Below are 115343 nucleotides of genomic sequence, written 5' to 3'. Positions count from 1 at the left end.
TGCGACAGGTAGCACGTCCGGAGCGGGCGGCCATGCGGGGAGCGTGCCGAACGAACCCGGCGCGTTGGTGTCGGAAGGTGTTTCGGATGGTGTCACGGGAGGTGCTACGTCTGTACCGGCAATCGTCTCGGGCCGCCCGATCAGCACAGCCGGACAGGGTGGACCGGGAACACTCGCCCAGGCGTTGACGCCAATTTCCACGCCGCGAGTCCGGGCGGGTACGCTCGGCAACCGCAGCTTGGTCCTCGCGCAGGGAGCCAAGATTGACTGCGCAGGCGACACCGCTTTCGATTCAACCGAAGCGGGACTGTCTACCTGCACCGTGACGAAGAATGTCTACTCCGACGACGGCCGCGTGGTGCTGATTGAACGGGGCTCGCAAATTAATAGCCAGTACCGGACGAACGTCTCGCCGGGGCAGAAACGGACCTTCATTCTGACGGCACGGATTGAGACGCCGCATGGTGTGACCGTCGAGATCGATTCGCCGGCAGCCGATGCACTTGGTCGCATGGGGATCAACGGCTACGTGGACAACCACTGGGGCGCGCGTTTCGGGGCGGCAATGCTGCTCGGCGTGACCCAGGACGCCATCGGCTATCTGGCGACGCGCGGTGGAAACAGCAATGGCTCTGTCGTCTACGAGAACACGCAGCAGCAGGGCAACGACATGGCCACGCGGGTGCTCGACAGCACGATCAACATCCCGCCGACGCTGACACAAAATCAGGGCGCCGAATTCACGATCGTTGTGGCGCGGGATCTCGATTTCGGATCGGTCTATGCGCTGCAGCCGGAGGGTGCGCGATGATCGCCCGTACTGACATGCAGGATCAGTCGAGAGACGCGGTGCTGGCTCGGCTTCCCGACGATGCATCCGTGCTGGAGCTGATGCGGCCGTTTGCGCGATTGCTGGAAGACGCCGGCGTTACCGAACTTGTCATCAACCGGCCACAGCGCGTGCTGACCGAATCGCATCGCGGCTGGCATGGCTACGACTACACCGATCTCGATTACGAGCGCTTGATGTCGTTTGCGGTGGCCGTCGCGACGCTCACGAACCAGGAAGTCTCGGCGCAACATCCCGTCCTTTCCGCATTGCTACCGGGTGATGCTCGTATCCAGATCGTGGTGCCGCCAGTCGTACCGCCGCGCACGGTATCGGTCACTATCCGCCGGCCGTCCGCACGCGAGAAAACGCTCGACGCGTACCGGGACGAGGGGCTCTTCGACGATACGGTCTGGCATCGCCCGGATGGGCTCGACGCGGCATTGCCCATGCTGCGCCCTGCTGATCGCAAGCGGGTCCACTGTCTGGAAGCGCGCGATTGGGGCGCGTTCTTTGAGCTTGCCGTAACAGGGCGGCTCAACATCGCGATCGTCGGCAATACGGGGTCCGGCAAGACCAGTTTCATGAAGACCCTGTGCCGGTCGATCCCGGCGACCGAGCGAATCGTGACGATCGAGGATGTGCGTGAGTTGTTCATCCGGCACATCGAGAACTGCGTTCATCTGCTGTACAGCAAGGGAGGTCACGGCCAAGCGTGCGTGACACCGGCCGACTTGATCGCGAGCACGATGCGTATGCGACCCGACCGGGTGCTGCTCGCCGAACTGCGTGGCGCTGAGGCCTACGATTTCCTGAAGCTTCTGACAACGGGACACTCGGGCTCGATCACGAGCTATCACGCATCAAGTGCCACGGTCGCGATCGAGCGCTTTGCGCTGATGGCAAAAGAGCACCCTGAAGCTGCAGCTTACGACGATGCGGCGTTGAAGCGCCTGCTCTTTCTGACCATAGATGTGGTGGCGCACATGGAGGCGCATGCCGTCTACGACGAAGCGGGTGAGCAGACGGCCAAGCGCTGGAGCATGACGGAAGTCTGGTTCGATCCGGTGGGCAAGGCCCGCACGACATTCGTGTGAGGGCCGTATGGGCAAAAACCGTCTTTCCCTGACTCATCCCGAAGCTGCCAATGCCGTTGGGCATCACGTGCGGACCGCCGTAATCACGATTGCTGCGCTGGCGTTTCTCGCCGGAGCCCTGCTGGCGTCGCTGTGGCTCGCGTCCTTCTTCCTGTATGCCAGCCTACGGGTGAATCCACTTCGCGCAGGACTGTGGGGCTGGCCCGATGCGTTGCTCGCCTGGCATGACGGCCGGATGTTAAATGATGGCCGGCGTTTGACAGGCGCGGCGCTGTTGGGCGCACTCGTCGCAGTAGGTGGCCCTGGGATGGGGCTGTATTCGCTGGTGACGAGTACCGGGCGGCGGCGCCTCTACGGCAGTGCCCGGTTTGCCAGCGAAGCTGAAATCCGCGCGGCGGGGTTGCTATGAACGCGCAGATGAACATGGACACTCCCGCCATCGTGGTAGGCGTGTGGCGAGGTCGTTATCTGCGCTTTGCCGGTCAGCAGTTCGTGCTGCTCGCCGCGCCCGCGCGCTCGGGCAAGGGCGTCGGCATCGTGATCCCGAACCTGTTGAGCTACCCCGATTCTGTCGTGGTGCTCGACATCAAGCGCGAAAACTATGCGCTGACCGCAGGATTCAGGCGCGCCCACGGGCAGGACGTGTACCTGTTCGATCCGTTCGCGGAGGACGGTCGCACGCATCGCTACAACCCGCTATCGTCGATCTCGGATGGACTGTTCCGTGTGGGCGACATCCTCGCGATCGGTTATGCCCTGTATCCGCCAGGTGGGCACGACGACTTCTGGAAGGACCAGGCGCGCAACCTGTTTCTCGGCATCGTGCTGTTGCTGTGCGAATGGCACGATGCGAGGCGGACAGGAAAGGGCGCGCCGGTCCCCGATTATCCGGTCACGATGGGTGAAGTGCTACGGCAGTCGTCAGGCAACGGTATGCCGATCAAGACTTATTTGCAGCGAGCGCTCGTCCAGCACCGGGAGCTGCTGACCGGGCCGTGCGTCGACGCACTGAACCGCTTCCTGTCAAACGACGACAAGGTGCTCGCGAGCATCCTCGCGACATTTCACGCGCCGCTCACGATATGGGCGAACCCGATCGTCGATGCGGCGACGAGCGCCAACGACTTCGACTTGCGCGATGTGCGTCGCCGCCGCATGTCGGTCTACATCGGGATCACACCGGACCATCTGTCCGAGGCCGCGCTGCTGGTAAATCTCCTGTTCTCGCAGCTCGTCAATCTCAACACGAAGCAATTGCCCGAGGCGGATTCCGCGCTCCGGTTCCAGTGCCTGCTGCTGCTCGACGAGATGACGGCGATCGGCAAGATCCACATCATCGCGCGCTCGGTCGCCTACATGGCGGGCTATAACCTGCGGCTGCTGTCCGTCGTGCAATCGGTGGCACAGCTCGAATCCGTGTACGGTCGGGCCGATGCGCGCACGTTTCTCACGAACCACTCGATGCAGATTCTCTATGCGCCGCGCGAGCAGAAGGACGCGAACGACTATTCCGAGATGCTCGGTACCTTCACCGATCAGTCTCGTAGCGTGAGCCGGTCGAGCGGGATCTTCGGCGGACGAGGTGGATCAAGCGAGAGCGTGTCCGAGCAACGCCGGCCTTTGCTGTTGCCGCAGGAGTTGAAGGAGCTCGGCCGCGACAAGGAAATCATCGTGCTGGAGAACACCAAGCCAATACTCGCAGACCGGATTTGCTACTGGCGCGATCCCATGTTTGCCTCGCGTGTATCGGTCGCGCCGTCAGTGCCTGCGATGAACCTCGCGCGCTTCATTGCTCAGGCCGAACGGCGGCTGCGCGAGGTGCAGCACGATGAGATCGATTCGGAAGAAGTCGGTCTCATCCGTTTGCCGGCTGACTATCTAGAAGTGTTGCAAGCATGGGACCCGCGCGATCTACCGCAAAGGCATTCTGACCTGAGCGAAGAGGAGGCCGTGGCTTATGTCGAGCGGCATTTCATGCTGCTTGGCGTGTCGGCGGAGCGCGTGGCGCGCGCGACGCGCCGGCTGTCCGTGGCGGATCTCGATGTGGCGGAACTGGTGCCGGCTAAATACGCGCGTGCGAAGCGTGGACGCGTGCCGGTTGCAGAATCGAATGCTGTCCCCATCCAGGGAGGCCGGCCATGAGCACGGTCAATGTGGATGAAACCGCGCGCGTGCGATCTGCATTGTCCGTCATTCCTGCGGATGACTACAACACGTGGGTCGACATGGCGTTCGCGCTCAAGCACGGATTCGGCGATGCCGGCTTCGAGATCTGGGACGAGTGGAGCCGCACGGCCGGCAACTACAACGAACGCTCGGCGCGCACCACTTGGCGTTCGGCAAAAGAGTTGGGCGGCAAGACGCTCGCAACGCTCTTCTGGCTCGCTCGGCAGCACGGTTTCGAACTGAAGCGCACGCATTATCCCGACAGGATGGCGACAGCGCTCGCACCGAGCCCTGACGTGCCCGAACGCAGGGTGCGCGACGAAGCCCGGCAACAGGCCCGGCACGCAGCGGTGGCCCGGGAGGCACAGGAAACCTGGCAGTGGGCGCGACCCGTAGGTCCGGAACACCCGTATCTCATTCGCAAGCATCTCGAGCCGACGCGGTCACTGCGTGAGTTGGAAGCGCTCGAACTGCATGTATTGCTGGGTTACGTTCCGACGAGCAAAGAGCAGCCGCTCATGGGACGCGTGCTGCTTGTGCCGTGCTGGATCGGCGAAGCGATCTCGACGCTCGAACTGATCGATGAAAACGGGCGTAAATCATCGCTGGCAGGCGGCGTGAAGAGAGGCGGGTACTGGATCGCCGGGCCTTTCCCGACCGATGGCGAACCCACCGCACCCATTGTGATCGGCGAAGGCATGGCGACAGTGCTGTCTGCGCATCGCGCGACCGGGTGGGTGGCGCTCGCAGCCCTGTCGAGTGGGACGCTTCCTCAGGTCGCTGGAATTGTGCGTGATCGATATCCCGATGCTGATCTGGTGGTCCTTGGGGATCTTGGGCCAGGTGAAGCCAAGGCCCGACAGGCAGCACAAGAGTCGCTCGCGCGTCTGGCGCTGCCGGCGTTCTCGACCGGTGCACAGATTGACGACAAACCCCCGACGGATTTCAACGACATGGCGGTGCTGTTCGGCCCGGCGCGTGTCCGCGATCGCCTTCGGGACATCGCATTCAGAAACGTTGATCTGGCGGTCGAAGGCCTGGAGCCGACTGTGATTATGGCAATCGACGGAATACTGGACGAACCGAAGGAGGAAATGATGAGCCGTGTGAAAGAAACCCTGGTGAACGACACAGAGAGCGGTTCGCGCCGCCCATCATCGAAGCGTGGCGCCCCGAAGCAGGCCGATCCGCCAGACTCTCGCGTGCCGACGAACGCGTCAGCGGAAGCCGAGCAGGCAGTGACTGAGTCTTCCGCATCGCCGCCGGCTGCTAATGCACCTGCAGCTGCGGCAACGCGGCCATTGGCGACGCGCCCGTCCATTGGCGAGCCGCTGTTCGCTCCGGCAGATGTGCCCAACGAAGTCAAGGCGCTGGCCGAGCACCGCTTTGGCACACCGTTGCGCATGGGAACACCGCGCGAGAACGGCGGCCCATACAAAGGCGAGGTGTTTAACACCGAGCACTACCTCATTCAGGAAGTCGCAACGCGCAGCGTCGTTTTCCATCCGAAAGAGCAGATGGAATTTGTGTCGGATCGGCTCCGGTGGATGGATGAGAACGCCCGCCTGAACGGATCGGAATTGCAGATCGGATACGACGGAGGCAGGCCGAAAGCCTATCCATGGGATCGCGCGCGTGACCTGCTGGAGCGCACGGTCGGCTCGTTGAAGAAGTCTGCACGCGAGCTGAATTTCAGTCCGAACCTTGAGGGGATGCTGGATCAGTTGCAGGCGCGGTCATGGGCACGCGTGCGCGAGGCTCGCGCGGCGGCGCTGGAGCAGTCGAAGGAGCGCGCGGCATCGCAAGACCCTCCCGGGCACGACCGATGAACCAACTCATGTGTTGCCGGCTGCGGCGAGTCCTACCTGATCTATAAGAGTTCTCACCATGACTGAAACAACCCTGTCTGCCGACCCGGTTATCAACGTGATCGAGCAGGATATTCATGACCTACCTGGCGCCGTGGAGCAGTCGGGCGACGCTGGCCGTATCCGCCAATTGGACGCGGCCGCGATGGATGCTGTATCAGCCCTGCGCCGACGTGAATTCGAGACGGCCCGTGCGCGTCTGCGCGATCAGGCCATGCGCGACGATGCCGAAGTGGCCCGACAGCCCGATGTGAGTGCGGGCGCCGATGTGCCGTCCAAGAACAAGGCTACAGCGCGTGCGCCGCTAGAACAGCCACCCGAGCGGGTGCACAAGCGCTACTTGCGTGCGGGCAACCAGTACTTCCTCAAGGACGCGCCGTATCAGCTCGCGTTTGAGGATCTGGGACCATACCTTGTCACCGCGCATAACCGGCCGGACGTGGTGGAATCGATGGTTGACATGGCGTCGGCCAAATCGTGGCAGCGCATTCGCGTATCCGGGCATGAGGCATTTCGCAGCGAAGTTTGGCTGCGGGGCACACAGCTTGGCATCGAGGTGAGTGGCTATGAGCCGAAGGCGGCCGATCTCGCGCGTCTGGCGGATGCCCGGCAGGCACACCCGAAAAACCGGATCGAGGCTGACGCGTCGATGCCAGCGGCCGGAACACAATCGCCCGCGGGCGACAACGGTACACCGGCGAAGGCTTCCGACTTCCGGGCGGAAACAGCCGACACCGTTGGTGGCCGTGCTCGCGCGGCGTCTCCGCGCTCAGAAGACCGGGCACGATCCTACCGGACCGAACCTCAGGTGGTCAGTGACGAGCCCGAGACCCCGCGGCAGTATGCCGGCGAACTGCGCGAGCATGGTCGTGCGCCATATCTGCATAACCCCGCACGAAGCGACTCGTACTACGTGGTGTTCCGCGACGCGAGGGGTACCGAGCGCGTCGTCTGGGGCGTGGATCTCGAACGCGCCGTGCTTGCGTCGCACGCTGAACCTGGACAGCACATCACGCTGGAAAATCAGGGCCGGCGGCTTGTGACTGTCAAGGTGCCGATTCTTGATAACCACGGCATGGTGGTGGGTGAGGAAGAGAAGGACGTGTACCGGAACACATGGCAGGTCGATGTGGTTCAGCGTGAAAGATCGACTGCCGAATTTGCGGGGCGTTCCGAACGTGCATCCGGTGTGGCGACGGTTTCTGCCAACGCGTCAGTGCGCGAGGACCGGCAGGAGCATCGACGTTCGACCGTATCTGATGAGGACAGGGTTCTGCACCTGGCTGTACTGGTCGGAGCCATGCGGGAGCAGGGGTTCAGTGCGCGTTCGATTGCGCGCGTGCAGCAGCGCGCGGAAGAGTTCCTGGATGTGTTCGGCCGGGAGGGTATTCCGGTACCGCGACCGAGAGTCTTCGATCCAACAGCACCGTCGGCACGGGATCGCCGGGCACGTCCGGTCGCTGGGCGTGCGCCTTCACCCGAAATCGAGCGCGAGATTGTGCGCACGCCGGCCGACCCCTCACCTGCACGCTAAGGGGGAACCATGCGTGTGCATTCTCGTATGCGCGAGCGTCTGTGCGTCGAACTCGGTGGGATCCGGCCGGATTGGAATCGCTGGTGTATGCGCCGCGGCCTGACGCCGGGAGAGGGTGTGCGGCAGCTGATTGCGGCGGCCCTGGGTGCTGACGCTGACGACGTGCAGGCCCAATCAGAAGTTGAGTGGATCGCGATTGACGAGCCTCGCATACGGATCGAGATCAGGGTAACGCACGCAGAGTTGGAAGTGGTGGAGCAACGCGCGCAGGCCTCGGGCCTGACCAGTAACCGCTGGATCGTCGCGCTGATCCGGGCGCAGCTGATGCGGGAACCTCAGCTTGGCGTGCACGAGATGCAACTGCTGTCGGATTCGAACCAGCAGCTTGCCGTGATCAGCCGATGGCTGGGGCAGCTCGCGCGAGAGGGGATTGCGGTGAGTATGGCACCCAATGGGGGCCGCGATATTGGAGCACTCCGGGACCAGATCGACGTGCATCTGCGTGCCGTAGTGACCGTGATTCGCGCGAACCTCGATCGATGGAGCCGGTGACATGGCTTACCCGAAGGTCTACATCGATGCGATGCTTTTGAACTGGGGCGACCGCCTGTTTCAGGATCCGTTCAAGCATGCTCGTGCCCAGCGGCTCCCAAGTGCGAGCATGCCTGATGAAGCTAAGCGCATGCGCGATCAGTTGGCTCGGACGCTCAGGCGAACACCGGAGGTGATGGTCAAGATCACCAATAAGGCGTCGAGCGCCCAGGGTATGGGTGCGGTGCGCCGGCATCTGCGTTATATCTCGCGCAATGGACAGGTTGAACTGGAAGACCAGAACGGGGACCGGATTGCCGGTGCCGAGGCTGTCCGCGATCTTGCGCGAACCTGGCAACTCGGCGGGTGGGGAATACCGGAGACAAGTCATCGTCGTGAGGTATTCAATGTCCTGCTTTCCATGCCGCCGGGCACGAACCGGCAGGCCGTGCGCGATGCTGCGCGCGATTTTGCGGCACTCGAATTCGGTGATGGGCGCGCTTATGTGTTTGCAGCACATGACGACGAGGCCCATCCCCATGTGCACCTCAGCGTGCAGGTGCGAGGGCCGAATAGTCGACGGCTCAATCCGCGCAAGCAGGATCTGCGGCGCTGGCGTGAGCGATTCGCTGACCAGTTGCGCGCGAATGGTGTCGAGGCTAATGCAACACCTCGTAGAACGCGCGGTGCCACACAGCGTTATCCGAAACAGGGCGTCAAGCATATGCTGGCGCGCGGTGAAGTGCCAATGTATTGGCAGGCTATCGCAAATGCCGAGCAGCGGCAGGCGGGATGGCAGTCTCATGATGGCGTATTCGCCGCGTGGCGAGAAATAGCACAGGCGATGGCAGCGTCCCCTGCGAGACTCGATCGTGGGATGGCAGTCGGCATTGCAGACTTCGTGCAAGCCATGCCGGTGCAACGGGATGCGCCGACGGTCATCAACCGTCGGCAGCAAAAGGGACCTCCAGGACCGGCGCGCATGCCTCCAGAGCGTGATGATCGGCCGAACGATTCCGGTCTGGAGGTCGATCGCTGATGCGGGGCCGATGATGGTCATGCCCGTCGGCCGTGGACTGGTGGCAAGCGGTGTCTTGCGGACAGAGAATCGGGGGATCAAATTCCTATGCCTCTGACCGGGCGTGTGGAGTAATGGTCCACGTCGGATGTCTTAATGTCCAGCTCGTTATGGATCGACAAACCATGCGGGTGGGCCCTTGTACGTCGCAAAGAGCAAGAAGAGCGTGGCTATCAAAAGAAGCGGAATACCGTAGAGCGCCACCGGGAAAAACAACACGAGTTGGAGAGATGCGCCGCCGATGCCGTGTAGGAGATCGGTATCCCGGACGTTCTCGTATATCAGCCACGCAGCAACGGCAATGCCCATCGCCATGAGAATAAATCCACCGGACGATGGCGTGTGGCGCAATGGGGCGGTTGCCCAGAAATAGTATCCCCACCAAAGGAAGTTGATAGCGATCGCCGCTAGCCAGAATCCGCGGATCGTGAAGAAGCTGTAGCCGAACCGTTGCCGGCAATGGCGGCTGAATAGCCAGATTCCCAAGGTGAATCCGCATAGGATACCTAAGCTGATAGCGAGGTTTAGGACGCTCATGCTACGTTCTCCTGCGAAGCGAAATACGAGGTGTCGAAGCCGGATCTGCAGGCAAAACACAACCTGCTATCCTCTTTCCAAATATAGTCGGTCGTCTGGCGATTGCAACGAGTCCCTGTCTAAGCGGATAAGGAAGATACCGTTGGATGGCGGACCTGGCACATCCCTACGACAGTCACTGCATATTCAACGCAGGGCCATCGCTCACCAGGAGCGCAATTGCTGTTCGATGAGCGCGACATCGATGCACAGTGCCCCGATGCTCAGCAATTTGGCAGTGTCCTGCTGCAGAACCCGTTCGTATAGGTTTAGCAAGAGTGGGTTCCAGTCGCTGCGGCGCTGAGCCGAGTCAGATGCCGCGCTGAGGCCTGCATACAATGAGTTTTCGTCGGGACCTGTTGCAGGCAAGATAGGAATGTCCATTCGCGCGAGGATGTTGTCCTGCCCGAGGAGAAATGCTGGGTGGCCCTCCCGAACCAGAAACAGCAGGGTAGCAATCAGATTTACATTTTCATCTAAGTTTCCGTTGTCGGCATGGCGTGCTTGCGCGGCTGCCAGACTGTATGCCGTCACCATGTCACGACTACGCCGATATAGCCACCGCTCTGCCTGTTCGATTTGTTCGTTGAGCGTGAGTAGCTGGTCGTACTCCTGTTTGCTCAGATTGGCCCAGCGACCGGATCGTGAACCTTCGTCCGACATTATCTCCGTCCTGTACTCGTTGGTTGCTGCGAGATGAAACAACGAAACGCTGAATGTGCTGCTTTGCTCGTGAAAAAGGGCGATGTCCACCGGGCGTGGGTTTTGAAATCAGCCAGCCAGCACCTTGTACTACGAAAATCGTAGTATCTAGCGCGACGTTTTGCAACGATATTCGTAGCTTCGTTTGTAACGAGCTATTATTGAATGTCTGCGGCGCATTCGTCCGTCTTTGGAGCGCGATTGAAAGAGGCTCGTCTTGAGGCCGGGCTGTCGCAGAAACAGCTTGGAATTGAGGCGGGCCTGGACGCTTTTGTGGCCAGCACTCGCATTAACCGATATGAACTCGGTATCCATAAGGCAGACTACGCATTTGCCAATCGTCTTGCAGCCGTGCTCAGGGTACCGGTGGCATTTTTCTATGCGAACGACGCTGAGCTGGCTCGTCTAATTCTCCTGTTTGGCCGACTTTCGAAGAAAAGGCAAGGTGATCTTCTGTCCCATGCCGAAGCCTTGATCGCTGGCTGAGAGCCTGCGTCTGTTGCCCGAGCGATCCGCCTACATTCCAAGACTGACGCTGGTTTTCTGTCGCTTATTCGGAATGTGGCGAATAAACGTAGCTGATCCAGAGAGCACAGGCTTCCATTACCTGGAGGTCCATGCCGGGCGAGTGGATATCCGAAATGCCGTGAGAGGCACTAAGTGTTGCGGAGAAACTGATTGCACTTCGTCGGAGCAAGCTGCTTCCACAGCGTGTTGATGCGGTGCAGGCGGGGCGCCTCCGTTATCGCGAACACTTACCACGAACATTGAGGCGATGTTTCTAAACCAACTCGAATGCGCCAAAAGCTTGTACCTCACCGACGACAAAGAGATCGTAGCCGAAGAAGGCGTTAATGATAGTGCGGCGCACACGATCGAACGCCGCTTGCACCTCATTTGGCACAAGGTCGGTCAGTCTGGTTCCCGCGAGTGCCGAATGGTGATCTACGAGTGCAATGGGGCGAATGCAAAAGGCGATTGCTTCGGTCCGCGCGAAGCAGAATCCGGTTCTTATTCAGATACTCGATGCGGGCACGCTCGACCTAATGGTCTCTTGCTCCTATGTACGCAGGGTATCCGAATAAGGCCGATCAACCGCCTGTTACTACGCGTTTGTGATCGGCAAGTCGTCGGCCTTAGCTGCCATTGGGACGGGCCGGGTTCTACGTCGGCAATACGGCGGACAGCTGACGATGGCGGCATCAAGCAACTCGACGGCGGCTTCCTGCATTAGCGAACTCACACTCCCGACCCATAGCTGTCTCCCGGTATTGCGTGTGCCGAATGACGGTTGACCAGCAAGTAACGGACACTCAGATGGAGCCTTCAGTGGTCGCCGTGCTGCCAGGCACCATTTTCAGGCGACGTTGAGCAATGAAATGAGCGACTTTCCACCCCGACGCGAGCCAGTACCCGATTTGGATTTCAACTGAACCGGGCCCCTCACAGTTGGAAGCGAACGCGCGACTGCGCGCCCGCGAAGTCTGACCGCTAGATAGTTAATTAACTGCGGTCAGCAATCGCAACAGGCAGGGTGAACTGAAAGGTCGCCCCCTGCCCAAGGGTGTCGGCGACCCACAAGCGCCCGCCGTGCGACTCGACGATTGAACGGCTGATGCGAAGCCCCATGCCGGTGCCGTGGGATTTAGTGGTGAAGAACGGATCGAAAATCTGTTCTGCAAGCTGCGGCGGAACCCCTATGCCGGTATCACTGACTGAAACGAGAATCTGCTCGTTTGCGGCACGCTGCGACTTGACGACCATCTCTCGTATTCCGTCCACGTCCTTCATCGCCTCGAAGCTGTTGACGATCAGATTCATCGCGACCTGCTGCAATTGCACGCGATCTCCAAGAATCCGAGGAAGATCGGCTGCCAGCTCCGTCCGAACCGATATGTTGTACCGCCCTGCCTCGCCGCGCAAGAGGCCGACAGTTTCTCGAATAATCTCGCTTACGCCAAAGACCTCCCGATTCAGGGCGCCCTTCTCGAATTGTGTGCGGATCCTGCCCATAATCCGAGCAGCGCGTTGTCCGTCTCTCACAATACTGATGACAGCCGCGCGCGCTTCATCCAGATTCGGCTTATCGCGATCAAGCCAACGCAAGCAAGCTTTTGCGTAGGTGATGGCACCGGTAATCGGTTGATTGATTTCATGAGCCAGGGAAGCCGTGAGCTCTCCCATGGTTGTCACCCGGTTAATGCGCGCGAGATCGACTTGCGCTTGACGTAGCGCGTCTTCGGCACGCTTCTGCTCGTCGATATCGGTGGTGGTACCAATGAATTTCAGAACCGTTCCTTCAGCATCACGCAAGACCACAGCTTGTTGGAGATGCCAGCGATAGCTTCCGTCCTGCGCTCGGAGAGAGCGGGTTTCTGCTGCGAATCCTTGTCCCGAGCGTACTCCGTCCCAAAAGGCCGTCGTTGCCGCTTCGCGATCGTCGGGGTGCACCGCAGTCATCCAAGCCTCGGGATACGACCGGACGAAATCGAGAGTCTGACCGGAGTAGTCAAGCCAAACTTGATTCACGAAGTCCGGTGTCCCATCAGGATCGAGCGTCCAAGCGGACACAGGAAGTCGCTGCAGCAGGTCGGCCTGGAGTTGCAGATCGGAATAGAGGTGCGCATTCTCCAGTGAAATGGCGGCTTGCGACGCCAGCAACTCCAGCACCGCAACGCGGTCGGGCGTGAAGACGAACGGTGTCAGGTTGTTCTCCAGATAAAGCGCGCCAACAAGTTTCCTCTGCTTGACGATTGGCAGGCACAGTACGGACCGTGAGCGCTTGCGCCGCACATATTCGTCCTTTGAATACACGACATCGGCCGAGGCATCGTCAAGAAGTACGCCCTCCTGCGTCCGGATCACATAATGCAGCGCGGATTGCGGGAGGTCAGACGGCGTGATGGGTGCCTGCCGGACCGCAACCTCGATCCCGCTCGGTCCACTGGTCGCCTCCGCTACGATCCACGGCTCGCCGCCCAGAGCACCACCCCGAAGGAGGATCAGCAGCCCGCGCTCGGCCCCCGCATTCTCTACCGCGATTCGTACCAGCTTCTCGATTAATCTGGGAAGGACGATCTCGCTCGACAGTGCCTGCGAGACCTTGATAACCGCGGCCAGATCCAAAAGTTGGACCCGTGCCTCGATCGTCCCGGACAAGCTCGCAGTTACTTGCTCGTCTGCAATGTGCGAATAGTGCTGGTCAAGCTGCCTTACTTTGCCATCCGCTCCCCAATTGAGATAGCCGTGGCGGGCATCGCGCAGGTACGCACGGGCGGTTTTGTCGAAACCTCGTGCTGCATAGAAGCGCGCCGCAACTTCATTGGCTACCGCTTCATTGTGCACAAAGCCGTTTGCCTGTGCGGAGCGGATCGCCTGCTCGTAGAGGCGCATAGCGTCGAGGTCACGCCCTTCGATCCGGGCTATTTCCGCGCCCACTAGTGCGGCGCGGTTTTCGAAATTCTCGGGGCAATTCTCCGCCCATATGGCAAGCTGCCGGTGATGGTCGGTCAGCGCCTTGAAGTGCACTTGCTGCGCGTCCTCACCTGCATAGTCAAACACGCCGGCCCGGCTGAGAGCGCCGTAAAAGTGATACTCCGCCGCTTCAAAGTGCGAGTGCGATGACCAAAGGAGGCGTTCGGCCTTCAATGACGCCTGGATTGCGCAAGCGTAATCTCCCGCAAAGAAACGCGCCTGTAACTTCCGGATCCAATAAAAACACGCTCGCGTCGCCAAGGTAGCGTTATCTGAAAGACGATGCTCAAGCTGAAGCTCGTCGAAGTGATCGTCATTGAACGAACCGAATTTCGTTGTCAAGCCTCGAAGCGTCCGGACGAGCGCGATCTGCGTTGTGAGGTGGTCAATGATACGGACGAAACGCATTTTTTTTGCAAACTCGAGGGCCGCCTCCGCCTGACGTTGCACCTCGGCCAAAGGATCTCCCGTCGCAAGAAGATTGGTGTTCAGATGATGACAACTATAGCCTGCAAAAGTCAGGTCTCCTGTCCTGTTTGCGGCGTCGAAAGCGCGCTGCACGAGTTCCCGTCCTGTCCTGACGTGTCGCGTCCATGGCATGACACAGTTACCAAAACGCACATAGACGCGAGCCTGATAGCGGTGCAATGCGTGCTTTTCCACCAGATCGTAACCAAGCTTGCCAAACTTGAATCCGATCTCATAGTCGCCGAAACGCGACCCAGAGAGCATACCTAGCGATACGTACGCGAAGCACGCTGCGTCGCTATTGCCATGCTTGAGGCTTAGGCTGACCATCCGGCAAAGCACGAGGGCATAAAGGTTCTCATCGATGAACATCGCCGACATGGCGACCTCGGCGAAAACATCCAGATCATCGAGCACATCCGGGTCGATGATCAGGGGCAGGTTAACAAGTTCCTCAATGTTTGAGGGTCCCACCAGGGCCGTGATCTGATCGTATTCGCGCGATACTTCCTGGTTGGTGGGATGTGGCGACCAGTCTTTGCCGTGACCGCGCTGGTACTCGATGAATACCTCTACGCCTCGGTCACCGCGACTCAGAATGTTATAGAGCATCAAGCGCAAACGGGTGACAAGCGCACTATCGTGGGCGTTTCTCGCCCGTTCGGCCAACATGAAAAGCCGATTTTCCGCAGTGGACATATCAGCGGTCAGCACTTCGGATTCAGCCAGCAGATACTCGATGCGGAACATAAGATCGTAGTTGCGACTCCAGGTCTCGTCCGTCAACAATGCGCGTCCGGCGTGGAGGTACTTCAGTGCCGAGGCATACGCCGTTGAGATCATCGCTCGTCTACCCGCGACGAGATTCAATTGCCCAATGCGTTCACGCTCCGCAATCGACGTGACCAAATGAGTGCCATGGTCGAGTTGATTGACGATCTCAAAGATACCTTCCTCGAGTTTGTCTGGCGATGTGTGTGAGGCCATCAACATGCCGATCCGAAGATGCGCCTCTGCGCGTAATGTCTGAGGAATCATGGTATATGCGGCTTCCTGCACGCGGTCGTGGAGGAACCGGTAAGCATTTTCTGATCGGAAAAGAATCCCGGTTCGGACTGCTTCCCACAGTTGCCCGTGCATCGCCTCGCTCGAGTCCTGGTACACCATGCGCAGCATGGCGAAGTCGGCGCTGTTGCCGAGGCATGCAAGCTGCTGTAGCGCTTTTTGTGTTCCGGTAGGTAGGCGGTTCAATTTCCCTACCATCAGGTCCACGACATTGTCGGTATAACCCTTGGAGTGAATGCGATTCAGATCCCAACACCACTGCCCTACGGCGTGATCGAAGACAAGTAGTCGCTCTTCGAAGAGTGCAGAAAGAAATTGAATGGCAAAAAACGGATTGCCGGTAGTCTTCTCTTCGATCAGTTCCGCCAACGGGCCGGTACGTTCCCGTTCGCAATGAAGGGAATCTGCGATCAACTCTTCCAGATCGTTACGCGTCAGTGGAGCAAGTACGATGTCATGCACTGTCGCTCCGGCTTGGCGAATGGCGTCCAGCTTGCGCATCAGCGGATGCGTAGGGGCTACTTCATTGTCGCGGTAAGCACCTATCAACATCAAATGTTTCACGTCCGAATGCGTGAGCAGATTCTCCATCAGATCCAACGTAGCCGCGTCAAGCCATTGCAGATCGTCGAAAAAGAGAGCGAGGGGATGCACCTGCGTGAACACGCTAACAAAGCGACGGAATACCAGTTGAAAGCGACTTTGCGCATCTCGCGGTGGAAGTTGCAGAACCGGCTGCTGCTCACCAATGATGAGCTTCAGTTCGGGGATCAGATCCACCATGAGTTGACCGTTCGGACTAAGCGCCTCCAGGATTGCATCACGCCAACGGCCCATCTCCTCTTCGTTCTTCGCTAGGATTGGACGGATGAGGGATTGGAAGGCTTGCGCGAGGGTCGCATACGGTATGTCGCGCTTGTACTGGTCGAATTTGCCAGATGCAAAATGGCCACGAGGCGATACAAGTGATTTGTGGAGCTCATTGACAACAGCGGACTTGCCAACCCCCGAGTAACCCGAAACGAGAACGAGTTCCGGCCTGCCTTCTGCTACGACCCGATCGAAGGACGCTAACAGCGTATCGATTTCAGATGCACGCCCGTACAATTTTTCAGGAATCAGCAGCCGATCCGACGTGTCGTGCTCACCGAGCGGGAACGCGCCGATGCGTCCAAGAAACTCCCATTCGTTGAGACACCGCTGAAGATCACGCTTGAGGCCCACTGCCGTCTGGTATCGCTCTTCGGCGGGTTTGGCCAGCAACTTCATGATGATGGCCGAGACTGGACCGGGGATATCGGGCGTCTGTCCTCCAAGAGAAGGTGGTTGTCTTGCAATATGGCAGTGCACCCATTCCATCGGATCGGAACAAATGAAAGGAAGGCGACCCGTCAACAATTCGTAAAGTGTGACGCCGAGTGAATAAAGATCACTGCGGGAATCGATCGTGCGGTTCATGCGTCCAGTCTGTTCAGGCGACATGTAGGCCAGTGTGCCGGCAATGATCTCGGGCGGCACGGGCGAAAGCCGCTCGCGGGGCAGCCGGGACGCGATGCCGAAGCCTGTGAGCCACACGCGACTGGCGGCGTCGACAAGTGCGTTCGCAGGCTTGACATCCTTATGGATGAGGCCTCGCCGATGGGCCTGGCCGAGTGCCGCAACCAGACCGATGGCAATGCGCAGAAAGCGGGTCAGGTCGATCGGGTGGTGCTTCTGCCGCGCAATGATCCGATCCAACGGTTCACCACCCGGATCCTTGAGAATGAGGAGCGCCCGTCCCTCGTGACGGCTCAGCGCAAGCGGCTGGGCTGCCCAAGCCGCATCGAGTTCGGTCGCGAGCGAGTACTCGTGTTCGAGCCGCCGGAGGCACTGCGGCGACGGCCGTTCAGCGGCGACCGCCAGGGCCAGGATCGGCGTCGCGTTGCCGAGCTCCCTGCCGCGGTAAAGCGTGAAGTCTGCCCCTTCGCGGAGCGGTTCCAGCATGAACTCGGAATCCACTGCCATTGAGAACACTCGTTTTGTCAGGAAGAAAAGCCGCTTCTATCCCAAAGATGGAATCGGGCTCCTGAAATTGCGCAACCGTGGGCAATGCTTTTGTCTGACCAGGAGAAGCGCTGATGCTCATCGCCAACCATGTGGAGTGTCTCATACCGATTCTGACTTTCGCGTAAAGATGATTTCAACGATGCTCATTGCACAAAAAAGGTTGCTTAGAAGCCTTTTTTTAATTCTCCTTTTGAATGTGCTTAGGCAAACAAAATACGAGTGCGGCAGCGAAGAACATCAAGGCAGCGATGATATAGAGACCGAGCGTGGTCGAATGCGTGGCTGTCCGGATCGCACCGAACAGCGAGAGACTTCCATACGTCACGAGGGACGCGACGGAATTGATAAAGGCAATGCCGATGACTGCGGCACCGTTCTTGAGGTAAGTCGTTGAGTAAGCCCAAAAAACGCAAGTACAGGATAGTGTGCCGACGTAAGCCAAAGAAAGTCCAGCGACAGCGATAGATAGCTGATCGGTATGTGCACAGGTGATTAATAGTCCGGTCGCGCCCAGAATGGCCGCTACCGCGTAGTGCCATCGACGTTCTCTATTACGATCGGAAGAATATCCCCAGACGTACATTCCAATCCCGGCACATAAATAGGGAATTGACGTGACAACACCATTTGCCCGCAGATTCGTTACTCCGAGATCGTGGATAATCTGGGGAAGCCAAAATGAGAAGCCGCTATTTGCCACCCCTCCGATAGCCTGAAGAACTATCAAAACCAGAAAAATCGGCGAAGTCAGCGCGTGTCGCATATTCGCTCGACTCTTACTAACGTCAGGTTTCGTGATGTCGAATTCGAGCATGTTTGCAATTATCTGTTTATCCCTACAGCTTAGCCATTTTGCGTTTCGTGGCGAGTTTTCAAGGAAGAAATATGCAATTACTCCGACGATTACCGACGGAATTCCCTCGATCAAGAACATCCACTGCCAACCTCTGAGTCCGTTGACGTTGTGCATCGTGTCGAGAAGATACCCGGAAAGAGGAGCCCCAATAACTCCAGCTACAGGGATAGCCGCCAAAGGTAATGCCAACATCCTCGCACGGCGGTCTGTTGAGAACCAATACGTCAGATAGAGGAACACGCCAGGGAACAAACCTCCTTCAGCGAGGCCAAGGGCAAATCGAAAAACATAAAATTGTGTCGAGCTACTGATGAACATCATTGACGCTGAGATGATGCCCCACAGTATCATTATTCGCGAGATGGTTGCGCGAGCGCCCCTCTTATGGAGAAGCATGTTACTTGGGACGTCCGACAGCATATACCCGATGAAGAACACGCCAGCGCCCATTCCATAAACTGTGTCGGAAAATGTAAGATCGTGGGAAAATTGAAGTTTCGCATATCCGATGTTTATGCGATCGACCATTGCCAATACGAAGATAAGAAAAATGAATGGAATAATCCTCCAAGCCACTTTCCTGAATACGCGATCGGACTCGTCCATCGAAATGGGTCGCAATTCTGCGGAGACGGTACCCGGGTGACTATCTAGCATTCCACATCTCCGATCGTTAAATCGCATGGGAATAACTGCCTAGCTGGTTTCGCGGCCTTGTGAAACAGAGCACCAATTCCGGCAAAAACCTCGATTCGCCGCAAGCAGAACAAGTGTTATTCAGGCTGTCACTGCGAACATCGAACAATTCCAGCTGGTTCGCCAACCTCACCAGTATGCTCGGTTTAGCGACTTTGTTCTGGATCGTGATGACCTTCAGATGAAAGTGTTTTAGTGCTGGTTCATCGACTTGGCGCACAACATCATTCCAGTGGGCGGGCCCGGGCACCGACAAGACCCATCTGGCAACCGCGATCGGTGTGCAGGTTCGTGAACACCATCGCCGCGCGTGCGCTTCTTCTCCGCCATCGAGCTGGTCAACGCGCTCGAACAGGAGAAGCTCTTGGGCAAGCCTGGATAGCTCGCAACTCGGCTCGTGTACGCTGACGTCGTGGTGCTGGACTTATGTGCAGCGCACGGTTATGTGGAGAGGCCGTGCAGCGCCCCGGCCCGGCCTCGCCTGAATGTGTCTAGTCTGCACATACAATTCCATTTTCGAAGTCCTTTGTTTGGCGAGAAACTTTCTTTGGAGGCATTCGACCCGACAAGCGAAGAAGAGCCATCCGGATATCGCTTTCAGATCATTGGCGATCCGCTATCGGATCGATTTGCCTTGCTGGGAAAGCTGATTGAAACGATGCGCCGTTTGCTTGTGGTCGTTCACGTAAGAGATTTGGCTTGCGATCGTTGTGGCTCGATGCTGGCGCACAAGGATGCCCGGTCGATCGTCGTGCGAACCGTGTTTGGCAAAGTCAACGTGCCGAGTCCGAGGCTATGGGCGTGCAATTGCGAGGCAAAGCAAGGGCAACCGCGCCGCTCGGTGAGTCCGCTGTGCAAAGCCGTTCACAAGTGTGTGACGCCGGAATTGGAGTATCTGCAGGCCAAATGGGCCGCCCATCTACCCTACCGTCAGGCCACTGAGCTGCTTCGAGAGGTCCTTCCGCTGGACAAAGGGATTTCCTTCGGTAGTACTCGCCGTCGGATCCTCGCCGTCGGTAGGGCGCTGGACGCGCAGATCGAGCGGGATATCGCGTCTGGACCAAAAGCGGTCAGCGCAGAGCAGGTTCTCGAATCGACCATCGTGGGCTGCGTGAGCGTCGACTCGGCTTGGCTGAGCTTCAGTAGCAGCCCCAAGAGCCGCAAAGCGGGGCGCGACCTGGCGGAGCTGAAATCGCCTTGGACGCAGAACTTGCCGCGGGATCGACATGTCAACATCGTTGCGGGCCGTGCAACTCTTGCGGATCGCACCCCGCGTCTCTACGCGTATGTGCATAAGCTGGTGCCATCGGCTCCCGCGCGGCTGGACCAATTTCTCTTTGCAAGCGGCGTGGCTCCAAACGAGCGAGTCACCGTGATCAGCGATGACGCTGGCGAATTTGGCAAGGCTGTGGACGGCAGCCAGCTCGTTAGGGGGAGGATTCTGGACTGGTTTCACATCGCGATGAAGTTCAAGGCTGCCAAGAACTCGGTGTTAGGAAGCCAGATGATTGAGCCCGAAGAGCGAATCGCTGTAGAGACAGAGATCGATCACGCCAAGTGGCTGGTTTGGCATGGAAAAGGCCGACAATCCGCTTTCTGCATCAAAGCCCTGGACGCCACGCTGCTGGCAAGGGAAGGCTATGAGCACTCGACGTTGTTCTGGAACCTGCGCCGCCTGTACTTCTACATCGAGCACAACGCCGGTACGCTGGTGAACTATGGAATGCGCTATCACAAGGGGCTACCGATCAGCCGCAGCATCGCCGAGTCCGCGAAGAACCTGGTGGTCAGCCATCGCATGGCGAAGAAGCAACAAATGCGATGGACGGACGAGGGAGCGCACTGTCTTGCACAGGTCAGAGTTGCTGTTCTCAACGAAGAATTCTCGGTTGAGAAACTTGCCGTGTTGACCAAGACTTCTGCAACTGAAAACTCGCCGAGTGCACGCCGCGCGGCATGAATTGACCTCCCACGGTTTGGTTCACTCTCTGTAAGCCACGAAGTGTGGGCGGTGCTGTGCAGGCTGCGCCGATGGTCAACCGCGATGCAGCCGGACTACATCGACGCAGCCGAGGGTTGAAAGTCCCGCCCCGCGATACTAGTCTTACAGACGGCCCTCCATCGGAACTTCTTTAAGTTCCCCTGTTGCGAGATTGAGAACGAAGCCGCGAATGGTAATTTCTGACGGTATCCATGGATGAGACCGGAGCTTCAACATCTGCTTCCTCGTCGCTACGTTCACATCGGTATAGAAGTGGAACTTAGCCGGTTCCACTGTCAGCACGCCAGTGCGTTCGTGCAGATGCTTTTCGAACGAGTCGTCCGTGAACATCTCACTGCCGCAACCCGTGTGCCCGACGATCATGACGTCCTTCACGCCCAGTACGTGAATCGAAAACATGAGCGACCGCACAACATCGTCGGTCACCACGGTTCCAACATTGCGAATCAGGTCCGCGTCGGCGGGTTTGATATCGAAACGCTCCAGCAGCCCGTTCATACGAGGGTCCATGCACGTGATGATCGCAACCTTCGGAGCCGGCTTGTCCGCCAGCGATGGATCGTGGTGCTTTGCGCTTGCTTGACTTGAAACGATTGCGTGTTCGATCAAACTCATTTGGATTCTCCGTCTGTGCGCTTCACGATCGATATTGTCGATTGCGTGAAAGCGCGGTTTGTCGGCACTCGTTGTTAACGTGACACGTAAAGCGACCGACGGGTTGGTGATTGGATAATCGTGTGTTACGGGAATTGGATGTGAATTTCAGTTTGTCTTTTAGCATTCCTGTTTAAAATAAGCCCGACTGCGTCGACGCTTCGGCCGGCTCCAGGTCGCCCTTGGTCCAACCTCCCCCGAGCGCGCGAACGAGGTCTATATTTGCGTCCAGCTGCTGCGTTCGAAGCTGGATCACGCTTCGTTCTGATTCAAGCGCGGCGGATTGGGATTCGACTACATCGAGATAGCTGACCGCGCCACGCCGATACAGCGAGAGCGACAGATTGACCGACGTGTCGGCTGCGCTTGCGGCGTCTTGCTGCTGATTCGTTGCGACGCCCAGATCGTCCAGCAGCGAAAGGTCGTCTTCAACCTGCCTGAATGAAGCGAGCACCACGCTTCGGTAGCGAGCGCCGGCCTCCGCCGTTGCCGCCTTCGCGGACTCTACTTGTGCCGCCCGCCTGCCGCCGTCGAAGAGATACATCGCAAGCGTGGGTCCGAGCGCCCAGAAGGAGCTCGGAGCGCTCAGCAGATCGGCGTACACCGAGCTCTGCACGCCGCCTTGAGCGCTGAGCGTCAGCGTCGGAAAGTAGGCGGCGCGCGCAACGCCGATTTTGGCATTGGCCTCCGCTATGCGCCGCTCGGCTGCGGCAACGTCCGGGCGCCTTTGCAGCAACGCCGACGGCATGCCCACCGGGATGACAGGCAACTGGATTGGACGGGTGCTCGGCTCAATGTGAAACTCCGATGGCGACGCGCCGACCAGGACAGCCACTGCATGCTCGAGCAGCGCTCGCCTCGCCTTGACTTGGGTGAGTTGGGACTCGGTAGAGGACAACTGATTGCTTGCCCGCGCCACATCAAGGCCCGACACGATTCCACCGCCATGTCGGCTGCGCGTCAGATCGAGCGCCTTCTGATAGGCCTGATCGGTGCCGTCGATAAGCTGGATTTGCTGATCGAGACCACGCAGGTCGATGTAGCTTCGAGCCAGTTCGATTTCGAGGCTCAGCTGCGTCGACGCCAAATCGGCGTTCGACGCCAGGCCTTCGTCCTTGCTTGCCGCAACGGAATCGCGCACGCGTCCCCAGAGGTCGACTTCGTAGTCCACTTCGACACCTAGCGTGGCCGAGTTGTAGTCGGCGGGAGCGGTAGCGTTACGCAAGGGCCGCGTGTCCGATTCGCGCTCACGCTGGACATTACCGGCAGCCGATACCTGGGGATACAGCTGCGAACTGACCTGCCTGATGTACGCCTCGGCTTGCTCATAGTGAAATAACGCAGCCCGCAGGTCGGGGTTATTCGCGATCAGGCGTTGCTCGAGGTCATCGAGTCCGGGTTCCCGGTACAGCTTCCACCATCCCGCGCGGTCAAGCTGGTCAGCCGGGCTGGCCGGAGCCCAGGGTCCCTGGGACCGGTACTGTGCCGCGACAGGCACATCCGGAACCTCGTAGCGCGGGGCGAGCGAGCACCCGGCCAGCGCCGCGGCACTGACGAGCGAGGCGAATGTCCGGCACCTAGCCATGGTTTGCAACCTTGGCGGCGGGTCTGATCACCTGAACGTGGTCGCCTTCGACAAGACCATCGGGCGGCGTGTCGATTACGCGGTCATTCTCGGTGAGTCCCGAGCCGATATCGACGGCATTACCCAGGTCCTGCAGGATCGCAACGGACCGGAACCGGATCGTGTCGCGACCATCGACGGTGGCGAGCCGGAGCCCCTGGTTATCGAATATCAGCGCGCTGGCCGGCACGCGCATCGCGCCGTCACGTGCGGGCAACGCGAAGTGCAGGTTCGCGAAGCCGCCCGGGCGCAAGAGGTGACCGGGATTGTCGACCAGCAACTGGACGAGCGTCGTTCCCGATGCCGCGTTGATGGAATCGGCCAGACCCACCACCGTGGCCGTAAAGCTTTTGCCGGGATATTCCGGCACGCTGAAGGAGGCGGTCCCACCGGTTTTGATCATCGGCGCGTCTTCTTGCGGGACATGCACGTAAAGACGCAGCTTATCCACGCTCGATACCGAAAAGAGCTGCGGTCCGGTACCGCCGCCGGCATTGACCAATGCGCCGACGTCCGTTTCGCGCGCGGTGATCACACCGTTGAACGGCGCGACGATCCTTGCGAAACGCTTGGTGGCGACCAGCCTGTCGACATTTGCCTGAGCCGCCGACACGCGTGCCTGCTTCGACGCATAGTCTTGCGTGCGGACGTCGACATCCTGGCGCGACACGGAATCAGAGTCCAGGAGTCCTTGCCATCGGTTCGCCGTCGTCCTGGCCAGCGCGGCATCGGCTTTTGAACTGGCAAGGTCGGCCCTTGCCTGATTCAACTGCTGATCGAGTTCCGGCGTATCGATCACGCCGAGTTCTTCGCCGGCCTTCACCTGGCTGCCGATATCGACACGCCAGGATTTCAGGTAGCCGCTGACACGGGCATAGATGGGCGCGCTCTCGAAGGCCTCCAGGCGGCCGGGCAGGGCCAGCAAGCCGCCCGGCGCTTCCTTGGCGGGCAGGACGACATTCACTGACGGGATGGCCTGGGTTTCCGTCCAGTCCTTGAGCTGATGTTCGTCCTTCAGGCGCAGTGCGATGCCGCCCGCCACGATGATGATGGCGAGCACCCCGCCGACAATCGCGATGAACGAAAGCTGGCGTTGCGGCAGCGCCGCGCGCGGTGTGGGGTCAGACGGCATGGATCGAGTCTCCGGAAGCCGGCGCGGGCGAGCTGTGACCCGGACGCGAATGGAACATGCAAAAGACGGCCGGCACGAGGAACAGCGTGGCGACCGTCGCGAACAGCAGCCCGCCTATCACCGCGCGGCCCAGCGGCGCGTTCTGCTCGCCGCCCTCGCCGAGCGCGAGCGCCATCGGTGCCATGCCGATGATCATCGACAACGCGGTCATCAAGACGGGACGAAACCGCGTGGCGCCGGCCTCAAGCGCTGCCTTGAATGCATCGCCGTGTCCGGCCAGACGTTCGCGGCAAAAACTCACCACCAAAATGGCATTGGCAGTGGCCACACCCATGCACATGATGGCGCCCGTCAGCGCGGGAACCGACAGCGTGGTGTCCGTCGCGAACAGCATCCATACGATGCCGGCGAGCGCCCCGGGCAGCGCGGTGACGATCACCAGCGGGTCGGTCCACGACTGGAAATTGATCACGATGAGCAGGTAGATCAACACGACTGCGCCGAGCAGCCCAAAGAGTAGATCCGCGAAGGCGCTGCTCATGGTCTGGACCTGACCCAGCAGGACGACCTTCGCTCCCTTTGGCAAACCCTTGGCGTTCGCGGCAATAACGTCGCGAATGCCCGCGGCAACCGCACCGAGATCGCGCCCCTGGGTCGCCGCGAAGATCTCCACCATGGGCTGGACGTTGTAGTCGCTGACGACCTCGTTGCTCGCGGTGCGATGCACACGGGCCACGCCGGCGAGGATCTGTCCGTCGTTGGCCGCTACGCTGCTGGTGAGGGGCAGATTCATCAGGGACGGCAGCGAATCGAGACCGTATTGCGGCGTCTGGACGACAATCGGATATTCAACGCCATTGGCCGGGTTGAGCCAGTAGGTAGGCGCGATCTGGCCCGACCCCGCCAGGTGCACGACCAGACTGTTGGTGACATCGCGTTCGGTGATCCCCTGAAGCTGCGCATGGACCCGGTCGACGTCAATGTTGAACTGGGGATTGGCCTGCGATTGCTCGATGCGGGCGTCGACCACGCCGGGGATATGGCGGATTTGACGCAGCATCGTGTTCGCGTAGGCAAAATCGGCCGGCAGGCTCCTGCCGCGAATTTGCAGGTCAATGGGTGCGGGCGAGCCGAAGTTCAGGATCTGACCGACGATATCCGCAGGTGGGAACGAGAACGTGACGCCTGGAAATTCACGCGGCAACGACTCGCGCAACTTGCGAACGTATCCGGCCGTGGGGTGATGCCCTTCCTTAAGCGCGATCTGGACATCCCCGTCTTGCGGCCCTATTGTTCCCGTGTTGTTGTAGGCGGTATTGATGGAACTGGTTGAAAGTCCCATATTGTCGACGACGGTGCCAAGCTCGGCATTTGGAATTGTCGCCCGCACGCGATGCTCCACGTCCGCGAAGATCTCGGCGGTCGTCTCAATACGCGTACCGACCGGCGCGCGCACATGCAACAAAATCTGGCCGGCGTCGACATCGGGGAAAAAATTGCGTCCGAGAAACGGTACCAGCGCGAACGACAGCACGACGAATCCGAAGAACCCCGTCACAAAGACACGTCGATGGGTCAGCAACAGCGCGAGTATCCCGCTGTAGCTCGAACGGACGCGCTCGAAACCGCGCTCAAATCCGCGCTGGAACCGCACGAGCGGGTTGGAAGAAACGCGCTGCCCTGGTTCAGCTTCCTGCACGTGGGGCTTGAGCAGGTACATGGCCATCGTGGGCACGAGGGTCCGCGACAGGATGAACGACGAGATCATCGCGAAGATCACCGCTTCCGCCATCGGTACGAACAGGAATCCGGCCACGCCGCCCAGGAAAAACATCGGCACGAAAACGATGCAGATGCAAAGCAACGAAACAAACGCGGGGGTGACGATCTGTGCGGCGCCATCGAGAATGGCAGGCTCGACCTCCTTGCCTTGCTCGAGGTGCCAGTTGATGTTCTCAATGGTCACGGTGGCGTCGTCGACGAGAATTCCGACCGCGAGCGCGAGCCCTCCGAGCGTCATGATGTTCAGCGTCTCGCCCAAGGCGGACAGTATTGAAATCGACCCGAGAATGGCGAGTGGAATGGATGTCGCGATGATGACGGTCGAGCGCCAGCTACCCAGGAACAGCAGGATCATGGCGCTCGTCAGCAAGGCGGCAATGACGCCTTCGCGAGCGACGCCGGTGATCGCCGAGCGAACGAATAGCGACTGGTCGCCAATCGGATCGATCTGGAGGTTATCCGGCAAAGACGCTTTCGCATCGGCTGCTTTTTGCCTGATCCCCGCGATGATGGACAAGGTGGATGCCGCGCCGTTCTTGAACACGGTGAGCAACACCGAACGCTTGCCTTCCACGTGAACGATGTTCGGCTGTGGGGGAGCGCCGTCGGTGACATCGGCAACGTCGCGCATATAGACGGTGGTTCCGTTGGCCGACTTGACGGGCATGTCGCCAATCTCGGCGATCGTCGACGGTGCATCATTTAACTGCAGCGTGTACTCGGTCTTGCCGATCTTTTCGGTGCCCACCGGTGTGATGAGATTCTGCGCTGCGAGCGCTCCCTGAACATCCTGGGCAGACAGTCCGCGAGCCTGCAGTTCAGCGGGTTTGACGTTGATCTGGACCTGCCGGGTCTTGCCACCGAATGGAAACGGGATGGCGGCGCCGGCTACCGACGTCAACATCGGCCGCAACTGGTTCAGGCCCAGATCGGCCAGGTTTTGCTCGGAGAGCCCCTTGCCCGAAAGAGCGAGCTGGATGACAGGCACCGTCGAAGCGTTGTAGTTGAGAACAAACGGCGGTGTCTCCCCAGGCGGCAACTGCTTCAGGATTTCCTGCGAGATCGAGGTGACCTGCGCATTCGCTGTCGCGAGATCAGTGCCCGGTTGGAAAAAAATCTTGACGACACCATAACCGTTAAGAGAAGTGCCTTCGATGTGCTCCACGCCGTTGACCGTCGTGGTCAACACCCGCTGGAACGGCGCCATGATCCGCCCTTCCATCTGGTCGGGCGAAAGGCCCGTGTACTGCCACACGACGCTTACAACCGGGATGTTGATCGCGGGGAAGATGTCTGTCGGCGCCCGAAGCGCGGACAGGCAGCCGACGATCAGGATAAAGATCGCCAGTACAACGAACGTATAAGGTCTTTGCAGCGCAATGCGAACGATGCCGAGCATAAAGATCCCACTCCGTCAAAACCAGCAGAAAGCCAAGGCACGGCGCTCTCCGGCCACCAGATTCGCGATTTGCCTGCCTCAATCTGGGTTCGATGAGATCCCGCTTGCCTTGATGGGCGCAGCGGCATTTGGACCGTGCGGGTCCTCGGTCTTGCGTGGAGCGCCCACGCAATGGATAGCGGCCGCGACGAGCCCGAGCACAATACCGAAGGTGACGATTCCCAACCAGCCAAAGCGGCTCATCAACCAGCCGCTGACCGTTGCACCGACGGCGCCGCCGAAGAAGGTCGCCGTCATATAGAGGCTGTTTATGCGGCCCTGCGCTTTCGGATCGACTGCGAAGGCCCGGGTCTGGTTGGATACCAACCCGGCTTGCACGCCGACATCCAGCACAATGACGCCGATCACAAGCAAGGTAAGCGACGAATTCGCACCGGCGAGAAGCACATAAGCCAGCGTGACGATGCCGATACTGATCCCGACGACATGGCGGGTCCCGCGCCGGTCGGAGAGATGACCGCCCAGTGAAGCGGCGAACGCGCCGGCCGCGCCGATGATGCCGAAGCCGCCCGCCCAGGCACTGCCAAGGTGCCAGGGTCCGCTGGCAAGAAGTGCAGCAAGATTGACCCAGAAGGCGTTGAAACAGGCCCACAACAGTGCCTGGATAATCATCGATTCCCGAATTGGACGATGGTCCCGCGCCAGTGGCCAGAGCGAAGCGAGCAGGCGGCCGTAGGAGAGATCAACGGAGGGCACACCGCGCGGCAGGAGCGTTGCGGCAGCAATCCAGACCGGCACCATGAACGCGGCTTCCATCCCATAGACCGCGCGCCAGCCATACGCCTGGCCGACCACGCCGGCGATCGTGCGCCCGAGCATGATGCCGACCATGATGCCGCTGACGACCGTGCCGACCGAACGCCCCCTCTGGTGCGGCGGCGACATGACGGCCGCGAAGGGCACGAGTTGCTGCGGCACGCAACTGACGATGCCAAGGCCGAAGGAGGCCACGATCAACGCCCAGATGCTGGGCGAGACCGCCGCTGTAATGGCGAAAACGCAAGCGAATGCAATCTGGCCAAGCACCAGCTTGCGCCGGTCGAAGCGGTCGCCCAGCGGCAGGAGCAATGCAAGCCCGGTCGAGAAGCCGAGCAGCGCCGCGGCCGCGACGAGATCGACCATGGCCAGGTCGACCCCAAAGGCCGCCTTGATCAACGGCAGAATTGGCTGGGTGCAATAGATATTGGTGATCACCGCGCCGGCGATGACCGCCATCATGACGATCTTGCCGCGCGAGGCTGCCGCAGGCGCAGGTGTGCTAACAGGTGGGGTGGGCAGGCCGCTCACGGGATTCTCCTTGTTTCACTCTCTTTGCCATTTTTAGCGACATGCTGTGATATCGAATCTGTCCCAGCCTCAGGCACGAAAATTATAATAAAATGTACGAAATGCAGAGCTGAACCGCCTCCGGTAGGATGCAGCAACGGCGCACGGCATCAACCCGCCGCGTCCCTGACGCTTTGGGACAAGTTCAGCGTCACATACGATTCTGGACGAAATTCGACCCGAGATCACTATGACCGGCGGCAACTCACTTGTTCCGTTCACTCAACCATGCAATAGGCATAAGTTGATAGATACTGGTTGCGCAAGCAACGGACTTCGCTACGAGCAATGGGTCTTCCATGCGCACACGGATCAATCCGGAAATGTCAATCAGCCTAAAAAACGCTGCATTGAAGGTCCCGGCGGTCAAAGCCCTCTACGATGAGGTTTCCGCAATAACCTCGATAACGTTCACTGAAAGCTGCGACGGTGTCGGCTGGACATCGATAACGCAGGACGGGCAGACCTGCATCGGCATATCGCCAACCCACTCTCCCGCTTCAGCGTTGGCCCACGAGCTATTGCATGCGAAGCTGAAACTCGCGGGATACCGTCAACATTCTGTGTTTGTCTCGAAGCCTGAGCATGGTGCGTTACTCAAGTCACACCTGGAAGATTTGGACAACGAATTGCAACATCACAAGATGTTTGAGCAATACATCGCTCTTGGCTTACCGGGGAAGAATTTTTACCGCGACAACGATACAAGTACGTTTAAAAAAATACGCAGGGAGCTTGGAAGGTCAAAAAGAATAGATCCTTTTGATCGCTTTCTCCCGTTATTTCTATCTGTGATCGCCCAAGGGGGTGCTGGAACCGAAATTGAACGTGATCAGCTGCGACGTTACTTTGAAGCACGCTGTTCGGTCCACCGTTGGAACGGGCTTCTTAAAGTAGAAGACGCTTTCGCTGACTGGCGGACGTCGCCAACCCTTGACCCATCTGACACGATCAAGCGCGTATTGTCCCTGTCCGACCTCGTCGACAGAGCCTGGATTGGCACAAACCGGAGCGAATTTCCAACATCGGGGTCATTTATAGGAAAGCCTTTCTCGGCAGAAGAGATGCGGGCATGGCACGGACTTGCCTGACGGTTGCATCATTACCTGCGGTGCGCAGCCGCAGCGGTCACGGTGAACTGGAAGGTCGCGCCCTTTCCAGGGGCGCCGATCACCCACAGGTGGCGGCCGTGCGACTCAATGATTGAACGGCTGATGCGAAGCCCCATGCCGGTGCCGTGAAGTTTGGTAGTAAAGAATGGATCGAAAATCTGTTGCGCGAGTTGGCGCTGGACCCCTGGGCCAGTATCACTGATTGACACAAGAACCTGGTCGTTATCCGCACGCCGCGACCTGATGACCATCTCCCGGAACCCATCAACCTCCTTCATCGCTTCAACGCTGTTGACGATCAAGATTCATCACCACAAGGAATTTGGCGAGGCCTTGACGCGGTGGTTCGGCGAATCTAGAAATGCGGTCGGATTCGCTTAATCGATAGCGTCATTGGCATGGCCGCTTTACCTGATACATCAGCCGTTTGAATGTTGTTTCGATCGTCCGAGCGGATGTCCGTTCATGGCCGGCAGCACGCGTTCACCCAAACCGCCGAAAAGCTGCCATCGAGGTTTCCTCCCCCTCACCGTGGAACGTTCATCGAACTGGTGCTATCGGCCACTTTCGGCCATTCGCGGTTCATGTCTACATCGCTGACAATCGAGCCGGACGCAGGCTCGTCAGATTAGTCCCGACCCCGACTCCAAGCCCTGCTGGCGCTTTTGTGCGAGCATTGTGAATCCGAAACTCCGTTTTGACGCCATGGGCACGCCGAAGGACATGCTACCAAGCGTGGCGTTGCGGTTAGAAGCCGCTCAACTACTTTCGGAGGGGAAATCCCCCGCCCAAGTCGCCGCTGCGCTCGGCATTTCCATCTCAACCGCGCGGCGCTATCGAGCGCTTCTGGCCGAAGGTGGCTTGGACGCGCTGGAGCGCATGTCAGTAGGAGGAAGGAAGCCTTCCCTTAGTCCAGAGGCGCGGGAGTACATAGCAGCTGCGTTACGCGGATCAGCCTCGGCACACGGATACAAGTCAGACCAGTGGACGGACGGACGCCTTCGTTCGTTGATCACAAAGGATCTCGGGATCAGCTTTTCCCGTGTGTACGTCAGACAGATCATCATTGACCTCGGGTTTGCCGACTGCCTTAAACCCAAAAGCAGCTCGCATGTCGGGCCGAGCCAACAAGTGTCAACGGCAACAATAATGTCTTGGGTCGCCGCTGCGTTACGCCATTCCCCGAAAGCACAAGGAATCGAAGCTGATAACTGGACCAACGAGCGGCTTTGCGCGGCGATCGAACGCCGCTTTGGCATTCGATATTCTCGCGGCCATGTCTGGAAGATCGCGACGGATCTCGAACTATCGCATTTGATACGCAAAGTGCGTCGTTAAAGGAGAGCCCCCCTAAGCATTGTGGGCTGACGCCGCAAAGACATGCGTGCGGCGGCGACCGGCCAGAGGCAAGTGCCGGCCCAGCGCATGTCGGGGGATACGACTGATAAATTCAGTTCTTAGTCGTCATTGTTGCGCAAGTCGCCGTGGATCGTGAGTGCGAGTGCAGATAACATGCGTCTACCCTATCGCGTCACCTTCGCCGGAGCCTGAATCAACAAACATGCCACGCCAACGACAGTCGATTAGCCCAGCGGCGCGAACCCACCTACTTTGCTATTTAGTGACGAGTGCGCTCGCCTCGCACGCTTTGACGAAAACATGGCGCGTCGACCACGTCGTCGAATCGGCACGCATCTGGTTGGTTAGGAATCGGATGTCGGCGAGTTGGCTTGACCGTCTGATGCTTGGACAAATGGCGCTAAAGTTGTCCCGCGAGCACTTGACTGGCGTGCATGCAGTACGTCAATCGGATGTGCTTACGCTGTTCACGAATGAGCTGACGCTGAACTATCAAAACCCGCTGGTCGGTCACATCTGGCAAAGGTGCAGCGATGCGCTGGAGGCCAACGCTTCCCGGACCGGCACATAGCGACAACTTTCGGCCTTCCGACATCGGTATGGGATCGTCGATATTCCGTGAAATGCCCGTTCAAGGTCACATTCATCCGCAGGTGGTGGTGTGAAGCCTGATCGCGTCTATATGGCCGCGAGCGCGGCCGCCAATTATGGCGACAAAGCCAGGAGCCGCCTTATTGACGCGAGCATGGTCTCCATTGGCACAGGCTTCTGCCAAAGCTCATTCCAAACGGGTGCGTTGAACCCAATTTCATGGCTATCGCTGACTAGAACCACGGGTATCCCGGCCAACTTCGGCTCGAGCCTGATTTGACGGCATAGCTCGACACCATCCATTCTGGGCATCGATCGGTCCGTAATAATCAGGACGGGTTCGACCTCTTGGGCAGCCGCTAGACCGGCCGCACCATCGCTGGCCGTCTCGACTCGGTAGCCTTCGAGTCGCAAAATACGTTTCCACGCAACTAGGATACTGCGATCGTCATCTACCAGAAGAATCGTCTGCATTTCGCTTCGCGAACAGGTGTCTTACATCCGACCGTAAGGAGAATCCGCAACGTTCTTGACCAATGGGTCGCGGGCACGATATTGCCGCTCACCCGACGATGAAGTGTACTCAATGTACACCTTTATCGGGTGGCTCCGATTCAGTGGCACCTGCGCGCCGACCGGGAATGTCTCCTGTCGAGAAAGTCGAAGGACCGTAGCGGGCCGGGAGTGTGAGTTGGCTGATGCAGGAAGCTGCCGTCCGACTGCTCGATGCCGCCACTGTCAGCAATCCGCTACATTGCTGACATAGAGCACCGTCCGCCCCAATGTCGGCAAAGGCCGAAATGTACGTGTAAGTCATCGGGCAGTTGATTGTTTCGGACCGGCCGTCCAAGTAAAGGCTTCTTTAGATCGCTGACAGGCAAGACCAGTTGGGGGCCGGGTGCGAACCACGGTCAAATCCGCCCAGTGCGGGCGTCCAGATCGGGTACGACAATTGAACTCCCATCATCCCTATGGGAGAGTGTGATGAAAACCGAACAAACCCGTGAGGCGTGGAATAAAGGCAAGCTGGTCGGCCAGAAGCCACCGTTTAAACTCAAAGATGTCTGGGCGATCCGGATCTATCTCCAGAACGCTCATGCTGTTCGTGATCTCGCCCTGTTCAACCTTGCAATCGACAGCAAACTGCGTGGCTGTGATCTTGTCAGTCTTCGAGTCCGCGATGTTACGCACGGCAATCAGGTCTTGTCGCGGGCGCAGGTCATTCAGCGAAAGACACAACGCGCTGTCCAGTTCGAACTGACCGAACCCACCAGGAAGGCTGTCGGTGAGTGGTTGGAAAAGACAGCGCTAAGGCCGGATCGGTTTCTCTTCCCCAGTCGGCTGTCCGCATCGCCTCATCTCTCCACCCGACAATATGCCCGGATGATACGGCGATGGGCGGAAGCAGCAGGGCTTGATCCGACAGCGTACGGCACGCATTCAATGCGTCGCACGAAGGCAACGCTGATTTACAAACGCACGAAGAACCTCAGGGCAGTGCAGTTGCTGCTCGGTCACAGCAAGATTGAAAGCACAATTCGCTACCTTGGCATCGAAGTCGACGACGCACTTGAGATTTCGGAGCAGACTGAAATCTAGCGGTGTTGGCAGTTCTTCAGTGCGGGTTTCCTAGAACAACGCCGGTGGACTTATGCTGCCGGCGCTGCGGCAGGCCAACCCTTATTGAGGCCGTTTCGGTTGGAAAGCTGCCCGACAGCCTATGCCTCCGACTCGGCCTTAGCTGCCATTGGGACGGGCCGGGTTCTACGTCGGCAATACGGCGGACAGCTGACGATGGCGGCATCAAGCAACTCGACGGCAGCTTCCTGCATTAGCGAACTCACACTCTCGACCCACTTCCGCCCTTCGAACTAACGCACCTTCAACGGCCGCTCCCAAGGTACAACGGTCGCTCCTACGCTTCCGGGATTTCGATTGTCCCTTCAAGATATTGAACAGCCTGACCAGAGATATACACCCGGTCGTCTTCGACGCGGCAATGAAGTAACCCGCTGCGTCGTGACACCTGCATGGCCACGAGTTCTGACCTGCCCAAACGGTCGGACCACAATGGCGCAAGCGCCGTATGAATCGATCCGGTAACGGGATCTTCATCTCCGCCATTGGCAGGCCAAAAGTAGCGGGACACAAAATCATGCTCGTCTCCGCGCGCTGTGACGACGACATCGAGCGGACCAAGTGTCGACAGCAGATTGAGTTCGGGTACGACGGATCGTACCTCTTGTTCCGTTCCGTAGATGGCAACATACGCTTGCTGGTTTATCAGCACTTCTTGAGGCCGTATTGAAAGCCCCAGGATCAAGTTTGCGGGTATTTCGTTCAGTTGTTCGGGTCGGCGCTGTGGGAAGCTCATTTCGATCAGACCGTCATGCGTATGGCAAACGGCAAGCCGACCGACCGCTTTCGCAACAAATTCGATGACTTCCAAACCATCACATCGCTTGAAGATTACATATGCACTCGCCAGAGTGGCATGACCACAAAACGCGATTTCGGTAAGTGGAGAAAACCAGCGGATGTCGAACGCGCCATCGGCATTCTTCACGAAGAATGCCGTTTCGGAAAGGTTGTTCTCAGCAGCGATTGCCTGCATCAAACTATCGGGCAACCAGCGTTCAAGTGGCACCACCGCAGCGTAGTTGCCCCTAAATACCTTGTCCGTAAATGCGTCAATCTGATAGATCGGCAGTTTCATGAGATGTACCTGTTCAAAGCGGGAAGTTAGTCAGCGTTTGCGGTGTTATTCGTAGACAACGATATCAGCCCGTTAAGCTGGCTAACATGTACAGATTACGATGCTCGGCACAAAAAGCGACCGTTCACTTGGGCCGACGAAACAGCGAACGTATCTGACACGAAGGTCCGTTGTCTACGGTCTTGCGGACCTTCAAACGCTTGTACGAAACGCTAGCAAATGACCGAAAGTGGCCGGATCACTGACTCATGCAAACGGCGTGGACTGCCCGAATCTCACACGGCCGTGATCGGCAGCACGCGACCCACTTCTGCCGCTCGCCTCCCGTTCGCGGTTGTCCGCTGTCTTACTGCAAACCGGACACCCGCTGACGGCACCGGACTAGTCGCTTGTCTACCGTTGCGGCCGTGACGAGCCTCCACTCTCTGATGTGGTCAGCGCGACCGGACTCGGTCACGAAAGGATATTCGTCCGAATATACACACGCCAATCGGAAAACGTCTAACGGATCGGGCGGCTGACACTTTCTTCCAACCGTTTCGCGTCAACGCCAACCGTCGCACTTCCCGTCAACGCGGTCGCGGACAACGCTTGCGTAGCAACTGCGCCGCAGATAGTATGGGATCGCTTATACGGCACATAGGAGGCAAATTATGTTGATGAACTCGGATGTTTGTTTGGGTGATGGCGGCGGCGGCATTGACGGCTTCGAGGACTCGTAACATTTCTGGTGACTGGCGCAAACCGGTTCAAAGAAAGCAGGCGCTAACGCACGCGATAACCGCCCCACAGTGCCGGGGCGGTACGTTTGTCTTCCATTGTGTTTCTTCCGGCCATGCACGATGTGAACCTCGGATTCAGAGCCGACATTCTAGAGGCGGCGGACTTTTATCGTCGCTGGCGACGTTATGGTGCGGATGAACTCAGCCGACGATTGGCTTCGGACCTGCCCCCCGAAGAAGCGACGCTGTTGACCAAAGCAAATCTAGTGACCTGGGCGAATCAAGACTCACTTGGTTTCAATGCATGGTGCGAGCGACTCAGAGGTTTGGACTGGCGCCAGCGAGCGGAGATGGCATCGAGGGTGCTCGCCTGCGTCGGAGTGGGGGATGCCATAGTCCAAGCTACCCGAAGGGTAAACCGGCCACTTTTTGTCCCGTCCCCATACGCTTCGCTTGCGTTCCTGAACATGTCGACGCCGTTGGGATTAGGCTCGAACGCTACCATGTTCGGCCTCAGCGCTCTCGTCATTGAGGCGGCTATCTCAATCCAGCCGGGGCGTGTGATAGAGGTGGGCTTCGGCTCAGGCCTGACAGCCGCGAACCTCATACTCGCGTGCAGATCCATCTGCTCCTACACAGGGTATGAACCCAATCACACGTTAACCAGTCTTTGGCAAGCAGGGTCCAAAGGGACTGAGGGACTGGACGTCATCGCACCCGTGTGGGCACCTTTTAAAGTTCACGCCGCTGAATTCGACAGTGAGTCCTTGCTGCTGTTCTCCTGCGGAGTGAATTGGAATGCGTATAACGCCGTTCGCAAAATGGTCGCCGAAACACGCGGGCTTCATTGCATCGTGCCTCGTCCATTATTGCCTGAAGAATTCCATCAGCCTGGAATCTCACAGATGATTCGATGGCGGGACCGTCCGGTCAGTAGCTACGCGGAATACCTGAGCGTCCCGCGCGCCTATATGGTGCTGGAGTTGCTGACTGGTGCCGAAGGTGTGGTGCGCTCAACGCTCGTGTGCTCAAACATCCAATACATCGCATACCGTGAATTCGGCGGGTTTCCGGCGCAAGCAGAACCTTTCGTACTGGGGCCACTCGACAAATTGGTGCATGGGTAGGTCCATCGCGGTCCACTAGCGCAGTGCATACTGAAAACCATCTGACAACCATTGCAACCGTTGTTCGCACACCGCCTCGTTGGGCGACGCGATCAAAATGCGCTTTAAAGGGGCAGTATAATGCCCCCCATCAACCGAAGCCGGATCCCAGTCGACCACATCGAGTACCCAGTCGGCATTCAGTGAATGTATGAAGCCGCAGCTACGTACTGGTGCTTCGGCCACAAAATCGATCATCCCCACCACGCCTTTGCGCGCGGGTGGCAGCCGCGTTGGCGTAGCTTGGCATAAGGTCATGGCGAACAACGCTGGCATCGTCAAGCCCCATAGGCATCGCTGCATTGCAAGGATCCTCGGACCTCCTGGCCGGACGGCCGCTTCACAGAATAGGACTTGGCCGCCCGCGCTAAAAAACTCCATATGCGTACAGCCATCCACTAGGCCGAATCCCCGGGCGATAGTATCGTGATGTTGGGCGAGCATGCTGTATATCCTGACACCCGAATCATCCCCGTGCGTGGGATCGAAGACGGTGGCCCAACTACGCAGGAACGCGCGCGGCGTTCGTCCAACTTGTCCTAACGGGACAAGGTGTTTGCCGATCATAAGACAGCGCGTCTGCCCATCCCGTACGACTGCATCGACGAAATACATAGGCCCGTCCATGTAAGTCTGAGCGATATAGGTAGAAGGGTCTTGGAGATCCTGGATACAAGCGTGCAGCGCCGACCTATCGGGGCAAGCATGCAGACCAAGCGACACCGAGCCACGGCGGGGCTTTATCATGACGCCGAGAGATGGAAAGTCATTCACGACCTGCGGCGAGGAGGCAAGCCAAGTATCCGGTGTTGGAACGCCCAGCGATATGGCAGCCTGAGCCATATCCCATTTGTCACGGAACAGCGTAGCGGTTCGTACGTATAACCCTTCACAGCCGGTCAGCGCTGCCAGTTCGGCAGCCATCTTGACGGACCGTTCTCGCAGCGTAACGAGCATCAAGCGGTGGCCCGCTACGTCGGCGCTAGTCAACAGCGAGCGAAGCAGAGGGAGCACATGGGGCGCGTGGAACGAATCTGCCGGAAGCCAATGCTGGCTGCATATATCGAAGCTGGCGACACTGTCGCGGAAGCTGTCGATTCCGATTACATGTATGTCGAGCCCGTCGGCGGCCCCGCCTTCGAGAAAGTACCAGCTATAGTCCAGGTCGACGAGTAAAAGGACCTTCACGATACGTCGCAAGCTCTTCATGAGCGATTTCTATGGCTAGTATAGGAGCGATGCGTACAATCAAGCGAGCCTGACAACTAAAGGCGGATCACGCCGGATCTCCGTCTTTTGCTACTACACGCGCCGGATTTGACGAAAAAAGAAAAACGCGCGAGAGGTCAGGCTGTGGCGGCCTCGGGTAGTTGCCGCTCACGGACCCCTGAGACAATAATCGTCAGGACGGACCCATATGTCCATTGCAAGTTCTCCAGGCATTCTCAGCAGGCTTAAGTCACTTAAACTGCAAGTGGCGTACCTGGTGTTGACTCTTGGCTGCATCCTCTTTTACTGGATTGACTCACAGGCGGTCTCGCTGCCGGGCTGGGTGCCAAAGTTTCCGCCATATAAAAGCCTAGGCGAAGCATGTCTGACTACCTTGCTTGTGTCTTTCATCTATGAATTCTGGATAAGGCGGGAGGGGCAGGCAGAACTCCATCAGAGCATTCTCTCACCACATGTCGTCAAGACTGTCCTGAACGACGAGAGCGTGAACGCGGTGACGAGAGCGGGCTTTCAGCGCATGCTGCGAAACGATGAATTTGGTGCGGAGCTTTTTCAGTACTTCACGGACCTTACATTTACAGAAGCCCGCCGTCGATACGATGTTCGCACCGAGCTGACGCTCCTGCCTCTGACGGTAGACACGCCGTTCAGTTATACCGACGAGCAAAGAGCCGTCTATTTCAATCTCAGAAGTTCCCTTTCATACAGAAAGCCCGTACGCACGTCGGAAATCTGGTTTCGCTGTGTCAGCGATCGGGACTCTTTGCGGGACATCCTCGTAGAAGAAAGCATCGAGTGGCGCTGGTTTGTACCCCAGCATCCGCATTTCGCCGGAATTGACGATTCTTTTTTTCGTGTATTCCAGCTTGAGATCGACGATCGTCCGATCGTCATCCACAAGGAGAGTGATCAAGGGCAAGTCAGTTATTTTGCGAGGGTTCCAAGGGATATCCGTAAGAAGCCGTCGGTTCGTATCCGATTCAAGGTCGATGTCAAGGTCCGTAAAGCAGCACAATACCTTTTCACCGACATTGTGCATCCTGTAAAGGACCTGGTGGTTTCTTTCGATGTCGCCGCCGTGTCAGAAGTGAGAGAGGCGGGTGTAATCCCTATCTTTTCCTCAGTGTCGCGTCCAAGGCAGGATTTCTCGCCAACAAACGTGGCTCCGAAAAAGATCACCATCGCGGTTGATGGCTGGAGTATCCCCGACAGCGGGGTTGCCTTTTTCTGGAAGATGAATAACTCGCTACCGACGCATCAAGAGTCGACGGCTAACGGCGACTAGGATTGCAGAGTGCGGGTTGCCTATTACTCCGGCATACAAATCCCGTCGCTACCCCGGAGACGGAATGACCGTTAAGCGCGGCAACACGGCCACTGATGTGATCATTCTGGCAGACCGTTTATGGCCGAGAGCACCAGTTCCGTGGACGTTCCACGTAGCCGACATTGGAGCAGTCAACGGCAGCTTTCCGACGAGGTGGGTGAATGCGTACTGCCGGCCATGAAGGGACATTCATACAGGTCGACGCATGGACATTCGTGCGGTCGCTTCGCTCAAATAGCCGCCATTAGTGAGTTGCCTTGAGCCACCGGATTCCCTGGCCTTAGCGCCATCGGAAACAGCGTGTTTCCGACGTCTTACGTGCCGTCGGTGGCCGCCTGCTCCTCGCGCGCGTATTGTGAAGGTGGCCGCCCGACGTGCCGCGTGAAGGCGACGCTGAAGGTGCTGGCGGAGCCGTAGCCAACGCGCTGTGCAACCTCGGCGACGCGGCCTTCATTACGGCGTAGCAAGTCCTTTGCGAGCGCCATGCGCCAAGTGAGCAAATATTCCATTGGCGCCACGCCGACCGCGCGGTTGAAGCGTTCAAAGAAGGTTGAGCGCGACAGTGCGGCTTCTTTCGCGAGTTCAGCAACCGTCCACGCGCGCGTAGGGTGTTCGTGCATACCGCGGATCGCGGCCGCGAGGCGGCAATCGGACAGTCCGCGCACCAGGCCCGGTGACGCAGTCGTTTCCGCCGTGGACCGCAGCGCCTCAATGAGCAGCACTTCCAGCAGTCGTGATAGCACGACCTCGCGCGCAGGCCGCTGCTCGCGTGATTCATCTCGTACAAGTTGCACAAGGGTGGCCAGCCGCTCTTCGCCGCGGACATGCACGAGTTGCGGTAGCAACGAGACCAGCAGGGATGCATCTGGTGAACCAAAGCTGCAGTGGCCGACCATCATTCGCGAGTCGACAGCGCTGTCCGGCTCCCCGATTCTAAATTCATTGTTGCCGAGCGCGATCGGCACCAGGGTCTGAATGCCCGGCGGTGGCGGCACGTGGCTGGACATCGCGACGCCATAGGCCGCGGGAATCAGCACGAAATCACCCGAGACGAGCTCGATGGGCTCGTGCCCGTCGATCACCATGCGGCATGCGCCCTCGAGGATCACGCAATAGAACGGCTGACCGGCATCCGAGCGGCTAACGCGCCAAGGGCTGGCGCCCAGAACCAGTTTGGAAAACCGGGCGCCCGGCTGCAGCAGCGTCACGACTTCGGCCAACGGATCGATCATTGCCGGACTCCTGCAAATGAAATTCGGATTTTCGATCGTAGCGAGTACGGTTGAGGCGGTCTATCGTACGGGCATACGCAAACCACCTCACATCGGAGTTCCCATGAAAACCGTCCTGATCACTGGCTGCTCGTCCGGATTCGGCCTCGAGATCGCCCGCTATTTTCTGGCCCGCGACTGGCAAGTCGTCGCCACGATGCGCACGCCGCGCGCCGACGTGCTGCCGCCTTCAGAGCGTTTGCGCGTGCTGGCGCTCGACGTCACAGATCCGGAAAGCATCCGCAAAGCTGTCGAGGCGGCCGGCCCGATCGACGTGCTCGTCAACAACGCGGGCTTCGGCGCGGCTTCCCCGGCGGAACTGGTCCCGATTGCGACGGTGCGCGAGATTTTCGAGACCAACACCTTTGGCACGATCGCATTGACGCAGGCGGTGCTGCCCCAGTTTCGGCAGCGTAAAACCGGCGTCGTAGTGAATGTCACGTCGAGCGTAACGCTGAAGGCGCTGCCTCTGATCGCCGCTTACCGTGCGAGCAAGGCGGCGGTGAACGCTTTTACCGAGTCAATGGCGCTGGAGCTCGAGCAGTTCGGCGTGCGAGCGCGCCTGGTGCTGCCGGGCCGTGCGCCCGACACCCGGTTCGCAGAGAACGCCCACGCCCACATGCATGGCCTCGAACACGAGGCCTACGCTGGTCTCGTCAAGGATATCTTCGCGCGGTTCCAGGACACCTCTACACCCGTCACCCAGGCACAGGACGTCGCTAGGGCCGTGTGGCGCGCGGCGACGGACCCGTCATCCCCAATGCACATCCCGGCCGGCGCGGATGCCGAAGCGTGGGCGGCTGAGGTTCGCTGACCGAGTGGCACAGATTGAACATGGCTTCTACGCGCTACAGTGTATTTCGATAAGGAGATTGCTATGCAGGACAAACTCGTTGCTCTCGTAACCGGGGCTAATCAAGGAATCGGTCTTCAGATCGCAAAGGATCTCGCGGCAAGCGGCTTGACTGTGTTGGTCGGGTCGCGCAGCCTCGAACGCGGCGAGGCTGCGGCTAGGGAAGTTGGGCTGGACGCCGTCGCGCTCCAGCTCGACGTGACGAATCAGGCTTCGATCACCTCTGCGGCGGAGCGTGTCCGAAACGACTTTGGCCGCCTTGACGTGCTCATCCAAAACGCGGCCATCTCGAATACGAGGAAGCAGCCCGGTCAGTCCGTCGAGGAGTACGCAAAGACGACGCGCCCGAGCAACGTGGCGCTCGATGAAATGCGCGCGGTGTGGGACACCAATGTGTTTGGCGTGCTCGCTGTGTACCAGGCGATGCTGCCACTTTTGCGCAAGACGCCGGGCTCCCGCATCGTGAACGTGTCGAGTGGCGTCGGGTCGTTGACGACGAACTCGGATTCGGCCTTCCCGTACCGCGCGATCTTCGGCCCAGTCTATCCAGCGTCCAAGACGGCTCTCAACGCTTTGACGGTCGCTATGGCCATCGAACTTGAGCCAGAAGGTATCAAGGTCAATGCCGTCTCCCCGGGTTTTACCAGGACGAACCTCAACGGATATGCGGGCACCGAGACCGTCGAGGAAGGCGCTCGCGAGGCGGTGCGCGTTGCGCTGCTGGGTCCGGACGGCCCCACAGGGACGTTCACGCGCTGGAAAGGGGAAGCGATCCCATGGTGATTTAAGTCTAGTGCGCGTGTTCGGAGGGGTCGATGGATTGGGTCGGAGCGCATGAAATTAGACCGTTCACCTGAGCCTTGATAACTGCGTTAAATTTCGCTGTTGTTGAAATGATGGCGGCTGAGCGTCCGCTCGGCACATGCGATGAGGCGGACGGCAGGTGCGCCTCCGAAGGAGCCGTTCAGGTGGTGCGAGTTGAACGGCGGCTATACAGGGTCGAGAGTGTGAGTTCGCTAATGCAGGAAGCTGCCGTCGAGTTGCTTGATGCCGCCATCGTCAGCTGTCCGCCGTATTGCCGACGTAGAACCCGGCCCGTCCCAATGGCAGCTAAGGCCGAAAAGCGGCAGCCGACCATGCATGAGCGGACTCCCATTGGGCTTTGAGACGGGTCGTTCACACACAAACGAGGCGAGTGACGGCAACGGGTTATTCGATTTGCGTAAACCGGTCGTTCAGAAACTGGGATATGGCTGGAATCTCCAATGACCAGATTGGATATGGCGCGTGCCGACGGGCACTCTCGGGACTGCATTAGACAGAGTCTGGCGGTATCAATGACGGTACCGCCTTCAAATCGTGTTGAAGTTCCCGGCCCGCGCGGCTTATTCAGACGAATAGGGCATGGATGCTCCAATGCGGTCCACCGAAAGCCACTAAACATTAGCAGGAATTTCGGTATCGCTGACGGTATCGGCGCGATCGGTTCAACCGGAACGCCGTCCCCGCAACGTTCAGCCCCATGATTGACGATCGAGTGGGGATGCCTTTTTTTCGGCCGATTAGTGACGCGTGCTATAGACTTAATTGAAGAAGCGAAAACAGTCGAGCGCGTCATTTGCACTATGCATGCGATACCGGCGGTGGTGCGCGCGGTGCTGACCAGGTCAGAGTGTCTCCAAAAACGCCATCGCTGCAAAAGCAGCGATAACCCGCTCAGATGCCGGCTTGGGCGTGTCACCGCGAAGTATGGGTAGGATGATGGGTACGCGGCGGTTGGGAAGAGTGGAGCCGAACTTGGCGGAGCTTTGCAGACAAATGTTGGAGTCGCTGTTCGCCGCTCAGTCCGCCATGCAGGCGTTCAAATAGCGCCAGCCCGCGCGCGTAGGTTTCGTCTCTGCGCGGCATAACGACAGAGGCCTCACGCCAAGATCCCCATGCCCTGATTGCGTCGTAGGTCGGATATTAGTACTACTATGGTAGTAACTATCGCCGCGACGGGACTTGGCTATGAACTATTTCAGCATCGACTATGCGCAGGCTCGCAATCAATTTGTCGAGGTTGCTGGTGCGAATGGGGCACACCTCGACTCACATCTCCATGCTCTAAAGGGTCCACGGGGCGAGAACCTAGCGGTAGATCTGGCGTGGTTCGGGTCGCGTGATGCAAAGCGTGCGTTCGTCGCGCTTTCTGGTGTGCATGGGGTCGAGGGATTTTTCGGATCCGCCGTTCAGACCGCATGGATGGACCGCGGGGAGTACAGGCGGTTGCCTGACGATGCCTGCGCACTTCTAATTCATGCTATCAATCCGTTCGGATTCGCGTGGTTGAGACGAACGAACGAGGACAATGTCGACCTGAACAGGAATTGGATCAATTTCGCCTCATCGGTTCCGGAAAACGAAAAATACGAAGAAATCGCAGCCGATGTGTCTCCCGTTGATTGGTCTGAAGCTGTGCGCGCTGAGACGGGTTCGCGCCTCGCTGCGTGGCGGGAGCGAAATGGCATGCCTGCCTATCTACAGGCGGTTACGAGCGGGCAATGGCGTCACGCCGATGGATTGTTCTACGGCGGTAGTGGACCAAGCTGGTCCCGATCGGTCTTAACAGAGATCGTTACAACGCTGTTGGATCGCGCTCAGCGGGTGGTCATGGTTGATTTTCATACGGGCTTGGGACTGCATGGATACGCAGAGCCGATTATTCATCGGCGTCGGGATGACCCAGGTTTCTCACGCACGCAGGCGTGGATCGGAGCGACTGCAACGTCGATTTATGGTGGTGGGTCTATTTCCGCCGAAGTGAGGGGAGACGGTATCAGCGCAATCCAGAACATGCTTCCAAATGCTCTCGTCGACGCTGTGTCGCTTGAATGCGGCGTTCTGTCAATCGACAAGGTTGACATCGCCCTTCGTGCTGATAATTGGCTCCATGCCCATGGAGATCCGGGCTCCTCTGACGCGGCGGACATTAAGAAGTTGATTCGAGCAGCATTTCACAGTGATGAACCGCTTTGGCAAGGAATGGCGCTTGGTCAGGGGCTAGCGGCCTGTAGGGCTGCAATGAACGGCATGAGCCAGCCCGCTGCGTAAAGCTGTCTGACCCGTACGACAGCGCATAAATCAAACAGATTCTGTGCGCTTTCGACGTGGCATCAGGACCCTTTGGTTCAGCAGGTCGGCTACAAACGCCACCAATAAGCATAGCTGATAGTGTCGGTTGCCAGATTTTTTCTGGAATTGCGGGTCGACTCGTTCTAGCCAGATGTTGTCGGAACGAGCGATGGGACTTACACGACGCGCGGGTCAAATGTCTACTCTTGTCGCGCAATGAGCATGAAAGTTGGAGATGTTGTCATAGTGCGCATCTGAACCATGCGGTTGACAGGCAAGAATCTCCGCGAAGGCATTCCCAGACGGAGAAGGCATGGAGCGAAAAAGTTTCGAAGACATGGACTGTCCAGTAGCACTCGCACTTGATCAGGTCGGTGAGTGGTGGAGTCTGCTGACTCTTCGGGATGCCCTGGAAGGTTCAAGGAGATTTGAGCAGTTCCGCGAAAGCCTTGATATATCAACGACGATGCTGAAAAGAAGATTGTACGACTTGGTTGAGGCGGGAATTTTGAGTCGGCATTCCATCTCCGAAACGTCCAGTCGGAAAGAGTACTGGGTTCCGGAAAAGGGCCGTGGTTGATCGGCATAACAAATTGATTGTGAATCGTGTGAACGTATCGTCTATGCTGAAGAGAGCCAACTCTCGAACGGGGTTTGTGATGAACCTGCGGACATGGATTAGTGGAATCGCGCTGCTCGCCTTGCCGCTCACCGCAAGCGCGGAATGGCTCTACGAACAGAAATCCGGGCATTTGTTCTGGTCGGGAACGCCGGTGGTCACGCCGATTGCGACGGGTTATTCGGGCGCAGGCACGCCGAAGAATAATCCCGACATGCAGTGCGTGAGCGAACTGGGCCCAATCCCGCAAGGCTATTACGATATAGGCGATCCGGTCACGATCGCCGCGGGCGCTCATGAAATTCCCTATGCCGTTCCGCTTACGCCAGCTAAAGGCACCGACACCTGCAAACGGACGGGGTTCTATTTCCACGGCGAAAGCAGGACTTCTCCGCAGTGGGCGTCCGCGGGATGCATTATCGTCGGACTTGATATCCGCAAGAAGATCGTCCAGAGCGGCGATCGCGTGCTGCACGTCGTCGCCGGGAAATAAATAAGGCCTGGCGTTGAGCGTCGCTGTGCCGCCCATTCCGAAGCGCATCGCGCGATGCGGCATGCGCATCAGGAAAGCTCCACGTGCGCGGCAAAGCGCGGACCGCTCGCGATGCGCTCGACACCTTCCCCTCGCGCCTGAGCGGGGCTGACCGGTTCATCCTCGTATGTCGCCGGAAGATGGTAGTCCCGCTCTTCGATATGCAAGTGATACGACGCGGACTCGGCCTTGTCCATCTTCGGATCGAAACGGATGAGATGCGGGCCGGAGGTCCACGTGACTTGCGCGCCTGCTTCGAGGGCATCCGGAAAGCAGTCGCGCAGCGCGTCTTCCTCGCACTTGATTTCCATGCACCTGACCGCGTGCGCGTTCGTGTATTGCCGCACGACTTTTACATGCATGCGGTGTTCCGGCTCCGGCTCTTTCGGACCCGACGTCGGAGTGGGCATTCCGAAAGTCGCGGCGGCCTGTTGCCCGACGATCGACACGGACACTTGCTTGAAGTCCGGCTTCGAAACGACGTCCACCTCAACGCGGCGGCCCGGCAGCAACTGCGTCCACAGGATGATGGGATACGACACCTGGAGTTCCGCGTCCGCGTGCTCCTGATATCGGACGAGACCTAGCCGCACGAACGGTTCGGCTTCACTCGGATGCTCGATGTCCACATCGACGTACCACTCTTCGGTGCGGACATCAAAGCGGGGTGTGTACGCGACCAGCGCCACATCGAGAAGGCTTTCTGGTGTGACCGCTGCATTCGCACTTTTATCGACGGTGTTGTCCTTGCGAACCGGCATGCTGGCCGTTTCGATGAGATCCGCCGTGAAGCCGCGCGACTTGCTTTCATCGAGGTCGCGGAAAGCGGTGCGCGGAATGAAGGTGTGCGACTTCGTGGCATCGGAAGAAAGATGCGGCGGGCGCATGGGATCATCGCCCCATCGCGTGATGAACTGACCGCCCGCGCCGAGATCGATGTCTTCGAAATCGCTGAGATCCATCACGCGATTCCCGTCGCTCGGCGCGGGAACGCGATCGCTTTCGAGCATGGGCTCGTTTTTCGGATCGCGCACCGGTGGCCACACGACGATGCCAAGCCGTTCGTCCACGCCCGACGAGAACCATCCGCGGCTCATCGAAATGCGGATGATCGAGCGGCGCGAAAGCGCCTTGCGAATGCCGAACCACGGACGCTTCTGCGTGTCAGATTCCCAATAGAACGCGGGAATGGGTGTGTTGCACAAGGGCGCGGAAGGGCGCACGCCCGACTTGAGATACGCGACGAGCGTCTGATCTTTTTCGTCCAGTTGCGGCAGCGGAAGATCGACGCCGGGCTTCAAGAACTCGCCTTTGCAACCGCTGTTGGCTGTGCGCATGAACGCCGCGTGCCGCGGCTTGCCGATGACGTGCAGTTCGAGTCTGCGCGCCCGCCTGTCGGGAAACACATGCCGCGTTTTCACGATGCCTTGCCCGTCGCTTGGCGTTGATGCCTTGCGTTCGTCCGGCGTGAGGGTGTAGTTTTTGAGCGCCACTCGTGCAAGCAGTGTATCGGCCGGCTTTTTTCCCGCGTCTGCCGGGACTTCCTGTGCGCTCGACAGGACCGGAATATCGTCGATGCCGAGCAGCGTGACCCGCCCTTTTGGCAGCGTCACGTTGCCATCGGCGTCGACTTCGAAACCGAATACGCGGCTTGGCGACAACTTCTTGCCATCGACCGTCGGCCAGTTGTCCTCGCGCTTGTCTTTCACGCTGCGGCCGCGGTGCGGATCGTCGAAAGCCTGCGTCGTCGGCAGCGTGGCGTTCGCCACGATGTCCAGCCCGCCAGTGGAAAGCAGATCCACCTCCACGTCGCCAATCAGGCGATATTCGAGCGTCGCTTGCGCATCGGTCCCGGACGAAACCGGAGGCTGCTGCTGGCCGTTGGCTGTGCTGTCCGGTTGCGGTGGCGGCGGAACCTCGATCGAGCGGCGCTGGACACACACCGCGTGGTTTTTCTCCCTGACGAGGGTCGGTTTGTATAAAGGCTTGTCGATCGCATGGGTGCAGCGCAACGTGCGCACGGCGGCCATTTCGCTCAGCGGTCGCGTGGTCAGCGTCTCTCGAACGATCTCCGCGATCGTCTGCAATACGGGCTTGCGCGGCGCCCATAGTCCACCGAAACCATCGCGCCAACCGGACGGAGAATCCGTCGGGCAAGCCTGCTTCCCGCAATCGTCAATCTTTTGTGCCGAGGCGTTTTTCGGCAGCAGCGCCGCGAGCGCATTGCAGACGTCGGCGTGCGTGGCCTGTTGACCATCTTTCTGGACGCTTTGCAGCGCGATGGCGCCGATGGCTTCAACCAGCGCGGAGCAATTGGCAAGGTCCTGCCACTCGGGAATGCACCAGACGTCCACATCGAAATCATCGCCGGGACGCAGATACAGCGTCGCTTCCGGGGTTTTGTCAGCGCGTTTGTTCCCGTGCGGAGGCACGGACAGAACATCGCTCAAACTCAGGATTACATTTCGCGAAGCGGAGGCCCGGCGCTCTATGTTCAACACGAAAGGCTTCGCGTCCGGATAATGCGCGCCCGGAAACACCGGAACCATGAACGGACCGCCATCGAGATATCGATCGGTTCCGGCATAGCGGATGGCCACCACGTAATACTTGGCGAACGGATCGGGATAGTAGGGCTTCTCGCGCGTGTTCACGTTCTTCGAAGAGCGCATATAGACGAGATCGCCCATGGCTTCTTTGGTCGTCGAAATGGACGGGGGATTCGCAAAGACCTCGCCGTTGATGCCGGAACAGGACTTGATTTCGGCGACGGGAAATCCTCCCATGTCGTGGTTCAGGCTGACTCCGCTCAGACCCTGCGGCAGCGTCGCGGAATGAAACTGGTCGAAACTGCCATGGAGATTGACGAAGTGAGGTTCGACCGATGGCGGCGCGAACACGCGCTGCGTTCCGCCAGGAAAACCGCGAAACGCTTGCGCGCCATCTGCCGAGCGGATGATCGCGTGCGACGCGCGCTCGTAGCCCATCGCGCCGTACTGCTTGAGCGCGGAGTCTTCGTGCAGCAGCAGGAAGGGCGCATCGACACGTTCATGCCGCAGGAATCGCCGGAAACCTCGATCCTCGCCGCTGCCGTGCCCCGGAATCGTCACGTTCGGCGTGTTGTCGTAGATCTTCGCGGCGTACGAGAGCGGCACCGAAATGCCGCCCGCATACACCGCGCGTATGCCGAATCGGTACGCGCGGCCGAAGCGCAAAGGCGGCGGGCGTCTTTCCGGATCGTTGTGCTCATCCGGCAGGCTGATCGCATCGCTAGTGGCAAGGTCCGTGGCGACGCTCTTGTTCTCCGCAGGTCCGGCGCAATGCGCGCCCATCGGATCACCATTCCACAGGGCGACCGCTTCTTCCACATAGGCATCGGCGTGACGATCGGACGATGGCGTGCCATTCGCGTCGACCGTGGGAACGATGCGGATCGGCAGGCCAAGCACGGCATCTTCGATAGTCTGGCTCCATTCGTCCGACGCCGCGATGCGCCTGGCCGCGCGTGCGGCATGGCCTCGATCGACGGAAGGCGGTGGTGCGAGTAATGTCGACATCGCCTGCTTGACCTGCTCCTGACAATGCCCGGACGCGCCGTGCTCGATACGCCTCGCCATCAGCGTTCGCCACGGCAGTATGGAGGTCGAGGCGGCATTCGCCTTGTTCGCTTGCGCTTCGTCGTTGGTTGGACACTTCACGTCGGGATGAGCGGGAACGGCGACGTCGATCCGATAGCCGATCACGAGATCCTGCGCTTCGAGTACGAGCAGGCCGCTATCGGTCGCCGGCTTGCACAAATGAAAGTCGCGCCTCTTGAGTTGGCCGTCCGTGAAGTCATCACGGCCGCGATCGAGCAGCACGAGCCCGGCCGTCTGATGCGTCTTGCGCAAGCCGTACTTGCCCGCCGAGCCCGGCGTCTGCTGCGTAACGGATTGATAGCCGAGATCGATCGCGCCTTCCATCGCGTTCTGCACATTCAGGCTCGTGATGACGAAGCGGCTCAGATCGGATGGACCGCTGCCGTTCGCGTCCTGCTGCGTCTCGGCCGAGTCGTGAGATGCCGACGCGACCAAAACGCCGTCCACTTGCGGCGAGGAGGAACCCTTGTCGGCCTCCGCCTGGGTCGCGGGCCAAAAGCGCGTCGTCTCGTTGAATCCAGTGAACGTCCACGCGCGCCGGTGCGACGCCGACTTGACCGCATGATCGGTGTTCTCGTTATCCGGGATGCCAGGGTTGTCGGTGGACACCGACATGAAACCCGTTTGCGGAAAAGGTGAGATGCCCAACTGCGTTCTCGCGGCTTCCGTGAGTTGCTCATAGGTGAACTCGACATCCACAGTCAGCCCGAAGAGCCGCGACAGCGACGGCGATCCCTGAGTGGTGAAAAAGCGCTGACTCACGATGTTCTTCACCTTGCCGTCTTCATCGAAGGCTCGCCTGCTGTCGTCCGTGCCCTTCATTTCGGCCATCACGTGCGACAAGCCTTTGACGATATCCGTGCGGCCCTTGCGGATCGCTTCCACGTTATCGCTGTTCGCGAACAACTTGTTCACGCTCACCGCCGAACGTTTCGGGCTCGAAGTGGCGTCGGCGACCTTGACGGGGCAGACGAAGCCCGGGCAATGCTGTGCGTACGCGCGCGAGATTTCCATCGCGGCCTTTCGATACGGGTCCCGACCATCGCGGCGACCCTGTTTCTGGACGCCTTCGGTATCGCTCGCCTCCTGGCCGGCATTGCCGGGAACGTTGCCATTCTTGGCCAGGGACACGCATTCGCATTCGAGGTCACTCCATTTCGTTTTGTCGCCGGGATCGGCGCTCATCGCGTGCAGTGTGGACATCAACTCGAGGGCGCGCTGCGATTCCAGCAAGACGGAAAAGTCCGTCTGACGCACCGCCGAGACGGAATGGACGACCGTCGTTCCGACTGCGCCCTTGCATTCTTTCTCGTTGGACTGCTCGTCCGCGACGAGCGTGAGGCCCGCGCGCTGCAGATTCGCCGAACGGTCGGATTGCCGCGCGGGTGCATTGGCGCTTTTCACAGCGCTGCCCTGATTCGACTCGGTAATCGAATCGAACAGCGCCTGCCACACGGTTTCTGGCTCGACCGTCTCGATATGCGGCGCCTTATCGACCTTTTCTTGTAGGACCTCGAGCCCCGTCAAATGCCCGATTTCGACCTTGAAACATGACTGCCAGAGCGACTCCACCCATTGGGCATCCTGTTCCGTGCCGCCCCATGTGTCCTGTGCGGCTCGCGCGCGGGCATTCAAGCGGAATTCGCGCGTGTCGTTGTTTAGTTTGAACGTCAGCGGCAACGTCCATTCGTGACCGGAGCGGCGGAGGTGCGCGAGCACGGCCCTGGGCCAAGTCTCAAGCTGCGACTGATCCAGTTTATCCGCGGCGGGTGTGAGCATGACGGTGGCGCGCAAGATCGTGCGGTTCTCGGCATATCCGTTCGGCACGACCTTCGCGATGGCGATGAGGTCCATTAGAAGTCCGCTCCTCGTTTCAGACGATCATCGAAATAGGTCTGATACTTCCCCCAGTTCTGAGACTCGCAAACCGTGTCGACGCGCAATCGCGCACCCGGCTGAGCAGCGGGTGCGGCGGCTCTCGCGGCCCCGTGTTTGCTGGCGACGCGCGTGGCTTCCGCGTATCCATGCGCCACGGGCATCAAAGTGACGGGCGCATCGGAAACGACGGCGTAGGGATCGCCGTAAAGTGTGTCGGTCGATGCGAGACGCACGGGTTCGTCCACCGGAGCCGAATTGGTCTTGGTGTCGTTCGACTTCTGGCCACCACCGCCGCCGCCCCAACTGATCGAGCAGGCAACATTCACGCTGTAGTCGTAACTGACGAGGCCCATCGAGAACGAGAAGCGAAAGGTCGCGGTGCCTTCCATGCGCTTGCCGTCATCCGTCTGCCGCGCGATCACGCTGAGCGATGCGCCGAACGTGAAGATCCAGATCGACGCCGCGCCGCCGCAGTAGAACGTCGCGGCGAAATCGACTTTGGTGTTGCGCCCCGAGCGAATATAGATGCCCGTCATGATGCGGCCGTAGCCCGTCAGCGGCCCGTAGGCGAACGCGGCGGCGCCGCCGTATTCGAACGCTGCCTCGAATCCGACGATGCCTTCGCCTGACGCTTCCAGCGCGAAGAATCCGCTGCCGCCGTATGGCGCTACGGAAATGGTGAATGGCGCATCGCGGCGCGCGAGTGAAGCGACAAACGTGGCGTCCTTTCCATCGAAATGCAGCCGAGCGGCCGCATTGATCGAAACGTTGAAGAACGAGACCGTGCCGATCGAAATGATGCCGAGATTCAAACCGTAACCGACTTCCAGACCGAGGCCGAGCGGATTGAGATAGAAGCCCGTCCCCTTGGCCGAACCGATGTAGGGCGCGAGCGACTGCAGAAACTCGAGTGCTGGGCCGATCGAGAAACCCGCATATTGCAGATCGCATGTCGGCGAGCCGCCCGTGGTCCGGAACTGCGCACCAGCGAAATGAATCGTCACGGCCTCCAGTGGGCCGAGGAGCGTGATATCGAACGCCCCGAGTTCGCCGACGCACGAAATCTGTGGACTGGTAGCGGCGAGCAAATCGATGCTCGTCGTCGAGGTGATCTTCAGTGCGCAGTTGTTGAGCGGCCTGAAGACACCGGCCGTCGCCGCGCTGGCGTTGGGGCTGATCTGCGCGGAGAAGTCGAACGACGTCGTCATGCGCGAAGGCACGAGCAGCTTGATCTGCGATTCGATGGCATCACGCATGGCGCCGAAATCGAACATCGCCAGCAACTGACTGCGCAACGCATCGATCGACAGCGACTTGAGTTGCTGCGCAATGCGCAGCGGCGTCGCCGCGCCGTTTTGCCATCCCTGTAAAAAGCGCACGACATAACGAAATGCGGGTTCCGGCAGCGGGGCGGTCGGGCTCAGGTCCGTTTGCAGGTGGTCGAGCGAATTGACATCGCGCGCGAGTTGATCAGTAGTCTCGTTGCGCGCGTACGGCAGCGGACCCGTGTCCGCGGGGGCTGGATAGTAATTCGGCGGTTCATCGGGCGCGACGAGCAGGCCGGTTGCGTTGAGGGCGAGGGGCGATGCGCTCAGCGAGCGCCACGCAGCGTTGCGTTCGTCGCAGAGCTTATCGTAGATCGCGGTGACGCTCGGATTGAGCGTTTTGACGTCGCCGCTGTCCTTTTTCGAAAAGAGCAGGAACGCGATCTTCGACGAGAACTTCTGCACGATCTCCGACGCCGAGGTGAGCACCTGGTCCCGGTAGAACATCATTTTCTCGATCAGCCGTGTCGGCAGCAAGCCGATGGCCGTTTGCGCAAGAACTCGTTCCGGCGGGTCGCCGAACGGATTGACGCTCAGCTCGATGCGCAGACTGTTGCTGTCCTTCAGTTGTTCGAGCCTGTCGTAGTTTTTCAGCGTGTCGGACGCGTCCGTGATGGCTTTGTTGTTCGCGTCTTCTATCTGCTGGATCTTCTCTTTCGAGTCTGCGTTCAGTCCCGCCGTGTCGATCAGATCCTTTGCGTTTTCGCAAACCCATTCGTTCACGTCGGCGAGTAGGGCGAAGGCTTTTTTCAGTACCGCGGAGGCCGCGTCGAACAACGCCTTTTTTAGCAGTTCGCTCGTGGCTTCGGTAGGCAATTTGGCCAGCTCTTCGATGGCGGCATAGGCGGACTCGACCGCCACTTGCATCGCGCTGGCCGCTTGCGAAAGCGTGACGGAAATCGGTTCGAGTTGCAGGCTGGCGAGCGCTTGCGCTTCGCTCTGCGCCTTCAAGGGCGCCTTCCAGTCGATCCCGGCGATCTGAACGAGCCCGGAACTCCAGAGCCGCAGCGCGCAGTCGAGGTTGCACAAAGATGAATGGATCGACCGCTCCGCCGCCTCTACCTGGAGCTTCAGGTCCGGAAACTTGGCCAGATCCGATGACGCACTCAGCTCCTTCAGCTTCGCGTCCAGATCGACCAGGCGTTTGCGAAGACTGTCATCCGTGAACATGCTCGGACGTTTGCCGGTCTCATCCGGCAGGTCAGGTAGATCTTTGCACTGCGAGCAGTCGTCATTGGAAAGCGCAAATGCCCCGCCTGTCTCATTGCGCCACGTCGTCATTTTGTCACTCAGCTTACCGAGCCGATCGGCGATATCGTTGCCCGCGTCCTTGAGAGCAGGGAACGCGAGCGTATCGACCGGAAAGAACTTCGGAAGCACGTTCTGCGTAAAACGTGTTATTCCCTGAAACGGATCGAGTCGGCGTGCGCGAATATCCCGAACCATGTCCGCCGTTTGCAGCAATGCATAGAGCCGTATCAGCGCGGCGTCGCGCCAGCTGCTGGTCGCGATGACCTTCTGCTGCTCCGCGTTGACGGTCAGCGTCGCGACGAGCGCTTTTGCTCTGCTCAGCAGGTGCACCGCCACGAGAATCGCGGGGTTTTCCGGTGGGCCGTCCTTGAGATCGCCAAGGGCCTTCGAGAGCGTCTCCTCGGCATCCTTCAGCATGCCCAGCCAGCATTCCCTCGCCAGGTCGGAGGGGCTTTTCGGCGGCGGTTCTGGCACAGGCGGATTCAGCGCCATATTGAACGCCGCGCTCAGACGCGTTCTGGCTTTGTCGGGATATTTGCTCAGCGCATCACGCGCCTTATTGATGGCTATATTTGCCTTTTGCGGGTCGGGACTGTCCTCTCCCATTCCGAAGATGCCGGGCCGCGCATCGATGAGTGGAGGCATCCAAAGGGGCAAGAGCTGGATGAAATCCGCCGAACCGGGCGGCGGCACCTGCGAGATGGACTGGAGCCAGTCGAGGATGGGTTGAAACTGCTCCGGCTTCCTGATTTGTTCGAACACGTCCGGCCCGAAATGGTGCAGAAAATCGTCGAGCCGCTGTTCGAGTTGAAGCATCACGCGATCGAGCGGATTGGCCATGACCCGCGCAATGGCATCGATCAGTCTGCGGCCGCATTCGTATACGACAGCCAGCTCGGACGCCACGCGCACCGTCTGGCCAGCGTTGCCTGCCTCGTTCGCAACGATGAGCGCGGCCAGCAAATCGGCGAGCGCGGAATCCACATCGGGAAACACATCGCGCACGCTGATATCGAGCGGTGTGCCTTCGCTGCCTGGCACCTTCAACTTGTCCGCGACGGCGAGCCACTTTTCGTGTTGGACATCGCACGATGTCCCGCAGCGGCCCGACGACCAGCGTGTTCACCGAGTCGCTCGTCGCCTGCATGCCCGCGAGCGTGTAGTCCACGGTGTCGCGCAGTTTCGGCAGATACTCGCTCGCCGCATCCGCGAGCAGATAGGACGCGAGTTTCTTCAGCCCGACGACGCCGAGCAACTTGGTGTCATCGTTGAAAAAATTGGTGAAGACTTGGTGCATTGCGTCTGTTGCTTCGTCGTTATTGACGGCGACCGCGTTCCCGGCCTCCGCGGCGACGCGCACGATGTGCGACGGCAAGGCCAGCGCTTGACCGGGAGCCGGTGCGGGCGCGGGCTTGCTCGGAATCGTGTAGTTCTTCGCGATCGAGAACAGCGTGCCGGGCATGCGCGAGCCGTCGGCCGCTCTGCCGCGCGCGCCGCCGAGCGGACCGCAGGTGCGGGAAAGTCCGGCGAGCGGCAGATCTGGATGCATGACCGCGCCGGTGCGGTCGCCCGACGTTCCCGCCGAGAACGACACCTTGTTCAGGATGTCCAGATAGATTTCGCGCGAGTCCAGGTAGAGGGACGCCGCGCCCGACGCGTCCGTGGCCTTGGTCTTCGACGCGCTGGCGGTGTCCTTCGCATCGGCGGAACGGAAACCGTTCGCGACATAGAAGCCGTCGAACTGAACCAGCACGAGTTGCTGTCCGCCATTGACGATGCGCTCGACCTGATCCAACCGGATGCGCGCGGTCTCCATCATCGGATAGAACGGTGGCTGATCGGCGGCGGCGAGCGTCGGATCGTCGAAGTAAGTGTTCTGGCCTTCGAACTCAGTCGCATCCGGGTTGTGCTGCGCGGGCGCCCCTTGCACACCGCCCGACGCCTTGAGTGTCCAGGAAACGGTCTTGTGCGACGCTCCGCCGGGCTTGGTTTCATCGCAATAACGCAACGTCTGACCGCCGAAATCCAGCGTGCGCAGATGTTTGTCCGGATCGACGCGCGGAAGTCCGTGAGCGAGATCGTCGCTGAAATCGAGTTTGTCCGGCGATCGGATGCCTTTTGGCAGGCTCGGGGCTTTTGGCGCGTTCGTGTCGTTGTAGTAATTGATGAGGTTCTGCAGCAGGCCGTTGCGGTTCGCCGCGACGTTATCGACGAAGATGAGCGGCGCTTGCGTCACGGCGGTGTCGAACATCATGTCGAAGAGCACGTCGGTGCCTTCGATGCGCGCGGTGCGCGGCCAGAAGACGAGTCCCGGCTCCTCGACGAAGAGCCGTCCCGCGGGCGAGGGATTGTCCGTGGCCGGATTCGAGGAATCCTCAGTCGGATCGACGATATCCGGCGTCGTCTGCGTGAGCATATGCACGAGCTTCGGCGGAAACTGCCGTCCTGCGTTCGGATGCCCGCGCGCGGGAAAGAGCTTGTCCGGCTTGGAGATGCGAATGAACATGCGCTGCCGCAGCCACGCGCGCACGCGCTCGCAATCCTTGCGCCGCAGGAACACCCGCTCAGTCTGCTTCACGAGCGACACGCGATGTCCGACCGGAAAGAGAAACCCTTTGTAGACCACTTCGGCGTGCACGTCGCGCCCGAGCACGGTCCAGTGCTGCCAGCGTTCGATCGACAAGGCATCGAACAGCGGCCCATAAGCGATATGCCGCGCCGATGCGGGCGGCACGAAATCCGTTTCGTGGCGCAGCGTCCCGCCGAGCGCGCTCAGACGCAGTTCCTGCAACTGAAGCGCGCGCGGCTGATACGTCGCGCTGCTTGCTTCGATATCGATCGGCCGCCACTCGGGGGGCAACTCGACCTGACTCGACACCTGCGACTGCTGAAGCTGGCCGCTCTGCTCGCGCCTGCCGCGCACCGGCAGTCCCCACGCGGAAGAGAGCACGACGAGCTCGTGACGATCGTAGGCATCGAGCGAGGTCCGGAAAATGCCGTCTGCCCCGTAGCCCGTTTCCTTGGCGGCCTTGCGATCGCAGAGATAGTCGAGCAGCGGATAGCTCACGACGTTGTCGGGTGCCGAAGCCTGATCGGAAGGGGGTGCGCCCGGCGCAGTGGCGGCCGCATCCGATGCTTTGTCCGGAGGGCAATCGACGCCGTCCGTTGCGCCGCTCGCCTTGCGCAGCAGCGCGATGCTGCTGGTCATGGTATCCGCGTCTTCGATGCCGAGTGTCCACGGCGCGCGCGGCCCGCGCGGCGGCGCCAGATTCGCGGGCGTGTGCAGGCGTGGCGGCGGCGCGTTCGGATCCGACGCCGCGGCCGGTGCCGATCCCCCATCCGGCGGGCCCGCCAACGCGCCGCGCACGAAGCCCGGCCGCAGATCCGGTGAATAAACCGCGCGCAGCCCCGGATTCGGATACATCGCGAGCAGTTCGGCTGTCCACAACGGCACGGCCTGACGGAGCACCAGGTTGGGCTTGGTGTCGGACGGACTGGGAACCCATTCCAGTTTCGACGCAGGTGTACGCCACACCGCCGATTGCGATGGCGACAAAATGAGCCGCGCGGGCAATTCGATGGCCGTTTGCAGCGGCGTCGGCGCGATCTTCAGCGCGGCTTCGACATCGGCGACACGCTCGGCAGCGGTGAGAGTCAAGCCCGATCGCATGTTCAGCAGCCGCAACATGTCGACCGCCGCATTCGATTGCTCGCTCGCGCTCGTGTCTTCCGTTGCATCGGCCTGGGCTTTGGCGTCTTTCTTTTTCTTCGCGCGGCCCGAGGCCGAATTTGCCGATACCTGGCCTTCCTTGACGAGACCGCCTGCCTCGTTGAAGCGCGGGACTTCTATCGCGCGCGGACATACGGACATCCGAAAGTTCGACCAGTCGGTCAGCGTCGAAAGCGAAAACGGACGTAACGTGGACGTGGGCTCGACCGGCAAGGACGAGTCGAACCAGTGCCTCGCGTCTTCCGACTGGTCTGCACGAGCGTTCTTGGACGGCGCGCAATCCATGTGAAACGCGAGGCGCGACGGATTGGCGAGACGCGCGCGGGCGCGCGCCGGCAGTTCGGTGCGTTGCGTGACGGCGTCGACATAACGGTCGATCACGCTCTCGCGCCTCGCGGCGGCGAGGTCTTTGTCGGTCTTGATACCCGACTCGCTGACATATTCGGTTTGCGCCGCGTTCGTGTTGGTCGGCGCGTACTCCGACTTCCAGCCGGCGCCGCTTTTCGGGTCGTAGCGCGTACGATCCGCATAGGTGCGCCGGTACTCGGCATCGAAGTAGAGCTGCGTCATTTCGAGCCGGTAGAAATCCCGGAAATCCTGGTAGCTCGGAATGGTCGCCTCGGCCACGCGTTCGAGCCATCGGGTCTTTTCTTCGTCGGACTGCGCGGCGGGGGAACCCAAATCCTTGTTGCCCTTGATCCACTCGCGCGCATAGTTGAGAAAGCTCGTCAGCCGATCGATGAGGCCCTGCGCGTTCGGGGGAGCCGCCGCTCTGTTGATGCGAAGCCCGTCGATCAGACTGTTTGCCAGCGTGAGCATGTCGATCACGCGCGCTTTGATCGCCGTCGCCTGAAGACAGAGATTGAGCCTGCGCGCCCACGCCGCCGCATCGGGATCCATCCCGTATGGGCCGATATAGATACGTTGATCGGCAGGCAGATCGGCATGCACCAAGCAATCATGCACTGCGCAGGCGAGCGGCTCCGAGGGAGGAGCGTCCGGCGTCGCGACCGTCCCGCTCGCTGAAGAGGCGGACACGGCGGCCGAAGCCGCCGAAGCCGCCGAAACCGCCGAAGCCGCCGAAGCCGCCGAAGCCGCCGAAGCCGCCGAAGCCGCCGATGCGCTCGACGCCGTATCGGGCGATGCGCGTCCGCGTTCGAACGCCGCGGCGAAGTCAGCGAACGAAATCTTGTTTGCGGGCGTTGGCCCCGCGGATTTTTCCTGCTCCACCTTCGACTTCGCCAGTGCTCTGCGTATCGCGACGCGGTCCTGCACGCTGCGTTCCCTGATGGAGTCGACGAATGCCTGCCCCTCGGTGGGAACGGTCAGCATGCCGTCGGGCCCGACGTCCTTGTCGGAGGACAGATCCTTGCGCGGGATCTGGATCGTCGATTGCCCGGGCAACACATCGGGGAGCGCTGGCGGGTCCGGGCGAAACACGCATTCCTCGAACACGTGTTGCGGCGGAAATTCGGCGACCAGCACGGGACGGGTGTCCCGCAGGTTCGACTGGAGCCAGCGCTGTCTGTCTTGCTTGTCGTCGGGATCGGTGCGAAGGACGACGGGACATGCGGCGCTCGTATCGACGAGCAAGGCCTTGCCCTTGAACACATCGAGACGCAGGCCGGCAAAGAGAAACGAGAGCGACATCAGTTCGCGCGAGCGCACGACTTGCAGACGCGCGTTCGAGAGATCGATGCGCGCAAGCGGCAACGGCGCCGGATCGGCCTGCGCGTCGAGCCAGAGATAGCTCTGCAAGGTCCCGATGGACTCCTTCGCTTTGCCGGAGTTCTGATGGTAGATGGCGCTCAGCTCGGTGGGCGCGAAGCGAAGCTCGCTGTATTCGGCATCGGCGAGCGCGAGATCGGCGCGCAGCAAGAGCAAGTCCAGCGCGATGGACGCGATCTTCATGCGAGATGCGTCCGCATTCGCCGCTGGCCCCCGCGCGAGAATCAGCACGGGCGGCCGCGTTCCGGTGATATCGCGCGCCCCGCGAACGCGAATGCGGCCCATCGGAGAGTACACCGTCTGTTCGTCGGCAACGAATTCGCCGGTGAAACTCATCTCCAACGCATTGCCCTTCGCGCGCCACACTTCGAGCGCGGCATCCTGCGTCGCGAGTCCGTCGAGCAGCACGTTTCCTCGCGCGAGGATATTGAGTTTCCAGTCCGAAGCGAGCCCCGCGATGCCTGTCTCCCAGGCATTCGGCTCATTGCGCCAGGTCCGGCGCGTGTAGCGCCACGTGACGCAATCCGTCGCCGAGATGGTCATCGATGGCGAAGAACCGACCGTCACGGTATGCGATTTCGCATGCGTGTCGGCGATGGCGCTCGCATGAAATACCGGGTCGTTGGCGCCGCGTTCGCCCTGGTCCACGCTTTTTGCGCGCGGGCTGTTTTTGCCGGGCGAATTTGCCTTTGCCGCCTGCGCGGGCTTGACCGAAGCGGCGGGCGCCGCGGACGATGCCGGGCCGGATTCGCCGTTATCCGACGTCGGCGGCGTGACCTGTTGGCACCACGCGCACACGACCATTTGCAGCTTCGCATTGAGCGTATTCGCGATGAGCGCGCCCCTGGTGCCGCCGGAGAGATACCACACACCGCGCGGATTGAACTCGAGCGTGACGGGATCGCGCGCGATTAGATGTCCTTCGAAGAGTCGACCGATCGCGTCGTGAACGAAATGCCCATCGCACGAAAAGACGAAGGGCGCGTCAACCGACGCTTGTGCGCAACTGGGCAGCGGCGCCGGTTCATCGCAGACGGCGTCGAGGTCCGCGAGCGCAGTGCGCTTCAGATCCTCGAAAGTCCGATACGCCGACTTCAAGGACAGCGTGCCGGTTTCACCCCCGGTCCAGAGGTTCGTCACCATCTGGATGCGCCAGTCGTCATTGACCTTGCGGAAATAAAATCGGTGCCATGCGTAGCCGAGATTTCCAAGCCTGACGTGCGATGCCTCGAGCACATATTCGCTGGGCTTGTGGGAGATGGTCTCCGTAACTTTCAGGCGGAACGTCGCATCCGGCCCGAGCGCGAGGCGATCGATACGCCAACTGAGTCCCTTGAAATTGGGATCGTCGGCGGGCGTCGTCTCGCCGGGTAGCCGCTTGTTCGAGGGGGGACGCGTAATCGTTATGCCGGCGCTGTCTTCGGAGAAACGCAATCCCGCGAGATCGTTTGGGTCGGACCACGGCGCGTGCGGGGAGGGTGGGGTCGCCGCCAAGGCCGGTGCGACGAACGAACCGACGATAAACGTGCGCCGCGTCATCGGCATGAAGCTGGACAAGGCTCCGACAGGCACGAAACCTCGTTGTCTGAAACGCGACCGCTTGTTCATGGACGTCGCCCCATTTTTGATGTCTGGTGGACGAATGAGGCCTGTCCCGGTGAAGGTTCATCGAACCATTCGCCCGGAATTTGTCATTCCATTCATATGACAAATTAAATACACGACGAGCAAGCGAGAAAAGATCGTACGGATAACCAAGCAGCCGCGCCCGAGCTTACAAAGAAAGTTAGGTTAAAAAATTTGTCGCGCCCGAAAATAACTCTAGGGGAATGCGCTAAGAAAATGTTGGCGAGATGCGTGCGATTCCCCACATTCGAGACAGCGCGGTTTGTCTATGCCATGCGACCCTTGTCTTGCACGCAGTTGGCATTGCTTGAAAATGCGAATTGCCGGCTGGATGGGATGCGGTTTAGATCCCCGTAGATATAGATCTTGAGCATCGCAACCGGATGGTAGGACGGGCGACCTGCGTGCGCGGGCATGGTACGTGGAAACCGAGTTCCGCAAGGCCTAGCTCTTCTACGAAGGCATCTATGACCCTAACCGGATTGTCCTGCCCAATGTAATCATCGACGCATTCGGAAAGCAGTGCGACCTGCTTGCGGTCATCACCTTCAACGAATCGCTTCATGAGTTACCCGATCTCAGTGCGCTGATTCAGTTTAGGCGATCAATGCGTTTTCACACACGCTCGGCCCCCAAGAGTCGTCCGCTCGTTTGATGGCCCGGACATTCGTGCGTCGCCTCCCTCATAGCGGGCATCCGATTTTGATAACGCAAACCGCATAGACAAGCCTTTCGGACGTCGCCGCGCGGGCATCAACTCGAATCGCAGAGAACAGAGCGCATGTCCAACCGGATTTGACCGTTATCCATACGACACTCCTTCAGATAAATCCATTCGCAACATGCCTACGATCAAGTTCAGGCCGCCATCCGATACTCGTAATATGGCCGATTGCGATCATCGAGAATGGCGTACAGCGCGGCGAGGTTCGCAGGGTCTGGATTGAGCCACGCGTCGATGTGTTCGGGCTTGATCGGGATGATGCAGCGGTCGTGGCCGGCGAGAGCTATTTCCTGCGGCGGGTCATCCGTAACGGCCGCGAATGACAGCAAGTCAAGTTCGCCCTTCCCCTGCCAGTTTGACCACAAGCACGCGATCAGCATTTCTTGGGGCGGGTTGGGTCTGAACTCCAGGACGACGTTTTCATCTTTCTCCCCCTCAAGTGGCACGCGATTTTCGAGCCGAAACCGACTGACGTTTTCGTAGAATGCAGTCACTAGCATCAGGCCGTGCGTATAACCGAAAAGCCCCTTCCAGAAGCCCTCCAGGTTGTCCCGCCGCGCGTTGTAGGTTCCGGGGTATTTCACGTCGTAGATCGCGGGCTTATCTGCCGGTCGACATTGATAGCGCATCGGTTTAATCACACGCCGACCGTTCTCCATAATCATGACGGGGGCGTATTGGCCGGGGAATATCCGGGAGTCACGCTCCACTGGTTCCGTTCGACGCAGGTCGTCGAGTCGGCGCAGCGTTGCCTCGATCTTGCCAGTGGCGATTCGTTTGCTCTCGATGGCCGCCTTCGTGGTTTTGGTCTGGAGGATGCGTTCCGCATCAGCGAGCCGGGTACGCTGTTTGAACAGTTCCTGTTCGAGCGTTGTCATCTGAGTCGCGTCATACCGCTCGATCAACTCCTTGATGCGGCGCTCTTCTTCTGTTTCCGGATTCGTGAAGGCCGCATCCATGCCCTTGGGGGCCTTCGCGCCACTGCCCTCTGCGCGCTCCCAGTAGAGCCGCGCGAACTCCCTGATATCCATGTCAGGACCGAACATCTTCACGTACTTGCGGTAGTCCGCCACAATCTGCGCTGAATAGCACATGGTGCAAGCTCCCCTTTGGAATCGTCATTGCATGATGGAACGATCCGCTGCCTGTTGTCACTCCGAAATCTACCGGAGGACCGGGCGGCACCACCAGTTTTGAGCGAACGCGACTGAACCGATCAATTCCAAACCTTGGAGAACAAAGCCGCCGTGTCCCATGTGGGAAAGCCTGCAGTCGTAGAGTGCGGGCAAGAGTTGCTCGCGCCCGTCGCCGGCGGCGCTCGCTCTCGCCACGTCCGAATATCGCCCTAGCGCGTCCGAGTTTTCGTGGGCAACGATCACCTCCGCGGGAACGGATTCGGCCGAACGAATTTGAGACTGTTCGAGCGCTTTGCCGTGAAAACGCATGGCGACGACTTGAAGATACATGGCAAGGCGACCACTGTATAAACATAAGGGCTATCCACTTAGCACCAAAATTTCACGCTGTGAAATTCAGCCCTCGCGGGGCGATTTTCGCGTGATCTGCCGGTAGGTGATAGGGCCTGCCTGAACGGCCTGTTCAATCAGGCGGTAGAAAAGCAGGCCGCGGGAATGGGACGTCCGTCGATTAAAGCGGAAGACGAACTCGTCAAGGTAATGGTCCAGGTGGGCCGGCTTGACCGCCCCTTGGTGCGTGCCGAGAAGCCAGCGCTTAAGCAGTGAAGCGACGCGATGGACGCCGGGTAACGGCACGTGCGCCGGAATGGCGTCTGGCATTACGGATTTGATGACCGTGCGCTCATGTTCATAGTCGTCCTGCAACGCTCGATAGATGGCTGCGCCGTCAGTGCGCAGCACGGAGCCGGGTTCCACGACCGCTCGCACGAAAGGCTCAACACTGGCAGTCGACTCCTCTTCAATCTGTTGAAGCCGAATCCGACCGAACCCTTTGGGCTCCAGAATTTCCACGGCGATCACCACGACAGCCTTGGTGGTCCGTCTCTTCCCGCCTTTGCCCACGGGAGTGTCACGTCGTTCACGAATGGCAAGATAGCTCTGATCGACCTCGACGATCCCTTTGAGACGTTCCCGTCCGGGCCGAACCATCGCACGACGGAAACGGTGCAGGATGGTCCAGGCGGTTTGATAACTGCCAAACCCCAGGACTCGCTGCAAACCCAGAGCGCTCATTCCGGATTTCTGGCTCGTCAGATGCCACGCCGCTGCCAACCACACCTTCAAGGGCGTGCGTGTCTTATCGAAAATCGTGCCGGATGTCACTGTCCCAGGATGTCGGCAGGTGCGGCAGATCAGGCGCCCGCGGCTGCTCCTATACGGGTCCCGTTTGGTTGCACAACTGGGACAGACGAACCCATCCGGCCAACGCAGCCGCTCAAGATAGCGCACACACTCCTCCTCGCTGACAAACCAGTCTTCAAACTGGCTCCACGTCCGAGGGTAGTCGACGCCGGCGGTCGGGGTAGGCTGGGATTCGCTCACACCGACATTTTCTCTCAGGTGGTGCTAAGTGGATAGCCCTTATAAACATACAGTATAGCGCCCTCGCGAGCAGCAACCACGCTTGCGCTTGCCGCTTGCTCGATATCTGGGGATGCGGACGAGGCGATCGCGCAAGGCAGGAGGGCTTTGGTCCGACTCCACCGCGGCGGACGGGATCTGCGAAATTATGTGTTGCAGTTTCAAGGCTATGCAGCTAACACGAAACTTAACAAGATGCGCCGTTCTTTGCAGCGGCGCCGCCTCTTAGCCCCAGATGCTCCTCGCGCTTCCACTCGCGAGTTTTCAGAGCAACAGAGCCCGTATCTCTTCGACACACTGTTTGCTGTGTCGCCTTCGGTGACCCTTGCAAGAGTCCACCATGAAGGCAACCGCCGTGTCTACGCCTCCGCGCCGGACGGGGAGTTCGAACAACTCAATCTGGCAGACTTCTCCCGACGGTTCGGTGTGTGAGGTGACGGCAAAAATGTATATGGTGCCCATAGCCGGCGCTAGCCAATCCTGCCATCACTTTTTCAATGTCGTATTTCGGTTGCGAACTTCCGCATCTTCTGCGAGGTCGATCCACTGAGTTTGCCAGTTTGACTGTCAGATTCCGCTGGCTCTGTGCCAAAAGTCTGTCAGCGCGCCGGGGAGATTGGGATCGTTGCGTCTATCGGGTCGGCGGAGTCGACAATGTCATTCTGTCGACTCGGATTACGAAGTTCCCGGGCTCATGAGCGCGAGTTTGGTCATGTCTATTTGCTGGTCGCACCGGCTCATAGCATCAGTCTGACGGCGACACGCCATAGGTCGGCTAACTTAGGTTCGCCGGTTTGCGATGCGCGCGTAAGAAGTCCGCAAAGCTATCCGATCAGATCTGCCAGCATGGTCGATTGAGCTTTGCGCGCGCGCCGCAGGAATTGCTCACTACGGGATGCTGGTCGGCAGGTGTAGCGCGTATAGCCATACAGCGCCGCGCATCAGTCTGTCAGCCCATTGGCCCTAGTCTGCGATATGCCCTCTTGAACGCTGACGGCTCAGGTGGAGGTGCCAAAAATATTCTTCTGTTCCATCGGTATCCTGCGTATTCCAATCGATTCCGGTCGTGCGGTTCTAGAGTGGGAAGGGGTATTGACGAGCCGCTTCGCGATTCGCATGATGGTCCCGAAAGCGATGCATGGGAGCGAATCGTGCGGGGTGCAAAAGGCTACACACGGGCGCAGTGGGATGAGTTTGTCCATGCCCTTGAGGCATTACCGGAGAAGCCCAGGAATGAACAACGCGTCACGGTCAGCGACGCGATGAAAGAGATTCGGGTGCATATCACTGCCACCCAGGCGAAAGGCTATACGCTCGAGGAAATTGTTCAGGAGGCCGGGCGTAAGGGGCTTGATGTGAGCATTGGCGCAGTCAAATATGCGCTGTACCGCCGGGAACCTTCTGACGCAGCCTCCGGAACTGCCAATCCGCGGGTAACGCGCGAGGCCGACCAGTCGTCCCGTCCGACGCAGGCTGTAAAGCGAAAGGGCACGCGCGTAGGTAAGACACATGAGGATGCACGACAACAAAGGGGAAGGGGCGTCAACCAGCCGGGATCAATGGAGATTCAGGACGCGTTCTCGTTTGAGATCCGGCCTGATATCGAAAACCTGTAGGAGTTCGAGTATGGACGCGACTCATCCCATCTATCTGGTCGGCGGCAGCAAGGGCGGTGTGGGAAAAAGCATGGTGACGCTTGCCTTGGCGGACTATCTACAGCGAAAGGGTATCCATGCTGTACTGCTGGAAACCGATACGTCGAATCCCGATGTCATGAAAGCGCTCAGGGACGAAATCAAGTGCGCTGCCTATGACCTTGATGATGCAGACGGCTGGATCGGATTCGTCAACTTCTGCGATAGCCACCGGGGTGCGGCTGTGATCGTCAACACTGCCGCACGCAATCAGGCCGGTGTTACACGGTACGGCGGGACGCTGGCCCGGACGCTGGCTGAACTGCAGCGGCAACTCGTCGTGCTATGGGTGATCAACCGCCAGCGCGACAGCCTTGAGTTACTGCATATCTTCGGGCAGACGTTTCCGGATACCTTGACACATGTCGTTCGCAATGGCTACTTCGGTGATCCGGAGAAGTTCACGCTCTATCAGGAATCGCAGCTTCGCAAAACTATCGAGACGAAAGGGCAGTCGCTCGACTTCCCCGATCTGGCGGATCGGGTCGCGGACGAATTGCGCAGTCAACGCATCTCGATCCGCAAGGCGGCTGAAGTCATGCAGATTGGACAGCGTGCGGAGTTGCTTCGCTGGCGGGAACTGTGCGATGACATGTTCTCGAAAGTGATCAGCATCGAGGGGATCGGCCATGAGCAATAGGCGGTCGAGGTCCGTCGATTCGCTCGTACGGCTGTTTCGCGAGGTATCGGGGGATGTTCCTGACGGGGCCAGTCTTGCCCGCATGCACCAGGTATCGAGCGCACTGAACCTGCGTGACAATGACGCGTTATGGTCGATTATCGCTGCGCTCGAATACTACGCGCGCTTGTACGAAGCGATGCCGGAGCGTATCCGGTGGGCTAGCGAGGGTAGTCTCGAAGCCGCACGCCGAGAAGTCGGTGGTGCGACCGATGCACTAATGCAGCAGCATCGGGATGCGCTGGAGCGATGCAAGGCGACGATTCAACTGGCGGAAAACCTGATACAGGAGCATGAGGCGCGGTACCGGGCAGCACTCGCACAACTCAATGAGACTGCAATGATGGCCTTGACCGAGCGCATGTCAAATCAGGTCGCGCGCACGGCGGGTAACCGGGTGATCGGTGCCGCAGCGGTTTCGGCCCGTGAGCAACGCGAGCGACTGGACATCGCGATGACCGCGTTCGGGCAGGCGGTTGAGGCAGCGACGGCGCGCGTGGAGGTGATGGCTACACATATGGAAAGGCGTTTTGCACGCTCGATACGTCGCATGTTGCTGGCGGGCGGTGCCGTCCTCTGCCTGCTGCTGGGTTCCGGCGGGCTGGTCGACTGGTGGACGGAGTGTCATCTGGCGGGTGCGGACTGTCGCACGGTGCAGATGCGGCAGGCAGACGGCAGGCCGTGAAGAGGCTGCCGTCTGCATTGCCCTGTTACCAGGGCAATGGGTCGGGCTTACGCGATGTGCCGGTCAGCTTGCGCGGTGCCCGCGCTGGCAGCAGTCGGGAAAGGCCACGGCGACTGTCCGCCGCGAGTGTCGTGGGACGCGTCTGCATCGTGAGGCGTGTTGTTGACGTTCTCGCCGCCGTTGCATTCATCCGGTTCGGCGTCGCCATCCTCGCCACCCTGCGTCTCGCCCGCGCCGTTCCCGGCATCTGTATTGTCTTCGTCGTCTTCGTCTTCATCGTCGTGGAGATGCCGTGAGGGTGCGGCAGGGATTTCGCGATCGGTGAGGATTTCCGGGACCCATGCGACTTTCGAGAGCCGCAGTTCAGCGGCGGCTGCCGCGTCGACCTTCTTCATCTTGCCCAGGTCGGCGGCAATCTTCGGTGACACGGCGCTGGCGACGACCTCCGCGATGCGCGCCTTGCTGACGTGATCGAAATACGAGACGCGCGTGGGCGTCCAGTACCGCGTCATGTCAAGGTTCAGTGCGCTCGCGAGCGCATTGATGGCGTGAGGCTTTTCGTCGCCCGCGATACCGTCAAGCAGCGCGCCGGTGCAGAAGGCGAGCAGGTCGAGCAGGGTCGTGCCGGGGTCCTGTTCGATCAGCCACGGCAGCAGGTCCGCCCGCTGCGCAGGGAGTTCGCGTCCCCACCGCTCGCGCTGCGCCTCGATGAGACTCCACGCAGTGCTCGCGTGCAGATCGTCCGCTGCGCCGAGCAGACTGTCGCGGTTGTTCGTGCAGGACAGTTTCAGCGCATGCGGTGCGAACCGCATGCCATACCCCTCCGGAAAGACTTCCGGAATCAGGCGTTGGAGGATGGCGGCGAGGGCGACGGTCGGCTGCGCGACCAGTTCCGCGTGAACAGCGGCGGCGCGGTGCGCGGTGAGGCGCTGGCAGAGCTTTGTGCTGTGGATCGGCTTCTCCTTCGCCACGGTTTGCTCTGCGTCTCCTGATGTGCGCTCGACTTCGGATGTGCCGGTCACGGTCGCGCCCACGGCATCCAGTGCCGCGCTGTCCTCGCGGCGTACCAGACCCCGTTCGATGACCAGTTCACCCTGCGGGCTGACCATCACGAATGCGCCCGCTTCGGCCATCTGCTGCGTGTCCCACGTCAACGTGCTGCTTTCGAGTGCGATGAGGGCAGCGTTGACCCTGTCGATTTCGGCTTCGAGGCGTTCGCTTTCCTCGTAGGGGTTCTCGTCGTCCTCCGACAGTGCTTCGAACTTTTCGGCCAGTTCGTCCTGCTGCGCGGTGAGCGCGTCCATTGCCCGCTGTTCGTCGTCGGTGAGGGGGCGTTGCACCGGTTGCAACCTGCCGTAGCGATTCAGTTCGAACACATCCCTCTCGATACGCTGTTCGGTCCATCCCCAGCCTTCGGCGCGGACTTCTTCGGCGGCGGTGTCGAGTTTCGCGGCGGCGAGACGTTGCAGCAGTTCGGCGTCGGCAATGTACCCGGCGTTTTCCTCGTCGCTGAAAAGGTCACGGCGGACAAAGCCGCCTGCTGCCTCGTAGGTGTCGAGGCCGACGAAGCGCACGAGACGGCTGCGGCTCGCGTCGATCTCGGTGCGCGTGATGGCCTGCCGCAGATAGTTGGGCTGGCGCTGCCACTCATTCGCATCGAACCAGATACGTTCCTGCGTCTCGTGGTCATCTGTGAGGGCGAGCGCCGAAAGCTGGTCAAGCGTGATCGCGTCCTCGCGCAGCAGGGCGAGCAGTGTCGGGGAGGCGCTGGCGAGCTTTATGCGCCGTTTGATCGTGATCGGCGCGGCCGAGAACAGAGCGGCGATGTAGTCGACGCTGCGACCTTCCTCGGCCAGCATCCGGTAGGCGCGCAGTACGTCGAACGGGTCGAGCCCCTCGCGTTCGCTGTTTTCGATCAGCGAAATGGCGAGGGCTTCACCTTCGCTGACGATGCGCACGGGGACCGGATAGTCGGCGGTGATGTCTTTCTGTTCGAACAGCAGGTCGAGTGCCGCTTCGCGGCGCTGCCCAGCGCAGACTCCGTATTTGCGCTGCCTGCCGCGCGAGCCCTTCATCTCGTGGATGACGAGGTTCTGCAGCAGACCCTTTGCGCGGATACTGACGGCAAGGGCTGGAATACCCGTGAGCGGTTTCGTACGGGCATTGAGCGGCGAGGGATGCAGGCTGGAATACGGCACGGTCATGACCGGCTGCTCGTTGCCAACAGTGGTTTCGAGTACCGGCGCGGTTTCGGTAGGGTCCGTCGTAATAACAGTGGTTTCGACTTCATGTGCTTGCATGATTGACTCCATAAAACGGAAAGGGAAAGTGCCGGGTCAGGGTGCTGCGGGATACCATCAGAGCTTGACCCGGATAGGAGTCTTGATGGTATGAACCGGATTTCGGGCGGCGATGCGCTGCCGCTCGTGCTGTGCTTACGCCTTCATCTGGCGCATTGCGTCAGCGAGCATCCACAGCGCGCGGTTGAGCTTCACGTTCTGGTCGATGCCGGTGATGGGACGGGTGGACATGGAGCGTCCGCTGCGCGAGCGCCCGTGCAGGCCGCCTTTCGTGAGCGATTCCTGTATGCGATTAAAAACGGTCCAGAGATCGTCGCGGCGGTCCTCGAAGCGGCGCGGGGCGAGCAACTGGCTTTCGGTGATCGGGGCGGGCGCTTCCGTGTCGGTCGGGTCATAGCGCAGCGCGAGCGCGGAGCGGGCGAGGGCGTGCTGTTCGTCGCGGGTGAGCGTCACGGCCTGCATGCCGTTCTTCTGCTCGCGGATCAGGTCGAAACCGTCGAGCACGTCGAACGCGCCGTTGATGACGTTCTGCACGATATTGCCTTTGTGGGGCACACGCACCTCGCCCACGGTTTCGCCCGCAACCATGCCGTTCTGGCAAACAAAGCGGAAGACGCCACCGAGCATGTGAAAACTACTGGTTCCATCGTGCGAATTGAGCAGGATGATTTCGTTGACGTCCTCGCCGGTAATCTCATTCGCCGGGCGCATGCGGATAAGGTGTTTGGTGAATTCGCGCTTGTCCTGATCGCGCACGCGGGTCTGGCAGACCATGAAGGGCTGGAAGCCTTCGTTGCGCAGGCCGCGCAGCACGTCGATGGTGGGGATGTAGGTGTAGCGGTTCGAGCGGCTTTGATGCTTGCCATCGGCAAAGATGGAGGGGGCGACGCGACGGATCTGGTCATCCGACAGCGGCGAATCGGAGCGGAGCATCGGGGAACCGTAACGGAAAGAGGAAGCGAGTTGCATGGCATAACTCCAAAACAAAGGGTTGATCGGTGTTGCGCTGACCGGGCTCCAAGATTCCGCCCGCCCGTAGGGGTTGGGCTCGTCCCGGTGGAACCCGGGGTTGGCGTTGTTGCCGCCAGTCTCCTGAGTTCGCGCCCGTGCGACTGAAAGAGCCGATAGCGGGTGGACGTCAAGGAAAAAAGGCGAGGGAGGGGTGCGGGCAACACGGTCCCTCGCCCCTTGATGGCCACCCGCTATCGGCTAGGGTCGCGGATGTCGGGCGGGAACGCTGGAGGCTGGTGGATGCGAAGCTGCGGGCTTCACCGGGATGAGCCGCCGCGCGGCGAGCGCGATCGTGGAGGCCGTGCGCGGGCTCCACCTGGACGGGTTTTCCGGAGGTTTCGCGTCAGGGGTTGATGCCCGTCAGGGTCGAGACGCGGCGCGCGGCTCGGCGCAAAGCGCGAAAACCCGGCCCGCAGCGTAGCGGAGGGAGGCGCTCATCGGTGGGCCATAGAGATATATAATTTTTTTGACTTCGGCGATAAATCAAAAAGTCATTAGTTGAAACTTCCTTTCAAGTTTTTCGCCCATAGTGCCGACAACAGGAATACCGTAGGACCGAAACCTCGCGGGGAAGTTAGCCATCGGTGGCTGAGAGAGGCCGATGGTTTTGAGCAGCAAAGTGACTCATTAGAAGAGCGGCTATCGCATTGCGACTGAGATGACGCGGTTGCCCGTCACAGATAACTTCTGTGGTGCGGTTGACTGCGGCCATGAAATGCGCATTCGGGAACGGTCGACAAGTCAATCAGGTTGTTAAGATTTTGGCATATGTTTACAAATAACTAACCGCGAATGCGTTTGTTCATTACAATTTGAATGCATATCGGTGGCTGCGGGTATTGAGCAGCCCTAAAGCCGATATGGAACTAGAAACTGCTGTAACGTCGTGCGTTCAATCGAGAGTTGCGGATCGTGTGTCGCCGCAGGAACCACGCGGTAAATTTCTTGCCACAAGAAGACCAATATGTTCGTTAGGTGCGCGCTGTTCCCGGGGGACGGGATTGCAAAGTTGCTGCAGCAGGGCAACGTTGATTGCGTGATCGAGTATTTCGACGATCCGTCGGCGGAAAGGATCGTGAGGACAGTTCCCTACGCAACGCTCTCCCGTGCGCGTTTGCACAGGCAAACGCGGGTGTATTTTTTTGACCAAACGAGGAAGTGCTGGCGGATTGCGCGGGTGGGTGACGCGGACGGGGATACGCTGCAATTGAAGCTTCCGAACGGACTGCTGAAGGTCCGGGAGGTCGCCGATGTTTTCGTAAGATGGGACCGGCCTATCCGCGACCCCAGTGTATATCTGGCCGACTTCATTACGGAGACGCCAAGCTATGCATCAGGACGGCGGCGGTTCATGCACCGGACGACTGCATTGCGAGGGGGCTTTCAGGGCTTGTCCGCTTATGCGTCGTCCCGGATCGAATTGCTGCAGCACCAGTACGAGGTTGTTCGCCGCGTCCTGTCGGACCCGTGTCAGCGCTACCTGCTTGCAGACGAGGTGGGGCTGGGTAAAACCATAGAGGCAGGGATTATTCTTAGGCAGTACGTCCTCGACTACCCGACGAGTCATATTGCTGCCGTAATAGTGCCGCCGTCCCTCGTACAGCAATGGCGGGACGAACTCCGCAGGACGTTTCATCTTTCCGATTTTCTTGACGATTCCATTTTTGTTATTGGATTCGATAACTTCGAGGCAATGACCGCCGTTCTGTCCAAGGCAGATATGCTGATTGTCGACGAAGCGCATCAGGTAACGACTGGCTATGGATCGGACGACCCACGCAAGAGCGCTCTGTTCAGAGAAATTGCGTCCGCCTCGGCGCGCGTGAGGCGACTCCTTCTACTCTCGGCTACGCCTGCACTTGGCAACGAGCGCACTTTCCTGGCCATGCTCCATCTTCTTGATCCGAGCTTTTACAGACTTGAAGATGAGGCGGCTTTTCGCACGAAGGTTCAGCACCGGGTACAACTCGCTGAACTTGTTGCGGCTCTCGTTCCCGATAATGTGTTTTCATTGGGGAGTTCGATCAAACAACTAAGGGCACTTTTCCCACAGGACAATCTGTTGTCAAGCCTTTGCGATCAGCTTCAGGCAATAGTGGACACGCTGCCGGACGAAGATGATCCCGAGTTCGGCGATGTGCTTCGCGTTATCAAAGCCCACGTTAGCGAGACATACCGACTGAGCAGGCGAGTCCTGCGCAATCGTCGTGCTTCGCTTTCCTTTCTTACGCCGAATCGAAGCGGGGTTAAGACCCTGAGATACGCTTCGGCTGCGCGGGTAGAGATCGAGAGAAGACTGGAGGACTGGCGGGTCGGCGCGCTAACAGAATTCTCGCGCGATGCCGAAGGCGCCGCATCGTTTCAGCCTATTTTTCTTGGCTTTATTGACGCGTTCTTTTCCGACGCGACTGCCCTGCGCGATGTTGTATCTGCCAGGTTGTGTGAGATCGATGAGCGTACTCGCGACGAGTCGCAGGGCGCGGCGGCCTCGTTCCGAGGTGAAGACGATTGTCTGAGAAAACTACTCGCTGCCATTGGGCAGGCAGTTGAGCATGTGGGAACTTCGGAGATTTGTCGGCTAGTTTCGAGCCTCGCAGGCCAACGTGCTCAGAAGGTAGTCGTGTTCACATCGTCTGTGTCGCATGCCGACCAACTCTATCTTGAGTTGGCCAAACACATGAAGGCTCAGGTCGTACGGCATCGGGTACGCTCGCGGGATGCCGACGCGGACGACTGGGATGATTTTGATGAGACAACAGGAAACGAATGGAAACGGTTTGTCACTGACGCTGGATGCTCTGTTCTCGTGTGCGATCCTGCTGCGGAGGATGGCTTGAACTTGCAGGGAGGCAACAAAATTGTCCTTCATGCCGACCTACCGCTGTCGCCAAACCGGATCGAGCAACGCATAGGTCGCGTGGATCGCTTCGGTTCGGGAAGTGCTGTCCTGTCTTACGTCGGGTATTGTGAAGGAAGTCAGTGGGACACTGCGTGGTTCAATTGTATGAACAATGGATTTGAGGTGTTCGATCGTTCGGTAGCCAGTTTGCAATATCTCATCGATGAGCGAATGGAGGCCGTTCGGGCTAGGCTGTTTCTGGATGGTTCTGATGCACTTTGCGATCTGGAAAAAGACCTGGTGGAAGGCAAAGCGGTGCAGCATGAGATTGATCGCCTCGACAAAATGGACGCGCTCGATTCCATTGAGCAGGAGGAGTCGGAAGACTTTGATCTTCTGGAGGAGGCGGACTCCGACTGGAAGCATATCCGCGAGGACGTGGATGAATGGGCAGTCAGAACACTGCAGTTCCAGCAGATAAAGTCCGGATCATCTGACCTGGACCAGGTAGTCCGCTATCAGTACACCGCTGATGAGAAGTCAGCGGCTACACTGCTTCCGCTGACGAGATTTCTTGAATACCCGGGCTTCATCGAGGCGATCGATACGGAACAACCCGGTGCGAGGCAACAAACCCCCCGTACATTTGCCTACTCATGCAGACGACCTACCGCACTTGCGCGTAACGCGCACGTCCTGAGATATGGATCCGCTTTCTGGCGTGGCCTTGAACAGTTTTCACAGCTTGATGAGCGTGGGCGGTCATCGGCCATGTGGAGATTTGTGCCTGACTGGATCAGCACCGACGTCGCAGATGTCTTCATGCGGTTCGACTTTGTCATCGAAGCGCACGTAGCAGAAGCCTTCGCCCTGTCAAAAGACAGGGGGTACGGTGAAGGTAGCTATTTTGCATTACGGCGGCGCGCCGACGCGGAGTTCGAGCCAATGATCATAACGGTATGGCTCGACGCCGAGTATAACGAGGTCGCTGACCAGGCAGTCCTTGAGCGTTTGAATGCTCCATATCTGAAGGAGCCGCGCGTGGGCCATGGCCGAGACTTTAACCTGAGCGCTGAGCGATGGGATGTAGTCCGAAACCAGGTGATTCCGGCAATCGCGGACTGGTCCATACATGTTACGCATTCTCGGAGTACCGCCGAAAACGTCTTGCGCGCGCATGAAGACTTTCGGAACAAGGTTCTGAATGCTGCCAATATGAGTCAAACACGACATCGACTTCACGACGTCCAGAGGCAGGCACGACTGGCGTTCATGGAGACGGCAGAGTTAAAAGTGGCTCGCGAGGCCGCGCAGTTCGAATCGCAACTGGATAACGCGTTGTTCGGAGGCGTTGCCAAGCCTGCGATCCGGGTAGATGCTGTACAGGCTGTGATTGTTTCGAGCATATCGCTTGATGACCTTGCGCGAGATGCAGCATGAAAGAGTTCGGCTTTTCTGAGTTGCAGAAGGCGCTCCTGCAGTGGCCGACAGAATTTCCGTTTTTTGAGTTTTGTTTGGAGGGCACTTACGAGCGGATCAGCCAGATTCTCGCGCAGCCGTCGAGCGATGTTCTTGCCAAGAACGACCTGATGCCGCTGATTCGCCAGATCCTGCTGCAACAGTCACAATCTAGCAGCCTTAGTCGGATCAAGGTGCCCCGCCATCCGCCGTGGCCGTCGTTCCAGGAGTGGGCCGAGTGGGGCGTGTTCGTGATGCAGGCACCGGACGGGTTTGTCCTTTCAGCCGAACGCTGGCACCCCGAATGGCTCGAAGCCTCTTCGTCGGGCGTTTTCGACCGGGCGTTTTCCATGGATAGACTGGCGGCCACGCAGGAGTGTGACTCCGATCCATATGTTAGTTTGGTGACGGGCTTACGCTATTACAAGTCAAAGGGACAACGCGAAGCCGTGCGGGCCTCTTTTTTTGCCCTACCGGGAAGTACCTTGGTTGTCAATTTGCCGACGGGAAACGGTAAGAGCCTGGTTGCTCAGATTGATGTTCTTCTTGACGGGCGAGAGGGAAACATGACGGTCGTGGTCGTTCCAACGGTGGCGTTGGCAATCGACCAGGAAAGGCAAATGCAGGAGCGCCTGGCAATCCATCCGAGCAAGGTTGAACTTTTCGCGTGGCATGCTGACCTGTCTTCCGAGCAAAAGCAGCAGTTCAAGGAACGAATCCGCCGAGGACGCCAGCCAATTCTCTTTGCGTCTCCCGAGTCGATATGTGGCAGTCTCGTCTTCGCGCTCTACGACGCCGCCCGCTCCGGGTTCGTTCGTCGACTGGTTATCGATGAGGCGCATCTCGTCGCGCAGTGGGGTGACGAATTCCGTCCCTCGTTCCAAATGCTTGCCGGTTTGCGAAGCGGACTGCTTAGGGTGGTGCCGAATACATGTGAACCCTTCAACACGTTGTTACTGAGCGCGACGCTTGCAGGGGAAACGCTGGAGACCTTGGCTACTCTTTTCGGTCCAGTCCCGCAGGTTGAAGTTATTTCTGCAGTACAACTTCGACAGGAGCCAGAATATTGGTTTCATCGCGCTGAGTCATCTGAGGAGAAGCGCGTGAGGCTTCTCGAGGCGGCCCGGCATGCTCCGCGACCGTTTATCGTCTACGTCAGCGAGCGGGCAGATGCCGAGGGAATAGCTCGCCTGCTGCACGGTTCGCTCGGCTTGACGCGCATTGCGCACTTCCACGGTGAGACCTCAGCCACCGACAGGAAATCGATCATTGACGGCTGGAGCAATAATAGACTAGATGTCATTGTTGCCACGTCCGCCTTTGGCGTAGGGATCGACAAGACTGACGTACGCTGCGTGATCCACGCCTGTGTTCCGGAAACGCTCGACCGTTTCTATCAGGAAGTCGGCCGCGGCGGACGTGATGGCCGCCCGTGCGTATCACTTGCAGTGTACGACGGTGCAGATATCGAAATGGGTCGAAGCCTTGGGCGAACTCGAGTCATCGGAGACGAACTGGGTTTGGCTCGCTGGGAGGCGATGCTCAGATCCCACGAGGCCCGTGGCGAGGATCGATGGTCGGTCGATATTTCGGTCGTTCCAACACATGGTATGCGGCAGAGCGACTATAACAAGGCCTGGAATGTCAGAACCTTGATATTGATGGCCCGGGCCGGAGTCATTGAACTTGATTCCGATTTTCCAGAAATGCCTATGCGACTTCCTAGGGAGCCTGACGATACCTACGAAGGCCGCCAGGAAGAGGCGGCGGCGCAATATTTCAACAGGACGACGATTCGTATTCTCAATCCGCGCCATCGAGAAAAGAGTGTTTGGGCGAACGAGATTCAGACTGCGAGACTTCACGGCGAGCAGAGTACGGGGCGGAATTTCAAGCTCCTGCTTTCGGTATTGAACGGCGACGTTGAGGTATCAGACGCACTAACGCGGTTGTATGAGGTTGACAACGGTCGGTGGCGCATCCCCGTCGGAGGGGGATGTGCTGGTTGTCCAGTGTGTCGGAGAATTGGCCAGAAAAAATTGCAGACGTTCATGCCCACGTTACCTCTCGCCGTGACGCGCAAGTTCGATATCGCAAAATGGAGCAAGTATTTCAGCGGGCGATCGCCAGAGAAGTTCCTTGTGGTAATGCCCGACCTCTTGTCATCGGCTGTCGCCGGGCAGGTGGTCAAAGCACTGTCGGTAGCCGTTTCGCACTTGGACGTCGCCGAGATCAACCTGACCGACAGGGAGTTCTGGAGAGGCGTTAAGGGCTATAGTGAGCTCGCGCGAAAATCGCGGTGGAAGTTCGTTATCGAAAACGATATGCGCGCGGATGACGCGTTTGTCGTCAACCAGCGGTTTCCTGCGGTTTCGATTCTGACTTCCGCGGCGGGCGAGATACCTCTTGAGATCCTCGCTGCTCGCAAACCGTTGCATCTTCTGTTCGTACCGGAGAGCTTCATCGACCCGTTTGCGCCGGGTAGAAGGATGGCTGATGTATGGCCAAACCGCATGGATCTCGCACAGTTTCTTAAGAAGATGACGACATAGGCGAACACTGTTTTGCGTGAAAGTTGGTGCGCCCGACGTCGGACATGCCAAGAGGTTTGATTAACTGCTCGAGGAAAGAGAAGAGTCCGAAATGGCGATATTAAATATGGAAAGCGACGGGATGCCGGGGCAGGTCTTCATTGCGCTAAAGGCGCTCGTTGCGCTTGGCCCAATGACAAGGGACAGGTTGATCAGCATATGCGCGCCGGAACCCGCGATCGACCCGAAACGTTTCCGCTCTGCCATGACGAGATGGACTCAACTCGGCCTGTTTGTTGAGACTGACGGCAAGATCCGTATTGCGTCTGACTACAACTGGCTGTCCAATTTGGAGCGCGGTGAGGCGATTCGACAGATGCCGACTGTTGTACGCGAGGTAGCTCTCAACGAGACAAACAACAGAAACTTCTGGGATGCGGAGTCTAATCTGAGCGCGGATTTCACCAGGGCGGCCGCGTGGATTCTCGCACAGGATATTTATACGCTTCCTTCTTCCCCCGAGCAGATTCAGGTACTGGAGAGCTTCCAGATCGGAAATGAGGCGAGAAGAGTGCTGCAAAACGACACGCGTTGGAATGGATTCAAGCATTGGTCGGTGTTTATGGGATTTGCCAGCGGTGATAGCCCACTGATTGTTGACCCTACGGTCGCGATTCGCGATTCGTTGTCCGGCATATTCAAAGACCTCGAGAGGCTGACGGCTGTACATTTTATCGAGGCGCTCGCAACGGTACTGCCGGTGCTCGACTTTGGTAACTACCGTCAGTTGGTGGAGGCGGAAATTAGAAGTGCCGAACTGGCGTCGCGTGCTGGCGACGCACTCTCGATGTCACTGTCTCGCGCACTGAAGCGCCTTGAAATTGCTGGGCTGATCAGCTTCGAGATCCGCACGGATGCGAAGCAGGGGTACAGCTTTACGGGATTTGCCGGCAGGCACTGGGAGAGATTTACGCACGTCACATATCACGGGGAAGCATGATGGCACTCGCAAATTGGTGGCCTTCGAGTACCGCGATTAACGACTGCATCAAACCTGAAGCGGAATCTGCAGACGAGTGTCTGCTGCTTGCGGTCCATCAAACGATGGACCTAACGAAGAAGGCAACTCTGGAGCGAGCAGAAGAGGCGGCTACCGAACAGGACCTACTCAAATACTTTCTGACTGATGACTTGCCTACCGGTACGCTTATCCTGCCGCTGAGCGGTCCTTCGGGATACGGCAAGTCACATTTGATTCGCTGGCTTCACGCGCAACTTAAACGTCGTCCTGAGGCGAAGCTCGCTCATATCATCCGCGTGCCGAAGAGTGCGAGCCTGCGCAGCGTCGTAAAGCAGATCGTGGAGGCGCTCGATCCAGAACAGTCTCCTGAGATATTTAACGCCTTTAACCAGGCGATTCCAGATTTTCAGCCGCGTGCGGCAGCGAACCGCTTGCGCGCTGAAATGCAGAACGTACTCGAGGAGCGGTTCCGGCAACTGCGCGTGCAGTATTCGGTGGATAGTGCTGATAACCAGAACCAGTTAACGGATCTGCATCACCTCAAGAATCTTCCCGGCTTGCTTGGAGACAATGTTTTTACCGATCGTTTGCTTGGGAAAGAGGATGAGGTTTCGGACCACGCGCCGCTAGTTCGACTCGTCCGGCGCGCGACGGGAACGAAGTCCGCCGATGGCACGGTCGATGATTCTCTGCCGCAGTTCGAAGCCGGCGATCTCGATATGCCGATCGGCGACATCAGCCAGGCTTCGGTAAAAGTGAAGAACTACTATTTGACCACTATCGACGGCGCAAATACCGAGGGGCGTGCACGGGCAGTGAAGATACTAAACGAAGCTGTCGACGCGGCTGTCGGCAATAGTTTCAATCTGAGCGCAATGGGCGGGTATTCCCTTCAGGACGTCATCCTGGACATTCGTAAGCAGTTGTTCAAGGACGGAAAGGAACTTATCCTTCTGGTGGAGGATTTTGCGGCACTTACGGGTATTCAGGAGGTGCTGTTCAACATCTGCATCCAGGAGGCCATACGGGACGGCAAGCAAGAGTTGTGCTTCATGCGGACGGCGATCGCAGTCACGGACGGTTATCTTGACAAATGGGAGACGATTCGCACGCGGGCAAAGTACGAGTGGGCTATTCGGCCGACGGACGAGCGCGATGATGTCGTCGTGTCGCGCGCCGTTGATCTCGTTGGCAACTATCTGAACGCAAGTCGTCATGGAGTTGAACAACTTCAGCGCATGTTCAGTAACGTCGACGATGAAAGCGTCGATTCGAGTAGTTGGTTGCCGGCGTTCAGCGACGAAGGTGATCAGATGTCGATGATTTCGGGTTTCGGGTATAGCTCACGAAGCTATGCACTGTTTCCCTTCAACAAGGAAGCCGTAGCGGCTTTTTGTGACCGCTATCTGAAAGTCGGGGGGCGGCTTTCGTTTAACCCCCGGGCGATTATCAACTATATATTGAGGCCGTTGCTTCTTGACCAGCGCTCTTCTTTCGACAATGGTTCCTTTCCAGAGGCGATTGCCGTAGCGACGCCCAGTGCTGCCATAGCCGAGTTTGTATCGAGGCAACGACCACTAAACAGCCAGCAGCGTGCGCAGTACAAGAGTCTTCTCGCGAACTGGGGGGGAAATCCGGAGAACGATGAAGAGTTGCACGTGCTGAATCCGTCAGTGCTCAAAGCATTCAGATTGCCGCCTCTGGAAGCTGTTCTACGTGGTGATGCAGGAACAGGAACAGGAACAGGAACAGGAACAGGAACAGGAACAGGAACTGGAACTGGAACTGGAACTGGAACTGGAACTGGAGGTTCGGGCGATGGCAGAGACATTGTTGTCCCGCAGGAAGACCCCAAGATCGTAGAGTGGAAGAAGCGCCTCCAGGCATGGCGAGAGGGCGTTGAACTCGACCTGACGAGCGCCCGTGCCATCCGGAATGCCTGCGTAAAACTAGTGGACGCCTTATCAAACTGGACTCTGATCTCGCTGTCTGGATCCGAGGTCAAAGGCCTATCATTTAAAGCTTTTCAGATTCCTTGCGCGCGAGGGAATCAGGAGTATCCGGTCGTTGTCAGGATCGCCGCCACGAGCGAGGATCCTGACGGGTTCCTTTTCAAAAGCCTGCTTGCCATCGTCCGGTGGGACCTGAAAGGCAATCAATGGAACTACCCCGAAGCGGACGAGGATTCCGTATATGCCTTCCAACTGGGACAGAAACTTGCCTCCGAATATCTGTCGCAATCGCGGGCAATCGCCGACTCGGCACTTAGCGCTGTAATGCCGGCTCTCGCGATGCAGTCGCACGCCCTTGGTCTGACTAACGTGAAGAAGGATTCAACCGGGACAGAAAGCGTTGAAACGCTGCTCGCACAACTACTTACGCCGGCAGTCGAGGCGCCAGGTACGCTGTTGGGAACTGGCTGGGCATTGCTGCGTCGAGATTGCTTCACACACCGCAAAGGCCTGATGGAACACTTTTTCCGCAGGGCAATGTATTTTCAGGGTGACACCGGAAAAACCCCGCTGGCGCTCGACGTGACTCGAGTCTGGGAGATGATGCGTGAGAAGGACGTATACGCGGTCGGATTGCAGGCGCAGGATCTCGATCGGGAAAGAGGATTGGATAAGGAGCTTGTTTCACACGTGAAGCAACTTGCCTCCAGTCTGAGGCCACTTTCCGTCCAGTTCTATGCTGAACTTTGCAAGTGGGGCGTGGAAATGACCGAAATGCTTGGCGACGACACAAACAAGGCAGAGTTGTACGCTGAACTGCGGGCCGTTTACTCGGATGCGATCCGAATCGGAGTTTGGCCGGAAAACGTCGATCAGAGCAACATTAAAGAAATCCTGAAGCAGTTCAATGCGTGTCCCTTGGCAGAAATCCGGAACCTGTTTGTCGACGCAGAAAGAGCACAGACGGAAGCGGCTCGTATGGCCGTACTCGGACGTGTGAACCCCAAGGACCTGCAAGACACGGCAGCGGTGATGTCGACCATATCCCGGTTCATCTCCAACATGAATGGCCTAGTTGAGACCAGGCGCAAGGCGCTCATGGGTCTGGACAAGAAGCCTGTTATTGATGATTTGCTACAGGAACTGGATGTGATCGCATCGGACATGGCAATGCTGAGTGCGGTCGACACGAAGGATGCGCGTCAAGGAGTTGATTTATGACTTTGCTCGAACAAACGAGAGCCCTTAAAGGAGGATTGGGATATCTGGAGACGGTAAGCGACAACGGAGAGGAGGTTCGTGAACTCCACGAGCAAAAGCGAACTCTTCAAGCGCTGATTGAACCGTTGAATCTCAGCAGGGATGGCGTGCTCCGACTACGGTCCAGAAATGTTCTGGTCGAGTTTCCCGAGAGTTTGGTAGCGGAGGTGATCAAGCTGTCATCCGATGTACGCAAAAAAATGGAGAAAAAGCCGAGTTCCCAGACGTTAAAGTCCGGCAAAGAGTGGTCCTTGTTGCTGGAGAAGATGCGAGCGCTAAATAAGGCGCTGGAGACATCTGCGAAATCTGGTTGGAAACGGTACGTCCTGGAAAGCATCACAAGTGACCCACCGGGGACGGTCAAGAGTCGTACGGCAGATACAACCGAAAACAGGCAACGTATTCGGGACTACGAACAAATTTACTTCCGACTGCAGCAAGTCAGCCAAAGCCTACCAGGTGATCTCGCTGCTATCATCGAGGTGGAGTCACTTTCCGGTTCGTTGGTTACCGCGTACGGGAAAATTGATTTCGATGTTCCCGAGACTGTGAGACTTTTCCTGGAGGGGGCGAACAGCATCGTAGGGGCATCCCTGTCTCTGCTCACTGAAGAGGTCCTGGACTGGCTGAAAAGTCGGCAAGAGGATGGCCTGTACTCAATCAGGGCGCGCGTCAATTAAGTTATGGATAACGTTACGACTCTCCTGATCGCCTGCCTTGACGTCCTTGAGCAACGCGAATTACCTCTTCTGTCATGGGGTATCGTTGATGCGGCCATCACTCACGAAGAATTGGTCGAGCTCGTGGAACCACTTCTTTCCGCCGCGAAGTGTGATGGATTGGAGGCATATTTCGACGCCGAAGCCGTGATCGAAGAACTGGTCCGGCGGGTGCTCCTCTTATGCATCGATGACAGCGAACGTAAGTACCGGTCACGCATGGCCGAAACGATAAGACTCGCCAGCAAACTTAGACAGTGGTTTCCAAAGCATGGCATCGATGGTGGATGGGTTAATGCTCCGGCACTCGTTGCCGACTACCGGTTTCGATGGAAGAGGCGCGAATATCCGGAACGCAAACTGACCTTGGACGAACTGCTGTCGGAGATCGGCAATGTGCCGTCGTTTACCGGTTCGGTAATGCGTGCCCTGTTGCAGACGGACACGGGTCAGATGACGCTTGCGCGGTTCCAGGTAGATGCAACCTGCCGCATCCTGAAATCTCTGCATTCCGGGAGCATTGGGGGGACCATCGTTTGCGCGGGCACCGGGAGCGGGAAAACCATGGCGTTCTATCTGCCAGCTCTTACCCGTATCGCGCAACTGCTCGAGGGCGGATCTTCGAAGCGATGGGTAAAGGCGATAGCGCTGTATCCGCGAAACGAACTGCTTAAGGATCAGTTCGGCGAAGTCTATTCTCAAGCGCGGCGCCTTGACCCGGTTCTTACTGCGACGGGCCGGAAGCTAATTCTGGGGGCGCTATTTGGCGATACACCGACATCGGCGCGATATCTTCCTAAACGATGGCGCATGGTCGGAGCAGATGCCATCTGCCCGTACTTTTCGTGTCCGCTTCCGGGATGTGGCGGCTCCATGGTCTGGCGCGAAGCGGATCGCTCGCGCGAAATCGAGAGATTGTGCTGCGACACCTGTGCTCATTGCGTGGCTGAGGATGAATTGGTTCTGACCCGCAGGCGACTTGCTGAACAACCCCCTGATGTTCTCTTTACGACGACGGAGATGCTGAACCGTCGTATGTCGGACTCGCGCAGTCGCCACTTGTTTGGACTAGGTCCGAGGGTGCATCGACCGCCCGAAATGATGTTAATGGACGAAGTCCATACCTACGGCGGGTTCCACGGTGCGCAAGTTGCATATCTCATGCGACGATGGCGCGGCGCGTGTCGCTCGGGGACTCATTTTGTCGGCCTGTCAGCAACGTTGCGCGAAGCGCCGGAGTTCTTCTGTCAACTCACGGGTCTGAAACCGGAATTGGTTTCGGAGGTATCGCCATCTCCCGGAGATATGAAAAAGGAGGGCGCTGAGTACACACTGGCGTTGCGAGGCGATCCTGTCTCGAGAACGGCGCTTCTTTCGGCGACCATTCAGACGACAATGCTCATGGCTAGGACCCAGGACCGGCGAGGACACCCGGTGAGCGGCGGCGCGTATGCTAGCAGGGCTTTTGTTTTCACAGATGACCTTGATGTCAATAACCGGTTGTTCTTCAGTATGCTGGATGCAGAGGGCAGAACGCAGAACTCCCGTCGCGAGCTCGATCGACGCCGGCATCCAAATGGACCACTCGCTCATCTTCGTCGGTCCATCTCCTCGGCGTCGCAATTCGAGAACGGGCAGGACTGGAGAATGAGCGAATCGATTGGTCATGACCTGTCTGTCGCATTGCAGGTTGATCGAACGAGTTCGCAAGACGCTGGTGTGGATAGCGAAGCTGATATCGTCGTCGCGACCGCTTCGCTTGAGGTTGGATATAACGATCCAGCGGTCGGCGTTGTCGTCCAGCATAAGGCACCTCGCGATGTCGCGGCTTTCCTGCAACGACGGGGGCGTGCAGGGCGACTGCGTAGCACACGACCATGGACGGTGGTTGTGCTTTCGGACTATGGTCGCGACAGGCTCGCATATCAAGCTTACGAGCAACTATTTGATCCGGAATTGCCAAGGCGGGTTCTTCCGCTCGCCAATCGATACGTCCAGAAGATGCAGGCGGTCTTCGCGCTAATTGACTATCTTGGAGAGCGGTTAGAACAGTCCCGCTTGCACTATCACGTTTGGGCACTCTTGGACGGCCCTGGCAAGCGCCCGGCAGATATTGACCTCCAGGCACGAATCGCCCGTTTGATAACGGTAATCCTTGAAAACAAAGGGGAGCAGGAAGCTTTAGTTCGACATCTGTCTGACGCGATGATGCTGGATCGCGACTCCGTCGACGCGCTGTTGTGGGACTTTCCACGCCCTTTGATGACGACAGTATTGCCCACGGCGCTTCGCCGACTCCAGTCGCAGTGGGGAAGGATGGGCAAACCGGCTGAAGACCCGTCAGCAGGCTCAGGCCCATTGCCGGAATTTATCCCTGAGTCTCTATTTGCCGATCTCAATTTGCCTGAAGTGGCGATTTACTTGCCAGGAGGGCAGGAAGAGCCCGAGATGATGCCTGTTTTGCAGGCGATGCGCGAATTCGCCCCGGGGCGGATTTCGAAGAGATTTGGCTACAGATACGGCACTGAAAACCATTGGTGCGGACCCGAACATCTGTCGACTGAACTGGATCAACCCTTCGATATTCGGTCCAGTATGCACGGGTATCTGCTCGGCAATTTTCAGTATCTCGACGAAGGACAGACGAAGAGCACACCGGTATTTCGGGTGATGCGCCTGAACGTCTCGGCACCTCCGCGAGACCTTGGCACGACCTCCAATGCGTTCATGCAATGGCAGACGCAGTTTGTTCCAGGCGAGCTTCCATCGGTGTTCCCTGTGCCGCGCTCGTCTCGACTTGCAGGAATCATCAGGTCAGCGGTGTTTCATTCCCATCGTGAACAGTCCCCTATCGAAGTTCGGAGATTTGCACGCCGTTCGCGGGCAAGTTTGCGGTTTACTGATGGTCGAACCGAGGAGCGTACCTTCGCGTTCACGCAGGACGGCACTGATATTGCAATCGGCTTTACGCTGAGCGTCGACGGCCTGAAACTGGACATTAACATTCCGGGGGCACTCTATTACGAAGCAAATGGGCACTCGTCAGAAAAGTGGCGCGCCTTACGGACCGCGCGCTACTTTGATCTTGCATGGTCTGGCGAATTGCTGGTGAATGTCGAGAGTCCGTTTTCGAGAGACTGGCTTGCACGCGTCTATCTTGGTGCACTTGTGTGCAACGCCTTGGCGGCGGATTGTTCGCTTGAGGAGGCGAGCGTCTTGCTAAGCGCAGGGCGGGCGGAAATGGGACTGGTTGAGGTACTGGAGACCGTGTTCCAATCGACGCAAGTTGATGAGGAGGCGTCCCACGGAGATTCCCGGGGACCGGAGCGACTCAGACATGATTTGATCGCTTTCCTGAATGACCCGAGCGTGTTGGATGCTTTGAAAGCACTCTCGACGGTCCTCTGGCAGCCGATCGACGAGACATGGCAGGAGTGGCTGAGGTTGCGTTACTTGGCGACCTTGGGCGCTGCGGTTCAGGATGCCATCCAGGCCCTGTGTCCAGAAATTGACACGGACTCTCTTGTGGTTGATGTAATGACGGAGTCAACCGCTGTAGACACGCCAGGTGCGGTTATCTGGGTGACTGAAACGATGGTAGGAGGGGCCGGGCTCATCGAGAATCTCCTGGCGCGTTACGGCGAGGATCCGGGGCGGTTCTATGCTCTTATCGAATCTGCATTGCAGGCCGGAGAGTTTGAGTTGGTGGACCAACAGCTTGCTCGTGTGGTCAATCTGCTTGCGGACAAATCTGCCGACGGTGAACTACCGGAAGCAGCGGCGGAATGTCGCGATGCAGTCGGATTGGAGAGCAGTCGTGCCGCTTTTGACAGGTTAAGATCCTTGCTTGTCAGGCATCAGATCGTGCCAAGCCACGCCTTTCTGGCGTCGCTTAACGCGCGCATCCTGAGACCCGGGAGTTCAAGGGTCTCAGACGCGTTCCTTCGCGACTTGCTGACCGACTGGCAGGTATCCGAGCAGCGCCTGGGGATTGAGATTGACGCGCGACTCCTTGCAGCGTTTGCTGCCAGGAACGACCTGCCGGACCAACTTCAGGACATGCTGGGCGAGGCTGGAATGTCTAGTGGCTGGAAGACGGGAATGATCTACGGACTTCTCTGGCCCCGTGGAAGCCTGATAAGGCAACAGCGCCTGTCAATTTACAACCCGTTTTGCAGCCTGCCAAGAACAGAGCGCTTGCTTGTAGCCGACTCGATTCCCGAGTGGGACATCCGAATAGATGTCACACAACCCGAATGGCAGCAGCACTGCGAGTCAGTGCTCGCCGAGCGCGGATTGGCTACGTTGACCTGTCCCAGGGGACACGAGGAACGGTTGCAGACGGCATTTCACGCTCTCATGCTAAACCCGGTCGATGCGGGAAGCCTTCATATCTATCCGGCACTAGTTGCGATCCGGCAGAGCATTTCGGCCATGGAGGCCGATATCCGGCTTCCTGAAGTGGAGGTGAATTGATGCAATCGCGAAGGATTTTCAAGTCCGCGACAACCAGCCAGCATGAGGTGCGCGAACTTTTTCAGTTCGTCTTTCTCGGCGAACTTCTTAACCTGGGAAGTGCCACGTGGCTCGTCAGTCCATGGATTAGCGACGTACCGATACTGGACAACCGTTCGGGCGCATTCAATCTCGTCGAGCCTGACTGGGGAAGCCGCGAAATAGCCATATCGGACATGCTGCTGTCGCTCATGCGGCGCGGGCAGCCCGTCCGTATTGCGACGCGAAGCCTCGATCATAACAAGCGCTTTCTTTCGACGATTCGCGAGAAGGCGAGGAATTCAGGTGTCGATTCAAAGCTGTGGATTAACGACGGCGAGGACGCCTTGCATACAAAGGGGTTGTTGACCGATCGGGCATTGCTGTCGGGATCCATGAATTTCACCTACGGCGGGTTCGAATTAAACGACGAGGTGATTTCATTTGATGTCGACCGGCAGCAGATTGCCGAAGCGAGACTCAATTTTGACAGATATAGAAACGGCTAGGACGGAACGTGGCAGATCTTCAAACCTTTATGCCTTCGATGGATCTGGAAGAGTTAACGCCCAGCGAAAGCGGGTGGCTCGGAGATTACATCGCGCAACTCCGCGGCTCTGGTCAGGCGGCGCTTGAACAGAATGTTGAAGGTGTTCGGCTCGCCGGGTCGGAGACTTGTGCGTGGTTGAAATTTTGGGCGAAGGCACCGGGTGCCCGTCCTCTCGTGTTGCCGCTATCTTTCGACCACGACGGGGTAATCGCGTGGGTTGCGTGCGCTGACAGTCATCTGCTGGCCAACGAAATGTGCGAGGAGTTGACCGCTCATGTTGGCCTTGCGTATACCGATTTCACGCCGGCGGGACGGATTGTCACGCCGTTCGATGCGCTGACGCAGATTGTTGTTGGGAGGTTCAGGTGGGTCTACAGATTCGAAGGAGCCGGTGGCCGAGAAAACGAACCGGTCTGGTCGATGCTGCGTGTCTATCGAACCTCGGTGGAAAGTCGCCCGGAGCGATACCGTCCCACGCCTCAAACGTTTGGTTCACTCAAGCTACGTTTCGAGCGAGCGATCGCTGCGAGAAACGAGAGGGAGGCGTATCGACTACTGGAGGAATTGAAAGGCACGGGTCGCCTCAATGCGCAGAACGAGCGGTTCCTCGAGATTCATCTGCTGGCAGGACTGGGACACTGGTCGCCGATGGTTGCCGGGGAGACCAAGTTGCTCGCGCTTCGCGATCTCAGCCTTCCCCGACAGACCTTGGGCGAGGCGATCGAAGCGCTGTACGTCCACTTCCTGGCTCGGCACGAGAATGAAGCCGATCTGGCTGCCGCGACGGCGGCGTTCAATGAGCAGGTGCGGCCGCGATTCGCGTGGCTGTTCAGGGCGAGGAAGAACATCACGCGCCCGGCGGTATTGAAGGCGTTTGCACTGAATGAACTTTCACGGGAAAGGCCCGATCAGGAGTTGCTCACAACGTTACGTGCCGAACTCGAGCGCTCTGATGAGTCATCGTTGCCGGAGTGGTTTCCCGATCTGCAAGCGGGCGTCAAAACCTCCGACAGTCTGTATGAAGGCAACACTGCGTTCGAGGATGCTGAATACGAACGCGCAATGGCCTTTTTCAAGCGCGCGCCGGTCAGTCAGGAGACGCTGCAGCGCATCCTGGAGTGCGCCGCCGAAATAGCGACCGTGGAAGCAGCGCGCGAAGCGATTGATGTATTGGGCCGTTATCCCGCCACGATGCTGGACGCTTTGGGACCGCGTTATACGAAGAAGATCGCGAAGCTTCACAAGTCGTTGGACACTGCACAGTCTGCTGTTGACGAGGGGGTAATCGGTGACTGGAAAGGGTGGGCACGTGCCGTGAAGTCTGGCCTGCCTAGCATAGAGGCATCCCGTCTGGCAGCGCAGAAAGCGGAAGAATGGCGACTTTCCGACTACACATTGGATCTTGAGGCTGTCGCAACCTTTACGGCGGAACTCGAAGACTACGAAGAGGCGGTCTTGCGGACCTACGTCAGGTCGATACCGGCCATTCTGGATTTCTTTCATGAGGCGACCGGTGTGCCGGAAATTCAGCGTCTTTACCGGACGTTGCTCGCGCTCATTCTGCTAGATGGCAATGACGGGTTGGGAGAGCTCGATTCGGTACAACGAATAACGGGAACATTGCTTGAGTCGGGTATCCAGTCTACTGACTACCGAGATTTGATCAATGATCTGCAGGAACTTCTTGCGCGGGTTGGATCCCCGCGCTACATGGATTGGGTGATCGACATTGTGGAGTTGTTTGCCCTGTTTCCACGCCCTGATAAGGAAGCGCCGCTGAGGTTGTTTTTCGCTTTGCAACAGATCGCCAGCCAGTACCGTCACCGTCTGAGAGTGGATCAGTGGCGCGGACTGGAACTTCTGGCACATGACTTCGATCAATTTCCCGCAATCAGTGAGTTACTGGCTGAGCGAGTTGAGGAAGGCGAGGGCGGTGAGGGTGATTTCGCGCATCTGGCGAACAAGTCAGTAGCCATTTATACGCTGACCGAATCAGCCGGGCAGCGTGCCATACAGATCTTGAAGTCACTTGTTCCCCTATGCCGTCTTGAGTTGAACTCCGATCATGTCGCGACCACCCGCTTGAAACAATTGGCTGCAAACAGCGATGTTTTTGTGTTCGCGTGGCGCAGTAGTAAACATCAAGCTTATTTTGCGGTCAAGGATGCGCGTGGCGGCAAGCCTAACCTTTTGCTACCCGAAGGGAAAGGTTCTGCGAGCATCTTGAAGGTGCTAAGCGAAGTGACGGCCTAGTCGCACCAAGGTGTCTGTTTTCTTTGCATCATTCGCGAGCACGGGGGCGCCTCTACGTTGAGCAACTTGTGCGTTTCGAGTGTGTGCTACTAAGACCAACGATAAGGTACGTTGGAGATCATTGTCATCGAGCTTTCAATCGGCAGTCACTTCACACCGGTCACCACTTGCTTGACGCTCCACGCGAACCCGCGAGACGTTCGGAAAGATTGGAAAAATCGCCTGATAGATGTAAGCGCACAGCCCTTCGAGAGTGGCAGCGCCAAGACCCGGTACCTCATCGAGGAAGCGGTGGTCTAACTGATCTTTAATTCGCTGAATTTCTTGGTTGAAAAAACCTAAGTCAACGATCATTCCTGTTGTCGCATCAGGCTTGCCACGAAGAAAAATCTGCGCATGATAAGTGTGTCCATGAATTCGTCGACTACCTTCCTGCCCGATTTCCCGGTGAAGGGTATGAGCTGCTTCGAAATAAAAGCGTTGGCTTAGTTCGAATTTCATCGGATACCCAAGGCTTTGTGGGTTTGAAAACTTAGTGACCACCGAGGGTGTGCTTTGCAATAGTCGATTGCTTTTGCGATATTCCGCGCGTGATCAGGCCCATCCATCGGCTGCAAATAGAATCGCTCGAACGCAAGTTGCTCAAAACCCGTCGGGTCGAACGCGATTTGCGGGAACACTAACTTCAGTTCGTTGCCGGCCTTAATTCGAATTTGTGTACCTGCTTTAGGGCTGACACAAATCCAGTCGAGACCAGGAGGCGGGGATACCGTTCCATTGGTTTCGACCGCGATGAAAAATCCTTCCTCGGCCAGCGCCGTGGTTAACGCGCTGTCGACTTGCAGCAAGGGTTCACCACCGGTCAACACAACGAAACGGTGAGCATGGTCTGCTGTAGGCCATTGGCTCGCGATCGCATTTGCTAGGTCCCGGGCGTCTTTAAATTTTCCGCCGCCCGTGCCGTCAGTTCCAACAAAATCGGTGTCGCAAAATGAACACTGCGCCGTCGAACGGTCCTCTTCGCGTCCGCTCCACAAGTTGCATCCGGAGAACCGACAGAAGACCGCCGGTCGTCCAGCATTTGCACCTTCACCCTGAAGCGTATAGAAAATCTCTTTGACGCTATATGTCATGGCCGTGCCGTAGCAACGTAAGATTTGTACCCAGTCGCTCGCAGTTCGCACGCCGGGCATTTGCCGCATCCGTATCCCCAATCATGCAAGGCGGATCGGTCACCGAGATAACAGGTATGGGTCTCGCTGCGAATGAGTTCGACGAACTCTTCCCCTCCAAGCTCATTCGCCATCTGCCAGGTTTGGCGTTTGTTGATCCACATCAATGGCGTTTCGATGATCAAGGGTGCATCCATCCCGAGGCTGATCGCGACTTGGAGTGCTTTAAGCGTGTTGTCCCGACAGTCGGGATAGCCGGAGAAATCAGTTTCACACATTCCCCCGACGAGCGCGTGCAGCCCTCTGCGGTAAGCGACGGCAGCAGCTAGAGTAAAGAAGAGCAAGTTGCGGCCCGGGACAAAGGTGTTTGGAAGGCCATTCGATTCCATCTCGACAGCTTTGTCCTGCGTAAGTGCGGTGTCGCTGATCTTTCCAAGTATGGAAAGATCTAGCATGTGGTCGTCGCCCAGTTTCGCTGCCCACGCTGGAAACTGCTCCCTCAGTCGTGCCAATACGGAGACCCGACATGTCAATTCAACGGCATGGCGCTGACCGTAGTCGAAGCCGATTGTCTCGACGTACTCATAGCGACTCAGCGCCCATGCCAAGCAAGTAGCGGAGTCTTGGCCACCAGAAAATAAGACTAGCGCGCGTGTTTTCATAGCGACAATCTCCAGATTTAAGCGTTAGCTACTTTTCGGGGCCGACGAAGGGCTTTCTTCAGCGAGCGCACAAGATAGTTGGCGAGCAGATCGATGTCACTGGGCGTGTTTTGAATGCCGTTCCAAGGACGTTCGTCATATTCTGAAAAGCGCCACTGACCACTTGTCCACGCCGTATAGGGCTTGAGCAACTCCAAACCCGGCTCAAATTCGGCGCGAGTCGTTGCCCCTTCGCTCGAGTACAGCAATTCCATGACGAACCCCATTGCTACCAATCCTGCGCCGTGTCTGAGTCGCGATGTTTTGGGGTTCATTCCGACCCATTCGCTTCCGAATACGTTGGTTACGGCCTGAAAGAACTCATTGACGAATTCATATGCGAGATCCTCAAAGTTTTCTTCTTTGATGAATTCTCGGATAGCACCGTCCGACGCCGAATTCATAATCAGCTTTTGCATGGCGGTGTCGCTGATCACGCCTTGCGGATTGGTATGTTGCCGGATCTCGCCGCGTAGCGATGATTTGCGCGTGAAATTGAGGCGATCGACGATGCGTGCCGAAAATTTTCGAGCGGTGAATCGCGCGGGTAGACCCTCAACGTTAGGCAGCAACTCGTAGATCAGCGTCTTCGGCAGCGGCCGAGTGTTGTTGATCAAAACGAATTGCTGTCGCAGTTCGTTGTAGTCTTTGCAGATTAAAGCAGAGACGAAGACTTGGAAGCCTGGCTTCTTTATTCCGGAAAGTGCTGACAGTCGTTGCTGGCCGTCGACAACGAACCCAGGCTTGCCCTTGGTCGTTGAAATGCTCACCTCGACAATGCCATCACCCAATTCCTTGAGCTTGACGCTGCCGATGAAGGCCACAATGACAGCGTTCGGAAGGAGCGCGTCGTCACGACTCATGTAGTCGCGAATTTCTTTGATATGTGACGCGATCTGATGTCGCTGAAACCCTCTCAATTGACCATCTTCTTCGCGGCCAACACGCTCGATTTCAGCGAAACCTAGGATCTGCTCTGGTGTCGCCGCAAAGGAAAATACGTCGTGTTCAGCGGCCTGAGAGGCGCGAATGGCTTTAAATCGGTAGTTGCTCACCGCTGTTTCTCCAGGGTTCTTTGTAAGTGTTGGTGATAGACGCCGAGATTATGAAAGCCGCGTCGCTTGTTGCGATTACTCGACCGAAAGATGATGACTTCGACGCCGACGGATTTGCATATCTCACATTGGCAACGCTTCCATGGAGCGTCTTCGAGTGTTCGCTCCACCAGCCCGCGCATTTTCAACAGGTCTTTCTCGTGCTTCTCGATAGGGCTACCGTCACCGAGCGTCAGGAACCGTTGATAGTCCATCACGGCATCAAGTGCAGCCTTAACCTTTCCGCCGTTTGTGTCGAGCGCACGAAGAGCAGCCAGCGCCTTAGTTTCTCTTCGTTGCAGGTCTTCGGAGCTGAATATCCCGCGCTTGATCCCTTGCATCAGACGGGAATTCTCGATCGCTTGGGGGATCCGCACGGCCGCATAGTAATCGAGACCACCCCTCGGCGACGGCATGTAGTAATTCGATTTGGCGTCCTTGAACGCACGAATTAGAGGCGACGTCGAGTCAAAACTCGTGATGCCGTAGCCGGTGAATTCGTGAATATCGTCTGCCTTTGCGAAGCCCAAAAGATGGATCTTCGTTTCGGGCTTAATAGCCGCACGAAGCGCTCGAAGGACAAGGTGGATAATTTCGACCTTCAACGGAACAAGTCCGCCAATCGCGAGGTATCGGTAACCCATAGCCTCGAGCTGAACTGCAGCCTGGGCGATACTTTTAGGTGACCATCCTTGTACCGCGCCCACCGGTTCGAACGTTTCGCCTTCCTCGCGCGTCAGCTTTAGAAACTCCTCGGCGTTGGCTTGCGTGATCTCAAAACGTGCCGTGACGGCTTCGGGCATTTCGTTCGCAGGCGGGTTGGTAATATCGCAATCAAAGATAATGTGATCGGGAGAAATGCCATGCGTAAAGCCTGCATCCGAATAAAATTCGACGACCTCTTGTGGAGCATAAGCGGGCTTCTCATGCTCTACGTACGCAAACGCTCCGCAGTCGCCCAGTAGCATGGCATTCTTATGCTTCGGACCCGTATAGCGTAAGAATTTACGAACGCCGTCACGAAGCATGCGATGCTCTTCAGCGGTCGAATAGCGGACTTTTGATTTCGCGACACCGGCGGCTTGGCGCACCGCGCTCATAGAGACTAGCAGCCCGTCATAGGGCGCAGGCTTCATCATCTCGTGCGCATAAGTGTCATCCCAGTAACGACGACGTCCCGGTGCATTTCGGTCGGCCATGAAATCATAGAGCGGGTCGACGTAGTCCTGTGTGTCTGAATATAGAAATTTCATGGTCGTACGCTGCTTGTGTAAGCGCGCACTAGCGCGTCTTGGAGTCTCTTAATATCCCGCGGTGTACTTTGAATTTCGTTCCAAGCAACGCCAAGCGTGTCCCATGTGCCTTCAGTCCATCGACAAGCGGGCGCAACCTTCTCAAGTTCTTTGCGAACCGTCTTGTAGTCTTCTCCGTGCCCAGAAAGCCGCGCGTAAATCCGATCCATGAGCACACCCATGGATTCGATGCCCGCGGAGTGCATTAATCGACTGTTGCGAGGATCGATTCCCCAGGCGCTCGGGAAAACGTCTCTAACCGCGGTCCAAAAAGTAATCAAAATTCGATACATCGTTTCAACGTCTGCGCCTTCGCGCCCGGTCGATTTGTACGGTGACAATGCGCCCAACGGGTTGTTCATGCTGTTTCGGATCATCGAAATGATCGCGGTGTCTGTAATAACAGCAGTCGTGGTGCTTTTTTCGGAGATACGTTTGATGAGTTTGTAGAACGGGGAGTCAGTATCGCGATTCAACAAGCCGCAAATTTCGGAAGGGACTTTTCGTGCGCTCAATTCGCGTGGCAATAGAATGCCTCGGGTTTCAGGCAGCAACTCATTGATCAAGCGCGTCGGTAGCGGCTTAGCTTTATTAACCAAAATGAATTGTTCGCGTTGCACTTCAAGGCTATCCGAAACAAACCCAACGACGGGGACGGAAAGAGTCTTGCTGGATACCTGTGCCAAGGCGAGCGATCGTTGCTGACCGTCGACGATCCAAGCGACCCGTTGACCCTCTTCATATACTGGGATGGTCAAAGTGCCGGCGATAGCCATGCCGTCATCGTCGGTGGGTTTTGGTCCACGCGAACCTGAAAAATGAACGTCCGGCGACATAGCCAAAATTATCGCATTCGGGAACAGAACGTTGCCTTGATTCAAATAGTCGGCTATTCCCTTCACATGGGACCGAATCTCGGGGCGCTGAAAGCCTTTGAGTCCATCTGAGTCGTCTCTCTCGATACGGGAAATATCAGCGACTCTTACGATGTCAGCGCCTTTGATAAAAAACGCGTACACATCGACGCCATCACCCTGCGTGGTCCGCAGGGCCCTGACGACTATTTCTTTCTTCGCGTTTGCCAATTTACTTCCCATTTACTTGATGCTGACCAACCGTGAGCCATAAATTTCTAAATCTCGATTGTTCGCAAGCGACCAACGCATCGTCACGTAGGTAGCGCAGAAGGCGGGTGGAAGAGCCGTCGAACTTGCTCCATTTCAGCGTCAACAACTTCATTATTTCTTCGTCCGTCTTTCTTGTGCGGACTGGTATTTGCCGCGGACTCATCGCTGTCAACGCGGTCAACACAGCATGTTCGGCGTTCTGAAGTGATAACCGGTGGGCCCCAAGGGTTTCCGTGAAATGCCTCAGCGCGCGTTGAGCGAAATCGTTTCGTGTACCCGGAAATTCAGAACCCTCAAGTCGATCGTCATAGGGTAGAACGACGTTTCTCACCCTTTCGGACACAACCGATCTGCCTTTCGACGAAGAAAAAATTCGGACTCTCTTGAGTTCGCTGTCCGACAGTTCTTCCAAGTCCTCTGCAACCATCTCCAAATAGCTAGACGGAAGAGCAACAAGCACCAAGTAATTGGGGTGGGTTTCTACCAGTGAACGCACCGATCTCTGATTTCCGAAGGCGGAAAGTAACGCTGCCCACCAGTCACTCGCTTTCATCCCAAGGTTAGAGAGCAAAGGCCGCACCGAATTCGAACCGTCCACAACGGTTAAGTCGTAGTGCGGCACCAATTCATCGGCAGCAACGATGCCAAGGCCGGCAGACAAAATAAACAGATCTGCCCCTAGGTTTGCAGAGATGTGTCTCGCCTCGGCGAACGATCGTCCTACGTAAGTTTCCGCAGCGGTCCTGGTACGAGGGGCCAACCTTGTGCTGCGCCGCCACGTTTTCGCGATCGACGAGAGAGAACCGCGAAGCGACGCTGGAGGAAGCGTAATTGCTTGACTTCCCGTGCGTTTGCGCCCGGTGCAGTTGGTCAGAATCAGGACATTCTTGTACATAATTGACATTGTAGCCAACCACGTATGGGATGAATACTGGCATCAACTAGATAATAGCGGCTCGTAGTTATTTTGATAGTGTAAAAAATACCGATGTAGTAATAAGGTTTTATATCGAGCAAAAAAATCCATAGCTATCCTGTAGTTTCCGAATTTTGGCAACTTTGCTCGGACGCGGTCGTGCCCGTCGTGCGAGAGATTGCTCGTGCGAATCATCCGCCTGCTTGTGGCGTTCTGGACTCACATGGTCGAGGAATTCGCTTGTTACTGCGAAGCCGGCTTTCCATTGTGGGAACCACTGGGTCAGCGGTGAGATGATCTTGAAGAACTCTACGAGGGTCGACGGTGCCTCAAGCCAACGGGCACAGCGTGGTGCGTCGCCGCGCGTTCGCCACTGACCGGACAAGGAGGGTCAGCAAACACACGCTCGGCGCGGCCGCACTACCGCCTAGTCTAAATCGGGGGCACGCATCGAAATGCCGCGGCAATGTCCAACTAAGCGTTGGGGGTCACCAGATATTTCTGCAACATGAGACTCGATGGAATCAGCCTCGGGTTGCGCGGTTCCACGCTCAAATGAACACCCTCCACGACCTGACGCGATGTGGTTCCGAAATGGTCCCACGCGTTATCGCGTTGCAAACGTCACGAAGCTCGCCTGGTCAGTTCCATTCGTCACCGTCGGCGAGACCTTGCGGATTTCCGACGTTGAACACTCTAAAGCCTGCCGTCGCTGCGCGGTATCACCACAATTGCGTGCTGGCAACGCGAGCGAGATGTGACGTAGCTGGCGGCAGGCCGAAACGCGTCGCGATGTCCGCGCCTTAACCTCATTCCATGCACCACTCGGAACGAGTTTGAGGCGCTCGGCGCACACGACTTGGTATCCCGAGTGTGCCAGCCAAGGTGTGGACGCCCGTCCCTGTTACCGTCTCCTGCAGTCGGGTCACATGCGCCGTGACGTCTTTTTTACGGCACATTGACGCGCCGGCACTTTATCCCGCCAGGCAAAACCTCGTCAGGCAGAAGTCGATGATTTGTGCGCGGCGCTCGTCAACCTCGGTCTTCGAAAAATTGCCGACGTTAATGCCCCCGGCCAGGGCTTGCGTCACTCTGAAGGATGAGCGAACGTAGCCATCGACTTTCTGTGCCGGGGCGCAGTTGCCTAAGCCGCTATTTATATGGGATTCAAGAAGTGTGAGATTTCCAAGCCGGTTCTTTTCGTAATCGTAGTCCTCTGCGAACCCGTGCGATGCCGGGTCAAAGTTGGGCTCCTTGCCGAAAATATGTTCTACCTGCCAGTCGGAATATGCATCCATCAAAGGCTCGTCTCCGCTGTGCTCGCACAGAATGTATTTCGTCGCACCGTTCTGGTACAGGTCAGCGTCGAGATAATTGCGAAAGTTATGGTCGCTGACGAACTTTTCATTGAAGTCCACGAGTCTCTTTGCCACGGCGGCGGGCCCAAGCTTGAGGTGTGCTACGTCCGAGGCGAGTCTGTACATGTCGGCCACGGGATTTGTGTTTTTTATCTTGTACACACGAACTTCGGTCGTCTCGAGCAACGGCAGCAACTCATTGAGCTTATGCTGCATGAACAGCCTAACCAGGAGCGGGTAAAGGGTTGCCGTGAACTCAAGGAATTGAAATGGTTTTCGATATCCGGGTATCGTGTCAACGGCGCTTATGAGGCCGGTATAGTTCAGCGCGAATTGGGTAAAATCGTTTAGGTACTGCTGAACGAAATGGGCGAGGCTGTCCGGATTGCTCTTGAGTGCCTCGCATTTTTCCTTCAGCTTCTTGAATATCGTCTCCGCGCCATCCCGATTGTTCCACGATTCAGGAAATAACTGGGCTGCCGAATAATAGTGATGCGTGAAGACGGTGTTTTCTTCAAAACGACCCAAAATACCCAACTCATCGCGAATGGAAAGCAAATCGTCGTAGCTGTCAAAAATTTTCTCAAAAGCCGAGTTTATCTCTGCATTGAGGGTTGCATCGAGGTACAGCGTGGAATACAGCATCAGTACGCTTTTGGTCTTATCCAGAATTCTGAGTGGCAATCCGCGGTCGTTGATAATGGAAAACATGCGTACCGCTTGCGCCTGGCTTTCTACATTGAAGACCAGCACGTTGATTCGGTCGCGCACAAACATAATGCGCTTTTCGATGTCGCTCGTTGAAAACCTGCTGCTCAGTGCTGTGAACTGACGCTTCGCCTCGGCCATAAAACGCCAACTCCGCTTGCGAAGCGCACTCGCGGTCACATCGTTGAAGTCAAATATGAGTTGGGCGAGAAATTTTCCGTCTGTCCCGGAGGGCTGAAGCTTTAGCTCCTCGCGCGTCCCAATGAATGTGGCCTGTTGCTTCGCCCGAATGGCCGTGTCGGGCAGCTTGTCAATTAGTACGCTCAGCAAGATGAACAACGTGGTCACGCGTTGCTGGCCGTCGATGATTTCATACTGAGTATCTGCGGAGAGGCCCTCGGCGGGGTTTTCCTTGAAGGAGACCGTCCCCAGGAAGTGGTCCATGTCGCTCGCAATGCTTTCCTCGATGTCCTGCCACAGCGCCCGGCGCTCGTCGTCAGTCCAGCTGTATTTCCGCTGGTAGCTGGGTATCAGAAAGCGGTTGCCGTTGAATATTGAACCGATTTTTTCCGTCTGGCTTTTTGTGATTGACATGAAATGTAAACCGGGTTGGTTGTGAGCAAAAGTGTTGCGACTTGGGCACTTCTGCGGCGCGGTGGTCGCGCGACAGCTTAAGGCAAAAAGGTCGGGTCAATAAGGGGCGCAATGGTCGGCTGCTCCTTCGCCAGGACCTCCTACTTCACAATCACAGAAACAGGCCTGCTGCCCCTTTTGCTCAGAAAGTGGAATCACAGGAGGCATGGACTCCGCTGCACGGGCATCGCGGACCACGGGATTGGTCTGCACATGCAGCTAACGGCAGAGCCAAAGACAGACGTGGATACCGCGGATTTAGGAAAGCGGGGGCCGAAGCGACCAAGCGTTGGTTACAAGACGCATCCTGGACAAACGGTTGGCCGCTGGTTCCCGCCGCTTAGGCCAGTAGGGCGTCGACTAGCGAGTTAATCGACCGTCCGTCGACCTTTTTGCTCCAACTAGCGTTGCCTCGCCGCACGTCCTCCTCTCTTTCCCCAAACAGGAACGGCAGATAGGAGTTGTAGTCGTTCGGCGTGTCGGTGAGACGGAACGACCAGCGCTCTTCGGCAAACTTCAACATCGCGACGCCGCGTGCTGCAATACAGGCGACGTTCCAGTCATACGAGCGGAAAACCTGGGCAACCTGTGTCTCGGAATGGCTGCCTACTTCGTAGGAGGTCAATTTGCACGGGCGACCATTCTTCGCCCTGAACGGCAGGTTCGACACAGTCGAGTTCACTTTAGTCGAAAGAAGCATCAGGTTTCCAAGAGAGTGGACCACTGCGTTTTTCAGAGCCTTAGAGCGCCCGTCGATGGGAATTGCGTCGTTCCAGTAGCCGTTATCATCTGGCGTCTGAGGGAAGATATGCTCCACAGTTTTGTCAAAACTGAACTCATCCCACGGCCATTTGAGCGCAATCGGCTTGTTGCCAGTCTCACGACGGTCTTCTTCGTATTCGAGAAGCAAGAGCTTTGTGAATGCCCATCTGTAGTAACCCGTACCCTGTCGCAGCCGTGTCGCGACTTCCTGGGCGACGCTAGACGCCGAATATACGCCTTCCCATTGGAATCGCCGGTCTGTCCATGAGCCCTCGGTTTCGCGGTTAACTATCCATGCCGTCACATAGCCTTGCACGAATTCGATTGCTTCGTCCGACGACATTTCGTGCAGGTGATACTTCCTTGCCGCCTCGGCCTCGGGGTCTGGTCGCAGTAACCGGCGGGCCATGCGGTTCATGTCTGCTCGTCCCAAGTGGCCCGGTCGGCCCGACAAGGTGAGTACCAGCACAATGAACCGCTCAATCTGGGAGAGTAAGCTTGCGACGAGAGCCAATGTCGACTCATGCTCGTAAGGCTTGCCGAGCGCTTCCGGACTTGTGACGGTAGCACGCATATAGGCGGCAAGTATGAGTGGCTTGAAGTATGCGTAACCGATGCGAGCGATGCGCTCCAGCAGCATTCGGTGCGCCTTCGGCATCAGCTTGGCTTCATGCATATGGGACCACCAGACGGCCCCCTGCTCGAGGTTGCGAATGTAGACCGATAGGTCTGCAAGCGTAAGGGCCTCGTTCGTCACGGTGAATTCCTCGTTCAGAAGGACGTTCTCGAGCCAGTCCGCGTCTCTGACTTCCCCAAAGTAGGCAATCGCGTGTGCGCGCAGGAACTCATCATCATGGTTCTGCGTGGCCGGGCTTCGGCCGAGCGAGGTATAGATTCCCTTCCAAGCACGGTGAACCTGCTCGCGAAGCCCTTCCGCGCTCATCGACGGTTCGTCGGCGGAGGTGTCTGCGTTTGGATGCTGGCCAGGCAGGACGTTGGTCAGGTAAATCAGCCGGTTCTTTAGCAGTTCAAGTTGCGAAAGCTTTTTCCCGCGGTTATTGAGAGTTTCGAACGCAACATGAATGTCAAACTCCGGGTGCGCGTCGAGCACGAACAGGCGGAAGCGGTCTAACAAGGTGTCAAGATACTGCTTCGCGGCTTCCGCGTTTTGCAGTTCATCGGCGCGACGACGAAAGTATTTGGCGGCGTTTTCTATGTTGGCGGCATAGCTAGAACTATTCGAACCGAGCCGCGCAGCCTCCGTATCATCGTTCAGAATCCAGAAATCAAAATAGCTCTGGAGTTCGGCGTTGTCGTTAAACACTACCTGAAATTCCAGCGACGTCGAAGAACCGGCGACAACATCCAGTTCCGCAATCCGTCGGATCAGGGCGCGCGCCAGCGTCATGGTGCTTATGACCCGCTGCTGGCCATCTACAAGCTCGGCCGATGGCCGCGATGACCCGTTCGGTGCAAGTTTGCGGAGAAGCACGATACCCGTGAAGTGCTGTCTGGCGCCGGAGCGTACAGCGACGTGAAGGTCACTCCATAGCGCATCGAGTTGTGCGTCGCCCCAGGAATAGCCGCGCTGATAGTCCGGGATGTGAAACTGATAGCCCGTTAGCAGGTCACCCAGTTTTTGTAATTCTGCAGAAGAGAATGCCACGCGTAGTACCCCGTATTCGCCCCGCTGAAACTCCCGCGGTGTTTGTTTTCGGCAGCCGGAGGCAAAATCCGCTGCCGTTGCTTGGCCACGTCGAAGAATAAGCCGGCACGGTCAGTCACGCAATGGAGCAACGCTGCCATGAAAGGTGGGAGGGAAGCTTGCCTGTGCAATTGCTGGTTCAGCTAGCCGCTACTTCTCTTCTTGCGTCGATATGCGTTTATCCCCCTTTTTCAAGCGCGTTTTAGCGCCGTCTCCACGGGGTTTCGCCCTTCGATTGACAATCGAGAGGCATCATAGGCGCGGAGTTTCGTTTCCCAATAATTTACCAATAACTCGGTTTTTTGGGTTCCGGGGCATCCAGTATAGGATCGGAAACCTCAATCCGAGGATCAAGCCAATCTGCTTTTGCTAAGATCCATGCTATCCATTCCAGATGGTCGGATGTAACGCTTCCCTTGCAACGTGCGTTCTCTTCGACCGCACTGGCATATGAGCGTAACCGATTGGCCCGTTCTAAATTCGTAGCATCAATTTCCAGTTGCTTAAACCGGCCACGCTCGTCATTTAGCCGTTGAACTAGAAAATCATATCGTTCCTCCGCTCGACGGTGTCCCTCGCGGCGTTGCGCTTCTTTGGCCTCGTTGACACGAATATCTTCAGCGAGCGCGTAAATACCCGCTACGATTTCACCAAGGCGGTTCTCCAATGGAGTTCGTGGCGTATCGTTCCAATTCCGAGAAGGCCAGCGGCCAGCCGTAATTGTGAGGCTATTGGTAGGGTGATAATCGTGGCTCGGCGTATGCGGATACTTCAGATCAGGCGAAGAAAAAGAGCGACTTCGATTCCAATACCGCTCTTTGGCTTTCTTCTCTGTCGGCGTATCCTCATGGACCGTGCGCTTCACGCGCTCAGTCACCGTGAGCGCGACTGCGGTTTCGTTGACCGTCAATATCGTTTGTTTAGCCTTCGTGTCGATATGGACGGTGACCGATCGATTAGACAATTCCTTAACCAGAGTATCCAGGAGCAGGAGCGCACGATCCAAGGATGACCGTGTCACTTCAAGGTTGAGCACTTCTTCGGGCGCGGACCGAAGTCCTTTTTCATTGCTCCACCCATCGTTTCTCTTGAGGCGCTTGGCCGCAGCGGTGATAAGTGGATGGGGCTGCGTCAGATTCATACCTACCGAAAGGGATTGAACTGCGACACGTGTTTCCCGCAATTGTTGCTTAGCTGTTTGGCGTGCTTTTTGTTCACTCTCGTCGATCTTGGTCAGAGCTACACGTGGGTTGGCGTCAATTTCGAGGCGTGGCAGTGGCACGCGCTTCATTGTCTTCCCAGCTCTGACTTTGGCCCAATATCCTCGACTGGGCAACAGAATCGCTAGGTTCCGGCAAATTTTTGCCAAGCCTACGTCGGAAAGGCCGTAGTGCCTTGCAACTACCGTCACTGGATTGGACCATATTTCTTCGTAGAGTATTTCGCGGTCGATTGGCGTAACCGCTTCACTGATCTTTGCTGTCGTTGATTGGTTGCTCATCGTCGACGATTCGTTTGCGTATTTGACGAAAAAAATATCAAGATGCTTGCCAATATGTTCGGTGCGTGTGCCGAAATGGTAGCGCATCCAGTTGCCGTCGAAGAGGCGTGAATCGCCGCATTAGGCTCATGGTACGCTCCAGCGCGTCGTCCTCCTGGACCACGAGCTATTCTTCGGCTGCACCTGGTGTCGGGGCCGGCGCATAGGTCTCCGCAGCCAGAGTGGCCGGTTCGCCGATGCGCGTTGAACCTCATTTACTCGGTTTCCCGCCCGGTTGCTGGCTTGATCGCACGTAAAAAGTCACCTGAAATCAAAATTACTTTGAAGAAATCTATTTTTATGATCTTTGTGTAAGGCGGTTATTTTTTCTTTGATGGTTTGCGTATAGAAATTCCATTTATCTTTATTGTAGTGTTTTATGGCGCTGAGAACATACCAGTAAATATCGTTCATCTTGTGATCGGCGTTGCTTGGAATGAATTCTTTAAGAATTTCATAGTACAAGTGATAATCCGGGTTTCCGTTTTTTCCGATTATTGATGGTGTGTCACTGGAGATGGATTTTGAAAGTTCAATGAGTTCCACCATTGAACTTATTTCTCGCTCGCTCCTAGCGAATGATTGCCCCTCTCTGCCATGCACTTCCAAAATCCGGTCTTTTGTTATTTCTTCAAACCACTTCTTTTGATTGTACTCGGGGAGCGCCTTTATTGTCTTATCTTTGATCTCAAGGGTGAATGATGATGTGAATGTAGAGATCAGATCCAGAATTTCGTGTTGGACCGGATTTTTATGATCGCCCTTTATAAGTTTGCTTTTTCTTTTTTGCTCTTCCTCCTTGCTGATGTCGCCATCTGTAACGGCAACAACGCCAAAGGATGGGATGCTATAGTGCTCACCTAATTCCATGCCATAGCTAAGGAAGCCATAGAGGCACGAGGCCTGATTTTGCCAAGCTCCCGAATATATATATCTTCGCGAGATATCGTGAGTCCCCTCAAATAAGCAATCTATTACCGATTTTGCCAAATTATCCTCGACGATGATGTATATCGGAGGTATGAATTTTGCCGATAGAGAGCCGGTTTTTATTGTGGTTCGCATGCCTGTGATTCCAACTCCTGAGTTTCCCTGCATAACGTTTCTCGCTGAGCTTCAAATTTGGGTCTTCGGAAAGGTGTGACTAGGTTCGATGAGGCCCTCAGATTGTAGTGTGGGTTCACGCGACTTACACAGGGTCATGAATGGGGAAATGCTGTTTCGAGGCGCTGCAGAAGGTGGATGTTATCCCTCGTTGATTTAAGGTTATGGCGTCTGCGCTGCGTGGGTCGCGCTGCTCCAGGTTCGCTACCGTCGATATGGGAGGGTTCAAGAAGGGCTCCGACGCGGTCTTTCGGCGAGCCGAAAACGTGAGGACCAGCTAGCTGCATGGCGCCGTAAACCATGCGGGTTACGGACAGGTCCCCTCCTAGTGCAAGCTTGGGTTCGTACGCAGATGGGCGATCGCGTAAAGCGCATTTATGTGGACTTGCCTTCGGCACCACGAAAATTAGCCTTTACGGGATTGGCAATCTGCGCATCCACGAAATCCGCCCATAATTGCATGATGCGTTTCCGTTCCTCCGCATAGCCAGCCCGGTTGTAGACTCCCCGCACGCCTTTGATCGAGTGCGCGAGGGCCGTTTCGATGGCATCTGACGAACATCCCATCTCATGCAGATGCGTTGAAGCCGTGCGCCGGAAGTCGTGCAGCACAAAATCCGCTACATCCAGCTTCAGCACATCGACGGCAACGTTTAGCGCCGCGCGGGAGACCGGGCGCGGCTCCCGGCTTCTAGGCGAGGGGAACACGTAGCCTTCGCCCCCCGTTAGCTTCTCCAACTCCCGCAGGATCGAAACGGCTTGCGTCGGCAGATAGACCCAATGCTCTTTCGACTTTTTCATGCGGCCCGCTGGTATGCGCCAGATGGCCTCTTTCAAATTGAACTCCGTCCACAGCGCCGAGGAGAGTTCGGTTTTCCGCACCATCGTGAGCATGAGCAAGTGCAGCGCCAGTTTCAATTCATGGCGCATGTTTGAGCGATAGATCGCTCGCAGGATCGTGCCTATCTCGTCGGGAGACAGGACGCGCGTGCGACTCGATTGCGTCGCAACGTACTTTGCCTCGACCGCCGCAGCCGGGTTGATTGTCGTCATTCGGCGAAAGACGGCGTAAGCGAACATTCTTTTAAGCAGATTGCGAACTGTTAAGGCCATCTGCGGAGCCCCCCGCGCTTTGATGCGGTCGGTGATCGCCAGCACGTCTAGGGCGGTGACTTCGGACAGCGGCTTGCTGCCGATGGCGGGGTAAATGTCCTTGTCCAGGGCTCGCGTGATGGTCCGCTGATACCCGGCTGACATATGCGCGACCCTCTCGGCGTAGTAAGCGGCTCCGAACAACCGAACGGTATCGAGGCGGACCACGGTTCCCCGGTCTTCTCGGGCCGTCTCAACGGGAGACTTGCCGCTTTCCACAATCTTGGCGTACTTGCGCGCTCTTTCACGCGCTTCCGATAAACTGATGGCGGGGTAGTCGCCTATGGTTGTCATCGGCTGTTGCTTGCCGTGGAGGGAGTAGCGGTAGCGCCAGACTTTAGACCCCGAAGTTAGCACTTCGAGAACGAGACCCCCGCCGTCTGACACCAGATAGCGTGCCACCTTGGGCTTGAGGGCTTTAACGCGAGTGTCCGTAAGGGCCGTAGCGAGTTTGGGCATAGTTTTATGTACACAAGGACAACCTCAAGGGAGGTTTGTGGTCTAAACGGTGTACTAAAAAGGAGCGGAAGTCAATGGATGGTAACGGATGCGCCAAGACTTGAAAGCCTTTACCTGCTGGCATCCAGCCGTGTCTGTGGATGCTATTGGATTCCTCGTTAGTCGGGCCTACATTCCATCACAAGAGCGCAGAAGATCATGACAAACGACCGGACTCAAGCCAGCCATTCCACGCCTGCCAACAACTTCCCCACGGAGTCTTTCGACGACCCCGTGGCCGCGGTCGCGCGGATATCGGCAATCTACGAAGCCAACACCTCTTTCCTGCGCGACGCGTTCGCGCGCTATCGAAAAAATGAACCTTTTGCGTATCGCGTGCGGGCGTGTTACCCGTTCGTCCGTGTGCGTACCGAGTGGAATACACAAATCGATTCACGCCGTTCCTATGGCTTTGTCGCAGGGCCGGGCATATTCGAAACCACGCTGACGCGGCCCGATTTATTCGGCCATTATTATCGCGAGCAACTGCGGCTTCTTACCAAGAATCATCATGTCGGGATTGAGGTCGGGGTGTCGGCGCAACCTGTGCCTATTCACTTCGCGTTTGCGGAAGGCATTCATCTGGAAGGCGACCTGGATCGCGACCGGCTGCTCGCCATGCGCAATATCTTCGATATGCCCGATCTCGCGACGCTCGACGATCGCATTGCGAACGGCACCAATGAGCCGGCTCCGGGAGAACCGCATCCACTCGCATTGTTCACGGCGGCGCGGGTGGATTTCTCCTTGCATCGGCTGAAGCATTACACCGCGACTGCGCCTACGCATTTCCAGAACTACGTGCTTTATACGAACTACCAGTTTTATATCGATGAGTTCGTGAAGCTCGGACGCAAGATCATGTCACGTGCGGACGATGAAGAAACACGGGCGTATAGAAGCGAATACATGTCGTTCGTGGAACCTGGCGACGTGATTACGGGCAACGAGAACCTTGGCGATTCGCAAGAGGAGCAACAGGGCGTCGCCCCTCCCCGGTTGCCGCAAATGCCCGCCTATCATCTGAAACGCGCCGATGGCAGCGGCATCACCATGGTCAATATAGGAGTGGGTCCGTCGAATGCGAAGACGATCACGGACCATATAGCCGTACTTCGGCCGCATGCGTGGATCATGCTCGGGCATTGCGCGGGATTGCGGAATACGCAGCGTCTGGGCGACTACGTATTGGCGCATGGCTATGTGCGCGAAGATCACGTCCTCGACGCCGATTTGCCGTTATGGATTCCGATTCCCGCACTGGCTGAAGTCCAGGTCGCGCTGGAGAAAGCGGTCGCGCAAGTGACGAAACTCGAAGGCGTGGATCTGAAGCACGTGATGCGCACGGGAACCGTGGCGAGCGTGGATAACCGTAACTGGGAACTACGCGATCACCGTGAGCCGGTGCAGCGTTTGTCGCAAAGCCGGGCGATTGCGCTCGATATGGAAAGCGCAACCATTGCCGCCAATGGATTTCGTTTTCGCGTGCCTTACGGAACCTTGCTTTGCGTCTCCGATAAACCTTTGCACGGCGAATTGAAATTGCCGGGCATGGCGGACCAGTTTTATCGCGCGCAAGTAGATCAGCACTTGCAGATCGGCGTGAAGGCGATGGAGTTGTTGCGGATGAACGGGCTATCGAAACTGCATAGCCGGAAGTTGCGCGGTTTTGCGGAAGTTGCTTTCCAATAGCGCAAAAAGCGGCTCCGAAAGGAGCCGCTCATCGAGCGCTCATGCAGTCAAACCCGCTATCAAACCATCAAAGATAAAACATGCGGTCTTCATCCGACTTGCCTTCGGCCGGCTGTTCTTCCGCTGTCTCGCGGTCTTCGTAGAATTGCAGCACCGCTTCCAGCACCTGGTCGGGGTCGTCGATCACCTGCATGAGATCGAGATCCTTCGCGCTGATCACGCCGGTCGGAACCAGCGTGTTGCGGAACCACGAGAGCAAGCCTTCCCAGAACTCGGCGCCGACAAGCACGATAGGCACATGCCGCGACTTCTTGGTCTGGATCAGCGTGAGCACTTCGGCCATTTCATCGAGCGTACCAAAGCCACCCGGCATGACCACAACGGCGTCCGAATTCTTCACGAACGTGACCTTGCGCGTGAAGAAGTGCCGGAAGCGCAGCGAGATATCCTGCCACTGGTTGCCCGACTGCTCGTGCGGCAATTCGATGTTCAGCCCCACCGATGGCGACTTTCCCGCATGGGCGCCCTTGTTGGCCGCCTCCATGATGCCGGGGCCGCCGCCGGAGATGACGGCGAAGCCCGCGTCGGAGAATTTCTGCGCGATCTCCATGGTGAGCTTGTAGTATGGCGACTCCGGTTTCAGGCGCGCCGAACCATAGATGCTGATGGCAGGGCGGATCTCCGAGAGGTACTCGGTCGCCTCGATAAACTCTGCCATAATCGTGAACATCTGCCACGATGCGCGGGCCTTCTTGGCCGTCGCGCGCTCTTGATCTGCGAGCGATCGCAGACTCGGAATCACTTTTCTTTTGTTCATAATGCCTGAAGAACTTAATCTTGAAGGTAAGACCCTGCTATTGGTCGACGGATCCAGCTATCTCTATCGGGCCTACCACGCCATGCCAGATTTACGCGGCCCTGACGGCGGTCCAACCGGTGCGTTGTATGGAATGATCAACATGCTCCGGCGGTTGCGAAAAGACATCAATGCAGAGTATAGCGCGTGCATATTCGACGCAAAAGGCAAGACATTTCGTGACGACTGGTATCCGGATTACAAGGCAAACCGGCCGTCTATGCCCGATGACCTCTCGAAACAGATTGAACCCATCCACGTGATCGTGCGAGCGCTCGGCTGGCCGCTGGTGATGATCGAAGGCGTGGAGGCCGACGACGTCATTGGCACGCTTGCGGTTGCCGCCGAAAAGCGCGGCATGAAAGTGGTCGTATCGACCGGGGACAAGGATCTGGCGCAGCTTGTGACGGATCATGTCACCCTCATCAACACGATGTCCAACGAGACGCTCGATCGCGCCGGGGTGCTGGGTAAGTTCGGCGTGCCGCCGGAGCGGATCGTCGACTATCTCTCGCTCATCGGCGATACGGTCGATAACGTACCGGGTGTCGACAAGTGCGGGCCGAAGACAGCCTTGAAATGGCTCACCCAATACGAAACCCTTGATGGCATCGTGGCACATGCGGACGAAATCAAAGGTGCGGTGGGAGACAATCTGCGCAAGGCTCTCACCTTCCTTCCGATGGCAAAAAAGCTCGTTACCGTACAGACGGAATGCGACCTGACGGAGCAGATCGTGTCGATCGAGGAAACGCTTCCGGCGCGGCCCGAGGCCCGCGACGAATTGCGCGACCTGTTCACGCGGCACGGTTTCAAGACCTGGCTGCGGGAAGTGGAGATTGCGGACGCGGTGGAAGGTCCTGTCGACACGCCGCCCGCGCCGGCCACCGAAATGGAGCGGCATTACGACACCGTCCAGACGTGGGAGCAATTCGACGAATGGCTCGCGCGCATCAACGCCGCCGAGCTGACTTCCTTCGATACCGAAACGACCGCGCTCGACCCCATGCTCGCGCAACTGGTCGGGTTGTCAGTGTCGGTTGAGCCGGGACGTGCCGCTTATATTCCGGTCGCGCATCGGGGGCCGGACGCACCGCTGCAGCTGCCGCGCGACGAAGTCCTGCAAAAGCTTAAATCGTGGCTTGAGGATCCGTCGAAGAAGAAGGTCGGCCAGCATCTGAAATACGATGAGCAAGTACTGGCGAACTATGGCATCGAATTGAACGGTGTCGAGCACGACACGCTGTTGCAATCGTATGTGCTCGAGTCGCACCGGCCCCACGACATGGACAATCTCGCGCTCCGGCATCTGGGCGCGAAGACCATCAAGTACGAAGAGGTGGCGGGCAAGGGCGCGTCGCAGATCGGCTTCGACGAAGTCGCGCTGGATCAGGCCGCGCCCTACGCAGCGGAAGACGCGGACATCACGTTGCGGCTGCATCAAGCGCTTTATCCGCAGCTCGCCGATGAAGCGCAATTGCTCAAGGTGTATCGCGACATTGAAATGCCGACGTCACGCGTGCTGCGCAAGATGGAGCGCAATGGCGTGCTGATCGACGGTGAATTGCTGCGGGTTCAAAGCGGCCAGATCGCCACGCGTTTGATTCAGCTGGAAGCCGAGGCATACATGCTCGCGGGCGGCGAATTCAACCTGGGTTCGCCGAAGCAGATCGGCCAGATCTTCTTTGAGAAGCTGCAATTGCCGGTGGTCAAGAAGACCCCGAGTGGCGCACCTTCCACCGACGAAGAAGTGCTGCAGAAACTCGCCGAAGACTATCCGCTGCCAAAGATCTTGCTGGAGCATCGCGGCTTGTCGAAGCTGAAGTCCACCTACACGGACAAGCTACCGCGCATGGTCAACGCGAAGACGGGCCGCGTGCATACGAATTACGCGCAGGCGGTGGCAGTGACGGGGCGCTTGTCGTCGAATGAGCCGAACCTGCAGAACATCCCGGTGCGTACCGGTGAAGGCCGGCGCATTCGCGAGGCGTTCATTGCGCCGCCGGGAGCCAAGATCGTGTCAGCGGATTACTCGCAGATCGAGTTACGCATCATGGCGCATATCTCCGGCGACCCGTCGCTCATGCGCTCGTTCGCCGAAGGCGAAGACGTGCATCGGGCGACTGCTTCAGAGATTTTCGGCGTCACGCCTATCGAAGTATCGAACGACCAGCGGCGCATCGCGAAGGTCATCAACTTCGGCTTGATCTACGGGATGAGCGCGTTCGGGCTGGCATCGAATATCGGCATTTCGCGCGATGCGGCGAAGCTTTATATCGACCGGTATTTCCAGCGCTATCCGGGTGTCGCGAACTACATGGAAGAAACGCGCACGAAGGCGAAGCGCGATGGTTTTGTCGAGACCGTGTTCGGACGGCGCTTGTGGCTGCCCGAGATTAACGGCGGCAGCGGACCGCGTCGGCAAGGCGCCGAGCGCGCCGCGATCAACGCGCCCATGCAAGGCACGGCGGCCGACCTCATCAAGCTGTCCATGATCGCCGTGCAGGACTGGCTGGAAGCATCGAACAGTCAGACCAAGATGATCATGCAGGTCCACGATGAACTCGTGCTCGAAGTGCCTGAAGCCGAGCTGTCCGAGGTCCGCAAACGCCTGCCGGAGTTGATGTGCGGCGTCGCCAAACTGAAGGTGCCGCTGGTGGCGGAAGTCGGCGTGGGCAATAACTGGGAAGAGGCGCACTGAGGGCGCACTGAGCGTGCCGGTGGCCCATCCAGCTAGTTTCGAATGATGTCATAGGGGAGTCTGAATGCATCGTTTCATCATCGTCGGCGGCGGAGCGGGCGGGCTTGAACTGGCCACGCGTCTTGGTGACAAGTTCGGCAACGCGAATGGCAAACACGAAGCGCGTGCGCAAGTCACGCTGATCGACCGCAATTCCACGCATATCTGGAAGCCGCTGCTGCATGAAGTCGCGGCCGGCAGCATGGACCCGTTCTCGCAGGAATTGCCGTATGCGGCGCAGGCGCGCTGGCACGGTTTCGAGTTCCAGCAGGGCGATTTGCTTGGCATCGACCGGACGGCGAAACGGGTGACGCTTGGGCCCCTTCTCGACGATGAAGCCGGCGAGCTGATGCCGCAGCGCGATCTGGAATACGACACGCTCGTCGTGGCGATTGGCAGCACGACGGCCTTTTTCGGCGTTCAGGGCGCGCAGGAAAATTCACTCGCACTCGATACCGTCGATCAAGCCGAGTTGTTCCGCAAACGGCTGATCGCAGCGTGCATTCGCGCGGAGTATCGGACGCCGGAGGCGGCCATGGCGAGCGCGGCCGCTGTGGGCGCAAGGCAGCCGCGGATCCAGGTGGCGATTGTCGGCGGCGGGGCGACGGGCGTGGAGTTATCGGCGGAACTGCGCAACACGGCGCAGGTGCTGCACGCTTACGGGCTGCACAAACTCGATCCGAAACACGATATCGGCATTGTGCTGATCGAAGCCGGGCCGCGCATTCTTCCCGCGTTGCCCGAGCGCGTGTCCACCGCGACTGCCGAATTGCTGGACAAGCTCGGCGTCGCGCTGATGACCAGCGAGACCGTGGCCGAAGTGTCGCGCGGGTCCATCCGCACGGCGAGCGGCAAGACTATTGCAGCGGACCTGACCGTCTGGGCGGCCGGCATTCGCGCGCCGGCCGTGCTCGCGCAACTCGATGGCCTGGCGACCAACCGGCTCGGCCAGTTGATCGTACGCCGCACGCTGCAAACCGAAACCGATGACAACATTTTCGCTCTCGGCGATTGCGCCGCGTGTCCGTGGCCCGGCGGTGAGAAAGAAGGGCGCAACGTACCACCGCGTGCGCAAGCCGCGCATCAGCAGGCGAGTTTCCTGCTGAAGTCGCTTGAACGCCGGCTGGAGGACAAGCCGCTGCCCGACTACACGTATCGCGACTTTGGATCGCTGGTGTCGCTCGGGCACTTCAGCGCGGTCGGCAGCCTGATGGGTGGGTTGATCGGCGGCAACATGCTGATCGAAGGGCTGTTTGCGCGCTTCATGTATCAGTCGCTTTACCGCATGCATATTGCGGCGCTGCATGGCTGGGCGCGCATGGCGCTGGATACGGTCGCCCACTGGCTGCGGCGCTCCACCGCGCCGCGGGTCAAGCTTCATTAGACCTGTTTAGAATGGGCTGCCGCTTCGACTCGCAGTGAGCGTATCAAAGTGGCAATTGCGTGGTTATCTGAAGTCGTTGCCGTGCTTTCGGCTTTGCGGGCTGGTAGCGCGGCTTACCCGTACCGGACGCCTGGTTCGCCAGCACCTCGTGCCAGTGATCGACCAGTGGTCCTTCGCGGCTCATGCCGCTGGAGCTTTGCATGCTTACGCCTGATATCGACAGCCTCGTCCCGCACGTCCCGTTCAACCGGCGCACGTTCATCAAGGCAGCGGTCGGCAGCGGTTTTGCCGCTTGCGTGATGCCGGTGTCCGCGCAAACCATCATCACCGATAGCGAGGGCCTTGAAGCCGGCCCGGTTGGCTTCAAGGCCGCCGACGGCACGCTTATTCCCGCGTATCGGGCGCAGCCGAAAGGCAAGACGAACCTGCCGGTGATCATCGTGATTCACGAGATTTTCGGCGTGCACGAGCATATTGCCGATGTCTGCCGACGCTTCGCCAAACTCGGTTATCTGGCCGTCGCGCCCGATCTTTATGAACGCGAAGGTGACGCGTCGAAATTCACGTCGATGCAGCAGTTGAACGAGCAACTCGTCTCCAAGGTACCTGACGATCAGGTGCTCTCCGATATCGACTCGACTGTCGCCTGGGCGGGCGAACATGGCGGCGATTTGCATCGGCTCGGGATCACGGGGTTTTGCTGGGGCGGGCGGATCACGTGGCTTTACGCCGAGCGTAATCCCCACCTGAAAGCGGCGGTGGTCTGGTATGGGCGGGTAGTGGGGGCCAAGACGCCGAACAATCCGGCGAATCCGCTCGATCTCGCGTCAAACTTGAAAGCACCGGTGCTTGGCCTGTTCGGCAAGCTGGATCCAAGCATTCCGCAGGACTCGCTCGAACAGATGAAGCAGGCGATAGCAACGGGGCCGGCGGTCGCGCGGGGCTCGCAAATCGTGGTCTACGATGACGCGCCGCACGCGTTTTTCGCGGATTACCGGCCGAGTTACCGGAAAGCCGATGCGGAAGATGGCTGGAAGCGCGCGTTGGCGTGGTTCAGGGAGCACGGCGTGAAGTGAGCGCGCAAGGGCGGTGATGCTGCGGCTGTGATGCTGTCTGTCCCAAACTCCGGATGTGCAGTATGGCCGCGCCGCCGTTTTGCCCCTGCGCGGCGCGTGGCTTCGCTAGGAGCGGCGAGGAAAGGCGCCCAGTCACGCTGTGCGCCTTCTCCACTTCCAGCAGAGCTACAACCTCACGGTCTTTCAATGGGCGGAGAGTTGGTCTCGCACCCGTGCCGCCGCGCTCTCTTTGACCCCAGCACAGCAAAATTATCAGGCAGCCGCGCCTGTAGCCACCGGCCGCGAGGCGTCCGCGCACCATTCACTCCACGATCCCCCGTAAAGCGCCGCGCCATGCAGACCGGCGATCTCCATCGCCAGTGCGTTGTGGCAGGCGGTCACGCCCGAACCGCATTGCAGCACCACCCGATCCGGCGATGTCGCCCCAAGCAGCCCGCTAAATGTCTCGCGCAATTCGTGCGCGGTTTTGAAGCGGCCGTCGGCGGTCAGGTTGTCCTTGAAAAAGCGATTCAGTGCGCCCGGAATGTGGCCGCCGACCGGATCGAGCGTCTCGTTTTCCCCGCGATACCGGTCCGCCGAGCGGGCATCGACCAGCACGTGGTCGTGCGTAGTCAGGTTGCGCACGACGGCGTCGACGTCGAACGTGACGGCCAGCGGCGCGCCGGCCTTGAACGTGCCTTCGGATTCGGACGAGGTAGCTGTATCCAGAGGCTGTCCGGCCGCTTGCCATGCGTTGAGGCCGCCGTCGAGCAGGGCGACGGAATCGTGACCGAGCCAGCGCAACAGCCACCACAGGCGGGCTGCGTACATGCCGCCCTGGGCGTCGTAGGTGACGACTTGCTGGCCTTCCTTCAGGCCCAGCCGCTTGAGCGTGGCGACCAGCACCGCGCGTTCCGGCAACGGATGGCGGCCGTTCTTGCCTGTCTTTGCGCCCGACAAATCGCGGGCGAGATGCAGATAATGCGCGCCAGGAATATGCCCCGCTGCGTAAGCGGCTTGGCCTGCCTCGGGCGCGGCCAGGTCGAAACGGCAATCGACGATGAGCACGGTGCCGGGCGCGGCGGCGAGAAGATCGACGAGATTGGTCGCGGAAATAAGCGTGGTGTGGTGCGTGTGCGGCATGACAGCTCCCGGGGCAAACGCGCGGCTTGGTGGGCCGATGGACGGCGCGTTGCGGTAGTTAAGTTTCAAGTCTAAACAAAAACTACAAAGGATTGAGCACATCGTTGATGTTTGTCGTCGCGGGATGGGCGGAAGATCTTGCGCTTGGGCTTTAGTCCGCTCGCCGCGCGCTGGGGTAATACGAAAAATCGCCCCTGAATTAGGACGTTTCGCGTATCGAGACCCGCTCGTCGTCGCCAGTATCGATTACCGCGCAGCTGTGCCTGCGCGGGCAATCCATACGCGTAATTCGTTCGAGACCGGGCTTGCTCCGGCTCGAGCGTGCTGCTCCACGTTACGCAACCAGCCAAATACTTCAAGGATTGCGAATGGCGACAAAATCACCCGGTGTTCCCGCCCCGCCCGTTATAACGGAGGATGTGGTCTCCGATTTCACCTCGAGAAAAATGCTGCTGATCGAGTCGGTGACGTTCAGAGACCAGTACAAATGGCGCGTGCACGATGGCCAGTCAGCATTCTTCACCGCCATGGACGACGTTGATTTCCTCGCGAAAGTGAACGCGGGCGAGCGCTTTGGCAAAGGCGACGTGCTGGTAGTTGACCTTCAACACATCCAGACCGTCTCCAACGGTACGCTACGCACCGAATTCCGCATCCTCAAGGTCCACGAGCACCGCGCGCCCTTGCAGACCGCGTTGATCTAAGAGCGCGCAACCAAAAAAAATGCCCATCGGAACGATGGGCATTTTCTTCGTAGCCTGAGTTGGCGACAGAGGGATACCCCCTCAAATCTCACCCAACTGCCGCCGCAAGAACTCGTGGAAGTGCTGCATCCCTGACTCCATCGGGCTTTGATACGGTCCGACCTGCGACTCGCCGCGATTCATCAGCGCGCGCCTTCCGGCGTCCATGCGCTCGGCGATCTCGTCGTCCTCGCGCGCCGTTTCCATATACGCCGCCCGTTCCGCCTCGATGAATTCACGCTCGAACAGCGCGATTTCCTCTGGATAATAGAACTCGACGATATTCGTCGTCTTCTGCGGACCCTGCGGAATCAGCCACGACACCACGAGCACATGCGGATACCACTCGATCATGATGCCCGGGTAATAAACCATCCATATAGCACCGAATTCGGGCGGTTTACCGTTACGGAAGCGCAGCACTTCGTCGTGCCACTTGCGGTACGTCGGGCTACCCGGCTTTTCCAGGTTCTTGTGCACGCCAACT

General features: G+C 58.2%; 72 protein-coding genes and 2 pseudogenes (2 of these 74 only partly in view). 37 read left to right on the top strand and 37 right to left on the bottom strand.

What is annotated here, in order from left to right; all coding sequences use genetic code 11:
• The 8 genes in view from virB10 to FH08_RS0112900 are tightly spaced (at most 58 nt apart) and all read left to right on the top strand, a layout consistent with a single transcriptional unit that may run on beyond the window.
• On the top strand, positions 1-811 hold the 3' portion of the coding sequence (gene virB10, locus FH08_RS0112935) for a type IV secretion system protein VirB10 (protein WP_031358724.1). It extends 455 nt beyond the left edge of the window; the window shows 811 of its 1266 coding nt (coding positions 456-1266); its start codon lies off the left edge, out of view; it ends in the stop codon at positions 809-811.
• A complete protein-coding gene (virB11, locus tag FH08_RS0112930; protein ID WP_031358723.1) occupies positions 808-1926 on the top strand; it encodes a P-type DNA transfer ATPase VirB11 in 1119 nt (372 codons plus the stop codon). The genes virB10 and virB11 overlap by 4 nt, the downstream gene beginning before the upstream one ends.
• A gap of 7 nt (positions 1927-1933) precedes the next feature.
• Positions 1934-2335, top strand: a complete 402-nt coding sequence (locus FH08_RS0112925) for a hypothetical protein (RefSeq protein ID WP_031358722.1) — start codon at positions 1934-1936, stop codon at positions 2333-2335.
• A gap of 14 nt (positions 2336-2349) precedes the next feature.
• On the top strand, positions 2350-4068 hold the full coding sequence (locus FH08_RS0112920) for a type IV secretory system conjugative DNA transfer family protein (RefSeq protein ID WP_419177997.1): 1719 nt from the start codon (positions 2350-2352) through the stop codon (positions 4066-4068).
• Positions 4065-5921 (top strand): PriCT-2 domain-containing protein, encoded by a 1857-nt coding sequence (locus tag FH08_RS0112915; protein ID WP_031358720.1) that lies wholly within the window; start codon positions 4065-4067, stop codon positions 5919-5921. Before FH08_RS0112920 ends, FH08_RS0112915 begins: the two co-directional genes overlap by 4 nt.
• 58 nt (positions 5922-5979) lie before the next feature.
• Entirely contained in the window at positions 5980-7494 is a 1515-nt protein-coding gene (locus FH08_RS0112910; RefSeq protein WP_031358719.1) for an LPD7 domain-containing protein, read from the top strand.
• A 9-nt stretch (positions 7495-7503) separates the two neighbouring features.
• Positions 7504-8046, top strand: a complete 543-nt coding sequence (locus FH08_RS0112905; protein ID WP_031358718.1) for a hypothetical protein — start codon at positions 7504-7506, stop codon at positions 8044-8046.
• Between the two features lies 1 nt (position 8047).
• Positions 8048-9064: a relaxase/mobilization nuclease domain-containing protein gene (locus FH08_RS0112900; protein ID WP_031358717.1), complete on the top strand. Its 1017-nt coding sequence runs from the start codon at positions 8048-8050 to the stop codon at positions 9062-9064.
• A 147-nt stretch (positions 9065-9211) separates the two neighbouring features.
• Here FH08_RS0112900 and FH08_RS0112895 read toward each other — a convergent pair whose 3' ends face one another.
• Both FH08_RS0112895 and FH08_RS0112890 read right to left on the bottom strand, forming a co-directional pair.
• The gene (locus FH08_RS0112895; protein ID WP_031358716.1) at positions 9212-9640 is read right to left on the bottom strand and encodes a hypothetical protein; all 429 of its coding nucleotides are present in this window, start codon (positions 9638-9640) and stop codon (positions 9212-9214) included.
• 204 nt (positions 9641-9844) lie between these two features.
• Complete coding sequence (locus FH08_RS0112890) at positions 9845-10432, bottom strand: hypothetical protein (RefSeq protein ID WP_031358715.1); 588 nt, start codon at positions 10430-10432, stop codon at positions 9845-9847.
• A gap of 114 nt (positions 10433-10546) precedes the next feature.
• On the opposite strand from FH08_RS0112890, the gene FH08_RS0112885 reads away from it, so the two are divergent.
• A complete protein-coding gene (locus FH08_RS0112885; protein WP_031358714.1) occupies positions 10547-10867 on the top strand; it encodes a helix-turn-helix domain-containing protein in 321 nt (106 codons plus the stop codon).
• Between the two features lie 1017 nt (positions 10868-11884).
• Here the strand turns inward: FH08_RS0112885 and FH08_RS0112875 are convergent.
• Together FH08_RS0112875 and FH08_RS0112870 are read right to left on the bottom strand one after the other, a co-directional pair.
• The gene (locus tag FH08_RS0112875; RefSeq protein ID WP_035566050.1) at positions 11885-17392 is read right to left on the bottom strand and encodes a trifunctional serine/threonine-protein kinase/ATP-binding protein/sensor histidine kinase; all 5508 of its coding nucleotides are present in this window, start codon (positions 17390-17392) and stop codon (positions 11885-11887) included.
• 220 nt (positions 17393-17612) lie between these two features.
• Positions 17613-18947 carry an MFS transporter gene (locus FH08_RS0112870; protein ID WP_031358712.1) on the bottom strand — a complete coding sequence of 445 codons (1335 nt, stop codon included), beginning with the start codon at positions 18945-18947 and terminating at the stop codon, positions 17613-17615.
• Positions 18948-19182: 235 nt separating this feature from the next.
• Between FH08_RS0112870 and FH08_RS53360 the strand changes: the two are divergent.
• Positions 19183-19365: pseudogene (locus FH08_RS53360) on the top strand (ATP-binding protein); the annotation flags it as partial.
• A gap of 18 nt (positions 19366-19383) precedes the next feature.
• Positions 19384-20946: an ISKra4 family transposase gene (locus tag FH08_RS49460; protein ID WP_419177996.1), complete on the top strand. Its 1563-nt coding sequence runs from the start codon at positions 19384-19386 to the stop codon at positions 20944-20946.
• A gap of 144 nt (positions 20947-21090) precedes the next feature.
• Here FH08_RS49460 and FH08_RS0112855 read toward each other — a convergent pair whose 3' ends face one another.
• From FH08_RS0112855 to FH08_RS0112835, 5 genes are all read right to left on the bottom strand, one after another.
• Positions 21091-21603, bottom strand: coding sequence for a carbonic anhydrase (locus FH08_RS0112855; RefSeq protein ID WP_051888210.1), 513 nt, complete (start codon positions 21601-21603; stop codon positions 21091-21093).
• Positions 21604-21775: 172 nt separating this feature from the next.
• A complete protein-coding gene (locus FH08_RS0112850) occupies positions 21776-23227 on the bottom strand; it encodes an efflux transporter outer membrane subunit (RefSeq protein ID WP_031358709.1) in 1452 nt (483 codons plus the stop codon).
• Positions 23220-24398 carry an efflux RND transporter periplasmic adaptor subunit gene (locus tag FH08_RS0112845; RefSeq protein ID WP_031358708.1) on the bottom strand — a complete coding sequence of 393 codons (1179 nt, stop codon included), beginning with the start codon at positions 24396-24398 and terminating at the stop codon, positions 23220-23222. The genes FH08_RS0112850 and FH08_RS0112845 overlap by 8 nt, the downstream gene beginning before the upstream one ends.
• Positions 24388-27579: an efflux RND transporter permease subunit gene (locus tag FH08_RS0112840; protein WP_031358707.1), complete on the bottom strand. Its 3192-nt coding sequence runs from the start codon at positions 27577-27579 to the stop codon at positions 24388-24390. The genes FH08_RS0112845 and FH08_RS0112840 overlap by 11 nt, the downstream gene beginning before the upstream one ends.
• 78 nt (positions 27580-27657) lie before the next feature.
• Positions 27658-28926, bottom strand: a complete 1269-nt coding sequence (locus FH08_RS0112835; protein ID WP_051888208.1) for an MFS transporter — start codon at positions 28924-28926, stop codon at positions 27658-27660.
• Positions 28927-29264: 338 nt separating this feature from the next.
• Here FH08_RS0112835 and FH08_RS0112830 point away from each other — a divergent pair, with 338 nt between their 5' ends.
• Entirely contained in the window at positions 29265-30056 is a 792-nt protein-coding gene (locus FH08_RS0112830; RefSeq protein WP_031358705.1) for a hypothetical protein, read from the top strand.
• 11 nt (positions 30057-30067) lie between these two features.
• Here the strand turns inward: FH08_RS0112830 and FH08_RS0112825 are convergent, their stop codons facing one another.
• Positions 30068-30379 carry an ATP-binding protein gene (locus FH08_RS0112825; protein ID WP_152602813.1) on the bottom strand — a complete coding sequence of 104 codons (312 nt, stop codon included), beginning with the start codon at positions 30377-30379 and terminating at the stop codon, positions 30068-30070.
• A 376-nt stretch (positions 30380-30755) separates the two neighbouring features.
• Between FH08_RS0112825 and FH08_RS53355 the strand changes: the two genes are divergently transcribed.
• A complete protein-coding gene (locus tag FH08_RS53355) occupies positions 30756-31415 on the top strand; it encodes a helix-turn-helix domain-containing protein (protein WP_152602812.1) in 660 nt (219 codons plus the stop codon).
• A 726-nt stretch (positions 31416-32141) separates the two neighbouring features.
• Here the strand turns inward: FH08_RS53355 and FH08_RS54340 are convergent.
• A complete protein-coding gene (locus tag FH08_RS54340) occupies positions 32142-32501 on the bottom strand; it encodes a response regulator (protein ID WP_031358702.1) in 360 nt (119 codons plus the stop codon).
• 510 nt (positions 32502-33011) lie between these two features.
• Between FH08_RS54340 and FH08_RS0112800 the strand changes: the two genes are divergently transcribed.
• On the top strand, positions 33012-33626 hold the full coding sequence (locus FH08_RS0112800; protein ID WP_031358701.1) for a tyrosine-type recombinase/integrase: 615 nt from the start codon (positions 33012-33014) through the stop codon (positions 33624-33626).
• A gap of 316 nt (positions 33627-33942) precedes the next feature.
• Here FH08_RS0112800 and FH08_RS0112795 read toward each other — a convergent pair whose 3' ends face one another.
• Positions 33943-34743 carry a PhzF family phenazine biosynthesis protein gene (locus FH08_RS0112795; protein WP_031358700.1) on the bottom strand — a complete coding sequence of 267 codons (801 nt, stop codon included), beginning with the start codon at positions 34741-34743 and terminating at the stop codon, positions 33943-33945.
• Positions 34744-35551: 808 nt separating this feature from the next.
• On the opposite strand from FH08_RS0112795, the gene FH08_RS49455 reads away from it, so the two are divergent.
• Positions 35552-36592, top strand: a complete 1041-nt coding sequence (locus FH08_RS49455) for a hypothetical protein (protein ID WP_031358699.1) — start codon at positions 35552-35554, stop codon at positions 36590-36592.
• Between the two features lie 15 nt (positions 36593-36607).
• On the opposite strand, the gene FH08_RS0112785 is transcribed toward FH08_RS49455, so the two are convergent.
• The gene (locus tag FH08_RS0112785; protein WP_031358698.1) at positions 36608-37840 is read right to left on the bottom strand and encodes an ATP-grasp domain-containing protein; all 1233 of its coding nucleotides are present in this window, start codon (positions 37838-37840) and stop codon (positions 36608-36610) included.
• A gap of 208 nt (positions 37841-38048) precedes the next feature.
• On the opposite strand from FH08_RS0112785, the gene FH08_RS0112780 reads away from it, so the two are divergent.
• The gene (locus tag FH08_RS0112780; protein ID WP_031358697.1) at positions 38049-39146 is read left to right on the top strand and encodes a hypothetical protein; all 1098 of its coding nucleotides are present in this window, start codon (positions 38049-38051) and stop codon (positions 39144-39146) included.
• Positions 39147-39502: 356 nt separating this feature from the next.
• Here FH08_RS0112780 and FH08_RS0112775 read toward each other — a convergent pair whose 3' ends face one another.
• Complete coding sequence (locus FH08_RS0112775) at positions 39503-40420, bottom strand: AraC family transcriptional regulator (RefSeq protein ID WP_031358696.1); 918 nt, start codon at positions 40418-40420, stop codon at positions 39503-39505.
• Positions 40421-40523: 103 nt separating this feature from the next.
• On the opposite strand from FH08_RS0112775, the gene FH08_RS0112770 reads away from it, so the two are divergent.
• The 5 genes from FH08_RS0112770 to FH08_RS0112740 all read left to right on the top strand — a co-directional run bounded on the left by FH08_RS0112770 (position 40524) and on the right by FH08_RS0112740 (position 45538).
• Positions 40524-41273 carry an SDR family oxidoreductase gene (locus tag FH08_RS0112770; protein WP_031358695.1) on the top strand — a complete coding sequence of 250 codons (750 nt, stop codon included), beginning with the start codon at positions 40524-40526 and terminating at the stop codon, positions 41271-41273.
• 63 nt (positions 41274-41336) lie between these two features.
• A complete protein-coding gene (locus tag FH08_RS0112765) occupies positions 41337-42095 on the top strand; it encodes an SDR family oxidoreductase (RefSeq protein WP_031358694.1) in 759 nt (252 codons plus the stop codon).
• Positions 42096-43322: 1227 nt separating this feature from the next.
• Positions 43323-44405, top strand: coding sequence for a M14 family metallopeptidase (locus tag FH08_RS0112750; RefSeq protein WP_031358692.1), 1083 nt, complete (start codon positions 43323-43325; stop codon positions 44403-44405).
• Positions 44406-44739: 334 nt separating this feature from the next.
• Positions 44740-45006 (top strand): winged helix-turn-helix transcriptional regulator, encoded by a 267-nt coding sequence (locus tag FH08_RS0112745; RefSeq protein ID WP_051888204.1) that lies wholly within the window; start codon positions 44740-44742, stop codon positions 45004-45006.
• Between the two features lie 79 nt (positions 45007-45085).
• Positions 45086-45538 carry a tlde1 domain-containing protein gene (locus FH08_RS0112740; RefSeq protein ID WP_160172464.1) on the top strand — a complete coding sequence of 151 codons (453 nt, stop codon included), beginning with the start codon at positions 45086-45088 and terminating at the stop codon, positions 45536-45538.
• 68 nt (positions 45539-45606) lie between these two features.
• Here FH08_RS0112740 and FH08_RS0112735 read toward each other — a convergent pair whose 3' ends face one another.
• From FH08_RS0112735 to FH08_RS0112700, 5 genes and pseudogenes are all read right to left on the bottom strand, one after another.
• On the bottom strand, positions 45607-51069 hold the full coding sequence (locus FH08_RS0112735) for a hypothetical protein (RefSeq protein WP_031358689.1): 5463 nt from the start codon (positions 51067-51069) through the stop codon (positions 45607-45609).
• A 3156-nt stretch (positions 51070-54225) separates the two neighbouring features.
• Positions 54226-60735: a hypothetical protein gene (locus tag FH08_RS0112725; RefSeq protein ID WP_051888201.1), complete on the bottom strand. Its 6510-nt coding sequence runs from the start codon at positions 60733-60735 to the stop codon at positions 54226-54228.
• Positions 60736-61073: 338 nt separating this feature from the next.
• Positions 61074-61318, bottom strand: a pseudogene (locus FH08_RS50400) (transposase); the annotation flags it as partial.
• Positions 61319-61611: 293 nt separating this feature from the next.
• Complete coding sequence (locus FH08_RS0112710; protein ID WP_031358685.1) at positions 61612-62571, bottom strand: SOS response-associated peptidase family protein; 960 nt, start codon at positions 62569-62571, stop codon at positions 61612-61614.
• Positions 62572-63009: 438 nt separating this feature from the next.
• Complete coding sequence (locus FH08_RS0112700; RefSeq protein WP_031358683.1) at positions 63010-63996, bottom strand: IS1595 family transposase; 987 nt, start codon at positions 63994-63996, stop codon at positions 63010-63012.
• Between the two features lie 1190 nt (positions 63997-65186).
• On the opposite strand from FH08_RS0112700, the gene FH08_RS0112690 reads away from it, so the two are divergent.
• The 3 genes from FH08_RS0112690 to FH08_RS0112680 are packed head-to-tail and all read left to right on the top strand — an operon-like array spanning position 65187 to position 67093.
• Positions 65187-65651, top strand: a complete 465-nt coding sequence (locus FH08_RS0112690; RefSeq protein WP_031358681.1) for a hypothetical protein — start codon at positions 65187-65189, stop codon at positions 65649-65651.
• A gap of 10 nt (positions 65652-65661) precedes the next feature.
• The gene (locus FH08_RS0112685; RefSeq protein WP_031358680.1) at positions 65662-66369 is read left to right on the top strand and encodes a P-loop NTPase; all 708 of its coding nucleotides are present in this window, start codon (positions 65662-65664) and stop codon (positions 66367-66369) included.
• Entirely contained in the window at positions 66359-67093 is a 735-nt protein-coding gene (locus FH08_RS0112680) for a hypothetical protein (RefSeq protein WP_035566044.1), read from the top strand. Before FH08_RS0112685 ends, FH08_RS0112680 begins: the two co-directional genes overlap by 11 nt.
• 47 nt (positions 67094-67140) lie before the next feature.
• Here the strand turns inward: FH08_RS0112680 and FH08_RS0112675 are convergent, their stop codons facing one another.
• Together FH08_RS0112675 and FH08_RS0112670 are read right to left on the bottom strand one after the other, a co-directional pair.
• Positions 67141-69393 (bottom strand): ParB/RepB/Spo0J family partition protein, encoded by a 2253-nt coding sequence (locus FH08_RS0112675; RefSeq protein ID WP_031358678.1) that lies wholly within the window; start codon positions 69391-69393, stop codon positions 67141-67143.
• 135 nt (positions 69394-69528) lie between these two features.
• Positions 69529-70362: a DUF932 domain-containing protein gene (locus FH08_RS0112670; protein WP_031358677.1), complete on the bottom strand. Its 834-nt coding sequence runs from the start codon at positions 70360-70362 to the stop codon at positions 69529-69531.
• Between the two features lie 1006 nt (positions 70363-71368).
• Between FH08_RS0112670 and dpdE the strand changes: the two genes are divergently transcribed.
• The 8 genes from dpdE to dpdD all read left to right on the top strand — a co-directional run bounded on the left by dpdE (position 71369) and on the right by dpdD (position 89481).
• Entirely contained in the window at positions 71369-74683 is a 3315-nt protein-coding gene (gene dpdE / locus FH08_RS0112660) for a protein DpdE (RefSeq protein ID WP_031358676.1), read from the top strand.
• Positions 74680-77253, top strand: coding sequence for a protein DpdF (dpdF, locus tag FH08_RS0112655; RefSeq protein ID WP_035566042.1), 2574 nt, complete (start codon positions 74680-74682; stop codon positions 77251-77253). Before dpdE ends, dpdF begins: the two co-directional genes overlap by 4 nt.
• 91 nt (positions 77254-77344) lie before the next feature.
• Positions 77345-78232, top strand: coding sequence for a protein DpdG (dpdG, locus tag FH08_RS0112650; protein ID WP_031358674.1), 888 nt, complete (start codon positions 77345-77347; stop codon positions 78230-78232).
• On the top strand, positions 78229-81426 hold the full coding sequence (gene dpdH, locus FH08_RS52945) for a protein DpdH (protein WP_031358673.1): 3198 nt from the start codon (positions 78229-78231) through the stop codon (positions 81424-81426). The genes dpdG and dpdH overlap by 4 nt, the downstream gene beginning before the upstream one ends.
• The gene (locus tag FH08_RS0112640) at positions 81423-82145 is read left to right on the top strand and encodes a hypothetical protein (RefSeq protein WP_031358672.1); all 723 of its coding nucleotides are present in this window, start codon (positions 81423-81425) and stop codon (positions 82143-82145) included. The genes dpdH and FH08_RS0112640 overlap by 4 nt, the downstream gene beginning before the upstream one ends.
• Positions 82146-82148: 3 nt before the next feature.
• On the top strand, positions 82149-86660 hold the full coding sequence (dpdJ, locus tag FH08_RS0112635) for a protein DpdJ (protein WP_031358671.1): 4512 nt from the start codon (positions 82149-82151) through the stop codon (positions 86658-86660).
• The gene (gene dpdK / locus FH08_RS0112630) at positions 86660-87187 is read left to right on the top strand and encodes a phospholipase D-like domain-containing protein DpdK (RefSeq protein WP_031358670.1); all 528 of its coding nucleotides are present in this window, start codon (positions 86660-86662) and stop codon (positions 87185-87187) included. Before dpdJ ends, dpdK begins: the two co-directional genes overlap by 1 nt.
• A gap of 8 nt (positions 87188-87195) precedes the next feature.
• Complete coding sequence (gene dpdD, locus FH08_RS0112625; protein ID WP_152602810.1) at positions 87196-89481, top strand: protein DpdD; 2286 nt, start codon at positions 87196-87198, stop codon at positions 89479-89481.
• A gap of 135 nt (positions 89482-89616) precedes the next feature.
• Here dpdD and FH08_RS0112620 read toward each other — a convergent pair whose 3' ends face one another.
• The 12 genes from FH08_RS0112620 to FH08_RS0112565 form a co-directional block, all read right to left on the bottom strand.
• Positions 89617-89982 carry a 6-pyruvoyl trahydropterin synthase family protein gene (locus tag FH08_RS0112620; RefSeq protein WP_031358668.1) on the bottom strand — a complete coding sequence of 122 codons (366 nt, stop codon included), beginning with the start codon at positions 89980-89982 and terminating at the stop codon, positions 89617-89619.
• The gene (gene queE, locus FH08_RS0112615; protein WP_031358667.1) at positions 89979-90614 is read right to left on the bottom strand and encodes a 7-carboxy-7-deazaguanine synthase; all 636 of its coding nucleotides are present in this window, start codon (positions 90612-90614) and stop codon (positions 89979-89981) included. The genes FH08_RS0112620 and queE overlap by 4 nt, the downstream gene beginning before the upstream one ends.
• Positions 90611-91315, bottom strand: coding sequence for a 7-cyano-7-deazaguanine synthase QueC (gene queC, locus FH08_RS0112610; protein WP_031358666.1), 705 nt, complete (start codon positions 91313-91315; stop codon positions 90611-90613). Before queC ends, queE begins: the two co-directional genes overlap by 4 nt.
• A gap of 17 nt (positions 91316-91332) precedes the next feature.
• Positions 91333-92409: a DGQHR domain-containing protein DpdB gene (gene dbpB / locus FH08_RS0112605; RefSeq protein ID WP_031358665.1), complete on the bottom strand. Its 1077-nt coding sequence runs from the start codon at positions 92407-92409 to the stop codon at positions 91333-91335.
• Positions 92406-93701, bottom strand: a complete 1296-nt coding sequence (gene dpdA, locus FH08_RS0112600) for a tRNA-guanine transglycosylase DpdA (RefSeq protein ID WP_031358664.1) — start codon at positions 93699-93701, stop codon at positions 92406-92408. The genes dbpB (FH08_RS0112605) and dpdA overlap by 4 nt, the downstream gene beginning before the upstream one ends.
• Positions 93698-94837 carry a DGQHR domain-containing protein DpdB gene (gene dbpB, locus FH08_RS0112595; protein WP_031358663.1) on the bottom strand — a complete coding sequence of 380 codons (1140 nt, stop codon included), beginning with the start codon at positions 94835-94837 and terminating at the stop codon, positions 93698-93700. The genes dpdA and dbpB (FH08_RS0112595) overlap by 4 nt, the downstream gene beginning before the upstream one ends.
• The gene (locus tag FH08_RS0112590; protein ID WP_031358662.1) at positions 94827-95771 is read right to left on the bottom strand and encodes a hypothetical protein; all 945 of its coding nucleotides are present in this window, start codon (positions 95769-95771) and stop codon (positions 94827-94829) included. The genes dbpB (FH08_RS0112595) and FH08_RS0112590 overlap by 11 nt, the downstream gene beginning before the upstream one ends.
• Before the next feature lie 986 nt (positions 95772-96757).
• On the bottom strand, positions 96758-98443 hold the full coding sequence (locus FH08_RS0112585) for a DUF262 domain-containing protein (RefSeq protein WP_031358661.1): 1686 nt from the start codon (positions 98441-98443) through the stop codon (positions 96758-96760).
• A gap of 379 nt (positions 98444-98822) precedes the next feature.
• Positions 98823-100910 (bottom strand): DUF262 domain-containing protein, encoded by a 2088-nt coding sequence (locus tag FH08_RS0112580; protein WP_031358660.1) that lies wholly within the window; start codon positions 100908-100910, stop codon positions 98823-98825.
• Positions 100911-101232: 322 nt separating this feature from the next.
• Entirely contained in the window at positions 101233-102537 is a 1305-nt protein-coding gene (locus tag FH08_RS52940; RefSeq protein WP_051888199.1) for a hypothetical protein, read from the bottom strand.
• 213 nt (positions 102538-102750) lie between these two features.
• Positions 102751-103587, bottom strand: coding sequence for a hypothetical protein (locus FH08_RS0112570; protein WP_152602809.1), 837 nt, complete (start codon positions 103585-103587; stop codon positions 102751-102753).
• Between the two features lie 381 nt (positions 103588-103968).
• On the bottom strand, positions 103969-105204 hold the full coding sequence (locus FH08_RS0112565) for a tyrosine-type recombinase/integrase (RefSeq protein ID WP_051888197.1): 1236 nt from the start codon (positions 105202-105204) through the stop codon (positions 103969-103971).
• Positions 105205-105402: 198 nt separating this feature from the next.
• Between FH08_RS0112565 and FH08_RS0112560 the strand changes: the two genes are divergently transcribed.
• On the top strand, positions 105403-106935 hold the full coding sequence (locus tag FH08_RS0112560) for an AMP nucleosidase (RefSeq protein ID WP_031358656.1): 1533 nt from the start codon (positions 105403-105405) through the stop codon (positions 106933-106935).
• A 67-nt stretch (positions 106936-107002) separates the two neighbouring features.
• Here the strand turns inward: FH08_RS0112560 and FH08_RS0112555 are convergent, their stop codons facing one another.
• Entirely contained in the window at positions 107003-107752 is a 750-nt protein-coding gene (locus tag FH08_RS0112555) for a TIGR00730 family Rossman fold protein (protein ID WP_031358655.1), read from the bottom strand.
• Between the two features lies 1 nt (position 107753).
• Here FH08_RS0112555 and polA point away from each other — a divergent pair, with 1 nt between their 5' ends.
• A complete protein-coding gene (polA, locus tag FH08_RS0112550; RefSeq protein ID WP_031358654.1) occupies positions 107754-110492 on the top strand; it encodes a DNA polymerase I in 2739 nt (912 codons plus the stop codon).
• Between the two features lie 64 nt (positions 110493-110556).
• Positions 110557-111915, top strand: a complete 1359-nt coding sequence (locus FH08_RS0112545) for an NAD(P)/FAD-dependent oxidoreductase (RefSeq protein WP_031358653.1) — start codon at positions 110557-110559, stop codon at positions 111913-111915.
• Between the two features lie 43 nt (positions 111916-111958).
• On the opposite strand, the gene FH08_RS52525 is transcribed toward FH08_RS0112545, so the two are convergent.
• Positions 111959-112117: a hypothetical protein gene (locus tag FH08_RS52525; protein ID WP_160172462.1), complete on the bottom strand. Its 159-nt coding sequence runs from the start codon at positions 112115-112117 to the stop codon at positions 111959-111961.
• Between FH08_RS52525 and FH08_RS0112535 the strand changes: the two genes are divergently transcribed.
• Positions 112116-112991 (top strand): dienelactone hydrolase family protein, encoded by an 876-nt coding sequence (locus FH08_RS0112535; protein WP_031358652.1) that lies wholly within the window; start codon positions 112116-112118, stop codon positions 112989-112991. The two genes, FH08_RS52525 and FH08_RS0112535, sit on opposite strands and share 2 nt — an antisense overlap.
• Before the next feature lie 252 nt (positions 112992-113243).
• Here the strand turns inward: FH08_RS0112535 and FH08_RS0112530 are convergent, their stop codons facing one another.
• Positions 113244-114113, bottom strand: a complete 870-nt coding sequence (locus tag FH08_RS0112530; protein WP_031358651.1) for a sulfurtransferase — start codon at positions 114111-114113, stop codon at positions 113244-113246.
• A gap of 368 nt (positions 114114-114481) precedes the next feature.
• Here FH08_RS0112530 and FH08_RS0112525 point away from each other — a divergent pair, with 368 nt between their 5' ends.
• Positions 114482-114817 (top strand): hypothetical protein, encoded by a 336-nt coding sequence (locus tag FH08_RS0112525; RefSeq protein ID WP_152602808.1) that lies wholly within the window; start codon positions 114482-114484, stop codon positions 114815-114817.
• 81 nt (positions 114818-114898) lie between these two features.
• Here FH08_RS0112525 and FH08_RS0112520 read toward each other — a convergent pair whose 3' ends face one another.
• Positions 114899-115343: the end of an aromatic ring-hydroxylating oxygenase subunit alpha gene (locus FH08_RS0112520; RefSeq protein ID WP_031358649.1), read on the bottom strand. Its footprint extends 662 nt past the window's final position; only the last 445 of its 1107 coding nucleotides appear in the window; its start codon lies beyond the right edge, outside the window; it ends in the stop codon at positions 114899-114901.

Source organism: Caballeronia sordidicola (assembly GCF_000729995.1).
Lineage (GTDB): Bacteria > Pseudomonadota > Gammaproteobacteria > Burkholderiales > Burkholderiaceae > Caballeronia > Caballeronia sordidicola_A.
The sequence above is the reverse complement of the archived record's forward strand: the minus strand, read 5'-3'. Positions and strand labels throughout refer to the sequence as shown.

Bases quoted from the DNA above. Each gene is read 5' to 3' on its own strand.
- virB11 (WP_031358723.1), top strand. From the start codon at position 808: ATGATCGCCCGTACTGACATGCAGGATCAGTCGAGAGACGCGGTGCTG.
- FH08_RS0112925 (WP_031358722.1), top strand. From the start codon at position 1,934: ATGGGCAAAAACCGTCTTTCCCTGACTCATCCCGAAGCTGCCAATGCC.
- FH08_RS0112920 (WP_419177997.1), top strand. From the start codon at position 2,350: ATGGACACTCCCGCCATCGTGGTAGGCGTGTGGCGAGGTCGTTATCTG.
- FH08_RS0112915 (WP_031358720.1), top strand. From the start codon at position 4,065: ATGAGCACGGTCAATGTGGATGAAACCGCGCGCGTGCGATCTGCATTG.
- FH08_RS0112910 (WP_031358719.1), top strand. From the start codon at position 5,980: ATGACTGAAACAACCCTGTCTGCCGACCCGGTTATCAACGTGATCGAG.
- FH08_RS0112905 (WP_031358718.1), top strand. From the start codon at position 7,504: ATGCGTGTGCATTCTCGTATGCGCGAGCGTCTGTGCGTCGAACTCGGT.
- FH08_RS0112900 (WP_031358717.1), top strand. From the start codon at position 8,048: ATGGCTTACCCGAAGGTCTACATCGATGCGATGCTTTTGAACTGGGGC.
- FH08_RS0112895 (WP_031358716.1), bottom strand. From the start codon at position 9,640: ATGAGCGTCCTAAACCTCGCTATCAGCTTAGGTATCCTATGCGGATTC.
- FH08_RS0112885 (WP_031358714.1), top strand. From the start codon at position 10,547: ATGTCTGCGGCGCATTCGTCCGTCTTTGGAGCGCGATTGAAAGAGGCT.
- FH08_RS0112875 (WP_035566050.1), bottom strand. From the start codon at position 17,392: ATGGCAGTGGATTCCGAGTTCATGCTGGAACCGCTCCGCGAAGGGGCA.
- FH08_RS0112870 (WP_031358712.1), bottom strand. From the start codon at position 18,947: ATGCTAGATAGTCACCCGGGTACCGTCTCCGCAGAATTGCGACCCATT.
- FH08_RS0112855 (WP_051888210.1), bottom strand. From the start codon at position 21,603: ATGAGTTTGATCGAACACGCAATCGTTTCAAGTCAAGCAAGCGCAAAG.
- FH08_RS0112850 (WP_031358709.1), bottom strand. From the start codon at position 23,227: ATGGCTAGGTGCCGGACATTCGCCTCGCTCGTCAGTGCCGCGGCGCTG.
- FH08_RS0112845 (WP_031358708.1), bottom strand. From the start codon at position 24,398: ATGCCGTCTGACCCCACACCGCGCGCGGCGCTGCCGCAACGCCAGCTT.
- FH08_RS0112840 (WP_031358707.1), bottom strand. From the start codon at position 27,579: ATGCTCGGCATCGTTCGCATTGCGCTGCAAAGACCTTATACGTTCGTT.
- FH08_RS0112830 (WP_031358705.1), top strand. From the start codon at position 29,265: ATGCGCACACGGATCAATCCGGAAATGTCAATCAGCCTAAAAAACGCT.
- FH08_RS54340 (WP_031358702.1), bottom strand. From the start codon at position 32,501: ATGCAGACGATTCTTCTGGTAGATGACGATCGCAGTATCCTAGTTGCG.
- FH08_RS0112800 (WP_031358701.1), top strand. From the start codon at position 33,012: ATGAAAACCGAACAAACCCGTGAGGCGTGGAATAAAGGCAAGCTGGTC.
- FH08_RS0112795 (WP_031358700.1), bottom strand. From the start codon at position 34,743: ATGAAACTGCCGATCTATCAGATTGACGCATTTACGGACAAGGTATTT.
- FH08_RS0112785 (WP_031358698.1), bottom strand. From the start codon at position 37,840: ATGAAGAGCTTGCGACGTATCGTGAAGGTCCTTTTACTCGTCGACCTG.
- FH08_RS0112780 (WP_031358697.1), top strand. From the start codon at position 38,049: ATGTCCATTGCAAGTTCTCCAGGCATTCTCAGCAGGCTTAAGTCACTT.
- FH08_RS0112775 (WP_031358696.1), bottom strand. From the start codon at position 40,420: ATGATCGATCCGTTGGCCGAAGTCGTGACGCTGCTGCAGCCGGGCGCC.
- FH08_RS0112770 (WP_031358695.1), top strand. From the start codon at position 40,524: ATGAAAACCGTCCTGATCACTGGCTGCTCGTCCGGATTCGGCCTCGAG.
- FH08_RS0112765 (WP_031358694.1), top strand. From the start codon at position 41,337: ATGCAGGACAAACTCGTTGCTCTCGTAACCGGGGCTAATCAAGGAATC.
- FH08_RS0112750 (WP_031358692.1), top strand. From the start codon at position 43,323: ATGAACTATTTCAGCATCGACTATGCGCAGGCTCGCAATCAATTTGTC.
- FH08_RS0112745 (WP_051888204.1), top strand. From the start codon at position 44,740: ATGGAGCGAAAAAGTTTCGAAGACATGGACTGTCCAGTAGCACTCGCA.
- FH08_RS0112740 (WP_160172464.1), top strand. From the start codon at position 45,086: ATGAACCTGCGGACATGGATTAGTGGAATCGCGCTGCTCGCCTTGCCG.
- FH08_RS0112735 (WP_031358689.1), bottom strand. From the start codon at position 51,069: ATGGACCTCATCGCCATCGCGAAGGTCGTGCCGAACGGATATGCCGAG.
- FH08_RS0112725 (WP_051888201.1), bottom strand. From the start codon at position 60,735: ATGAACAAGCGGTCGCGTTTCAGACAACGAGGTTTCGTGCCTGTCGGA.
- FH08_RS0112710 (WP_031358685.1), bottom strand. From the start codon at position 62,571: ATGTGCTATTCAGCGCAGATTGTGGCGGACTACCGCAAGTACGTGAAG.
- FH08_RS0112685 (WP_031358680.1), top strand. From the start codon at position 65,662: ATGGACGCGACTCATCCCATCTATCTGGTCGGCGGCAGCAAGGGCGGT.
- FH08_RS0112680 (WP_035566044.1), top strand. From the start codon at position 66,359: ATGAGCAATAGGCGGTCGAGGTCCGTCGATTCGCTCGTACGGCTGTTT.
- FH08_RS0112675 (WP_031358678.1), bottom strand. From the start codon at position 69,393: ATGCAAGCACATGAAGTCGAAACCACTGTTATTACGACGGACCCTACC.
- FH08_RS0112670 (WP_031358677.1), bottom strand. From the start codon at position 70,362: ATGCAACTCGCTTCCTCTTTCCGTTACGGTTCCCCGATGCTCCGCTCC.
- dpdE (WP_031358676.1), top strand. From the start codon at position 71,369: ATGTTCGTTAGGTGCGCGCTGTTCCCGGGGGACGGGATTGCAAAGTTG.
- dpdF (WP_035566042.1), top strand. From the start codon at position 74,680: ATGAAAGAGTTCGGCTTTTCTGAGTTGCAGAAGGCGCTCCTGCAGTGG.
- dpdG (WP_031358674.1), top strand. From the start codon at position 77,345: ATGGCGATATTAAATATGGAAAGCGACGGGATGCCGGGGCAGGTCTTC.
- dpdH (WP_031358673.1), top strand. From the start codon at position 78,229: ATGATGGCACTCGCAAATTGGTGGCCTTCGAGTACCGCGATTAACGAC.
- FH08_RS0112640 (WP_031358672.1), top strand. From the start codon at position 81,423: ATGACTTTGCTCGAACAAACGAGAGCCCTTAAAGGAGGATTGGGATAT.
- dpdJ (WP_031358671.1), top strand. From the start codon at position 82,149: ATGGATAACGTTACGACTCTCCTGATCGCCTGCCTTGACGTCCTTGAG.
- dpdK (WP_031358670.1), top strand. From the start codon at position 86,660: ATGCAATCGCGAAGGATTTTCAAGTCCGCGACAACCAGCCAGCATGAG.
- FH08_RS0112620 (WP_031358668.1), bottom strand. From the start codon at position 89,982: ATGAAATTCGAACTAAGCCAACGCTTTTATTTCGAAGCAGCTCATACC.
- queE (WP_031358667.1), bottom strand. From the start codon at position 90,614: ATGACATATAGCGTCAAAGAGATTTTCTATACGCTTCAGGGTGAAGGT.
- queC (WP_031358666.1), bottom strand. From the start codon at position 91,315: ATGAAAACACGCGCGCTAGTCTTATTTTCTGGTGGCCAAGACTCCGCT.
- dpdA (WP_031358664.1), bottom strand. From the start codon at position 93,701: ATGAAATTTCTATATTCAGACACACAGGACTACGTCGACCCGCTCTAT.
- dbpB (WP_031358663.1), bottom strand. From the start codon at position 94,837: ATGGGAAGTAAATTGGCAAACGCGAAGAAAGAAATAGTCGTCAGGGCC.
- FH08_RS0112590 (WP_031358662.1), bottom strand. From the start codon at position 95,771: ATGTCAATTATGTACAAGAATGTCCTGATTCTGACCAACTGCACCGGG.
- FH08_RS0112585 (WP_031358661.1), bottom strand. From the start codon at position 98,443: ATGTCAATCACAAAAAGCCAGACGGAAAAAATCGGTTCAATATTCAAC.
- FH08_RS52940 (WP_051888199.1), bottom strand. From the start codon at position 102,537: ATGCGCTACCATTTCGGCACACGCACCGAACATATTGGCAAGCATCTT.
- FH08_RS0112570 (WP_152602809.1), bottom strand. From the start codon at position 103,587: ATGCAGGGAAACTCAGGAGTTGGAATCACAGGCATGCGAACCACAATA.
- FH08_RS0112565 (WP_051888197.1), bottom strand. From the start codon at position 105,204: ATGCCCAAACTCGCTACGGCCCTTACGGACACTCGCGTTAAAGCCCTC.
- FH08_RS0112560 (WP_031358656.1), top strand. From the start codon at position 105,403: ATGACAAACGACCGGACTCAAGCCAGCCATTCCACGCCTGCCAACAAC.
- FH08_RS0112555 (WP_031358655.1), bottom strand. From the start codon at position 107,752: ATGAACAAAAGAAAAGTGATTCCGAGTCTGCGATCGCTCGCAGATCAA.
- polA (WP_031358654.1), top strand. From the start codon at position 107,754: ATGCCTGAAGAACTTAATCTTGAAGGTAAGACCCTGCTATTGGTCGAC.
- FH08_RS0112545 (WP_031358653.1), top strand. From the start codon at position 110,557: ATGCATCGTTTCATCATCGTCGGCGGCGGAGCGGGCGGGCTTGAACTG.
- FH08_RS0112535 (WP_031358652.1), top strand. From the start codon at position 112,116: ATGCTTACGCCTGATATCGACAGCCTCGTCCCGCACGTCCCGTTCAAC.
- FH08_RS52525 (WP_160172462.1), bottom strand. From the start codon at position 112,117: ATGCAAAGCTCCAGCGGCATGAGCCGCGAAGGACCACTGGTCGATCAC.
- FH08_RS0112530 (WP_031358651.1), bottom strand. From the start codon at position 114,113: ATGCCGCACACGCACCACACCACGCTTATTTCCGCGACCAATCTCGTC.
- FH08_RS0112525 (WP_152602808.1), top strand. From the start codon at position 114,482: ATGGCGACAAAATCACCCGGTGTTCCCGCCCCGCCCGTTATAACGGAG.